Here is a 115343-nt window from a genome sequence, read left to right as displayed (position 1 = left end):
CCTCACCGCCGGCCTCGGCGGCATGGGCGGCGCCCAGCCGCTGGCCGTCACCATGAACGGCGGCGTGGCGATCTGTATCGACTGCGACCCGTCCCGGATCTCCCGCCGGATCGAGCACCGCTACCTGGACGTCGAGGCCAAGAACCTCTCCCACGCGCTGGAGCTCGCCACCGCCGCCCGCGACAAGCGGCAGCCGCTCTCCATCGGTCTGCTGGGCAACGCCGCCGAGCTGTTCCCGCAGCTGCTGGCGATGGACGCGCCGATCGACATCGTCACCGACCAGACCAGCGCCCACGACCCGCTGAGCTACCTGCCGGTCGGCGTCGCCTTCGACGACATGGCGACCTACGCGGCCGAGAAGCCCGCCGAGTTCACCGTCCGCTCCCGCGAGTCGATGGCCAAGCACGTCGAGGCGATGGTCGGCTTCCAGGACGCCGGCGCCGAGGTCTTCGACTACGGCAACTCGATCCGGGGCGAGGCCCAGCTGGCCGGCTACGACCGCGCCTTCGCCTTCCCCGGCTTCGTCCCCGCGTACATCCGGCCGCTGTTCTGCGAGGGCAAGGGCCCGTTCCGCTGGGCCGCCCTGTCCGGCGACCCGCAGGACATCGCCAAGACCGACAAGGCCGTGCTCGACCTCTTCCCGGAGAACGAGTCGCTGCACCGCTGGATCAAGATGGCCCAGGAGAAGGTGCACTTCCAGGGCCTGCCCGCGCGGATCTGCTGGCTCGGCTACGGCGAGCGCGACAAGGCCGGCGAGCGCTTCAACGACATGGTCGCCTCCGGCGAGCTGTCCGCCCCGATCGTCATCGGCCGCGACCACCTGGACTGCGGCTCCGTCGCCTCCCCCTACCGGGAGACCGAGGCGATGCTGGACGGCTCCGACGCGATCGCCGACTGGCCGCTGCTCAACGCCATGGTCAACGTCGCCTCCGGCGCGTCCTGGGTCTCCATCCACCACGGCGGCGGCGTCGGCATCGGCCGCTCGATCCACGCCGGCCAGGTCACCGTCGCCGACGGCACCGCGCTGGCCGGCGAGAAGATCCGCCGGGTGCTCACCAACGACCCGGGCATGGGCGTCATCCGCCACGTCGACGCCGGCTACGACCGGGCCGACGAGGTCGCCGCCGAGCGCGGTGTGCGCGTCCCGATGAACGAGCACGGCTCGACGGGCGAGCTGTGAGCGACCAGGGCTCCGCGAGCTTCGAACGGATGTGGGCGGAGCTGCTCCCCGTGGGCCGCTCCGCCGCGTCCGGCGGCTACCGCCGCTTCGCCTGGAACAGCGCCGACGCCGAGTGCCGGTCCTGGTTCGAGCAGCAGGCCCGCGACCGGGGCCTGCACTACGAGCTGGACCGCAACGGCAACCAGTGGGCCTGGCTCGGCGACCCGGCCGGCGAGGGCGCGGTGGTCACCGGCTCGCACCTGGACTCCGTCCCGGACGGCGGCGCCTTCGACGGCCCGCTCGGCGTGGTCTCCTCCTTCGCGGCGCTCGACGAACTGCGCGCCCGGGGGAGCGGGCTCACCCGGCCGCTGGCGATCGTCAACTTCGGCGACGAGGAGGGCGCCCGGTTCGGGGTGGCCTGCATCGGCTCCCGGCTCACCGCCGGGGTGCTCGGCAAGGAGCAGGCGTACGAGCTGCGCGACGCCGACGGCGTCCGGCTGCCCGACGCGATGGAGCGGGCCGGGCAGGACCCGACCGCGATCGGCGCGGACGGCGACCGGCTGGCCCGGATCGGCGCCTTCGTCGAACTGCACGTCGAGCAGGGCCGCTACCTGACCGAGGAGCACCCGGTCGGCGTGGCGAGCGCGATCTGGCCGCACGGCCGCTGGCGGTTCGACTTCCGCGGCGAGGCCAACCACGCCGGCACCACCCGGATCGAGGACCGCCGCGACCCGATGCTGACCTACGCCAACACCGTGCTCGCCGCGCGGAAGAAGGCGAAGCTCGCGGGCGCGCTGGCCACCTTCGGCAAGGTCGCCGTGGAGCCCAACGGCACCAACGCGATCGCCTCGCTGGTGCGCGGCTGGCTGGACTCCCGGGCGGCCGACGAGGGCACTCTCACCGCGCTGGTCGAGGAGATCGGCCGGGCCGCCGCCGAGCGCGGCGAGCGCGACGGTGTCGAGGTCGGGCTGACCCGCGAGTCCTACACCCCGGTGGTGGACTTCGACGGCCCGCTGCGCGACCGCCTCGCCGCCCGGCTGGGCGGCGTCCCCGTGCTGCCCACCGGTGCGGGACACGATGCCGGGATCCTCGCCTCGGCGGTCCCGACCGCCATGCTGTTCGTGCGGAACCCGAGCGGCGTCTCGCACTCCCCGGCGGAGCACGCCGAGCCGGCCGACTGCCTGGCCGGCGTCGCCGCCCTCGCCGACGTACTGGAGGACCTGGCGTGTCAGTGAGCCCATCCGGAGACGCGCAGGCGGCAGGTCGTGCCGGAGACGCGCGGACGACGACGTACTGGGCGCAGTACGCCTGGCTGCCGCACGCCAACGGGCCGGTGGTCGAGCGGGACGTGCTGATCACCACCGGGGCCGGCGGCAAGATCGCCCGGGTGCAGCCGGACAGCGGGCCCTGCCCGCCCGGCGCCGTCCGGCTGGAGGGCCTGCTGCTGCCGGGGCAGGCGAACGCGCACTCGCACGCCTTCCACCGGGCGCTGCGCGGCCACGTCCAGGTCGGCTCCGGCACCTTCTGGACCTGGCGCGACACCATGTACCGGTTCGCCGGCGCGCTCGACCCGGACCGCTACCTGGCGCTCGCCACCGCGGCCTACGCGGAGATGGCGCTCGCCGGGATCACCGCCGTCGGCGAGTTCCACTACCTGCACCACGCGCCCGGCGGCGCCCGGTACGACGATCCCAACGCGATGGGCGAGGCGCTGATCGAGGCCGCCGCCCGGGCCGGCATCCGGATCACCCTGCTCGACACCTGCTACCTGTCGTCCGGCTTCGGCACCGAGCCGACCAGGCCGCAGCTGCGGTTCAGCGACGGCGACGCGGAGGCCTGGGCCGAGCGGGCCGACCTGCTGAAGGCCCGCGAGCACGCCCGGATCGGCGCCGCCATCCACTCGGTGCGCGCCGTGCCCGCCGAGCAGCTCGGCACCGTCGCCGACTGGGCGTCGTCGCGACGAGCCCCGCTGCACGTCCACCTGTCCGAGCAGACCGCCGAGAACGACGCCTGCCTCGCCGCGCACGGCGTCACCCCGACCCGGCTGCTCGCCGACCGGGGCGCGCTCGGTCCGCGCACCTCGGTCGTGCACGCCACCCATCTCACCGAGGAGGACGTCGAGCTGCTGACCGGCTCCTCCACCACCGTCTGCATGTGCCCCACCACCGAGCGGGACCTCGCGGACGGCATCGGCCCGGCCCGGCAGCTGGCCTCCGGGGGGTGCCCGATCACCCTCGGCAGCGACAGCCACGCCGTGATCGACCCGTTCGAGGAGGCCCGGGCGCTGGAGCTGGACGAGCGGCTGCGCACCCGCACCCGCGGCCACTGGACGGCGAACGCGCTGCTCCGGGCGGGTACGGAGGACGGCCACGCCTCGCTCGGCTGGCCCGAGGCGGGGCGGATCGAGGCCGGTGCGCTGGCCGACTTCACCGTGATCGCCCTGGACTCGGTGCGCACGGCCGGTCCGGCGCCCCGGCTGGGCGCGGAGATCGCGGTGTTCGCGGCCGCCGCGGCGGACGTCCGGCACGTGGTGGTCGGCGGCCGGCACGTGGTCGAGGACGGCGTGCACACCCTGGTGCCGGACGTGCCGGGAGCACTGCGGTCCTCGATCGCCGCGCTCGGCTGCTGAGTTCTCCGTTCTCCCGTGGGTGACCGGGGGCGGGCGGCATCGGACCGCCCGCCCCCGCTCCCGTTCCCCGTTCCCGCCTCCCGGACTTCCCGTTCCCGCTCCCCGAAAGGTTCCGACGTGAGCAGCTCGAACAGCACCCCGAGCAGCGGCCCGACCGTGCCGAGCACCCTGATCACCGGGATCGGCACCCTGGTCACCAACGACCCCGCGCACGGGACCGGGCCGCTCGGCGCGCTCACCGACGCGGCCGTGGTGATCGACGGCGGCACCGTCGCCTGGGTCGGCCCGGCGGCCGGGGCCCCCGCCGCCGACGAGGTGTTCGACGCGGCGGGCCGCGCCCTGCTGCCCGGCTGGGTGGACTCGCACGCCCACCTGGTCTTCGCCGGCGACCGCACCGCCGAGTTCAACGCCCGGATGTCCGGGCAGTCCTACTCGGCCGGCGGGATCCGCACCACGGTGGCCGCCACCCGGGCCGCCGCCGACGCCGAACTGGACGCCAACCTGGCCCGGCTGGTGCGGGAGGCGCTGCGCCAGGGCACCACGCTGGTGGAGTGCAAGTCCGGGTACGGGCTCACGGTGGAGGACGAGTCGCGGGCGCTGCGGATCGCCTCCTCGTACACGCCGGAGACCACCTACCTGGGCGCGCACGTGGTGGCCCCGGAGTTCGCGGACGACCCGGCGGGCTACGTCGACCTGGTCACCGGCCCGATGCTGGACGCCTGCGCGCCGTACGCCCGCTGGGTGGACGTGTTCTGCGAGAAGGGCGCCTTCGACGGCGACCAGGCCCGGGCGATCCTCACCGCGGGGATCGAGCGGGGGCTGATCCCCCGGGTGCACGCCAACCAGCTCACCTACGGCCCGGGTGTGCAGCTGGCGGTGGAGCTGGGCGCGGCCTCGGCCGACCACTGCACCCACCTCACGGACGAGGACGTGGCCGCGCTGGCGGGCTCGTCGACGGTGGCGACGCTGCTGCCGGGCGCCGAGTTCTCCACCCGGGCGGTCTACCCGGACGCGCGCCGGCTGCTGGACGCGGGGGCGGTGGTGGCGCTGTCCACCGACTGCAACCCGGGCTCCAGCTTCACGAGTTCGATGGCGTTCTGCATCGCGGTGGCGGTGCGGGAGATGGGCATGACGCCGGACGAGGCGGTCTGGGCCGCGACGGCGGGCGGCGCGCGGGCGCTGCGGCGGACGGACGTCGGCACGGTGCGGGTGGGGGCCCGGGCGGACCTTCAGCTGCTGGACGCTCCCTCGCCGGTGCACCTGGCCTACCGGCCGGGTGTGCCGCTGACGGCGGCGGTCTGGCGGGCGGGTGTGCGCGAGGTCTGACGGGCCTTCGGGCGGCGGGCGGGGCCGGGAGGGTGTGTCCCTCCCGGCCCCGCCCGGCCCCGTCGTCGTGCTCAGCCGATTCCCAGCGACCGCCGCAGGAAGTCGAGCTGGTGGTGCAGCAGGTGCTCGGCCACCGCGGGGTCGGCCGGTGAGTGGCCCGCGCCGGGCAGCGGCAGGAACTCGTGCGGGCGGCCGGCGGCGAGCAGGGCGGCGGAGAGCCGCAGGCTGTGCGCGGGCAGCACGTTGTCGTCGGCGAGGCCGTGGACCAGCAGCAGCGGGCGGCTCAGCCCGGGGGCGTCGGGGAGCAGCGAGGCGGCGTCGTAGCGCTCGGGGTGCTCGTCCGGGTGGCCGAGGAAGCGTTCCTTCCAGTGGGTGTCGTAGAGCCGGTGGTCGGTGGGGGCGGCCCCGGCGACGGCGGCGTGGAACACGTCGGGGCGGCGCAGCACGGCGAGCGCGGCGAGGAAGCCGCCGAAGGACCAGCCGCGGATGCCGACCCGGTCGAGGTCGAGCAGTCCGGGGCGGAGCGCGGCGGTGGCGTGCAGGGCGTCGACCTGGTCGGCGAGGGCGGGGTCGGCGATGTCCGCGAAGACGGTCTTCTCCCAGCGCGGGCCGCGCCCGGGGGTGCCCCGGCCGTCGACGACCAGGACGGCGAAGCCCTGGTCGGCGAACCACTGGGAGGTGAGGTCCCACCAGTGCGGGGCGGCGGAGACCTTGGCCATGGCGGGGCCGCCGTAGGGGTCGAGCAGGACGGGCAGCGGGCCGTCGCCGGGGCGGTGGCCGGCGGGGAGGAAGAGCGTGGCGCGGAGCTCGCGCGGGCCGAGCCGGAGCAGTTCGGGGCGGGCGGTGAGGACGGGTGTCTGCGCGTGGGAGACGAGGGTCGCGGCGGGCCGGTCCGGGCGGTGGACGGTGGTGCGGCCGGTGGGCGCGCCGGGGGTGCGGGCGGTGTGGACGAGCGTGCCGGCGCGGCGCACGCCGGTGTGCGTGCCGGGCTCGTGGCTGAGCCGGACGGCGCCCGAGGCCGGGTTCCACGACCAGAGGTGGGTCTCGGTCGGTTCGTCGGAGGCGGTGAACAGCACCTGCTCGCCGTCGGTCCCGAGGACGGCGCGCAGCTGGAGGCCGGGCGGGGTGACGGGGGCGCCGTCGACGGTGAGGTGGCGGGTGTCGCCGCGGTCGGCGGCGTCGACGAGGGAGCCGGCGGCGGTGCGGGCGGGCAGGCCGGGGAGGAGCTCGACCCAGTGCTCGTCGCGGCGTTCGGCCAGGACGCGGGTGGCGCCGTCGGCGGGGTCGACCGCCAGGGTGAGCACGGTGCGCTGGTCGCGGCTCTGCACGGCGGCGTACGGGCCGTGGGCGTCCCAGCCGGCGGCGGTCAGGTACTCGAAGCCGGTCCGGTCCCAGCGGACCTCGGTGCGTCCGCCGTCGAGGTCGAGCAGCCAGAGGGTGACCTCGGCGTTGTCGGTGCCGGCCAGCGGGTAGCGGTGGGTGCGCGGCGGCCGGGCCGGGTCGGCCGGGTCGGCGTGGTGGAGGCGGCGCAGCGGGCGCTCGTCGACCCGGGCGACCAGCAGCCGGGTGCCGTCGGGGGACCACCAGTGGGCGCGGTGGCGGTGCATGGACTCGGCGGCGACGTGCTCGGGCAGGCCGTAGCGGACCTCTTCGTGCTCGGGTTCGACGAGCGCGCGGTCGTCCCGGCCGTCGGCCCCGACGACCCGAAGGGCGCCGCCGCCGGCGTAGGCGATCCGGTGGCCGGTGGGGTCGGGGCGGGGGTCGTGGACCTCGGTGGCGGTGGGGACCCTGCGGACCTCGCCGGTGGCGGTGTCGGCGAGCAGCAGGGTGCCGGACAGGGCGAAGGCGGCGGTGCGGCCGGTGGCGTCGGTCGCGTACGCGGTGATGCCCCGGCCGAGGACGCGGGCGCGTTCGCGGCGGATCCGTTCGGCCTCGGGGAGGTCGCCGCCGGTGTCGCCGAGGGCGGCCGGGTCGGCGATCAGGCGTTCCTCGCCGGTGTCGGTGTCGAGGGCCCAGAGCCGCCCGGTCGGGTCGTCGCCGGCGGGGCTGCGCAGGAAGAGCACGGTCCGGCCGTCGGCGGTGACGGCGGGCGCGGCGGGCGCGCCGAGGGTGAGACGCCCGGTGCGGGCGAGCTGGCGGGGGAGCGAATCGGTCGGCATGCCGGGACCATAGGCAGATCCGACCGGGGAGCGGGGGCCGAAGGGGTGAAACGGCCGGGGCCGGTCGGGCAGACGTCAGTGGACGTCGCCCATCAGCCGCACGACGTTGCGGCGGTACATGTACAGCGCCGCGCCGGCGAGGATCGCCATGCCGCCCTGGACCGCGAAGTACCAGGTGGAGCCGACCACGCTGTCACCGAGGACGAGCTGGAAGATGGCGGCGACGCAGTCACCCGCGGTGACCGCGAGGAACCACACGCCCATCATCTGGCTGGCGTACTTGGTCGGCGCCAGCTTGGTGGTGACGGACAGGCCGACGGGGGAGAGGGTCAGCTCGCCGACGGTCTGGATCAGGTAGACCGAGGCCAGCCAGAGCGGCGTGACCTTGGTGTCGCCGGAGGCGGCGGCCATCGCCAGCATCATGACGATGAACGAGGCGCCGATCATCAGCAGGCCGAAGGAGAACTTCGCGGTGGTGCTGGGGTTCTTGGAGCGGCGCGAGAGCGCCACCCAGATCCAGGCGAAGACCGGAGCCAGGGCCATGATGTACAGCGGGTTGAGCGACTGGAACCAGCTGGACGGGAAGTCGAAGCCGAACAGCGTGGACGAGGTGTTGTCCTGCGCGAAGATGTTCAGCGTCGAGCCGGACTGGTCGTAGATCATCCAGAACACGGCGGCGGCGACGAAGAACCAGATGTAGCCGCTCATCCGGGACTGCTCGGTCTCGTCGAGGTCCTTGTCGCGCTTCACCTTGGCGAAGACGAAGACCGGGATCGCGAGGCCCGCGATCGACAGCGGCCAGATCGCCCAGTTGATGGTGAAGTGGCCGGTCAGCGCGACGACCGCGTAGAAGACGGCGGCGGCGGCGAGCCACAGGCCGGCCTTCTTGAAGATCGCGCTCTTCTCGGCGGGCGAGATCGGCGAGGTCACCACGTCGCTCTTGGCGCTGAGGTGGCGGGTGCCGAGCAGGAACTGGGCGAGGCCCAGGGCCATGCCGACGCCGGCGAGGGCGAAGCCCAGGTGCCAGTCGACCTCCTGGCCGATGGTGCCGATGACCAGCGGGGCGGCGAAGGCACCGAGGTTGATGCCCATGTAGAAGATGGTGAAGCCGCCGTCCCGGCGCGGGTCGTTGGGCCCGTCGTAGAGGTGGCCGACCATCGTCGAGATGTTGGCCTTGAGCAGGCCCGAGCCGAGCGCGATCAGCGCGAGACCGGCGAAGAACGACACACCGACCGGCAGGGCCAGCAGGAAGTGGCCGACCATGATGATCGTGCCGCCGAGGGCGACGGTCTTCCGCGCGCCGAGGAAGCGGTCGGCGATCCAGCCGCCCGGGAGGGCCAGCAGGTAGACCATCGCCGTGTAGACGCTGTAGACGGCGCTCGCGACGGCCATCTTCATGCCGAGGCCGCCGTCGGTGACGGAGGCGGTCATGTAGAGCACCAGCAGGGCACGCATGCCGTAGTAGCTGAAGCGCTCCCACATCTCGCTCATGAAGAGCGTGGCGAGGCCCCGGGGGTGCCCGAGGAAGGTCTTGCCGCTGGGAGAGGCCGACTGAACGCCGGACTCCAGGGTCGTAGACGCCATGTGTAGTGGTTCCTTGCCTGACAGCGTCCGCCAAGGGGGGTGGAGGCGGACGTGGACGAAACCACTCTACGTGGCGATATTTGGCGGCATCAGCTGACAAAAGCCGTGCATCAGGTATGGAAATGGCAAAGTCCGCGAGAGATCAGTCCACGTTATCCATGGTAGAGCAGCGAATATTCCTTCGCTTTCAAGCTTGAGGCGCAGGATCTTCGCCGAACGCGCGGCCCGGGCGTGTCCGTTGAGGCTCGACCACCCCCCGTATAACGATCACGCACTGTGAACTACCTCACGGAGGCAACGGCCGCACCCCGGCGGACTACCATCAGCCCATGACCTGTGTGCTGCTCGCCGAGGACGACCCCGCGATCTCCGAACCGCTCGCCCGGGCGCTGCGCCGTGAGGGGTACGAGGTGCTCGTCCGTGAGGACGGCCCGTCCGCACTGGCCGCCGGGCTCGGCGAGGAGGTCGACCTCGTCGTCCTCGACCTCGGCCTGCCCGAGATGGACGGTCTTGAGGTGTGCCGCCGGCTGCGCGCGGACGGCCGCAGCTGCCCAGTCCTGGTGCTCACCGCCCGCGCCGACGAGGTCGACACGGTGGTCGGCCTGGACGCCGGTGCCGACGACTACGTCACCAAGCCGTTCCGGCTCGCCGAACTGCTCGCCCGGGTCCGGGCCCTGCTCCGGCGCGGCAACGTCGACCAGCTCACCACCGGCGCGCACGGCGTCAAGATCGACATCGAGTCGCACCGCGCCTGGCTGGGCGAGGAGGAGCTCACCCTCTCCGCCAAGGAGTTCGAGCTGCTCCGGGTGCTGGTCCGGGACGCCGGCCGGGTGGTCACCCGCGAGGAGATCATGCGGCAGGTCTGGGACACCACCTGGTGGACCTCCACCAAGACCCTGGACATGCACATCTCCTGGCTGCGCAAGAAGCTCGGCGACGATGCCGCCAACCCCCGCTACATCGCCACCGTGCGCGGGGTGGGCTTCCGCTTCGAGAAGAATTAGCCCGAGCGGACGCCCCGACCGGGGGCGCCCACCACCGTCGGGAGCGGCAGCGTGAAACGCCGAATGATCAACTCGCTGCTGGGCGTGGTCCTGGTGGTGGTCGTGGTGTTCTGCGTCCCCCTGGCGGTGGTGGAGAAGCGCACCATCGTCAGCTCCGCCCAGGACCGCGTCGACGCCGCCGCCGTCCGGGTGCTCGCCCTGGTGGAGAACCGGCTCGCCGCCAACGAGCCGGTCACCGGCGACAAGTTCGCCAACCAGGTCTCCGAGGGCCAGTACGTCGAGGTGGACATCCCCGGCCGGGCGGTCGTCGCCAGCGGGCAGCGGCCCGACGGCGACCATGTGCTCAAGGCGGTCGAACGCGGCGCCAGCGGCGAGACCGTCACCGTCGAGCAGTCCCGCGAGGCGGTCGACCACGAGATCGCCAACATGCTGCTGCTGCTCGGCGTGGTCGCGCTGCTCGCCGTGCAGGCCGCCGTCGCCCTCGCCGTCCGGCAGGCCAAACGGCTCGCCCAGCCGCTCACCGACCTCGCCGAGACCGCCGAGCGGCTCGGCTCCGGCGACCCGCGCCCGCGCGACCGCCGCTACGGCGTGCCCGAACTCGACCGGGTCGCCGAGGTGCTCGACGTCAGCGCCGAACGGATCGCCCGGATGCTCACCGCCGAGCGCCGGCTCGCCGCCGACGCCTCGCACCAGCTGCGCACCCCGCTCACCGCGCTCTCCATGCGGCTGGAGGAGATCACCGCGCTGGCCGAGGACCCGGAGACGGTCAAGGAGGAGGCCACCATCGCCCTCCAGCAGGTCGAGCGGCTCACCGACGTCGTCCAGCGGCTGCTGACCACCCAGCGCGACCCGCGCAGTCCCACCGCCGTCGCCTTCGACGTCGACGACGTGGTCAAGCAGCAGGTCGAGGAGTGGGGGCCGTCGCTGCGCGGCACCGGGCGGGTGCTCCAGGTCGAGGGCCTGCGCGGGGCCGCCGCCGTCGGCACCCCCGGCACGGTCGCCCAGGTGCTGGCCACCCTGATCGAGAACTCGCTGATGCACGGCGCCGGGACGGTCACCCTGCGGGTCCGGCCGTCCGGGACGTCCGTGGTGGTGGAGGTGCAGGACGAGGGCCTCGGGGTGCCGCCCGAGCTGGGCAACCGGGTGTTCGAGCGCGCGGTCAGCGGCCGCAACTCGACCGGCATCGGGCTGGCCGTCGCCCGCGACCTCGCGGAGGCCGACGGCGGGCGGCTGGAGCTGCTCTCGCTGCGGCCGGCGGTGTTCGCGCTCTTCCTCGGCCGCAGCCGGCGCGACGCGTAGCGCCGTGTCCTGGCGGTGCGGTCAGAACCGCTCGTCGCGGACCACGTCCAGGTCGGTGAAGGTGGGCGGCGCGTCGCAGAGCGCCACCATCTCGCGGTAGATCCGGTCGGTCTCCGGCAGGTTCGAGTTGCGCATGGCGTCGTCGTAGGACGCGAACTCGACGATCTCCACCACGTGCCGGGGGTCCGAGCGGTCGGTGCCGACCAGCGCGTGGTCGACCGTCCGCCGGCCCTCGGTCTTCTCGGCCCAGCGGTCCATCAGGCCGTTGAGCTCCTCGATCCGGTCGGTCCGGCATTCGATGATCTGGACGAAGGTCATGGCGAGCCTCCTGGGTCCCCCCGGGGCCTCGATCGTTCGCCGGCCGTGCTCGCCCTCGGCCACCACTCTCCTCCTGCCGCGGCGTGGGCGGCAACCGAGGGGAGGCCCGTTCTACTCGGCCTTGGCGAGCCGGACCCGCTCGGCGGCCAGCACCAGCTCGGCCTGGGCGACCACGGCGGCGGCCCCGGCGGGGGCGGCGGTGGCGTCCTGGACGGCCGGGGTCCCGGTCACCGGCTCCGGGACGGCCTTGAACACCCAGGTCCGGTACGAGACGAAGCGGAACACCGTGCCCAGCCCGAGGCCGACCACCTTCGCGGCCAGCAGCTCGAGATTGGCGAGTCCGAACATGTACTTCGCGATTCCGAGCAGCCCGGTGTCGATCAGCATGCCGATGCCGCTGAACACCAGGAACAGCATGATCTCCCGCTTGCGCGAGGCGGCGTCCCGGTCCCGGTACAGCCAGTAGCGGTAGCCCAGGTAGTTGGTGGCGATCGCGATCGACGTGGCGGCGATGTTGGACCGCACCGGGGCGAGATGCAGGCCGTTGATGCAGATCCAGAAGATGGCGAAGTTGACCACGACGCCACTGAGGCCGACCGCGCCGAACTTGACCGCCTCGCCCTTCATGCCGCGCAGCTTCTGCGCCAGCGAGGGTTCCGACGCCGTGGTCGTCGCCATACCGGGCTGCCTCCATGTGCCTGCGGACGAAAGGGTCACCGGGGCAGGTGCGCCGCGGTCCCCTTGAGCCCTGCGTGCACGCACATGATCGGATCGCGCGTATCAGGACCTGGCCGACCAGGCTACCCGGTTCCGCCGATCGGCTCAGCCCCCCGGGTCCGGCCGAACGGAGCCCCGAGGTAGGGACGCGGTCGCGGCGGGAGCGGTTCCACACCCTCCCACCGGCCCGGATATCCTGGCGGGGTGACTTCCCCGGGCAACGCGAATTTTCCAGTGGTGGGCATGATCGGCGGTGGGCAGCTTGCCCGCATGGCACACCAGGCGGGCATCCCGCTCGGAGTCCGGTTCAAGCTCCTCGCCGACACTCCCCAGGACTCGGCCGCGCAGGCCGTCTCCGACGTCGTCCTCGGCGACTACCGCGACCTCGACACCCTGCGCCGCTTCGCGGCCGGCTGCGACGTGATCACCTTCGACCACGAGCACGTGCCGACCGAGCACCTGCGGGCCCTGCAGGCCGACGGCATCGCCGTCCGGCCCGGTCCTGACGCGCTGGTCAACGCCCAGGACAAGGGCGTGATGCGGGCCAAGCTCGACTCCATCGGCGTCCCCTGCCCCCGGCACCGGATCGTCGCCGACCCGGCCGACGTGACCGCCTTCGCCGCCGAGGGCGCCGGTTACCCGGTGGTCCTGAAGACCGTCCGCGGCGGCTACGACGGCAAGGGCGTCTGGGTGGTCGGCGACGAGGAGGCGGCCGCGGCCCCGTTCCTGGCCGGCGTCCCGGTGCTCGCCGAGGAGAAGGTCGACTTCGTCCGCGAGCTGGCCGCCAACGTGGTCCGCTCGCCCAGCGGCCAGGCGGTCGCCTACCCGGTGGTGGAGAGCGTCCAGGAGAACGGCGTCTGCGCCGAGGTGACCGCCCCCGCGCCCGACCTCGACCCCGCGCTGTCCGACGAGGCCCAGCAGCTGGCCCTGCGGATCGCCGGCGAGCTGGACATCACCGGCCACCTCGCGGTCGAGCTGTTCCAGACCGGGGACGGCCGGATCCTGGTCAACGAGCTGGCCATGCGCCCGCACAACTCCGGGCACTGGAGCCAGGACGGCGCCGTCACCTCGCAGTTCGAGAACCACCTGCGGGCCGTGCTCGACCTGCCGCTCGGCGACCCGAGGCCGCGCGCCAAGTGGACCGTGATGGTCAACGTCCTCGGCGGCGACTACCCGGACATGTACCACGCCTTCCTGCACTGCATGGCCCGCGACCCGGGCCTGCGCATCCACATGTACGGCAAGGACGTGAAGCCCGGCCGCAAGGTCGGCCACGTCAACGTCTTCGGGGACGACCTCGACGACGTCCGTGAGCGCGCCCGCCACGCGGCCGCCTACCTGCGAGGAACGATCACCGAATGACCGCCCCCACCGCCCCCGCCTCCCCGCTCGTCGGCATCGTCATGGGCTCGGACTCCGACTGGCCCGTGATGGAGGCGGCCGCCCAGGCGCTCGACGAGTTCGAGATCCCCTACGAGGTCGACGTCGTCTCCGCGCACCGGATGCCGCGCGAGATGGTCGCGTACGGCGAGAGCGCCCACAAGCGCGGCCTGAAGGCGATCATCGCGGGCGCCGGCGGCGCCGCCCACCTGCCGGGCATGCTCGCCTCGGTCACCCCGCTGCCGGTGATCGGCGTGCCGGTGCCGCTGCGCTACCTGGACGGCATGGACAGCCTGCTGTCGATCGTGCAGATGCCGGCCGGCGTCCCGGTGGCCACCGTCTCGGTGGCGGGCGCGCGCAACGCGGGCCTGCTCGCGGTGCGGATGCTGGCCGCCTTCGACCCGGACCTCACCGAGCGGATGACCGAGTTCCAGGCCGAGCTGAACAGCCAGGCCACCGAGAAGGGCAAGAAGCTCCGGGCCAAGGTGGCGGGTTCCGCCTCGTTCGGCTTCGGAAAGTAGTCATAAAAGCAGCCTGGTCGGATACAACAGCTCGTATGACCTCTGAGCTGCTGGATTCCACGCCCGCCGCCCTGCTGGAGCGCGCCCGGGCCGTCCTTCGCACCGCCCCCGTGGTGGACGGCCACAACGACCTCCCGTGGGCGATGCGCGAGCAGGTCGGCTACGACCTCGACGCGCTCGACCTGGCCGCCGACCAGAGCACCCGGCTGCACACCGACCTCGTCCGCCTCACCGCGGGCGGGGTCGGCGCGCAGTTCTGGTCCGTCTACGTGCCCAGCCGGCTCGCCGGGGACCACGCCGTCAGCGCCACCCTCGAACAGATCGACTTCGTGCACGCCCTGGTCGACCGCTTCCCCGAGCGGCTTCGGCTCGCGCTCACCGCCGACGACCTGGAGGCCGCCCGCGTCGAGGGCCGGATCGCCTCCCTGATCGGCGCCGAGGGCGGCCACTCGATCGACTGCTCGCTCGCCACCCTGCGCGCCCTGTACGCGCTCGGCGTCCGGTACATGACGCTCACCCACAACGACAACACGCCGTGGGCCGACTCCGCCACGGACAAGCCCGCCGCCGGCGGCCTCACCGCCTTCGGCGAGGAGGTCGTCCGGGAGATGAACCGGCTCGGCATGCTGGTCGACCTCTCGCACGTCTCCGCCGACACCATGCGCGACGCCCTGCGGGTCAGCGAGGCCCCGGTGCTGTTCTCGCACTCCTCGTCCCGCGCGGTCTGCGCCCACCCGCGCAACGTCCCGGACGACGTGCTCGCCCGCCTCGCCGACAACGGCGGCGTCGCGATGGCCACCTTCGTGCCCAAGTTCATCCTGCCCGCCGCGATCGAGTGGACCGCCGCCGCCGACGAGAACATGCGCGCCCGCGGCTTCGACCACCTCGACACCACCCCCGCCGGGATGGCCTGCCAGCGTGCCTACGAGGAGGCGAACCCGCGCCCGGTCGCCACCGTCGCCACCGTCGCCGACCACCTCGACCACATGCGCGAGGTCGCCGGCATCGACCACATCGGCATCGGCGGCGACTTCGACGGCACCGCCTTCCTCCCGGACGGCCTCGACGACGTCGCCGGCTACCCCAACCTGATCGCCGAACTGCTGCGCCGCGGCTGGTCGGAGACCGACCTCTCCAAGCTCACCTGGCACAACGCCGTCCGCGTCCTGCGCGACGCCGAGAGCGCCGCCGTCCGCCTCCGCGACGCGGGCCGGGCCCCGTCCATCGCCACCCTCACCGGCCTGGACGGCTGACCCCGCGGGCCCGGGTGGGGCGGCCCGACCGTCCCACCCGGGCCGGCAGGTTCGGAGAGGGCTCAGCCCAGCCGCGGGAACTCGATCGCGGGGCACTTGTCCATGACCATCTCCAGCCCGGCGGCGGTGGTCCGGGCGTAGGCGTCCTCGTCCACCACACCGAGCTGGAACCAGACCGCCTTCGCCCCCACGGCCACCGCCTGGTCCGCGACCTCCCCGGCCAGCGCGCTGTTCACGAACACGTCCACCACGTCGACCTCGAACGGGACGTCCGCGAGGGAGGCGTACCCCTGCTCGCCGAGGACCGTCTCGGCCTTCGGGTGGACCGGCACGATCCGCTTGCCGCGCTCCTGGAGGAACCGGGCCACGCCGTACGCGGCCCGGGCGGTGTTGGTGGACAGGCCGACCACCGCCCAGGTGTCACCCCGGCCGGTGAGGATGGAACGGACCGTCGCTTCGTCGCCGTAGTTCGTCATGCCCGGGGCAACGAAGGCCGCCCGCCGGGGATTCCCGTCAGCTCGGGCGGCCGAGCGCGCGGTAGGTCCACCCGGCGGCGCGCCAGGCGTCGGCGTCCAGGACGTTGCGGCCGTCGAGCAGGCGGCGCTCGGCGACGACCGCGCCCAGCTCGGCCGGGTCGAGCGCGCGGAACTCCTGCCACTCGGTGAGGTGCAGGACGACGTGCGCGCCCTCGGCGGCCTCCAACGCGGAGTCGGCGTAGGCCAGTCCGGGGAACATCTTGCGCGCGTTGTCCATCGCCTTGGGGTCGTAGACGGTGACCTGCGCGCCCTGGAGCTGGATCTGGGCGGCCACGTTGAGCGCGGGCGAGTCCCGGATGTCGTCCGAGTTGGGCTTGAACGCGGCGCCGAGGACGGCGATCCGCCGGCCCAGGAAGCCGCCGGCGCACTGCTCGCGCGCCAGCTCGACCATCCGGGAGCGGCGGCGCATATTGATCGAGTCGACCTCGCGGAGGAAGGTCAGCGCCTGGTCGGCGCCCAGTTCGCCGGCCCGCGCCATGAACGCCCGGATGTCCTTGGGCAGGCAGCCGCCGCCGAAGCCCAGGCCGGAGTTGAGGAACTTGCCGCCGATCCGGTCGTCCAGCGCGAGCGCCGCGCTCAGCTGGGTGACGTCCGCCCCGGCCGCCTCGCAGACCTCGGCCATCGCGTTGATGAAGGAGATCTTGGTGGCCAGGAAGGAGTTGGCGGCGGTCTTCACCAGCTCGGCGGTCGCGTAGTCGGTGACCAGGAACGGCACCCCGGCGGCGATCGGCTCGGCGTACACCTCGCGCAGCAGTTCCTCGGCCCGCCCGCTGCGGGCGCCGATCACGATCCGGTCCGGGCGCAGGGTGTCCTGGACGGCGAAGCCCTCGCGCAGGAACTCGGGGTTCCAGGCGAGTTCGGCGCCCTCGCCGACGGGGGCCAGCGCGGCCAGCCGCTCGGCCAGCCGGCCCGCCGAGCCGACCGGCACCGTGGACTTGCCGACCACCAGCACCGGGCGGGTCAGATGCGGGGCGATCGCGTCGATCGCGGCGTCCACGTACGACATGTCGGCCGCGAACTCGCCCTTGCGCTGCGGGGTGTTGACGCAGACGAAGTGCACGTCGCCGAACTCGGCGGCCTCCTGGGCGGAGGTGGTGAAGCGCAGCCGGCCGGTCGAACCCTCGTGCCCCGCCACATGCTTGAGCAGCAGCTCGGACAGGCCCGGCTCGTACATCGGGACCTGGCCGGCGGTGAGGGTGGCGATCTTCTCCGGGTCGATGTCCAGACCCAGCACCTCGAAGCCGAACTCCGCCATGGCGGCGGCGTGGGTGGCGCCGAGATAGCCGGTACCGATCACGGAGATGCGGAGGGTCACGGGTTCCCCTTCGGGCGGGCGACGGGTGAGGGTGGACGCGTCCCACCGGGCCGCGCCCACCGATGCTATCCGGCCGGGGGGAATGCGCCCAGACCGTCCCGGTTCCGGCCGTTGTCCCGAAAGCTCCCCGCACGGGGCGGGGCGGCGGCACAATACGCACATGGAGCCGGAGGACGAGCAGTCTGGCGAGCCCGCGCAGCGGCCGGTGCCGTCCGGCCTGAGCCTCTTCGAACCGGCGGAGGGGGCACAGGAGTCGATACCCGGTGCGTCCGGTTCCGCGGCGGGCCCGGGCGACGGCGGTGAGGACCCGCCGCCGGACCACGAGCCGTCGGACGGTGGGCCGCTGGACCACGAGCCGCCGAGCCGCCGCCGCCGGACCCGCCGGGTACTGCTCTGGACCCTCTCCGCCCTGCTCGCCCTCGCCGTCGGCGGCTGCGGCGCCCTCTGGTGGACCGCCGAGCACTACGCCTCCTCCGTGCACCGGATCCCGGACGCCTTCCCGACCGTGCCGGAGACGGCCCAGCCGAAGCCCGTCCCTGGCAGCGGCCTCAACCTGCTGCTGGTCGGCCTGGACGCCCGCTCCGACACCCCCACCACCGGCAGCGCGGCCAAGGCCCCGGCCTGGCAGGCCGGGGCGGCCCGCAGCGACACCATGATGCTGCTGCACCTCTCCGACGACCGGAGCTCGGCGACCCTGGTCTCGCTGCCCCGGGACACCTGGGTGCCGGTCCCGGGGCACGGCGAGGCCAAGCTGAACGCCGCCTACTCCTGGGGCGGTCCGGCCCTGATGACCGAGACCGTGCAGAACCTCACCGGCATCCGGATCGACCATCTCGCGGTGATCGACTGGAACGGCTTCCGTGCCCTCACCGACGCCGTCGGAGGGGTGGACATCACCGTTCCGCGCACCATCGAGGGCGTCGGCGAGGCCCGTGCCTGGGAGGCCGGCACCCACCACATGGACGGCTCCACGGCGCTGCTCTACGTCCGCGAGCGCTACGGGCTGCCCGGCGGCGACCTCGACCGGACCAAGCGCCAGCAGAACTTCCTGCGCGCGCTGATGCTCAAGGTGATGGACTCCGGCACGCTCACCAGCCCGTCCCGGCTGGGCGGACTGCTGGGCACCGTCGGCGAGGTGGTCAGTGTGGACGACCGGCTGTCCAACACCGACCTGTTCCAACTCGCGTGGGGCCTGCGCTCGCTGCGTGCCGACGACGTCCGCTTCATGAACGCGCCGTTCGGCGGGTTCGCCACCCGGGGCGAGCAGAGCGTGGTGCTGCTGGCGGACCGTCCGGCGGCGCAGCTGTGGGAGGCGATCCGCAACGACCGGACGGACCAGTACTTCCAGGAGCACAAGGCCGGCGACACCCTCGGCACGGACGTCGACTGACCCGAAGGCATGTCCTAGGCAGCCGCAGGTCGGCACCCTAGGATCTCTACCCGACGGTAACCAGCCGGTTCCACGGCGGGCACGACTCTTCGAAGAGGCAGGCATCATGGCGGGCGGCGCAGGCGCGGCGGACTTCGATCTCTTCCGGATCTCCGAGGAGCACGGGATGCTCCGTGAGGCGGTGCGGTCGTTGGCGGAGGCGAAGATCGCTCCGTTCGCGGCGGAGGTGGACGAGGCGGGCCGGTTCCCGCAGGAGGCGCTGGACGCGCTGCAGGCGAACGATCTGCATGCGGTGCATGTGCCGGAGGAGTTCGGTGGTGCGGGGGCGGACGCGCTGGCGACGGTGATCGTGATCGAGGAGGTGGCGCGGGTGTGCGCCTCCTCGTCGCTGATCCCGGCGGTGAACAAGCTGGGTTCGTTGCCGGTGCAGCTGTCGGGGTCGGAGGAGCTGAAGGCGAAGTACCTGGGGGCGCTGGCGCGTGGGGAGGGGATGTTCTCGTACTGCCTGTCGGAGCCGGAGGCGGGTTCGGACGCGGCGGGGATGAGGACCCGGGCGGTGCGGGACGGTGACTTCTGGGTGCTGAACGGTGTGAAGCGCTGGATCACCAACGCGGGTGTGTCGGAGTTCTACACGGTGATGGCGGTGACGGACCCGGAGCTGCGGTCGAAGGGGATCTCGGCGTTCGTGGTGGAGAAGGGCGACGCGGGGGTGTCGTTCGGTGCGCCGGAGCGCAAGCTCGGCATCAAGGGGTCGCCGACGCGTGAGGTGTACTTCGACAATGTGCGGATCCCGGCGGACCGGATGATCGGTGCGGAGGGGACGGGGTTCGCGACGGCGATGAGGACGCTGGACCACACGCGGGTGACGATCGCGGCGCAGGCGCTGGGCATCGCGCAGGGCGCGTTGGACTACGCGAAGGGGTATGTGCGGGAGCGTCGGCAGTTCGGGAAGCCGATCGGTGATTTCCAGGGTGTGCAGTTCATGCTGGCGGACATGGCGATGAAGCTGGAGGCGGCGCGTCAGCTCACCTACGCGGCGGCGGCGAGGTCGCAGCGGGGGGACGGGGACCTGACGTTCTTCGGTGCGGCGGCGAAGTGTTTCGCGTCGGACGCGGCGATGGAGATCACGACGGACGCGGTGCAGTTGCTGGGTGGGTACGGGTACACCCGGGACTACCCGTTGGAGCGGATGATGCGGGACGCGAAGATCACGCAGATCTACGAGGGCACCAACCAGATCCAGCGCATCGTCATGGCCCGCAACCTGCCGTGACGCGGAACGCCCGGAGCCCCCGGCCGAATCGATCGGCCGGGGGCTCCGGGCGTTCCCGTGGACGGGGATCAGCCGGTGCTCACCGCGAGTTCGTCGAGGTGGGGTGCGCCGGTGGCGGCGCTCACGTTGCCCCAGCCGGTCCAGGTGAGCCGGGTGTAGTCACCGATGGCTTCGCGCAGGGTGCCGCCGGCGAGGGTGAAGACGTGCAACCGGTTGCCGAGGCCGACGGCGGAGATCCGGTCGATCGGGCCGATGTCGCCGGTGGCGCCGGTGATGTTGCCCCAGCCGGTCCACCGGCCGCGGTAGAGGTCACCGCTGGCCTGGTGGAGCCGGTTGCCGGTCACCGCCAGGATGTGCAGGGTGCTGCCGACCACCGTGGCCGAGAGCTGACTGATCGGCGCGCCGGGCGGCAGGCCGATCAGGGAGGTGGGGTCGTTGACGGTCCAGGTGCCGACGGCGTAGTCGCCGGTCGCGTCGTAGACCCGGCCGTCGGTCCCGAGGGCCACGACGTGCAGCGAATTGCCGTAAGCGGTGGCCGCGACACGGGAAGCGGGAAGCAGCCCGGAGGCGGCGGAGACGTCGCCCCAGCCGCTCCAGGTGCCCTCCTCCCAGTCGCCGGTGGCCTGGTAGACCCGGCCGTCGACCAGGGCGAGGACGTGCAGCCGGGAGCCCTGGGCGGCGGCGGCGATCTGTGTCGGAACGCCGGGCAGCGGTCCGGCGACACCGTTCGCGGTGATCTCGCCCCAGGAGGTCCATCCGCCGTCCGACATGCGGCGGTCGGCGATGTGGATCCTGCCGTCGGCGGAGACCACGTTGTGGACCACGCCGTCCCAGGTGGTGCCCGCGGCGGTCCCGGTGACGGCGCTCTCGGCGAACGGACGGTCGGCCGCGGGGACGGAGGTGAACGGCGCCCAGACCCCGTAGCCGTAGTGGGCACCGCCGTTCAGCAGCGAGGAGGCGCCGGTGGCGAGCACCTGCACCCGCTCGCCGTACTTGAGGACGGCGGCCGACGCGTCGAGGAGGACCTCGACGTCCACGCGGGCGGTGCTCTCCTGGGCCTCGTCCCGGGACGTGTAGGTCACGGTGTAGGAGCCGGGCGCCGCGTAGGTGTGATCGACGTGGTCCGCGTTCGGCGGGACGTCCGCCACGGTGCCGTCGCCGAAGTTGATGGTGCCGGTCGTCAGGGCGTAGGGGGACATCGAATGGACGTCGAACCGGAACGCGTACGGCCAGCTCACGGTGCTGGCCGTGACGAAGCCGGACAGCGGGAAGGAGGGGTTGGCCATGACGTCGGAAGCGGTCGCGGCCTCGCTGCGGCCGCCCGTGGCGTCGACGGCGACGGCGGTCACGGTGAAGAACTTGCCCGAAGTGCCGGGCAGCGTGTAGGTGTGGCGCACGGTCGGCTCAGTGGTGCGGACCGGTTCGCTGCCGTCACCGAAGTCGACGAGGTAGCTGCCGGCGCCGGTGTTCCAGGCGTTCTGGAAGCCGAGTCGGGCGACGACCGTGAGCGGCGACGGCCCCTTCGGGGTCGGAGTGTCCGCGCCGGTGACCTTGAGCGAGGCCTTCCCGGTCATGCCGCTGATCTCGTAGGCGCCGCGGTCGCGGGTTCCCGGGCCGGTGCCGGCGATCTGCGGGTGGTCGATGGCGGGCTGGCCGAAGATGTCGCTGTCGACGCCGGGAGCGGTCGGGTCGGCGGAGTCGATCGCGCCGGCCGCCGCGTCGGTCAGCCGGTCGAACGGCCGCTCGTAGGTCGAGGCGGAGTACTCGACATCGAGGTCGAGGTCGTGCGTGCCCTGCCCGGTGGCGCTGGTGAACGCGGTCCCGGACGTGTAGCCGGTCCCGGCCCACTTGTAGAGCTGGTAGCCGGACTTCGCGTGCACGACGTTGTAGTCGACGGTCGCGGTCGGGGCGGCGGCGGCCGAGACGGTGATCCGGGCCGCGGCGCCGTTGCCGAACGGCGAGCAGTACGTGCGGTCGGCCTGGAGGCTCTTCTCGTTCCCGTCGACCGCGATGTTGTTCTTCACCACGGCCCGCGGCGAGTCGCCGTCCACCAGGACGCTGCCGGAGCAGTTGAGCGCGAAGGTGTTCTGGGTGACGGCGAGGTCGGCGACGCCGGTGGCGGTGAGGCCGGTGGTCTCGGTGCGGTTGAAGTCGTTGCCGCTCACCAGGACGTCGTGCGCGCCGCCGTCGACGACCATGCCGTACGAGTGGTTGAAGAGGTTCCGGCTGACCGTGACGTGATCGCTGCCCTCGCCGACGTGGAGGGACTCGCGGTTGCCCGAGCGGTCGTACCAGTTGCGGTCCAGGGCCACCCGGGACGAGCCGAGGACCTGCACACCGCGCGGGGCGAAGGTGCGGAAGCCCCGGACCGCGACGTCGTGCACTCCGGAGAGGACGAAGGACGCGCTGTCCGCCGATCCGCGGACGGTCGGCATGACACCGAACGGCGCGACGTCGGGGAGTCCGCCGACGAAGGTGATCGGCTTGTCCGGTGTGCCCGAACGGGTGATCCGGACCTGCTCGGGGTAGTCGCCGGGCGCGACCTGGACGGTCTGCCCGGGCTCCACGACGGCGGCCGCGGCGGAGACGGTGCAGAACGGCTGGGTCACGGTGCCGGGACCCTGGTCGGTGCAGCCGTAGGTGTACTTGCTGACGTGCAGTGTGGTCGCGGTGGAGGCCGGAGCCGCTGTGGCGGGAACGGGTAGTCCGAGTGCGGCGGTGGCCGCTGCGACGGTCAGCCCGAAGGCGAGACGCGGACGCACGAGGTGCTTCCCCCTGTTTCGATGTGATGGCGCGTTCGCCGGCTCCTCGCCGTCGGCGACCCGATGGGCGCATCGGTGTGGGGCCGGTGAAGCTCGGCCCGAGTATGGCAGGGCGGATCTTGCGCGTGCGACCGAAAAACCGATTGTCGTACGACCATGATCCTTTAGGTCCGGATTGCGGGTTTTGGGCCCCGGAATCGCCGGAGCCCCGGGCCGACGGGAGTCGGCCGGGGTCCCGGGCTGCGCCTGTGAGGCGTTCCGTCAGGAGGCGGCGACGGCCGGCTCGCTGAGCGCGGGAGCGCCCACGGCGGCGGTGACGTCGCCCCAGTGGGACCGGCCCCCGAGGTCGTAGTCGCCGGTGGCCTGCTGGATGCGGCCGTCGAATATGTGGAGTTCCTCCAACTCCCTGGTGTTCGAATCGGTTGGCTGACGCACCTGAATGGGCATCAGGGCCGTGGCAGTGTGGCTGATGTGGCGAAAGCTTCCCGTGCTCACTAGTGCGCTGAGTTGTCGTCACTCCACAGTTCCGCACAAGCCAGGGAGTCCCTCCGATGGGTACCGACAACCATGTGTCCCGAGCCTTGGCCCCCGAGCCGGTGCTGGTCACCGGCCTCGGGGCGACGACCCCGCTCGGCGGCGACGTCCCCTCGACCTGGGCGGCGATGCTGGCCGGTGGCACCGGCGTCCGGCCGATCGGGGCCGACTGGGCCGCCGGGCTCCCGGTCCGGATCGCCGGGCAGCTCGCGGTCGAGCCGACCGAGGTCCTGGACCGGGTCCTGGCCCGGCGGCTCGACCGCTGCGAACAGGTCGCGCTGATCGCCGCCCGCGAGGCCTGGGCCGACGCCGGCCGTCCCGAGGTGGACGGCGAGCGGCTGGCCGTGGTGATCGGCACCGGCACCGGCGGCGCGCTCACCATGCTCGGCCAGGACGACGTCCTGGAGACCTCCGGCGTCCGGAAGGTCTCCCCGCACACCGTGCCGATGCTGATGGCCAACGGTCCGGCGGCCTGGGTCTCGATCGAACTCGGCGCCCGGGCCGGCGCGCACACCCCGGTGAGCGCCTGCGCGTCCGGGGCCGAGGCGATCGCCCTCGGCCTGGACCTCATCCGGCTCGGCCGGGCCGACGTGGTGGTGGCGGGCGGCGCCGAGGCGTGCGTCTGCCCGCTGACCCTGGCCGGCTTCGCCCAGGCCCGGGCCCACTCGCTGCGCAACGACGAACCCGGCCGGGCCTCCCGGCCGTTCGACGTCGACCGGGACGGCTTCGTGATCGGCGAGGGCGCGGCCGTCGTGGTGCTGGAGCGGGCCGGCTTCGCCGCCGCGCGCCGGGCCCGCGCCCACGCCGAGCTGGCCGGCGCGGCCGTCACCTCGGACGCCCACCACATCACCGCGGCCGCTTCCGAGGGGCAGGTCCGGGCGATCCGCCGGGCGGTGTCGGAGTCGGGGCTGTCGCCGCTGGACATCGGGCTGGTCCACGCCCACGCCACCTCCACCCAGCTGGGCGACCTGACCGAGGCGGCGTCGGTCACCGCGGCGATCGGCGCCCACCCGGTGGTGACCGCCACCAAGTCGATGACCGGCCACCTCTTCGGCGCGGCTGGCGCGCTGGGGGCGCTCGCCTCGGTCCTCGCGCTGCGCGACGGGATCGTGCCGCCCACCCGCAACCTGGAGCGGCAGGATCCGGCGGTCGGGCTGGACGTGGTCGCGGGGGCCGCGCGCCGGACGCGGGTCGGGGCGGTGCTCACCAATGCCTTCGGCTTCGGCGGGCACAACGCTTCGCTGGTGTTCACGCCCGCGCCGTGAGCGGCGGGGGTGCCCCGAAATCCGGGCGACCGGCGGGCGGGCACTCACTTAGGGTGACGGGCATGTCCACGGAATACCCACTGACCGCCGCTCCGGTCGCCCTGCGGCTCGAACCGGTCACCCCGAAGAACATCGACGCCGCGCTGGAGCTGAAGGTCCGCCCGGACCAGGAGCACCTGGTCTCCCCGGTGGTCAAGTCGCTGGCCGAGGCGTACGCGCACGGCGAGACCGCCTGGCCGCGACTGGTCTACGACGGCGACCACCTGGTCGGCTTCGTGATGGCCTTCTTCGACGTCACCTTCTACCCGGACCGGCCGGGCGACCTGCCGCGCTCGGGCCTCTGGCGCCTCAACATCGCCGCCGGGACCCAGGGCAAGGGCTACGGCCGCTTCGCCGTGGAGCAGGTCGCCGCGGAGATCCGCCGCCGCGGCGGTGACCGGGTCACGGTCACCTATGTGCCGGGGGAGGGCGGTCCGGAGGGGTTCTACGCGCGCCTCGGCTTCCGCCCGACCGGCGAGTTCAGCGGGGACCAGGCCGTCGCGGAGCTGGACCTGTCCTGAACGGACGCGGGCGGGCGACCCGGCCGCCGCCGGGTCGCCCGCCCGTTCACCGGGGACCGGGTCAGCCGACCAGCAGGAACTTGGTGGTCGGCACACCGCGGATGCTGGCGCAGTCCAGGTTCGAGGTGGTGGTGCTGTAGGTCCAGCCGCGGGGGACGTCACAGGCCCAGAGGCCGTTGCGCGGGGTGCGGAGGTGGAAGGTCGTGGCCTGGACGCCCTGGTTCAGGCTGCACCCGGAGGTGTAGGTGACGTAGTCGTAGGTGAAGGCTGGCGTGCCCATACAGGCGGTGAGGCCGTCGTAGGGGGTGCGCAGGTGGTACATGTTGGAGGTCACGCCGGACTGCTGGCTGCAGGAGAGGCCCCACGTGATGTTGTCGTAGACGAAGCCGGGGGCGCTCATGCAGGCGGTCAGGCCGTCGACCGGGGTGCGCAGGTGGAACTGCGGCGAGTTCCAGGTGCCGCCGCCGCTGCAGCTGCGGTTCATGGACACCTGGTCGTAGACGTAGCCGGCCGGGACGGAGCAGGCCCAGCTGCCGTCCAGCCCCGTGGTGGTGGCGGAGGCGTTGGTGGCGGTGACCGCGCCGGAGAGCATCAGCGCCAGTGCGGCGAGGACCGCCAACAGGGCGTTGCGGACGGTGCGGACGGTTCGTGCGACGGACATGGTTCTCCTTCGGTGGGAGGAGTTGCCGGTGGGTGCACGGTGCGGGGCGACGGCGATCGCGGGTGAGCGTTCACTGTCGCCGACGGTTCTAGCACGCACGGCGGGCCGTCGCCTCGGTGATCCGTTCGAGTTGACCATTCCGCCGCCCGCCGTCTAATCGCCCCCGCGCGATTCCTCCGGTCCGGCTCGGTCGATCACCGCCACCGCCCCTGCCGCAGCCGGCGCAGCGCCCCCGGTAGGGTCGGTCGCCGTGCCCACCGCCGAGCCCGAATTCCTCACCGCCGCGCGGACGTTCTACGACGTCCGGACGTCGGAGCAGCCGACTGGGCGGAGCGCCGCAGCTTTCCCAGACGTTTCCTGACGGCGTCGGCCTCGCTGTCGAGCCCGAGGGCCTTGTACAGCTTGAGCGCCCCGGTGAGGGCGTCGGCGGCTTCCCCGGTCCGGCCCAGCAGCTCAAGGACGATCGACAGTCCCCGCAGGACGTGGGCCTCCTCGAAGCGGTTGCCCTGTTCCCGGCAGGCGGTGAGTGCTCGGGTCAGGACCTCGACGCCCTCTTCGAAGCGGCCGGTGTGCATGAGGCTCAGGCCGTGCTGTCGGAGCACCCGGATGTCGGGTTCCAGGTCGTCGCGGCCACGGAGGAGTCCGGAGGCCCGGTAGAGGGTCTCTGTCGCCGCCGCGGTCCTGCCCATCATGTGAAGGGCGCTGCTGAGCGGGAAGGAGGCAGCGGAGACGAGACGCGGCTCGTCGGCGGCCTGCGCCACCTGGAGAGTCCGTTGGGCGACGCCGAGCGTCTCGTCGGGCCGGTTCCGGTAGCTCAGGAAGCCGGTGACGAGGACGCCCAGCTCGACGATGGCCCGATGCTCGGTGGTGGGGAGTCCGAGCACCGCCGTGAGGTTGGCGCGTTCGGAGTCGAATCAGGCGAAGGCGGCGGCCTGGTCCGGAAAGCGGTTGTCGGCGGAATCGGGTCCTCCTGTCTGTCCGGGCAGGTGGGCACCGGCGGCCCGCACGGCGTCCAGGTAGTAGCGCTACAGCCGTCCCCACGCCGCCGTGCGCTCCTCCTCGCCGTCCTGCTCCAGCAGCCTCCGCGTGTAGAGCCGCACCAGGTCGTGGGCCCGCCAGCGGCCCGATCCCACCGGCTGCTCCGCCAGCAGGTTCGCCCGGGCCAGCGCCGCCAGGTGCTGCCGGGCAGTGGTCCTGCCCAGTTCCGCCACCGCGGCCACGGCCTCTGTGGACACGTCAGGTCCCGGATTCAGGGCCGACAGCCGCAGCACCCGCGCCGCGTCCGCCCCCAGCCGCCGGTACGACAGCTCGAACGCGCCCGCCACCGCGAGCGGCATCCCGCCGTCGCCGTGCCGGAGCGCGTCCAATCGGCACCCGGTGTCCGCCAGTTCCTTCGCCAGCTCGACGAGCGGCGTGCCCGGGTCGTCGGCGAGCAGCGCCGCCGCGATCTGCAGCGCCAACGGCAGGTACCCGCAGTGCTCCGCGATCGCCGCCAGCGCCTTCGGCTCGTCCTCGCTCCGTCGGTCCTCCTCCCGGGCCCGCCGCAGCGCCCGCGCGACCAGTTCCCCGGCCTCCGCCGCCCCCAGTACCCCCAGCGGCAGCAGCCGGGCCGGGAAGGCGGGGGAGTGCAGGTTGTCCCGTGAGGTGACCAGCAGCCGGTGGCAGGGGTCCGCGGGGACGAGCGGCGCGACCTGCTCGGCCGCTGACGCGTCGTCGGCGAGCACCAGCACCGCCCCGGCCCCCGCCGCCAGGCGGGCCAGCTCGGAGCGGTAGAGCCCAGCCTGTTCCTCCGCCGTCGGCGGCACATCGTCCTCGCGGACGCCGAGGGCCCGGAGCAGCGCGCCGACCGCCTGCGCGCCGCTGAGGGCGGTACCCGGCCGGTAGCCGTGCAGCTGCACGTGGAGCACCCCGCCCGGGAACCAGCCGCGCCGGACGGCTTCGTGCGCCGCGGCCAGCGCGAACGTGCTCTTGCCGACACCGGCGAGCCCGGCCACGGCGGCGACGACGACCGGTCCGGCGCCCGCCGCTGCGGGCGCGAGCAGCCCCAGCAGTACTTCCGAGGCGTCGGCACGCCCCACCGGATCCACCAGGAGCGGAGGCAGTGAGGCGAGCGCGGTCGGCGCCGGGCCCCTGCCGGGTTGTCCGAGTGACACGTGCACGTGCTCGCCCTGGAACACGTTGCCGTGGATGTCGCTGCCGCTGATCTCGTTCCGGACCCGGTCCGCCCCGTTCGCCACCCCGTCATGGTGGCCCGGGCACTGCCGCGCGCGGGGCCGAATCCGTGTTTCGGCGGTCGGCGGAGCGTGACCGGGTGTCGGGGGGTGCCGCGCGTCGGGGCGCCCGGCATGCCATGATCCCTGCATGGGTTCCAACGTTTTCTTCGACATCACCATCAACGACGAGCCGGCCGGCCGGATCGTCTTCACGCTCTTCGACGACGTCGTCCCGAAGACCGCGCAGAACTTCCGCGAGCTCGCCACCGGCCAGCACGGCTTCGGCTACGAGGGCTCGTCGTTCCACCGCGTCATCCCGGGCTTCATGCTCCAGGGCGGTGACTTCACCCGCGGTGACGGCACCGGCGGCAAGAGCATCTACGGCGAGAAGTTCGCCGACGAGAACTTCCAGCTCAAGCACACCAAGCCGGGCCAGCTCTCGATGGCCAACGCGGGCCGCAACACCAACGGCTCGCAGTTCTTCATCACCACCATCGTCACCGACTGGCTGGACGGCAAGCACGTCGTCTTCGGCGAGGTCGTCGACGGCCTGGACCTGGTGCAGAAGATCGAGGGCCTCGGTTCGCAGAGCGGCCGCACCAAGGCCAAGGTCACCATCGCCAAGTCGGGCATCGTGGAGTAAGGGTTCGCACCCTTTCACCGCACTCGGACGCGGCCCGCACCTCGAGCGGGCCGCGTCCGCGCGTTTTCACTGCCTGAGGCCCACCCCGGCGCGGCGCTCAGAGCGCCGCCGCGACCGCCGCCGCGACGAACAGCACCTGCAGCGCGGTGCGCGCGGGCAGTGGGGTGACGGGCTTCCCGGCGAGGGTGCCGTTGGTGCGGGCGGCGTGCACGTTGGCGGGGAACATCGCCAGCATCAGCAGGGCGAGTCCGGCGGCCGCGTACGGGGCGAGCGGCGGGACGAGGAGCCCGGCGGCACCGGCCAGTTCGAGGACGCCGGTGAGCGTGATGAGCAGTTCGGGGCGGGGGAGCGTCGGCGGGACCATCGCCACGAAGTCGCGCCGGAAGGCGGGCAGGAAGTGCGGCACGCCGGTGGTGACGAACATCAGGGCGAGGGCGCCGCGGACGGCGGGCTGCCAGCCGTCGAGGGTGTCGACGGCGAGGAAGCCGAGCAGGCGGAGGACGGCGAAGCCGCCGAGGAGGGCGATGAGCGGGGCCATGGTGGACTCTCCAAGCTTGTCACCGGGCAATCTTGTCACTGGAAAGATTGCCCCGGGGCGAGCAAACTTGTCAATGCCTGGATATGCTCGGGGGGACGCCGACGAGAGGAAGTGCCATGGGCAGGGCCGAGAGCTACCACCACGGGAATCTGCGGCGGGCCGTGCTGGACGCCGCGATCGCGGCGATCGACGAGTCCGGTCCGTCCGGCTGGAGCCTGCGGGAGCTGGCCCGCCGGGCGGAGGTGTCGCACGCCGCGCCGGCGCACCACTTCGGCGACAAGGCCGGGGTGCTGACGGCGGTGGCGACGGAGGGCTTCGAGCTGTTCGCGGACGCCCTGGGGCGGGCCGCCGGGGAGCCGTACGGGGCCGGGGTGGCGTACGTGCGGTTCGCGGTGGACCACCGGGCGTACTTCGAGGTGATGTTCCGGCCGGAGCTGTACCGGGCGGACGACCCGGAGATGGCGGCGGCCCGCGACCGCGCGGGGGCGGTGCTCGCGGCCAGCGGTCGCGAGCTGTCCCGGGGGGAGCGGCCCGAGCGGGCGACGACCGTCGCCGCCTGGTCGCTGGCGCACGGCTTCGCGAGCCTCTGGCTGAACGGCGCCCTGCCGGAGAGCGGGACCGGGGCGGACGTCGAGGAGCTGGCCCGGGAGGTACTGCGGGTGGCGTTCGGCGGACCGGAGTAGGAAGTCGGTCCGGCCGACTTCCTACCCCTCGCCGGACCTACCGGCGCTCGACGGTCACCGACTCGATGACGACGGCGTCGAGCGGACGGTCGCCCGCCCCGGTCGGGACGGCCGCGATGGCGTCCACGACCTTCTGGCCGGCCGTGTCGGCGACCTCGCCGAAGATGGTGTGCTTGCGGTTCAGGTGCGGCGTGGCCCGGGTGGTGATGAAGAACTGCGAACCGTTGGTGTTCGGCCCGGCATTGGCCATGGCCAGCAGGTACGGCTTGGTGAAGTAGAGCTCCGGGTGGAACTCGTCGGCGAACTCGTACCCGGGCCCGCCCGTACCGTCCCCGAGCGGATCGCCGCCCTGGATCATGAAGTTGGGGATGACCCGGTGGAAGGTCGTCCCGTCGTACAGCGGAGCCGTCGAAGCCTCACCCGTCACCGGGTCGGTCCACTCCCGCTGCCCCTCCGCCAACTCCACGAAGTTGCGCACGGTCTTCGGGGTGTGGAACTGGAACAGCTTGACGGTGATGTCGCCGTGGTTGGTCTTGAGGACGGCGTAGTGCTGCGAGCCCATGGACTGAGGACACCTTTCAACGAATCGACCGAACCCGCCCGATCCTCCCACGCCACCCCGTCCCGCACCGGGCCCACCGGCCGCGACCCGGGTACGTAGCATGACGATTCCGCTCATCTGCGCCAGTAGTGCACTGGCAAAAGAAACTTGACGAGTCATCAGGAATCGTCGGGTGTCGAACGACCGTCCGTTGGACTGGACGTCCAGGCGCCCACGCGTCTGGGCGACGTGTGCAGCGGAACCCTGGGCCGTGGGAGTGGCGGGGACCCGGGGGTGAAGTAGTGGCGAAGGAACTGGGGCAGACCGCCGAGCCGCGAGAACTCCAGAATCCCGACTACCGCATTGAAGGCGATATATGGGATTGCTGCTCGCCGTCGTCCGCCAAGCCGCGATCGATCCGCTCCGGGATTGCTGAGAAAGCGAACAAGGACCAGGCCGACCGAATCGTCCTGAACATGTCCGACACGGAGGTCGACCTTGTGACGATGAAAAAGCAGCTGCAGGACTGGCCTATTGATGGTCTCAAGGAGGTCAAGGTGATCGATAAGGCCGGGAACGTCGTTCACTTCTATCCGTGAACCTGTCTCCAGGGGAAATATATGGCACTTTCTTACAACTTTCAGATCGCTACCCTCCTGGCCGTCCCCGAGGCGGCGCAGCGGATTCTTGAGGTCGCCCGTGGTCTCGGGGTCCTGGCGCCCTCGGAAAGCGTCGGGCGGTTGCTGGGGGACGGGGCGGTGACGGTGCGGGGCACCTGGATCCGGGTGGTGCCGGCGGGGCGGTTCCCGTGGGGGGATCCGCTGATCGGTGGTGCTGCCTTCGCACCGACGGTCTCGGTGGCCTTCCGGCTGGACAAGGAGGCCGACATCTCCGGTCAGCAGGACGACATGGTGCGGGTGGTGGGCGGAGTGCTGGCGGCGGTGCCGGGGGACGCGGCGCTCCACCTCGACTTCGAGGACGTCTGGCTGGTGCGGCTGGGCGGCGAGTTGACGCTGAGCGAGCGTTCCGATGTGTGGCCGGCGGAGCGGCTGGCCTCGGTGGCGCTGCCGTTCGGGCGCCGCACCCAGGAATTCGACTTCGGGGACTGACCGGTCGGTTGTGGCCTCCTTTTCTGGTGGCTCCGCCGCCTTCGGGGGTCACCCGGTCGGGTGGGGGTGGGGGTGGTTGCGGCGTGGTCGGCGGGGTGGGGGGCGTGTGCGCGGTACGCCTTTGCTGCACACGCTCCCGCACACGGAATCGGGTACCCCCCATGACTCTCCGCCGTCTGGCGCAGGCTGCCCTGGTCCTCGCCCTGGCCTGTCCGCTCGCTCCCGCCGCCCCCGCGCTGGCCGCCGCTCCGGCCGTCCGGGCGGTCATCCAGCCGCCGCTCCCCGTCCAGGACTTCCCGGAGCAGGTCGAACGGGCCTGCCGGATCTGGGAGGATCTTGAGTGGCCGACCAGCCCCCGCCCGGTCGACTTCCGGATTCCCGGCCCGGAGTACATTCGGGGCAGCAACCCGTACGGCAACCGCAGCGGGGACCTCCCGGCGGGCGGCGAGTACCACGAGTACGACGTCAACCCCCGCCCGAAGCCCACCACCCACCGCGATGCCGAGCGCCTGGTCCGCGACGAGAACACCTCGCAGACCTGGTACAGCGCCGACCACTACGCCAACTTCCGCGAGATCTCCGAAGGCTGCTGACGTGCCCGTAGCGCCCGAGCCCCCGCTCGGCCCGGCCCGGTGGGACCTCCTGCCGGGCCGGGCCTGGGCGGGCTTCGCCGCCGGCACGGACCGGCTCCACCTCGTCCGGGGCGCGAACTGCCGTACCAGGGCGGACCTGTTCACCGAGTGGGCGCGGGCGCTCTCGTTCCCCGGCTACTTCGGCCACAACTGGGACGCCTTCGAGGAGTGCCTCAACGACGCGCTCCTCCCGCCCGGCTCCGAGGCGGCCGGGGCGGCCGCCACCCGCCTCCTCGTCCTCGTCACGGACGCCGACGCCCTCCTCGCGGACGAGCCTCCCGCCCAACTCGCCCTGCTCCTCGGCATCCTGGACGCGACCGCCGACCACGCCCTCCGCGTTCTCTTCGTCGCCGACCCGCCCGTGGCCGAGGCGGCCGAGGCCCGCCTCCGCGCGACCGGCGGAACCGACTGAGCCCGTGCCCCGATACGGAGGCCGAACGGGTCCTCCCTCGGGCTTGCGCCTGTCGAACTCCACCCCGCCCTCCGCACGGGAAGTCGGCCCGTCCGACTTCCTGCGCCCCGGTCTCCGTCAGCGGTCGGCGAACAGCGTGCGGGCCACGTGGTCGGTGTCGGTGTACTCGCGGACGGCGGCGATCCGCCCCTCCCGCACGGTGAAGACCCCGGCACACCGGTTGTCGTACCGCAGGCCGTGGACGGTGGTGCCGCGCGAGGTCCACTCGGCCAGCACCCGTTCCCCGTCGGCCAGGACACCGGTCAGCGTCACCTCGACCGCGCTGCCGGGGGCGAAGAGCTGGCCCGCGCCGCCGAGGAAGTCGCCGACGACGGCGTCCCGGCCGCGCCACACGCCGCTGAGCGGGAGGTCGCCGGGGTAGGTCCAGGTGACGTCCTCGGTGAAGGCGGCGGTGACGGCGTCCAGGTCGCCGCGGGCGACGGCGTTGACGTAGTCGACGACGACGGTGCGCGGGTCGAGGGCCGCCGGGCCGCTGACCGCCGGATCGGTGCTCATGGGGTGCTCCTGAAGGTCGCTGCGTGGGCGGGTGGTTCGGGCCGGATGCCATTCGACCGCCGGGCGCGGTGCGTGGTCCAACAACCGGAACCGGGCTTTGACAACCGGTGGTTGTCGGTGAGGATGGCCGGGTGGATCTGGATCTCGCCCAGGTGCGCGCCTTCCTCGCGACGGCCGAGCACCTGCACTTCCGCCGGGCGGCGGAGTCGCTCGCCCTGACCCAGCAGGGGCTGTCCAAGCGGATCGCCCGGCTGGAACGGGAGCTCGGGGTCCGGCTGTTCGACCGGGGCCGGGCGGCGGTCGAACTCACCGCCGCCGGCCGGTGCTTCCTCGGCCCGGCCCGGGAGGCCCTGGCAGCGGGCGCGGCCGCCGTCGCCGCCGTCCGCGAGGCCGTGCCACCGCTGCGGCTGGACGTGTGGGGGCACCTGTTCGCCCCGCTGCGCACGGTCCGGGAGGCCCTGGACGCAGCGCCGGGCCCGGCCGTCGAGGTCGGGCAGGCGCGTGATCTCGCCACCACGGCGGCCGCGTTGGCGCGCGGCGAGACCGCCGCCGGATTCGGCCGGTACCACGATCACGGCGGGAGCGGCGCCGACGGGGGCAGTGGCGCGGCCGGTCCCGACGGAACGGACGGGCGGGCGCTCGCCCACCGCCTGGTCCGCCTGGAGCCGGTCGACGCGGTGCTGCGGGCCGACCACCCACTGGCGGCCCGGCCGTTCCTCCGCCCGGCGGGCCTCGCCGCGCTCCGTCTGGTACCCCCGGCCGCCCCCGGCCGCTTGGACTTCCTGTCGCGCTTCGCCGAACGCTTCGGCAGCCGGCTGCTGCCCGGCGAGGCCAATCTGGGGCTGGACCACCTGCTGGAGCGGGTCCGCACCGTGCCGGACGGGTTCACCCTGCTGCCCGCCGAACTGCCCGTGGACCCGGGCGCCGGGCTGCGGACCGTCCCGCTGCTGGAGCCGACACCGCTCTACGCCTGGTCGTTGGTGTGGCACCGGGACCGGCCCCATCCCGGGCTGCCGTCCCTGCTGGAGGCGTTCGCCGACGCGGGCGCGGCGCGCCGCTGGCTGGAGTACCGCCCGGAGCGGGACTGGCTCCCGGAGGCCGACGCGGCCCGGGTCGTCACCCAGGTCGTCACCCGGGTCGCCGCGGTCACCCGTTCGACCTAGGTCCGAGGCCCGATGGCCGGAGGCATCAGTTCCGCTTGGATGGTGACCATGGACGAACCCACGCAGAACGCAGAGATCCCGACCGACGAGCGGGTGGCGGCGTACCTCGCCCGGATCGGGGCCGAGCGGCCCGCCCGCGCCGGTGCCGCCGAGCTGGCGCGGCTCCAGGAGGCGCACCTGGACGCCGTCCCGTTCGAGAACCTCAGCATCCACCTCGGCGAGCCCGTCGTACTCGAACCGGAGGCGCTGCTGGAGAAGGTCGTGGGGCGTCGGCGCGGCGGGTTCTGCTACGAACTCAACGGCGCCTTCGCAGCGTTGCTGCGGGCCCTCGGCTACCGTGTCGAACTGCTCGCCGCCCGGGTCTTCGACGGGGCCGAGCCCGGGCCGCCGTTCGACCACCTGGCGCTGCGGGTGGAGGCGGACGGCGCCGCCTGGCTGGTGGACGTCGGCTTCGGCAGGTTCGCCCGCCGGCCGCTGCGCCTCGACGAGCGCGGACGGCAGCAGGACCCGGCGGGAGTCTTCACCGTCACCCCGAGTGCCGTCACCCCGAGCAGCGGCACCCCGAACACCGGCACCACCGGTGACCTGGACGTCGCCCTCGACGGCGCGCCGCAGTACCGCCTCGACCCCCGCCCGTACCGGCTGGCCGACTTCGCCCCGACCTGCTGGTGGCAGACCACGTCCCCCGACTCGCACTTCACCCGCGCGACCACGTGTTCCCGCCCGACCCCCGACGGCGGCCGGATCACCCTCACCAGTACCCGCGCCACCGGCGGCACCCGTCTCCTGCGCACCGCCCCCGACGGCACCCGCACCGAGGAACTCCTCGACGCCGACGCGGCCCTGGGTGCCTACCGCGCCCACTTCGGCCTCGCCCTGGATCGCCTCCCGACCGCGCCCTGACCGGGCCCCGCGCCTGACCGGGTCCCGCGCCCTGACCGGGTCCCGCGCCTGACCGGGTCCCGCGCCCTGACCGACGCCCCGGCTGCCCCCGCCCCGGCCCCGCTACAGCAGGCCGAGGTGGTCGAGGCCCAGGTAGGCCGGGCCGACGTCGGAGAGCAGGCCGCGGCGCAGCACGGTGTCGCGGAACTCCGCCAACTCCATCAGCACCACCTCGATGAACTCGTTGCGGTCGTGCGCGATCCGGGCGGTCGGGACGCAGTCGGTGGCGACGCAGGCGTGGCGCACACCGTTGGAGTAGGCGTCGTGCCAGACGGCGGCGACGTGCTCCACCTTGCCCCGGTAGCCGGTCTCCTCGGCGAGTTCGCGCGCGGCGGCGTCCTCGGGGGACTCGCCCGGGTCGATCACGCCGCCCGGCAGCTCGTACAGCAGGGCCTGCGGTCCGGGCCGGAACTGCCGGGTGAGCACGATCCGCCGGTCCGGGGTCAGCGCGACGACGGCCGCGCAGGAGTACTCGTTGCCGAGGTGGTAGACCTCCTCGCGGCCGTCCGGCATGGCGAAGGTCACCCGGTCGGTGCCGCGCCCGAAGGCGCTGTGGATCGGCTCGCGGCGCAGTTCCCGCCAGTGTGGGTCGCCCATTGGGGCGGGCTCCTTCCGTGCGGGCGCCCGGGGCGGCGCGGACGGGCGCCCGTGGGCGTGGACGGCACCGTGTGCACGCGCAGAATAGCCGCGCATCGCCCGCTCCGGGAGGATTCGCCGGAATCGTTCGCCGTGGCCGACGGGCCGCCGTAAGCTGCGCGGGCGTGGTCGGCCCGGCGTCCGGGACGCGGCCGCGATTCGACGAACTCCGCACCCCGGCAAGGTGGTTCACCCATGAGGCAGACGAGTCGGCGCAAGGACGACGGCGAGGTCACCTGCGAGCAGGTGACCGTCCTCTCCTTCGAGCCCGAGCCCGAGGCCCGGGTCGACGAGGACGGCCGCGTCCTGCTGATGAGCGAGCCCGCGAGCCTGACCCGCATCCCGGTCCGGATCCTCCGGGAGGCCATGACGATCAAACGGGTCGCGGGCTACTGGATCAGCTGGGCGGAGTGGTTCGGGCCGGACGACATCCGCAACCACGCCCGCTGGGTGCCGGACGAGGAGTACGTCCGGCCCGGTGAGGGCGGTCTCGACGGCCGACTGGACGTGAAGGTGTCGGCGTACTGGGCGGTGGAGCTGGAGCCGCGCCGGGCACGGCTGCGGACCAGCGAGGCAGTGGTGACCTTCCCGGCGGGGGAGGCCCGCTGCGAACTCGTCCTGGAGCGCCCCGAGCCGCGGCACCCGGCCACCCTGGTCGTCCACCTGTCGGACGCCTGGTGGTCGGGCGGTCGCGGCGGCCGGACGATCCACCACGGTCTGGCGGGTGAGCTGGAGGGCCCGGGCGGCCGGCCGGGCGAAGGGCGGCGGGGCGCGGCCGTCCACCGGTACGCGGAGTGTGCGACGGGGCACCTGCCGGGGGTGGCCGTCCGCTGACCGGGGGCGGCCCCGATCGCCCGCCTCAGGCGCGCACCCCGGCGGCGGCCATGCCCGCGTCCGCCTCCGTACCCGCCGAGGCCGCGCCGCCCGGCCAGTCCGCCCGCGTCCCGACCTTCCGGGCGGGGGCGCCCGCCCAGATCTCGCCCGGCCCGGTGGAGCGGGTGAGCACGGCGTTCGCGCCGACCACGGTGCCGGCGCCGACCGTCAGCACCCCGGTCTTGCAGACCACCTTGGCGCCCGCGCACAGCACCGCGCCGTCCTCCACCACCACCCGCCGCATCGCGCTCGCCTCCTGCGGCACCCAGGGGTCGGCCCGGCCGACGGTCACGCCGTTGTACAGCGTCACCCCGGCGCCGAGGGTGGTGTACGGGTGCAGCACGGTCCCGAAGCCCCGGTGGAACACGACGAGCCCCGGCCCGATCTCGGCGGCGGCCGGAACCTCCATCCCGTAGACGGCGAGCGCCTCCTGGACCAGGCGGCCCAGGAGGCGGTGGCGACGGCGGTAGATCAGCGCGGTGACGAGTGACATCCACCCATTGTGTCGGTGGTGTTACGAGGAGTCACGGAGGTCTGCGGGGCGTTCGCGGTGGCGGGGCGGCTGCCCCTCGTCCGGCCGCTTCGCAACCGGTGGCCCCGCAGCCGGCCGCTTCGCGCCCGGCTACTTCACGTCCGGCACGGCGGTGTCGTTCTTGAAGGCGTCGAACACCTGCTTGGCCTTCGCCGCGTCCCACTTGACCGCCGACTCGCCGGTGTTGGTCTTGAAGTCCGGGTTGGCGATCGGCACGGTGATGCTCTTCCCGCTGCCGCCGTTGACGTCCTTCATGGCCAGGAAGAGCGAGCCGAGGTCGGTCAGCCCGGCGTCGTCGTCGACGATCAGCGTGCCGAGGCCCGAGGACACCAGCGGGTAGAAGGTGAACGGGTTGAGCACGGTGGCCGGCGAGGCCGCCTGCTTGGCCAGCGCGCCGAGGAACTGCTGCTGGTTGCGCATCCGGCCGAGGTCCTGGTCGGCCATCTGGTGGCGCTGGCGGACGAAGGCCAGCGCCTGGGTGCCGTTGAGGCTCTGGCAGCCGGCCTTGAGGTCGAGGCCGGAGTCCTTGTCCTTGACGTCCTGCTCGATGCACATGTCCACGCCGCCGACCGAGTCGACGATGCCGACGAAGCCGGCGAAGCCGATCTCGGCGTAGTGGTCGATGCGGATGCCGGTGTTCGTCTCCACGGTCTGCGTGAGCAGCTTGCCGCCGCCGGAGGCGAAGGCGGAGTTGATCTTCGAGGTGGTCGCCTTGACGGGCTTGCCGTTCTCACCGGTGTGCTCGGGGATCGGCACCCAGGAGTCGCGGGGGATGCTCATCAGGGTGTTCCCGTTGTCCCCGACGTGCAGGATCATCATCGAGTCGCTGCGCTTGCCGCCGGCGTGGCCGGTGTGCAGGTCCTCCTCCTGGCTGTCGGAGAGGCCGTTGCGGCTGTCCGAGCCGACGATCAGCCAGTTGGTGCCCTTGCCCGCGGCCGGGCGGCCCGGGTAGTCGGCGAGCACGTTCTCGTGGTTGAGCTTGGAGTCCGCCCAGAACCAGGTGGAGACGCTGGTGACCATCAGGGCGATCAGCACGCCGAACACCGACCACTTGATGATCCGGCGCCGCGGCCAGCGTCCGGACCGGGCGGTGGCGGGCGACTGCGGACCGCCGGGGGCTATCGGCCCACCGGGCGCGGCGCCGGGGCCACCGGGGCCACCGGGCCCGCCGGGACGGCCGGTCCCGCCCGGGCCGCCCTGCGCGGGCACCGACGGGCGGGCGCCGGGCTGTCCGGGCTGCCCGTAGCCCTGCTGCCCCGGCTGCCCGTACCCCTGGGCGGGGCCGTACCCGGGCGCCTGCGGCGGCGGGCCCGGCCGACCCTGCTGCGGCTGCCCCTGGGGCTGTCCCTGCGGCTGGGGCTGCCGGGGCGCCGGAGCGCCCGGCCCGCGCGGGTTGAGCCCGGCGGGCAGCGGCGGCTCGGCGGCCGAGCCGCCGCCACCGTGCCCGTACGCGGCGCCACCGCCACCGTTGCCGCCGTACGGGTTCCCGCCGCCGCCCGGGCGGCCCTCCTGCCACGTGTTCATGTGGGAGAGGATGCCCGACGCGGGCGCCGGTGACTCCCCCCGGGGGCCCTGCCAGGGGCCTTGTAGCAGTTTTGATGCACGCGCCGGATCGTTCCGCCGCATGGTGGCGGGCGGGCGCACGCCCCGTGTCGGGCCGGCCACCCGACCGTCCCCCGAGGGTCCCCCGACCGACGCCGGGCCGCCGTCCGTCCGGTCACCCTCACGGTTCTCCGTCTCACCGTCCGTCTCACCTGGTGTTCGGTTGTCGGGACGATCCTTGACCGTCCCGAACGCTGCGTGTTTGCATGACTGCCATGGATCAGCGATGGACTCTCACGCGTCGGCGGCACGTCGACCTTCAGCGTGTGTCCTGTTCGCTCTGTTGTGGCTGACGCTCGCCCGTCGAACCCCCACCACTCCTCCTCTTCCACTGTTCCGCCGCTGCCCGTGCGGCGCGCCCACCGCTGACCGTCTCCGCCCGGCCCCCGCCGGGCCGGCCGACGCTCCTGCGGGTCGGTGCCTCGCGCCGCCGAAGCGGCGTCCCGCTTCCTCCCCGAGGTGAATCCATGGCCACCGTCCTGTCCGTCTCCGGCTCGCCGTCCCCGACCTCCCGCACCACCCGCCTGCTGCGCCTGATCGACGCGCAGCTGGAGGAGCGCGGCCACCGCGTCGTCCCCTTCGAGGTGCGCAGCCTGCCGGCGCACGCGCTGCTGACCGCCGACCTGTCGCACCCGCAACTGGCGGCCGCCCTGGAGCTGTTCGCCGAGGCGGACGGCGTGGTGATCGGCACCCCGGTCTACAAGGCCGCCTACTCGGGGCTGCTGAAGGCGCTGCTGGACGTGCTGCCGCAGTACGCGCTGCGCGACAAGGCCGTTCTGCCGCTCGCCACCGGCGGCTCCACCGCGCACGTGCTGGCGGTGGACTACGCGCTCCGGCCGGTGCTCAGCTCGATGGGCGCCGACCACATCACCCGGGGCTGGTTCGTCCTGGACCGCCACATCACCGCCCGGGAGGACGGTACGACCGTGCTGGAGCGCGAGACGGACGTGCTGCTGCGCCCGGTGGTGGACGCCTTCGCGGGCACCCTGGAGCGCCTCGCCGCCCCGGCCCTCACGGCCTGACGGCCGAGGTCCTCACGGCTCGACGTCCGCATGGTCTGACGGCGAGTCAACTCTCCTCGGATGTACCCGCGGAAGCCTTTTCACCGGCCCCCTCGGACGTCCTCCCGCCGCCCCTCCCGGGCGGTCCGGCGAGGGCGGCGAGGGGGCCGGCGGGCGTTCCGGCCGCCCTCGGCGGAGCACCTGCGGGCCGCTTCCCGCGGCCCCGCGCCGGGAGTCCGTAAGGGGGGTCCCTGAGGGGGGCCCGGCGTACCCCTAGGGGGAGGGGCGGCCCACCCCGTACAACTCCGGTTGGACCGCTTCCTCCCGTCGGATGACGAGGAGGAGAGCCCCGACTCCTAACGTTGTTCACATCCCCGCCCGTCCGAGGCGGACCCGCTCCGGTCGGGTCCGGGTCCCCGGTTCACCGGGAGGGTGGGGCTGACTCCCGGTCGAAAACTATCCCCTGCGCGATGTCGCCGGGCGGGTGGCACGGAGCAGGCTGGGGGCAACGGGTGGACCACTTCTTAGGAGACGACAGTGACGACGGCAGCAGCAGCCGTGTACGACCCCCAGCTTCCCGGCGGTGCCCCCGCCGTCGCCGCTTCGGCCCGCCAGGTGACCAAGTCCTACGGTGCCGGTGAGACCAGGGTGACGGCCCTGGACGCGGTGGACGTCGACATCCAGCGGGGCCGGTTCACCGCGATCATGGGCCCCTCGGGCTCCGGCAAGTCGACCCTGATGCACTGCCTGGCCGGACTGGACACGGTGACCGAGGGGCGGATCTGGATCGGCGAGACCGAGATCACCGGTCTGAAGGACAAGCAGCTCACCAGGCTGCGCCGGGACAAGATCGGCTTCATCTTCCAGGCGTTCAACCTCCTCCCGACGCTGAACGCGCTGGAGAACATCACCCTCCCGATGGACATCGCCGGCCGCAAGCCGGACCGGGCCTGGCTGGACAGGGTGGTGGAGACGGTCGGGCTGTCCGACCGGCTCAAGCACCGGCCGACCCAGCTCTCCGGCGGCCAGCAGCAGCGCGTCGCGGTGGCCCGGGCACTGGCGGCCCGGCCCGAGATCATCTTCGGTGACGAGCCCACCGGGAACCTCGACTCGCGTTCCGGCGCCGAGGTGCTCTCCTTCCTGCGCCGCAGCGTCGACGAGCTGGGCCAGACCATCGTCATGGTCACCCACGACCCGGTCGCGGCCGGCTACGCGGACCGCGTGCTGTTCCTCGCGGACGGCGTGATGGTCGACGAGATGCACGCCCCGACGGCGGACTCCGTCCTTGAGCGCATGCGCCGTTTCGACGGCAAGCGCACCAGCTGAGCGGGCGGGAGCTGACAGGACCATGTTGCTCAAGACATCACTCCGGAGCTTCTTCGCCCACAAGGGGCGGATGGCGCTCTCCCTGGTCGCGGTCGTCCTCTCGGTCGCGTTCGTGTCCGGGACACTGGTGTTCTCCAACACCGCGACCAGTACCTTCGACTCGCTCTTCGCCTCGACCGCCTCCGACGTCTCGGTCGGGCCCGCCGAGCCGGAGCTCGGCGGCAAGGACACCCGTGCGCAGACCCTGACGGTCACCGTCGACAGCGTGCGGAAGGTCGCCGCGGTCCCCGGGGTGAAGACGGCGATCGGTCAGGTCACGGTGGAGAACGCCACCCTGGCGGACCCGGCGACCTTCAAGAAGGTCGGCCCGACCACCGGTGCCCCGACCATCGTCGGAAACTGGGTGGACACCCCGCGCAGTCCGGTCGAGATCACCTCCGGTCACGCACCGCAGGGCCCCGACCAGGTCGTGCTCGACGCGGACACTGCGAAGAAGGCCAGGCTCGGCCTGGGCGGCAAGCTGCGGGTGATCATCAACGACAACCACGACTTCACGATCGTCGGCATCGCCGCGTTCAAGACCACCAACCCGGGCGCGGCGCTGGCCTTCCTGGACACCGCCACCGCGCAGAGCGTCCTGCTCGGCGGGCCCGCGTACACCTCGGTCGAGGTGTACGGGGACGGCAGCCGGTCCGACGAGCAGCTCAAGTCCGACGCGCTGGCCGGGCTGGGCGCCGGCTTCGAGGCCAAGACGGCGGCCGAGCAGAAGGCGGACGGCCAGAAGAGCGTCGGCTCCTTCCTCGACTTCATGAAGTACGCGATGCTCGGCTTCGCCGGCATCTCGCTGCTGGTCGGCGGCTTCCTGATCATCAACACCTTCTCGATGCTGGTCGCCCAGCGCACCCGGGAGATCGGTCTGCTGCGGGCCGTCGGCGGCAGCCGCAAGCAGGTCAACCGCTCGGTGCTGGTGGAGGCGCTGCTGCTGGGCCTGGCCGGGTCCACGATCGGCATCGCGGCCGGCCTCGGCCTGGCGGTCGGGCTCATCCAGCTGATGAACGCGGCCGGGATGCACCTCGACGCCTCGGACCTGAAGATCGGCGCGGACGTGTTCGTCGCCGGGTACGCGGTGGGTGTCGTGATCACCGTGCTCGCGGCCTGGATCCCGGCCCGCCGGGCGAGCCGGATCTCACCGATCGCCGCCCTGCGCGACCACGGGACCCCGGCCGAGGCCCGCTCCAACACCGTCCGGGCGATCATCGGCCTGGTGCTCACGGCGGGCGGCGGCGGTCTGCTCGTGCTGGCCGCCAAGGCGGAGAAGGCGGCCACCGGGGGCCAGTTCATCGGGCTCGGTGTGCTGCTGACCCTGGTCGGCTTCGTCGTCCTCGGCCCGCTGCTGGCCACCACCGTGGTCCGGGTGCTCGGTGCGCTGCTGCCCACCCTGTTCGGGCCGTCCGGCAGGCTCGCCCAGCGCAACGCGATGCGCAACCCGCGCCGCACGGGTGCCACGGCCGCCGCGCTGATGATCGGACTGGCGCTGGTGATCGGGGCCTCGGTCTTCACCTCCTCGGTCATCGAGTCCACCAACAACCAGATCGACCGCTCGGTGGGCGCCGACTACATCATCACGGCCGGCCAGAACGGGGTCTCCCCGGCGGTCGTCGCCGCCGTGCGGCAGGTCCAGGGCATCGACCACGTCACCGAGCAGAAGTCCATCGCGGCGTACCTCACCGCGCCGGACGGGAAGACCGAGAAGACCCGGATATCCGCCGTCACCGAGCGGTTCACCGAGGACTTCCGGCTGCCGGTCAAGGAGGGCGCTCCGGACTCCCTCAAGCAGGGTGCGGTGGCGATCGGTGAGGACTACGCCAAGGACCACGGCCTCAAGGCCGGCGACACGCTCAAGGTCGACTACGGCAACGGGCGGGTCCAGTCAGTGTCGGTGGGCGTCGTCATGACCAAGGGCAACCAGCTCTTCGACGGCAACACCTTCGCCTCGCTCGACACCGTCACCAAGGTGGTGCCGGCCGCGGAGCAGCCGGTGGACGACGTCCTGTTCGGCAAGGCGGCCGCCGGGGCGGACGTCGCCAGGACGCTCACCGGCCTGGAGGACGCGCTCAAGCAGTACCCGCAGGCCTCGGTCCGCGACCAGGCCGGCTACAAGGACCTCGTCCAGGAGCAGGTCAACACCCTGCTCTACATGATCTACGGTCTGCTCGGGCTGGCGATCGTGGTCGCGGTGCTCGGTGTCGTCAACACCCTGGCGCTCTCGGTGGTGGAGCGGACCCGCGAGATCGGCCTGCTGCGGGCGATCGGGCTCTCCCGTCGCCAGCTGCGCCGGATGATCCGGCTGGAGTCCGTGGTGATCGCCCTGTTCGGCGCCGTCCTCGGCACCGCGCTCGGCCTGGCCTGGGGCATCACCGGGCAGCAGGTGCTGCGGACCCAGGGCCTGGAGACGCTGGCCGTCCCGACCACGACCATCCTTCTCACCCTGGCCGCCTCGGTGGTCATCGGCCTGCTGGCCGCCCTGGTGCCGGCCTTCCGGGCCGGGCGGATGAACGTCCTCGCGGCGATCGCGACGGACTGACCCGGACGCGGCCCCCGGATCGGGGGACCGGGGGGCGCGTCGGGGGACAAGGGGGAAGGGGCAGGGTGCCGCGCGCACCCTGCCCCTGTTGCGTGGCGGGTGGATCCACGGGCGGATCGACGGACCGGTTCAGGGGTCGGTTCAGGGACAGATGATGTCGCTGGCCCGCTCGGCCCCGGCTGCGGCCGCGCCCGCCCCGGCCGGTCCCGCCGTGCCCTCGGCGCGCGCCTCCGCCGCCGGGCCGGACGCCGCCGCACCGGCACCCGCACCGGCACCTCCGCCGGGGACCGGCGAGAACGGCGCCGAAGGCGGCGGCGGGGCGGGCACCGCGACCGCCGTCGCGGACGGACCGGCCGCGGCGGCGGTCGTCGGTCCTGCCGCCGGGTGGTCCGTCCCCGCGTACACCTGGAGGATCGCCCCCAGGCCCGGGACGGGCGTCAGCTCGGCGGTCGGCACCGCGCCGGCCAGCGTCCGCGCCGACTCGGCCCAGTGCGGGTCGTACCGGATCACCGTGCGGCCGGCCGGTGTGCCGGCCGGGGCGTTGGACGGCGCCCCGGTGGTGGCGAACCCGGCCCGCCGCAGCTCGGCGTCGACCCGGGCACCGAGACCGGCCACACCCGCCGCGTTGAACACCTGGACGTGCACCTGCTCCGGCGCGACGGAGGCCGCCCCCGCCGCCGGAGTCACCGAAGACTCCGCCCCGCCCCCCGGCTGCGCCCCGCCCGCCCCGCCGTCCTCCGCCGCCAGCGGCCGCCCCTCCCGCACCGCCTCGAACAGCGCCCGGGCCCGCTCCTTGTCCCAGAGCACCGTCGAGCCCCAGCCGGAGACCGGGTGGTCCACCGAGGCCAGCGGCACGGTCACGAAGTCGGCCCGCCCGGCCGTCAGCTCCTTCATCCGGGTCGCCAGCGTGATCAGGTCGTCCGCCGAGAGCCCCTTGTCGGCCTTGACCGAGGCGAGCAGGCTGTCGGTTGCCCGGGCCAGCCGGACCGGGTTGAGCAGGACGCCGCCACTGGTCACCTGGTGCAGCAGCTGTGCGACCAGCTTCTGCTGCCGGTGCATCCGCCCCAGGTCGGAGCTGCCGTCCACATGCCGGGCCCGTACGTACTTGAGCGCCCCGGCGCCGTCCAGGGTGCTGGTGCCGGCCGGCAGGTCGAGGCCCGAGTACTCGTCCTTGAGCGGTCTGGCGGTGCAGACCCGGACTCCGCCGACGGCGTCCACGGCGGAGACGAACCCGGCGAAGTCGACCTGGAGGTAGTGGTCGATGCGCAGCCCGGTGTTCTGTTCGACGGTGGCGACGGTCAGCTGCGGTCCGCCCATCCCGAACGCGGCGTTGATCTTGCCCTTGCCCGCCGGGACCGTCCGCCGGGTGGCCGGGTCCCGGTGGGCGGGGATGTCGACGTAGGAGTCCCGGGGAATGCTGATCACCCCGGCCCGGGAGCCGTCCCCGGAAAGCTGGACGATCATCATCGTGTCGGTGCAGTGGCAGGATTCCCCCCCGGCGTGCAGCACGGTTTTGAGCGTTTTCTCCGGGATTCCGTCCCGCTCGTCGGTGCCGACCACCAGGAAAGTGGTGGAGCCGTCGTCGGCCGGCCGCGCCCGGTCGTTGCTGAACGCGTCCACCCGGTCGATCGACCCGATTCCGTGCAGGACCGCCCAGCCTCCGCAGGAGGTGACGAGGACGCTGAACGCGATACCGGCGGCCAGTCGACGGGGCCAGCGGCGCCGCTCCGCGGGGCCGCCGGACCGGTCGAGGGCTTCACCGCACCGGTCGAGCGGGTCGGCGGACTGTTCGAGCGGGTCGCCGGACCGTTCGAAGGAGGCGCCGGCCGGGTCTTCGGGCTGGGCGGAGCGGGGGGAGACGGGCATCTCTCGGATGGTAGGGGCGCCCTCGGTCGGGCCGGGTGAGGGCGCGCCGTGGCCGGGGAGTACGGTGGGCCCCGACAGGAGAAACGTTCTTCCGTGCGCCCCGTCGGCGACCCCGGACGGCTCCTACGACGGTCCTTCGCACACCCCCTGCCCGCCCGGGCGGAGATGCCCAGACCGGGACAAGACGACACCCCATCCGCACCGGTACGGTTGGCCCCGATGAACACCAAGGCTGCTGAGGAGCTGCCGGCGGTCTCCGTGATCATGCCGGTGCTCAACGAGGAACGACACCTGCGCACGGCCGTCCGGCACATCCTGGAACAGGACTACGCCGGGTCGATGGAGGTGGTGATCGCCCTCGGTCCGTCCACCGACCGCACCGCGCAGATCGCCGCCGAACTCGTCGCCGAGGACCCCAGAGTCCGGACGGTGGAGAACCCCACGGGACGCACTCCGGCGGGGCTGAACGCCGCCATCCGGGGTTCCCGCCATCCGATAGTGGTCCGCGTCGACGGCCACGGCCTGCTGACCCCCGGGTACATCAGCACAGCGGTCCGGCTGCTCCGCGAGATGGAGGCCGCCAACGTCGGCGGCATCATGCACGCCGAGGGCGAGACCGAGTGGGAGCACGCGGTCGCCGCGGCGATGACCTCCAAGATCGGTGTCGGCAACGCCGCCTTCCACACCGGCGGCCTGGCCGGCCCGGCGGACACCGTCTACCTCGGGGTGTTCCGGCGCGAGGTGCTGGAGCGCCTCGGCGGCTACAACGAGGAATTCGTCCGCGCCCAGGACTGGGAGCTGAACTACCGGATCCGCCAGGACGGCGGCCTGGTGTGGTTCACCCCGCAGCTGCGCGTCACCTACCGGCCCCGGCCCACCATCAAGGCCCTGGCCAAGCAGTACAAGGACTACGGCCGCTGGCGCCGGGTGGTCACCCGCTACCACCGCGGCTCGGTCAACCTGCGCTACCTCGCGCCCCCCACCGCCTTCGCCGGGGTGACGCTCGGCGTGCTGCTCGGCCTGGCCGTGCACCCGGCCTTCCTGGCCCTGCCCGGCGTCTACCTGCTCGGCATCGCCGGCGGTGCGGTGAAGGAGGGGCGCGACCTGTCGCCGAAGGCGAAGGCGCTTCTCGCGGTGGCCTTCGCGACCATGCACCTCAGCTGGGGCTTCGGCTTCCTCACCTCGCCCCGCTCGCTGGCCCGCAAGGTCATCGGCAGCCGGGCCCCGTCCAGTGCGGACGTGGTGGCCGAGCGCGGCTGAACGCGGCCCGACGCGCGGCCCGACGCGGCCGGACGCGGCCGGGTCACCATCCGGCCAATCCCGCGGACCCGCCCTCCCGTTCCCGTGCCCGACGCTATCGTCGGGCGCCATGGGGACAGTCGAGGGCGGGTCCGCCGCCGTTTCCGAGGGCTCCGTTTCCGAGGGCCCCGGGGCCCGGGTCGAAGCCACCGCCGATGTCGACGGACGCGCCGTGCTCGGCGCCCGGACGACGGTCTGGCACCTCGCCCAGGTCCGCGAGGACGCGGTGATCGGCGCGGACTGCATCATCGGCCGCGGCGCCTACGTGGGCCCGGGGGTGCGGATCGGTGACCGGGTCAAGCTGCAGAACCACGCCCTGGTCTACGAGCCGGCGGTCCTGGAGGACGGCGTCTTCGTCGGACCGGCGGCGGTGCTCACCAACGACCTCTACCCGCGCTCGGTCGACGTCGACGGCCGGCTCAAACGCGGCGAGGACTGGCACGCCCGAGGGGTGACGCTCCGCCGGGGCTGCTCGATCGGCGGCCGTGCCGTCCTGGTCGCCGGGGTGACGGTGGGCCGCTGGGCGCTGGTCGCGGCCGGCGCGGTGGTGCACAGGGACGTCCCGGACTTCGCCCTGGTGGCAGGGGTCCCGGCCCGTCGGATCAAGTGGGTCGGCCGGGCGGGCGAACCGCTGCGACCGGCCGGAGCGGACCGCTGGGTCTGCCCGCGCACCGGCGAGGAGTACCGGGAGCACGACGGCCTGCTCGCCCCGGTCGAGCCGGAGCCCCCGGTCGAGCCCGAGCCCCCGGTCGGACCCGGACCCGGACCCGGACCCGGACCCGAGCCCCGGCCCCCGGCCGGATCCCCGGAAACCGGCCGCTGAGCGGGACTACTTCGCGCAGGCGTCGGTGTCGTCGCCCTGGACCCGCTGGAGGTCCTTCGGAGCCTCGCTCGGCACCGTCGCGGGCGTCGCGGCGGCCTCGGCGGCGGCCGCCGCCGGAGCGTCCTTGCCGAGCACCAGCACCAGCCCGTCCCGGGCACCCAGCTTCGGGTCGGCCTTGACGGCTTCGGCGGGCAGACCCAGCGCGGCGGCCAGCGCCGCCGCCTCGGCGGACTTCCCCGCCGGGTGGGCGATCGAGGTGGTCGCCGCGGCCGGCACGTTGGCGGCGGTGGCGGCCTTGGCGTAGCCCTTCGCGACCAGCCGGTCGACGGTCTGCTGCGCCTGCCCGGGCGTCCCGGTGCCGTTGCGCACCGTCACCCGCAGATCCTTCGCATCGACCGCGGCGGCTGCCGACGCCGCACCCCCGGGAGCAGCCGGAGCGGCCGGAGCCGCCGGAGCAGACGCGGCGGGCGTGGCCGCCGGGGCCTCCGGTGCCGCCGCCCCCGCCGCCGGCCCGGTCAGCGAGCGGTCGCCGCCGACCATCGAGAACAGCTGGGCGGCGTCCGGCTGCTTGAGCACCAGCCGGTTCTCGTCCGCCGGGTCGTCCAGCACCGGCACGGTGGCGAAGGTGATCTTCCCGCTGTCGACCTTGCTCAGGTCCAGCGCGAGGTCCTTCAGCTTGTCCACGCTGCCGATCCCGGAGTCCACGGTGAGCGCCTTGGTGGCGGAGTCCGCGAGCTTCCACAGCTTGGCCGGGTTGGTCAGGGTGTCGCTGCTCTTGATCGAGCGGATCATCGAGCCGATGAACTGCTGCTGCAGCGGTATTCGGGTGAGGTCGCCGCCCAGCCCGACGGCGTGCCGGGTGCGGACGAAGGCGAGCGCCTCGTCGCCCTGGACGACGTGCCGGCCCTTGCTCATCCGCAGGTGCGAGTCCGGGTCGTTGATGTCCTTGGCCGCGCACACCTCGACGCCGCCGACGGCGGTGGAGAGCGTCTTGACGGCGTCGAAGTTGACCATGACGAAGTGGTCGACCCGGATCCCGGTGACCTTCTCGACGGTCTTCCAGGTGCAGCCCGGATCGCGGCCATCCTGGCCGAGGCTGTTGTTGAACATCGTGCGCGCCGTCCCGGGGATGGTCTTCCCGTCCGGTGCCTGGCACTCCGGGACGGGCACCATCAGGTCGCGCGGGATGCTGAGCGCCGTGGCGTTGCTGCGGTCCTTGGCGATGTGGAAGAGCAGTGTGGTGTCCGCGTGCCCGGTGCTGCCCTCGTCGCCGTACTCGCGGCCCAGGCCCTCCCGGCTGTCGGTGCCGATCACCAGGATGTTCAGGGCGTCGGCGACCGGCTTGGGCCGCTCCGCCTCGTCGCCCAGCTGCACCTTGACGGCGGTGATGTTGTTGTTGAAGTGCTGGTACGCGTAGTACGCGCCGCCGCAGCCGGCCACCAGGGCGAACGCGGCGAGGCCGCCGGTCCACTTGAGTATTCGTCGTCGGCGGGTGCGCCGGGCGGCCAGGGCCCGGCGCCGGGCGGCCCGGCCGCCGGGGTGCGGGGGCTCGGACGCGGCCTCGGCCGGGGTGCGCCGGCGCTGGACGGGGATGCCCCGGGCGGGTTCGGCGGGGTGCCGGTCGGCGCCCGCTCCTCCGTCGTGGATGTCCTGCTGCACGGGTGCTCCCCTCCCTCCGGCCGGTCCTCGGCCCGGTGCGCGAATTGCGCGACCGACTCGGACACCCTAGACGAGCCGGATGAGGGAATTGTTCCGGGTGTGATCTCCGCCATGCTTTCCGGAGGGAATTCCGCAGCCGAATGCGAGGCCGGGGAATTCGAGGGGAGAACCCTTCCAGGATCATGATCCGTGTACGGAGCGGTGATCGTGGCCAGGCTCAATGCACCGCGCAGGCGTCCACGTCGGCGGTCCGCCCCTCGAAGGCCGCCGGGCCGCTCGCACCCGGTGACGGCGACGGTCCCGCAGGCACCGGGGCTGTCGCCGAAGCCGCAGCCGAGGTCGCCGAAGCCGACGACGACGCGGGCGCCGAAGCCGAAGCCGAAGCGGAGGACGGGGCCGCCGCGGCCGAGGGCGTCACCGTCGGCCGCGTCCCCACCCGCGCGGCGGACGGACTCGACCCCGGCGGCCGCACCTCCACCGGCCGGTCGTCCCGCAGCGCCGCGAACAGCTGGGTGGTCTGCGGCTGCACGAACTCGTCCCGGTCCGAGTCGAACCGGTACGGCCGCCGCGGCGCCGTCAGGAAGGTCACGTCCGAGGACGGGATCCCGCGCAGGTCCTGGGTCAGGTCGTACAGCTCGCCCAGCGAGGACAGCCCGCCGTCCGCCCGCACCGAGGAGGTCGCGGCGTCCAGCACCGGCCACAGCTTGGTCGGGTTGAGCAGGACGTCCTGCGACTGCACCTTGCGGATCAGTGCCGCCAGGAACTGCTGCTGACGCCCCATCCGCTGGGTGTCGCTGCCGTCCCCGAGGGTCTCCCGGGCCCGCACGTAGCCGAGCGCCTGCTCGCCGTGCAGGGTCTGCCGCCCGGCCGGAAGGTCCAGCTTGGCGTCCTTGTCGTGGATCGGCTGCGGGACGCACACCTCGACCCCGTCGACGGCGTCCACCATCCGCTTGAAGCCCGCGAAGTCGACGATCACGTAGTGGTCGATCCGGATGCCGCTGAGCTGCTCCACGGTCCGGATCGAGCAGGCCGGGCCGCCGGTCTCGAAGGCGGCGTTGAACTGCATCAGCGTCGGCCGGCTGCGGGTGCCGTCCGGCTTCTCGCAGGCCGGGACGCTCACCATGACGTCGCGCGGGATGGAGACGGCGGTCGCGTGCCGCCGGTCGGCCGCCAGGTGGAGCAGGATCGTGGTGTCCGAGCGCTGGCCGCCGGCCGCGCCGTAGGTGGCGTTGGCGCCGGTCCGGTCGTCGCTGCCGATCAGCAGCAGGTTCTCGGCGCCCCGGGCCCCGGCGGTCCGGCTGGGGCGCTCGGCCTCCAACCGGGCCAGCAGCTGGTCGGTGGTGGAGTCGGTTTGGATGTTGCCGTCGAGCTTGCGGTAGGCGACCCAGAGCAGCGTGCCGCAGCCGACGAGCAGGAAGGCGAGGACGCCGGCGGTGACGATCAGCCACCGCCGGCGCCGGCGTCTGCCTCCGCCGGGCGCACCGGGCGCACCGGGGGAACCCGGGTCCTCCGGGCCCCCCGCCCCGGCGGCGCCGTCGGGTCCGTCCGGCGGCTGTCCCGTCGGCGGCTGTCCGTCCGGCGTCCGCCCGGTCGGCGGGAGCGCGGTCCTCGGGTGTTCGGTCGGGGGGTGTGCGGTCGGGGGGTGCTCGATGTCGTCCTCGGCCATGGCAGGGATACCTACCCGTCCGGCCGGGGCCGGGGGTTACCCGAGGCGCAGTGTCACCCGTTCGGATTCGACCCGCTTCTCCCACTGCTCGGCGTCCAGGCCGTCCGCGTTGCGGCAGAGCACCACCGACGCACCGGCTGCCAGCGGCGCCAGCAGCCCGGCCTCCAGCCCGGACCAGTCGTCGAAGGAGAAGGTGGAGAGCACCCGGTCGCCCGGTCCGAGACCGAGCCGGGCGGCGCCCTCGCGGGCCAGCTGGACGGTCTGGTCCCCGGTCAGCTTCAGCGGCAGGCCGTCGACCACGGTCTCCAGCGCCGGGGCGTCCGGGGTGACGGGGGAGTAGGGGGCGAACCGGTCGCCCTGCCCGGGCACCTCGGCCGCGTAGTCCAGGAAGCCGTCCGGGCGCTGGGGGAACCGCCCGCCGAGCGGCCGCAGGGCGAGCGCCACCCGCTCGCCCTCGCAGGCCTGGGCGGCCTCCAGGCCGTCCGGGCCGCTGACCACCAGGTCGGCGTCGGCCGGGTCGCCGGCCGGGACCGCGGCCACCCCGACCGACCAGCAGGCGAGCAGCCAGACGGCGCTCTGCCAGTGGGCCGGGAGGAGCAGCGCGGCACGGTCGCCCGGACCGGCGTTGAGTTCGTCCTGGAGCAGGTTGGCGGTCTTGGCCACCCAGTTGTCGAAGGTCCTCGCGGACAGCTCCACGCGTTCGCCGGTGGCGTCGTCGTAGAAGGTGACCAGTGGGGCCGCGGGGTCGACCGAGGGAGTGCCACCTCGCAGGTAAGCGTGCAGCAGCTCGACGGGGGTGCGGGCATCGGCAGCGAAAGGCGAAGTCATGGTGCGCCCCAGCCTACGGCCTTCGGGTGGACCTCCGGGAGGGGTGGCGGAAGGGTCGCGGGGTGGCGTGGCGCCCCGGTCGGAATCCCGTGAACATCCGGGTTATGCGCATCTCTTCCCGTGCCCTCCGCGGCCGCCCGCCCGTCGTCCTGCTCGCCGTCCTCGCGGCCGTCCTGACGCTCCCGTCGATCCCCGCCGAGGCCCGGGCAGGGGGAGGGGCGCCGGTGGCCCGGTCGGGGGAGCCGGGTCCGGCGGGCGGCGGCTCCGTCACCTCGCTCCCGCTGACCGGGGGGCGGCTCCCGGCCGGGCGCACCGCCCAGCGGTTCGACCTGCTGGGAGTCGGCTGGGACGGCCCGGCCCGGGCGCTCGCCGGGGGCACCGTCAGGGTCCGCACCCGGGACGCGGCCACCGGCGTCTGGACCGGCTGGCACGAGCTGGAGACCGACGGCGAGGACGGTCCGGACGGTCCGGACGCCGGGGCCGATGCCACCCGCGCCGCCGTCGGCCGTGGGCCGCGCGGCGCCACCGCCCCGCTGTGGACCGGCCCGAGCGACGGTGTCGCCGTCGAGGTGACACCCGGCCCGGCCGGACCTCCGCCCGGACTGCGGGTGGAGCTGGTCGACCCGGGGGAGGGCGTCCGTTCCGCCGCCCCGCGGAGCACGGCCGCCGGACCTGTGGACGGCGAACGGGCGGACGGCGAACCGGCGGACGGCAGCCGCCGGACCGCCCACCACCAGGCACCGCGCCCCGAGATCGTCACCCGGGCCGGCTGGGGCGCGGACGAGTCGATCCGCGAGCCCGACTTCCAGTACACCGGCCCGGTCCGGGCGGTCTTCGTCCACCACACGGCGACCACCACCGAGTACGCGTGCTCCGACGCACCCCGGCTGGTCCGGGCGATCTACCAGTACCACGTGCAGAGCAACGGCTGGCGGGACATCGGCTACAACTTCCTGGTCGACCGCTGCGGCACCGTCTACGAGGGCCGGGCCGGCGGCACCGACCTGCCGGTGCACGGCGCGCACACACTGGGCTTCAACACCGACACGGCGGGCGTCGCCGCGATCGGCACCTTCGTCACGGACCTCCCCCCGGCGGACCTGCTGACCGGGGTCGCCCGGATCGCGGCCTGGAAGCTCGGCCTCACCGAGCAGGACGCGGCCGGGAGCACCCGGCTGGTCTCCGGCTCCGACGGCAGCCTCTACCCGGCGGGCACCGGCGCGGTCTTCCGGGCCGTCTCCGGACACCGCGACGCCTTCAACACCGAGTGCCCGGGCGACGCCCTCTACCCGAAGCTCCCCGAGCTGCGCGCCGAGGCGGCGCGGCTCCAGGGCCGCTGACGCCCTGACCCGCTGACGTCCTGACCGCTGACGTCCTGTCCCGCCGCCGCCCGGGCCCGGGCCCGCCCTACTCCGGGCCCGGCCCGCGCCCGATCAGCGCCCGCAGCTCGGCCGTCAGCGCCCGCGCGAGATCCGGCCGCCGGTCGTACCGGGCCGGGGTGGTCTGCATCAGCGCGATCCGCCAGCCGGCGCCCGCGTCGACCGCGATCACCGTGTGCAGCGCGTTCAGCGCGGGATCGAGGTCCTCCGCGTCGTCCGGTACCAGGCCGGCGACCGCGTCCAGCTGCGCCACCCGGGGCCCCAGCGCGCGCACCCGCCGGACCTTGGCGACGAACTCGGGCGTCGGGCTGCCGGTGAAGATCCCTCCGAGTTCGGCGGCCATCGCCGACCGGCCGCCGTGCCGGGTCCCGTCGAAGCCGATCAGCTCGCCGTCCACCGCGAACGGCCCGGCGAAGGCCGCGCCGTCCCGCAGGTTCCACCCCTCCAGCACCCGGTGGTAGAGGGACCGCACGGCACTCTCGTCACCGGCGGACAGCTCCGGCACCCGCGTATCGTTCATATCCCCATGGTCGGCGGACGGCACAGGAGGTGCACGGCGGTGAGCGGGACGTCGACGGGCGGGCGCGCGCCCGGGACCGCACCCTCGGACGTGCCCGCCCCCGGGAGCCCCGACACCGGAGCCGACCGCCGCTGGCGGCCCGGCTTCCCGCTGGACGCGGCCCGTACCCTGCTGCCGCTGCGCCGGGGCCCGGCCGACCCGTCCTACCGGAGGACCGCCGACGGCGCACTCTGGCGGGCCTCCCGCACCCCGGGCGGCATCGGCACCCTGCGGGTGCTGGCCCGGCCGTCCGAGGGCGTGGTCGAGGCGACCGCCTGGGGGCCCGGCGCGCAGTGGCTGCTGGACGGGCTGCCCGCCCTGCTCGGCGACCGGGACGACCCTGCGGGCCTGGTCCTGCCGGCCGGCCCGCTGCGCGAGGCGCAACGCGGCGCGGCGGGGGTACGGCTGACCAGGACCGGCCTGGTCCTGGAGTCCCTGGTGCCGGCGATCCTGGAGCAGAAGGTCACCACCGGCGAGGCGTACCGGGCCTGGCACACCCTGCTTCACGCCTTCGGCACCCCGGCACCCGGCCCGGCCGAGGGAATGTGGGTGGCACCCTCGGCCCGGGAGTGGTCCCTGGTGCCGAGCTGGGAGTGGCACCGCGCGGGCGTCGACCCGAAGCGCTCCGCGACGGTGCAGCGGGCCGTCCGGCTGGCGCCCCGGCTGGAGGAGGCCTCGGCGATGGGGCACGAGGAGTCCTTCGCCCGCCTGACCGCCGTCCCCGGCATCGGCGTCTGGACGGCCGCCGAGACCCTGCAGCGCAGCAACGGGGACGCGGACGCCGTCTCGGTCGGCGACTTCCACCTGCCCAACACGGTCGGCTGGGCCCTGGCCGGCCGGGTCCGCAGCGACGACGCCCAGATGCTGGCCCTCCTGGAGCCCTACCGCCCGCACCGCCACCGCCTGTGCCGCATCCTGCTGTCCACCGGCACCCACGCCCCCCGCTTCGGCCCCCGCCTCACCCCCAACGACCACCGCCGCCGCTGAAACCACCCGCTCGGGTGAACTGCGCGTTCATCGGCGTACTACGGCGTAGTACTTGGCGTAGGCTGGTCGCATGGAAGCAACCATGCGGGAGCTGAACCAGCAGACAGCCAAGGTGATAGGAGCCGTCGAGCGCGGCGAGACCGTCACCGTGACCAAGGACGGCCGCCATGTGGCCACGATCCTGCCGCCGGACCTCGCCGAGCCCCGCTACCAGTTCCGGACGGACCCGATGGGTGACGAGATCGACGACATGCCGGTCATCAGCGGTGGTCGCCGGATTCTCGATGATCTGGACAGCGCGATGGAAGGGTTCGGAGAGTGAGCGCCGTCGCTGTTGTGGGCGACACCGGGGCCCTGCTCTCCTGCTACTCGCCAGCGGAAAAGGAGCACGATGCCTGTCGGGCGGCACTGCGCACGGTTGGACACCTCGTGGTCTCTCCGCTGGTCCTTGCTGAGCTGGACTACCTGGCCACCAAGTCACTCGGGGTCGACGGGGCCGTGCGCATCCTCGACGACGTGATCGACAAGTGCGCCATCGGTCGCTACGAGGTGCCCGAAGTGGGCGCGCACCTTGGCGCGGCCAGGGCTGTGATGCGCAGGTATCCGACGCTCAACATGGGCCTGACTGACGCGATCAACGTCGCACTCGCTGCCGAGTTCCGCACCGATGCCCTGCTGACCGTCGACCGGCGGCACTTCCGCGCGATCCGGCCGCTGACCAACCACGAGGCCTTCCGGCTCCTGCCGGACGACCTCGGCTGACCGTCCCCGACCGGCTACCGCACCTCGATGAAGGCGTCCGCCGTGCGGTCCGGGCGGCTGCGCGGGGGTTCGGCGGGGCGGCCGACGGCGACGGCGCCCATCGGGTCCCAGTGGTCCGGGAGGTCGAGGACCTCGCGCACCGTGTCGCGGCAGAACATCGTCGAGGAGACCCAGGCCGAGCCGTAGCCCTCGCCGGCCAGGGTGACCAGCAGGTTCTGCACGGCGGCGCCGACGGCCACGGTGAACATCTCGCGCTCGGCGGCGGCCCGGCGCGCGTCCGGGTAGTCGTGCGAGCCGTCCATCACCAGGCACGGGACGACCAGGTAGGGGGCCGCGCGCAGGACGTCGCCGCGGGCGGTGCGGCGGGCGATCCTCTCCTCGTCCCAGCCGTCGAGCCCGGCGAGGTCGCGGCGCCAGGCGGCGAGCATCGCGTCCAGCAGCCGGGTCCGCACCTCGGGGGTCTCCAGCAGGACGAACCGCCACGGCGTGGTGTGGTGCGGCGCGGGCGCGGTGGCCGCGGCGGCGACCGCGCGCCGGACGGCGTCCGGGTCGACCGGTTCGGCGGTGAACGCGCGGACGGTGCGCCGCTGGGTGACGGCCTGCCGGATCGCCTCGGAGGTGCCGAGCCGGAACATGTCGTCGGCGGCGGGCCTGAGCAGCGGCCGGACGCCCTCGCCGTCCTCGGTGGTGACCAGGTGACCGAGGCCGCGGACCACCGCGACCGGGGTGCCGGTGGTCTTGCCCTTCACCAGGTCGGCGGCGCCGGCGAGCTCGTCGGCGGTGGCGGTGACGGTCTGGAACAGCTCGTTGCCGTGCGAGTCGGAGCGCCCGCGGTGGTCGTCCAGGACGGCCAGGCCGGCGGCGCCGATGGCGACATCGGTGAGGCCGTTGCGCCAGGGCCGGCCGAAGGTGTCGGTGACGACGACGGCGAGCCGGCGTCCGGTGAGCTGCCGGAGCCGGGCCCGCAGCGCGCGGGCCGAGCCGTCCGGGTCCTCGGGCAGCAGCAGGACGGTGCCGGGCGCGGTGTTCGAGGCGTCCACCCCGGCGGCGGCCATGACCAGGCCGTTGCGGTTCTCGACGATCCGGATCGGGCCGCGCCGGGCGACCAGCCGGACGGTCTCGGCGTCGATCGCGGCCTCCCGGTCGGCGGCGTGCAGCAGCCGGCCCTCGGCCTTGCTGACCACCTTGGAGGTGACCAGCAGGATGTCGCCGTCCTCGTAGTCGGCGGCCTTGGCGATCAGCCCGGCGAGGTCGCTGTCGGCGTCGATCTCGGGCAGTCCGGGGACCGGGAGGATCCGCAGGCTCACCGGCGCACCTGCTCGGCGAGCGCCAGCGCGGCCCGGGCCATCTCGGCGGTGGCGGCGACGTCGGTCATCAGCAGCGGCACCGCCCGGCAGGCGATCCCGCCCGCCTCGACGGCGGCCACGGCGGCCTCGTCGACGGTGTCCACCAGCCACCCGTCCACCAGGGCGGAGCCGTAGTTCAATACGACCGCCTCGGCGGTGGCCTCGACCCCGACGGCCGCGAGCACCTTGTCGGCCATGCCCCGCACGGGCGCGCCGCCGATGATCGGCGAGAGCCCGACGACCGGCGCGGGGGCGGCGGCGACGGCCTCCCGGATGCCCGGCACGGCGAGGATGGTGCCGATCGAGACGACCGGGTTGGACGGCGGGAAGAGGATGACGTCGGCCTCGGCGAGGGCCTCCAGCACGCCGGGCGCCGGCTTGGCGGTGTCGGCGCCGACCGGCACGATCGCCTCGGCGTCGACGGCGGCGTGCAGCTTGACCCAGTACTCCTGGAAGTGGATGGCCCGGGTGCCCTGCTCGTCGGTGATCCGGACGTGGGTCTCGACCCGGTCGTCGCTCATCGGCAGCAGCCGCACCCCGGGCCGCCAGCGCACGCAGAGCGCCTCGGTGACCTGGCTGAGGGTGTAGCCGGCGGTGAGCATCTGGCTGCGCACGAGGTGGGTGGCGAAGTCCCGGTCGCCGAGCCCGAACCACTCGGGGCCGACGCCGTACTCCTTCATCTCGGCCTTGATGGACCAGGTCTCCTCGGTCCGGCCCCAGCCCTGCTCCTCGTGGATGCCCCCGCCGAGGGTGTACATGACGGTGTCGAGGTCGGGGCAGACCTTCAGCCCGAAGAGGTGGATGTCGTCACCGGTGTTGCCGATGACGGTGATCTCGTCCTCGGGTCCGATGGCCTCCCGGAGTCCGCGCAGGAAACGCGCTCCGCCGATCCCGCCTGCCAGTGCCACGATGCGCATGCGCCCATCCTGCCACGCGCCGACGGGTCGTCAGCCCGACCCTCGACAACCGCGCCCGGAGCCTCAGTGGGCCTCGGCGGACGTCTGCGGGTGCTGCTCGGGGACGACGGCGGCGCCGTACTGGTTCATCTCGGTCAGGCCCGGGGTGTAGAGGTGGATCGAGACGGCGGGCTCCAGCGAGGCGTTGACCACCTCGTGCAGGTACCCGGGGGAGAAGACCCTCCGCCCGCCGGGGCGCAGGTCGCGCGAGTCTTCCCCCGTGTGCGTGAGGGAGCGCTCGACGAGCTCGCCGCGGACCACGGTCATCACGCCGGAGGAGGTGCCGTGGTCGTGGAAGCCGCTGCTCTGGCCGGGCAGCCAGCTGAGCAGCCAGACCTCGTAGCCGGGGCCGGTCTCCAGCCGGGCGTACCAGCGGGTGAGGGCGTCGTACTGGACCAGCGGCTCCCAGCGGTCCCGGTCGGCGGCGATCTCGCGGACCAGCCGGGCGTACTCGGCGACGGTGGTGGGGTGGGCGGGCAGGTCGGTGCGGGCGAGGTGCGGGAAGGCCAGCGGGTCGCCGGCGATGGAGACGTCGCTGAGGCCGTCGGCCCACGGGTGGCCGCCGGGTCGGGCGGCGGGGGCGGGTGCCACGGGTCGGGTGGTGGCGGCGCGGAGGCCGTGGAGAGCGAGCTTGCTGCGGTCGCGGTTCCGCTTGCGGATGCGGATCATTCGCACGGGAGTCGTCCTCGGAGGGCTGGTTCGTCAGGGGAGTCAGCCGGGTCCGGGATGTCCTGGGGCGGGAATCGCGGGCGGCCTCTGTGCTTCCTGGGCGGCGCGCGGCGGGACGGCGGGCGCCTAGATACAGCGGCAGGAACAGAGGCGACAACAGGAGTTCACGGCAGGGCGGAGCGCGGAACCGCTCCGGGGGCCGAGGAACTCTGACATAGGGAAAAGGACAACGCATCCGCAGGGCCGGTGTCAACTCGGGGAGAGCGGACATTCGGGTGAGATCGGTCATGAACTACCCGATGGAGTGATAAATCACCCTCTATGTTTCGATGGGAAGATCGCCGGGAAGGCAGGGCGATGACCGGCCTGTGGCGGTGACTGCTTGTCATCCGGCCCCCGGTCGCGAATGGTTCGTCGACCTTCGCGCGCAATCGGGCTAGAAGTCTGATGTGTCCGGTTATGTACACTATTTGTAACGGCTTGGTGCCAGGGAGTGAATCCCGGCCCCAATACCAGAGCTCGGCTTGACTGGGCCAGAGTGACGCAACTGTAATTTCACTCGTGTCGTCGGCCGCACGAGGCAACGGCAACCACGGGGACGCCAATAGGGGCAGAGGAGGCGCGCCACATGAGCGAGCTCTTTGAGCTGTTGATCAGTGACGGCATCGAGGAGGAGGAAGAACTCGGCTGGCAGGAGCGCGCGCTCTGCGCGCAGACCGACCCCGAGTCCTTCTTCCCGGAGAAGGGCGGCTCCACCCGCGAGGCCAAGAAGGTCTGCCTCGCCTGCGAGGTCCGCTCCGAGTGCCTGGAGTACGCCCTGGCCAACGACGAGCGCTTCGGCATCTGGGGCGGCCTCTCCGAGCGCGAGCGCCGTCGGCTCAAGAAGAGCGCCGTCTGACCGGGGTGGCCGCATCCCCCGGAACCTCCGGATCCCCAGGCTTCCCCGGATCCGCCGGCCGCGGCACCCCGACCGGCCGGCCCGCGCGAACAGCCCGCGACGGAGCGCCTCACCCCCTGTGGTGAGGCGCTTTCGCGTTCCCGGGCGGACTCCGTGGACGGAGCCGACACCCGGAGCCGTTAGTGTGGTGCGCCATCCGGTTGCCGTTCACCGGCTGTGTCCACCGAGAACTGGGGCCCGCGCACTCGATGACCGTCTACAGCCACCAGAGCGGCTCCTCCGCCAGCAGGCCGCCCGCCTATCCGCGCCATCTGGTCACCGCCGTGATCGTCTCCCACGACGGCGCCCGCTGGCTGCCGCAGGCCCTCGCCGGCTTGCTCGGCCAGGACCGTCAGGTCCAGCGCGTCCTCGCGGTCGACACCGGCTCCACCGACGAATCCCAGCGCCTGCTCGCCGAGACCCTCGCCGACTGGCTCCCCGACAGCGGCCCGACCGTGCTCGGCCGCCGGGCCGGCTTCGGCACCGCCGTCGCCGAGGCGGTGTTCAACAGCCCGCCCTTGCGCGCCGAGGACCTGCCCTACCGGCTCGACCCCTCCGGCTACGACCCGGTCACCGGCGGCTGGGACGACTTCGGCGACCCGCTCGGCGAGGAGGACGACCTCGGCCGGGGCGGCCCCCGGGAGACCGCGCCGGTCGAATGGCTCTGGCTGCTGCACGACGACTGCGAGCCGCAGACCGACGCGCTGCGCCGGCTGCTCCAGGTCGCCGACTCCACCCCCAGCGCCGCCGTCGTCGGCCCCAAGCTGCGCAGCTGGTACGACCGTCGGCAGCTGCTGGAGGTCGGCGTCAGCATCGCCCGCTCCGGCCGCCGCTGGACCGGGCTCGACCGGCGCGAGCAGGACCAGGGCCAGCACGACCAGGTCCGCCCGGTGCTCGCCGTCTCCACCGCCGGCATGCTGGTGCGCCGCGACGTCTTCGAGGAGCTCGGCGGCTTCGACCGGGCACTGCCGCTGATGCGCGACGACACCGACTTCTGCTGGCGGGTCAACGCCGCCGGCCACCGCGTCGTGGTCGCCCCGGACGCCGTGCTCCGGCACGCCGAGGCCGCCAGCCGCGAGCGCCGCGCCATCGACTGCGGCCCCGCCCACCCGCACCGGGTGGACAAGGCCGGCGCCGTCTTCACCCTGCTCGCCAACTCCAAGGGCGTGCTCTTCCCCTACGTCCTGCTCCGGCTGGTGCTCGGCACCCTGCTGCGGGTGTTCGCCAACCTGCTCGGCAAGGACCCCAAGCAGGCCTTCGACGAGCTGGCCGGCCTCGGCCACGAACTCGTCCGGCTGCCGCGACTGCTGGCGGCCCGCAAGCGCCGCGGCCGCACCCGCTCCGCCGACGCGCTGGACGACCGCTCGCTCTTCCCCGCACCCGGCGCCACCGCCCGGCTCGCCGTCGAGGGCGTCGTCGGCTCGCTCGGCATCGGGGGCGGTGACGACACCGGCGGCCGGCACGGTTCGGTCGAGGCCGGGCCGGGCGACGAGGACTCCGAGGACCTGGTCGTCGAGCAGTTCGCGCTGATCAAGAAGCTCGCCCGGCGCCCGGCGCCGGTGCTGTTCGCCGCCCTGCTGGTGTTCGCCCTGGTCGCCTGCCGCGACCTGCTCGGCGGCGGGGCCCTGTTCGGCGGCGCCCTGCTGCCCGCCACCGACGGCGCGGCCGGGCTCTGGTCGATGTACGCCGACGCCTGGCACCCCGTCGGCACCGGCTCCACCGCCGCCGCGCCGCCCTACCTCGCGGTGCTGTCGATCCTCTCCTGGATGCTGTTCGACCACGCCGACCTCGCGGTCACCCTGCTGGTCGTGCTCGCCGTCCCGCTCTCCGCCGTGAGCGCCTACCTGGTCTCCCGGCCGCTGATCGACTCCAAGCTGGTCCGCGCCTGGGCCAGCGCCACCTACGCGCTGCTGCCCGCCGCCACCGGCGCGCTCGCCCAGGGCCGGATCGGCACCGCCGTGCTGGCCGTGCTGCTCCCGCCGCTGGCCCGCGCCGCGGCGATCGCCGCCGGTCTCGGCATCCGCGCCGAGAGCGCCGCCAAGGGCGCCCGCCCCGGTTGGCGGCCGGTCTGGATGGCAGTCCTGCTGCTCACCCTGGCCACCGCCTTCGTCCCGCTGGTCTGGGCACTGGCGGTGCCGCTCTGCCTGGCCATGCTGGTCACCGCCGTCGTCCGCGGCGGGGCCTTCGGCTCCGGTGCCACCGCGCTGCGGCTGCTCGGCCTGCGGGTGCTGGTGATCCTCGCGGTGCCGGTCGGGGTGCTCGCGCCCTGGTCGCTGCAGGTGCTCTCGCACCCGCAGCGGCTGCTGCTGGAGGCCGGCCTGCCCGGTCTGCACGGCTCCGGCCCGACCTCGGCCGGGCTGCTGATGGTCAACCCCGGCGGTGCCGGGGTGCCGCCGGTCTGGCTCTCCGCCGGTGTGGTGCTGGCCGCGCTGGCCGCCCTGCTGCGCGCCGACCGCCGCCGCGCGGTACTGGCCGCCTGGGGCGCCGCCGGGGCCGGACTGGTCTTCGCGGTCGCGGTGGCCGGTACCTCGGTGACCCCCGCCTCCGGCGGTCCGGCCGTGCCCGCGTGGTCCGGCCCGGCCACCCTGCTGGCCGGTGTCGCCCTGCTGGCCGCCGCCGCCATCGGCGCCGACGGCGCCAACGCCCGGGTCGCCGGCATCGCCTTCGGCTGGCGCCAGCCGGTGGCCGCGCTGGTGGTGGCCGCCGCGCTGCTCGCCCCGCTGGGCACCGGCCTCTGGTGGGCCGTCACCGGCGCCGACGGCCCGCTGCACCGGGGCCGCGGCGCCCAGGTGCCCGCGTTCATCGCCGAACAGGCCGGTACCACCGACCGCTCCCGCACCCTGGTCCTGACCGGCGACCCGAAGGGCGGATCGGTCGCGTACACCGTGGCCCGGGGCTCCGGTCTGACGCTCGGCCAGGCCGAGTCCACCGTCGATCCGGAGACCGGCACCACGGCCGGCCTGGACCGGACCGTCGGCAGCCTGCTGGCCGGCTCCGGTGCCGACCAGGCGGGCGCGCTCTCCCGCTACGGCATCGCCTACGTGCTGGTCGACCAGCCGCTGATCGGTGCCTTCAAGGACGTCCTGGACACCACGCCCGGCCTGGTCAAGGCCAACCAGGACAGCGGCGCCGCGCTCTGGCAGGTCGACGGCACCCCCGCGACCCGGGCCCTGATCACCGCGCCGGGCACCGTCCCGGTGGTGGTCCCGTCCGGCCCGCGCGACATCGACACCACCCTTCCGGCCGGCCCCGAGGGCCGGGTGCTGCGGCTCGCCGAGTCCGCCGCCCCCGAGTGGACGGCCACCCTGGACGGCACCGCCCTGGAGCGGGTCACCGTCGACGGCTGGGCACAGGGTTTCAAGCTCCCCGCCGCGGGCGGCAAGCTGGTCCTCACCCGTGAGGGCAGCCTGCTGCACACCGGCTGGACCTGGGCCCAGCTGCTGCTCGGCCTGACCGTGCTGGTGCTGGCCCTGCCCGGCCGGCGCAACCACAAGGACGACGACCTGCCCGAGGACGTGGTCGCCGCCGCCGAGCTGGCCGCCGCCGCCCAGGCGCAGGCCCCGGTCCCCGGCAGCCGCCGGGCCCGCCGGATGGCCGAGCGGGGCGAGGGCGCCGAGAACGAGGGCCCGGAGCCGGCCGACCCGGACGCCGGGGTGTACGAGGGCCGGCCGGGCCAGGGCACGGACCGCCCGGCGGCCGAGCCGTCGGCCGGAGCGGTCCTGGCGGCCGCCGCCGCGCAGGAGGCCGAGCCGTACGCCGACCCGTACCAGACGTACCAGCAGGCCGACCCGTACAGCTACGACCCGTACGCGCAGCAGCCGGTCGGCACGCCGTACGGCGGCCAGGGCTACGGCGGCCAGGAGGGCTACCAGCAGCAGGGCTACCAGCCCTACCAGGGCGAGCAGCAGCAGTACGGCTACGACCAGTACCAGCAGCCGGAGCAGCAGCCCTGGGTGCCGGGGCAGCAGGGCGAGCCCTACTACGAACAGCAGGACCCGAACCACCAGAACCACCAGAACCACCAGAACGACCCGAACTACCCGAACAGCCCGAACGGCCCGGGCCGGTACCCGCACCACCACGGATCGGGGAGCTGACCCGCGATGAAGAAGCCCGCCTTCAGGAAGAAGTCCGGCACGCCGGACACCGCCCGCGCGGCCGGGGGGACCGGCACCTTCGACGGCGCCCCGGCCGGCCCGGCCCCGGCGGCCCCGGCGGCGCCCCGGGGCTCCGGCGCCGCCCGCACCACCCGGTCGCTGCTGGCCGCCGCCGTGGTGCTGGCGGCGGTGTTCGGCATCGCCGAGCTCCGCAAGCCCGCCGCCCCGGCGGCCACCGACCTGGCCACCGCCACCTCGGCGCAGGTCGAGCGGACCGCCGTGGTCTGCCCGCAGCCGCTCCAGGGCCTCACCGGCTCCACCACGCTCACCGCGTACACCCCGCCGGGCACTGGCACCGGCAGCGGCGACGGCACCGCCGGCTCCGGCTGGATCTCCGACGCGGCCGCGCCGGCCGCCGCCCCGGGCACGGCGCCGTCGGCCCCCGCGGCGCCGGCCCCCGCGACCCCGGCCGCCGGTGGTGCGCCCACCCAGGCCGCCGCGGCCGCCGCCGACAAGAACGCCGCGCCCGCCGACGCCCGGCTCACCCTGGCCAAGCCCGGCACCCCGGTGTCCGCCCCCGCCGCCAACAGCGACCTGGCGCCCGGCGCCGGGGCCGTCGCCACCGGCGCGCTCGCCCCCGGCTTCACCGTCACCCAGACCACCACCGTCACCGAGCAGCGCGGCCTCGGCCTGTCCGGGATCACCTGCACGCCGTCCGGCACCGGCTTCTGGTTCGCGGGCGCCTCCACCGCCGAGGGCCGCACCGACTACGTCAGCCTGGTCAACGCCGAGTCCACCGCCGCCGTGGTCGACATCAAGCTCTACGGCGACAAGGGCCTGATCGAGAACGACGCCGCCAACGGCATCACCGTCGCCCCCGGCAGCTCCCAGTCGGTCCTGCTGCCCACTATCAGCAAGGGCCAGGTCGCCGACCTCGCCGTGCACGTGGTCGCCCGCTCCGGCCGGGTCGGCGCCGCCCTGCACGCCGCCGACGGCAGCAAGGGCGCCGACTGGGTGCCCGCCTCCGCCGACCCCGCGCCCGTCCAGGTGATGCCCGGCCTGCCCGCCGACACCTCGGCCGCCCACCTGGTGGTCTGGGCCCCGCCGGAGGACGACGCGGACCTCAAGATCGAGCTCTCCGGCAAGAACGGCTGGTTCGTCCCGGCCGGGAACGAGTCCATCCACGTCAAGGCGGGCACGGTCGCCTCGGTGGACCTCGGCAAGGTGACCCGCGACGAGGTCGCCGGGCTGCGGGTGTCGCCCACCGACGACAAGCACCCCACCCGCGTGGTGGCCGGCGTGCGGGTCGACCGCGCCGGGGCGAACGGCAAGTCCGACGCCGCCTGGCTGGCCGGTACCGCGCCGGTCGGCGCCCGCGCCACCGTGGCCGACAACCGGGGCGGCGGGCCGTCCACGCTCTTCCTGACCTCCACCGGCGAGGCCGCCACCGTGCGGGTCACCGCCTCGGCCGGCACCGGCGGCGGCACGCCCACCACCAAGGAGGTCCAGCTCCCGGCCGGTGGCACCGTCGCCCTCCCGGCGCCCGAGCCCACCGGGCTGAACGGCGCCTTCGCGCTCACCGCGGAGACCGTCTCCGGCGGCCCGGTCGTCGCCGCGCGGATGCTCGCGCTCCCCACCAAGGACGTGCCGATGTTCACCGTCCAGGCCCTGCGCGACGACCGCTCCACCGTCAAGGTCCCGCAGGCCTCCCAGGACCCGGGCGTGGTCCTGCGCTGAGCGGTGCGCCGACAGCACGGCGCGGGGGCCGCCACCCGGTTCGGGCGGCGGCCCCCGCGCCGCGGCGGCTCAGTCCTCGTCGTACCGCGGGTCGATCGCGTCGGGGGAGAGCCCCAGCAGCTCCGCCACCTGCTCGATCAGGATCTCGTGCACCAGCGCCGCGCGGTCCTCGCGCGACTTCGCCCGGATCTCCACCGGTCTGCGGTACACCACGATCTGGCTCTTGCGGCCCTGCTGACCCGGCGACACCCGCCCCAGCGGCACCCCGCCGTCGGAATCGGCGCCGTCCGGCTCGTGCAGCGGCACCTCCTGGACGGCGAACTCCACCTCGATCAATTGCGGCCAGCGCCGCTCAAGACGCTCCACCGACTCGCGCACATAGTCGTCGAACAACTCGGAGCGGGTGAGCGAGATCGGTACCTGCGGCGGCGCCAGCGGGCCGCGGAGACCCCTGCCGTGCCGGTCACGGTGCCGGGGGCGGCGTGAGGGACCCGTCGATGACTGCGGTGCGGAGCTGTCCATATCACTGCCGAGAGTAGTCCTTGGATGCCAGGAAGTGGACCACCCCCGCACCTGTTCGCCCGGGGCGAGCGGAGCGCCCGGGCGGCGCGCGGACCGCGACACGGCACACCTTCCGGACAGGCGGTCTTCGCTCCCCGGCAAGGAGTGCGGTACCGTCCACCCTCGTGAGCTCTGTACGTCGTTGTTCGCGGACCGCGTGCGGCCGTCCGGCCGTCGCGACGCTGACGTACGTCTACGCGGACTCCACCGCCGTCCTCGGCCCGCTCGCGACCTACGCTGAGCCGCACTGCTACGACCTGTGCGCGGGGCACGCCGAGCGCCTCACCGCCCCGCGCGGCTGGGACGTGGTCAGGCTCGCCGCCGAGGCCGGTCCGCTGCGCCGCAGCAGTGACGACCTGGAGGCGCTCGCCAACGCCGTCCGCGAGGCCGCGCGCCCGCAGACCCCGCGTCAGGGCCGCGCCCCCGAGGGCGAGTCCACCGAGGCCGGCCGCCGCGGCCACCTCCGGGTGCTCCGCTCGCCCGACAACTGAGCCCCGGACCTCCCCCGCCCCGGCACGAACCGTTCCGCCCGCCCGGGTACGCTGCCCCCCTACCGGGTACCGGCCGCCGCCGTGCCCGGACCTACCGTGACCAGGGGCGACCGGTCCGCCGGCCAGGGCGCCGGCGCGTTCGCCGATCAGACACAGAACCAGGGTGGAGCCGCAGTGCGCGACCTCAAGCAGCTCGTGAAGGCGTACGACGTACGGGGCGTCGTCCCGGACCAGTGGGACGAGAACCTCTCCCGGGCCTTCGGCGCCGCGTTCGTGCAGGTCACCGGCGCGTCCGCGATCGTCGTCGGCCACGACATGCGCCCCTCCTCCCCGTCGCTCAGCCAGGCCTTCGCCGAGGGCGCGGCCGGCCACGGCGCCGACGTGGTGCTGATCGGCCTCTGCTCCACCGACCAGCTGTACTACGCCAGCGGTTCGCTCGACCTGCCCGGCGCGATGTTCACCGCCAGCCACAACCCGGCCGAGTACAACGGCATCAAGCTCTGCCGGGCCGGCGCCGCCCCGGTCGGCCAGGACACCGGGCTCTCCGAGATCCGCGAGCTGGTCGAGTCCTGGACCGCCGACGACGACACTGTCACCGTCCCCGCCCGCGACGTGGCGCCCGGCGCCCTCAGCGAGCAGGACACCCTGCGCGGCTACGCCGACCACCTGCTCGGCCTGGTCGACCTCACCGCGATCCGCCCGCTCAAGGTCGCCGTCGACGCCGGCAACGGCATGGGCGGCCACACCGTGCCGACCGTGTTCGACGGTCTGCCGATCGAGCTCGTCCCGATGTACTTCGAGCTGGACGGCACCTTCCCCAACCACGAGGCCAACCCGCTCGACCCGAAGAACCTGGTCGACCTCCAGGCCAAGGTCCGCGAGGTCGGCGCCGACCTCGGCCTCGCCTTCGACGGCGACGCCGACCGCTGCTTCGTCGTCGACGAGCGCGGCGAGCCGGTCTCCCCCTCGGCCATCACCGCGCTGGTCGCCGCCCGCGAGATCGCCCGCGCCCGGGCCGCCGGCGAGGACGAGCCGACGATCATCCACAACCTGATCACCTCCTGGACCGTCCCCGAGGTGGTCCGCGAGCTCGGCGGCAAGCCCGTCCGCACCCGGGTCGGCCACTCCTTCATCAAGCAGGAGATGGCCGTCACCGACGCCGTCTTCGGCGGCGAGCACTCCGCCCACTACTACTTCCGCGACTTCTGGCGCGCGGACACCGGCATGCTCGCCGCGCTGCACGTGCTGGCCGCCCTCGGCGGGCAGCCGGGCACCCTCTCCGCGCTCACCGCCGAGTACGACCGCTACGCCGCCTCCGGCGAGATCAACAGCACCGTCGCCGACCAGGCCGCCCGGACCGACGCCGTCCGCGCCGCCTACGCCGTCGAGGGCACCGAGGTCGACGAGCTGGACGGCCTCACCGTGGCCGGCCCGGACTGGTGGTTCAACCTGCGCGCCTCCAACACCGAGCCGCTGCTGCGCCTCAACGTCGAGGCCAAGGACCCGGCCAGGATGGCCGAACTGCGCGACGGCGTGCTCGCGATCGTCCGCGCCTGACGTACGGCCCCGGTGCCCCGGCCGGTAGGGTTTCCTCTCGGCCGGGGCACCGCTGTGCCGACGGCCGAGAACCCGTACCGAGACCGGAGACCCAACCCATGAAGCTCGAATCCTTCCTGCTGGAGATCCTGGTCTGCCCGCAGTGCCGGTCCGCGCTCACCGAGGGCGGCACCGAGGAGCAGCCCGAGCTGCTCTGCGCCGGCGAGACCTGCGGCCTGGCGTACCCGGTGCGCGACGGCATTCCGGTCCTGCTGGTGGACGAGGCCCGCCGCCCGGCCTGATCCTGGGGCGGGGCGCCGCCCGGTCCCCGACCGGGGACGGCCGCCCCGCTCGTCCGCCGTCCTCAGCGCCCAGCCAGCAGCCGGAGGCCCGCCGCATGCTCGACGACACCCTGCTCGACGACCCGGCCGCCCTCCGGCGCGCCGACCGCGACCGCGCCCTGCTCGCCCTGGCCGGCTCCGGCGCCCGGGTCCGCACCGCGCTGCGGCTCGCCGAGGCGGCCGGCCTGGACCGGCTGCGGCCCGACGGCCGCCCGCGCGCCGTCCTGGTCGCCGGGCACGGCAGCGCGCTGACCGCCGGCGAGATGCTCGCCGCGCTGGCCGGCCCCGCCAGCCTGGTCGCCCCGCTGCCGCCCACCGACGCCGCGCCCGTCCCGCGCACCGACCGCGCCAGCGCCCCGCCCGTCTTCACGGCCGGCCTGGCCTGGCAGCTCCCCGGCTGGGCGGGCCCGCTCGACCTGCTGGTGATCAGCTCCGCCGCCGGTGGCGAACGCGGCCTGGTCGCCCTCGCCGAGCAGGCCTACGCGCGCGGCTGCGCGATCGTGGTCACCGCCCCCGGGGGCAGCCCGCTCGCCGAGGCAGCGTTGCAGGTCCGGGCGCTGCCACTGCCGTTCGTGCCCTCCGCCGACACCTCCGACGCGCCCGACGACGACGGCGAACGCGGCCGGGGCGGTGAGCCCGACCTGCCCGCCGAGGACCCGGCCGCGCTCTGGGCCCACCTCGCCCCGCTGCTCGCGCTCACCCAGAAGCTGGGTGTCACCCCGCTGCCCTACGACGCGCTCGCGGCGACCGCCGACCTGCTGGACGCCACCGCCGTCCGCTGCCGGCCGGACGCCGCCGCGTACACCAACCCGGCGAAGAGCCTGGCCGCCAGGCTGGCCGGGACCGTCCCGCTGCTCTGGGCGGAGGGACCGGTGGCCGGCGCCGCGGCCGGGCGGTTCGCCGCCCAGCTCGCCGAACGGGCCGGCCGCCCGGCCCTGGCGGGCCTGCTGCCGCAGGCGCTGACCGCGCACCGGGGCATGTTCACCGGCCAGCTCGGCGCGGGCGCCGACCCGGACGACTTCTTCCGCGACCGGGTCGACGAGCCGGACCCGCTGCACCTCCAGGTCCTGCTGCTGCGGCAGACCGTCGAGGAGGCGCCCGCCGGTGCCGGTTCCGCCGGTCCCGGGCTCGGGGGAGCACCCGGGGAGGACGACGGCGGCCCGGTCGAGGTCCCGGCCGACGACGCGCGTCCGCGCAGCTACGGCGTCACCCGCGCGCACCGGCTCGCGGCCGCCCACGACGTCCGGCTGACCGAGTACGCCGGCCGCCGCGCCGAGCCGCTGCACGCACTGGTCGAGCTGGTCGCGCTCACCGACTTCGCCGCCGTCTACCTCGGGCTCGCCGCCCAGTCCTGAGCCTGCGGCGGGTCGGCCCGGTACCGTATGCGCTCGACGACGACCGGGCCACCGGACGACCGGTCACGGGCCGCGCGGACGGCCCCCGACGGAGGGACCTTCCGAGCAATGAGCACCGAAGGCGGTACCAAGGCGCTGATCGCGGCGCTGGCCGCGAACCTGGGCATCGCGGTGAGCAAGTTCGTCGCGTTCGCCTTCTCCGGCTCCTCCTCGATGCTCGCCGAGGGCGTCCACTCGGTGGCCGACTCCGGCAACCAGGTGCTGCTGCTGATCGGCGGCAAGCGGGCGCAGCGCGAGGCCACCCCCCAGCACCCGTTCGGCTACGGGCGCGAGCGGTACATCTACGCGTTCCTGGTGTCGATCGTGCTGTTCAGCGTCGGCGGCATGTTCGCCGTCTACGAGGGCTACGAGAAGATCGCCCACCCGCACGAGCTGGACAACTGGTACTGGCCGGTGGGCGTGCTGGTCCTCGCCATCGCGCTGGAGGGCTGGTCCTTCCTCACCGCGTTCCGCGAGGCCGTGAAGGACAAGGGGACGCACGGCTGGCCGGCGTACATCCGCCGGGCGAAGGCGCCCGAACTGCCGGTCGTGCTGCTGGAGGACACCGGCGCGCTGATCGGCCTGGTGCTGGCGCTGTTCGGGGTGGGGCTGACCGCGATCACCGGCGACGGGGTCTGGGACGGCGTCGGCACGCTGTGCATCGGCGTGCTGCTGATCGTCATCGCCTTCGTGCTGGCGGTCGAGACCAGGTCGCTGCTGCTCGGCGAGTCGGCCCACCCCGAGGTGGTGGCCCGGATCCGGGACGCGCTGGTCGACCACGACTCCGTGGACCGGGTGATCCACATGCGCACCCTGCACCTCGGCCCGGAGGAACTGCTGGTCGCCGCCAAGATCGCCGTCCCGGCCGACTCGACGGCCCCCGAGGTCGCCGCGGCGATCGACGCCGCCGAGGTCCGGATCCGGCGGGCGGTGCCGATCGCCCGGGTCATCTACCTGGAGCCGGACATCTACAGCGCGGAGAAGGAGGCGGCGTGTGACGACCCGTACGCCACGCCCGGCGGACCCGTTCCCGGCGGGGCGCACTGAGCCTGCGCGGGCTCCGGCCCGGAGGCCGAAAAACGGCCGTACCGGGCCGTTCCGCAGGGCCGTCGGTGTAGATTCGTCCCCAGAGCCAGAACGTCGCTGCTGATGGCGGTCGATCGGTGACCCGCCCCCCACGGGGGCGCGCCGGTCGAGGGAGAGAGGTCCTCCGACGGTTTGTGCCGAGCAACAGGACAGCCGTACCGCGCCGACCCGGCCGCGGGCCGGTGGCCCTGGCGTCGCCGCACACCGTCGCGGCCCGCCGTGTTGTGACGCACCCCAGGACCTTGGCCCCGCCCCACCCCCTCAGCGAGGAGCAGACACGCATGTCGACCGACATCACCGGTGACTTCAAGGTCGCCGACCTTTCCCTGGCCCCGTTCGGCCGCAAGGAGATCCAGCTCGCCGAGCACGAGATGCCCGGCCTGATGACGATCCGCGCCGAGTACGCCGAGTCGCAGCCGCTGGCCGGCGCCCGGATCACCGGCTCGCTGCACATGACCGTGCAGACCGCCGTCCTCATCGAGACCCTCACCGCCCTCGGTGCCGAGGTCCGCTGGTGCTCCTGCAACATCTTCTCCACCCAGGACCACGCCGCCGCGGCCATCGCCGTCGGCCCGAACGGCACCCCGGAGAACCCGCAGGGCGTTCCGGTCTTCGCCTGGAAGGGCGAGACCCTGGACGAATACTGGTGGTGCACGGAGAAGGCGCTGACCTGGCCGAACGGCCAGACCCCGAACATGATCCTGGACGACGGCGGCGACGCCACCCTGCTGATCCACAAGGGCGTCGAGTTCGAGAAGGCCGGTGTCGCGCCGGACCCGTCCACCGCGGACAACGACGAGTTCCGGATCATCCTGGAGCTGCTCAACCGCACCCTCAAGGACACCCCGAACAAGTGGACCGAGGTCGCCGCCACCATCAAGGGCGTCACCGAGGAGACCACCACCGGTGTCCACCGCCTGTACGAGATGCACCGTGACGGCAAGCTGCTGTTCCCGGCGATCAACGTCAACGACTCGGTCACCAAGTCGAAGTTCGACAACAAGTACGGCTGCCGCCACTCGCTGATCGACGGCATCAACCGCGCCACCGACGTCCTGATCGGCGGCAAGGTCGCCGTCGTCGCCGGCTACGGCGACGTGGGCAAGGGCTGCGCCGAGTCGCTGCGCGGCCAGGGCGCCCGCGTCATCGTCACCGAGATCGACCCGATCTGCGCGCTGCAGGCGGCGATGGACGGCTACCAGGTCGCGACCCTGGAGGACGTCGTCGAGACGGCCGACATCTTCATCACGACGACCGGCAACAAGGACATCATCATGGCCTCGCACATGGCCCGGATGAAGCACCAGGCCATCGTCGGCAACATCGGCCACTTCGACAACGAGATCGACATGGCCGGCCTCGCGAAGCTCCCGGGCGTCGTGAAGACCGAGGTCAAGCCGCAGGTCCACGAGTGGCGCAAGGAGGACGGCCGGACCATCATCGTGCTGTCCGAGGGCCGTCTGCTGAACCTTGGCAACGCGACCGGCCACCCGTCGTTCGTGATGTCCAACTCCTTCGCCAACCAGACGATCGCCCAGATCGAGCTGTTCACGAAGACCGAGCAGTACCCGATCGGCGTCTACGTGCTGCCGAAGCACCTGGACGAGAAGGTCGCCCGGCTGCACCTCGACGCGCTGGGCGTGAAGCTCACCGTGCTCTCCAAGGACCAGGCCGACTACATCGGCGTTCCGGTCGAGGGCCCGTACAAGGCGGAGCAGTACCGCTACTGATGCGGTGACAGGCAAGCGCCGGTGGCCGGCGTCCCCTCGTGGGGGCGCCGGCCACCGGCGTTCTCGGAGGCTGCCCGAGCGTCCGGGGCCCGGGCCCCGGACGCTCGGGGTCAGCGGCGCAGGACGTCGGTGGTCCAGGTGCTCTCGTCGAGACCAGCGACCCCGACCAGGCCGAGCAGGCCCGTCAGACCGCCGAGCTGATCGAGCGCCGCCGGGGCGCCGCCGTCCGAGACCGCCGCGCAGACCTTCACCCCATGTTCGGTCCGGCAGGTCGGCGAGGAAGGGCCGTTCTGGACGTCGCCGGGGGCCAGTTCCATGTCAGGGGCCGCCGTGACCTCGACCTTGCGGCCCTCGACCTGGAACTCGATCTCGGTGAACCAGGGGAGCACGCTGTTCGTGCGCCGGGTCAGCGAGGAGTCCTGCGGCCGGAAGGAGTCCGGCAGGCCGCTGAACCAGAGCGGCAGCGGCACGTCCCAGCTCCCGAACGAGACCCCGGCCGCGATCCGCAGCACCGTTTCGTCGGCGTGGTCGGCGGAGCCGCCCGCGTACGGGTAGAGCTGCGCCCAGCCGCCGGAGGGCGTCTGCCAGCGCAGCATGCGGTTGTAGATGCCGTTGGCCTGCCGGGTCAGCCAGTAGGCAGTCCGTCCGTCGACCGGTGGGGCCGGGCTCTTCACCTGAGGAACCGTCGAGGTCAGGTCGATCTCCGGTTCCGGCCCGGGGGGGAAGAACGAGAGCCTGATCACCGGGGAGTCCGACGCCTTTCCGCCGGCCGAGGCGGCCAGACCGGAGGCGCCCGCCTGATAGCCGACGTCGCTCGCCCACGCGGGCAGCCAGCCGAACCTGACCTCGCTGGTCAGCGGGTCGCTGCCGGCCGGCGGGACGGCGGTGGGCGGGGTGATCGCGGCACCGGCCGACGGTGCGGCGGTGGCCGACGGTGCGGCGGCGGGTGCCACCGGGGCCCGGGAGCCGGCGGGCCCGTCGTCGGAGCCCGGCTCCAGCAGCAGCGTGCCGGTGAGGACCGCCGCGGTCAGGGCCGCGACCCCGCCGACCGCGGCCCGGCGCCGGCGGCGCAGGCGGGCCCGCCCCTGTCGGACGGCCGAGGCGGAGTCGAAGCCGGTCGGTGGCGCGGGCGAATCGGCGACGGTCGCCAGGCGTTCGGTCAGGTCATGGTGCTCGTCGACGGTCATGACGTGGTCCTCTCGGTGGAGGCGGGACGGGGGACGAGACGGCTCCGGAGGGTGTACAGCGCGCGGGAGCTCTGACTCTTGACGTTGCCGGGCGAGCAGCCGAGCACCTCGGCGGCCTGGTCGACCGTCAGGTCGCAGTAGTACCGGAGCACCACTGTGGCCCGCTGGCGCGGCGGCAGCGCGGCCAGCGCCCGGCGCAGGTCCAGCGCGGTGTCGAGGTCCGGCAGCACCGAGACGACGTCCGGCTCGGCGCCGGTGCGGCTGATCCGCCGCCACCACGGTGAGCGCTGCTCGGCCAGGAACGTGTTCACCAGCACCCGGCGGGCGTAGCCGTCGAGGTTCTCCACCTCGCCGATCCGTGGCCAGTGCGTGTAGAGCTTGGTGATGCTCTCCTGGACCAGGTCGTCCGCCCGGTGCCAGTCCCCGCACAGCAGATAGGCGACCTTGCGCAGCCAGCCGCCCCTGGAGGCCACGTACGCGGTGAATTCGGCGTCGCGGGTCTGCTTCGCCATCGATGGATGCTCCCTTCCGCGGCGCCGCGGTCGCGGCGCACACCTCCCTAATGCGGGGGGCCGGGCTGAGGTTGCACGTCCGTTCGAGCCGGTTCGGTGCCCCGGGCCGGGCCGGACGTAGGCTTTCGGGCATGCCCAACGGCCGGTACTCGCTCCACGACGTCCACGACCACGTGCTGCTCGGTGAGGAGCGCTTCAGCTGCGCGCCCGGCCCGGCCGGCTGGCGGTACGTGTCCAAGACCTACGCGCCGGACGGTCAGGTGCTCGGCACCGTGGACCTCACCCTGGACTCGCGCTCCCGCCCGCTGCGGATGGAACTCCGGGCCGGCGGCTGGCAGGTCAGGGGCGGTGCCGTCGACGGGGTCGCCTGGGTCCGGGCCGATGCCGCGGACCCGGCCGGGGAGCAGGCGGTGGAGGGGCACGACCGGGCGCACGGCTTCGCCGGTCGCTCGCCCGCGTTCCTGGTCGCCGCCGCTCGGCTGCTCCGGCTGGGGGAGGGGGCGAGCGCGCGGGTCCGGCTGGTGGCGTTCGCCGATCCGGTGCTGGCGCCGCGCACCTTCGACCAGGGGTGGCTGCTGGAGGGGGTGGACACGCACGACACGGATTCGGGGCCGCTGCTCGTCGAGCGCTACCAGGTGGCGGACCTGGAGACCGGGGAGCAGCAGGTGGTGCACCTCGCCGGGGACGTGGTGCTGGCCGCCGGGGGCGTCGAGCTGGAGGAACTGGAGTCGCCGCCGAACGCCTGGCCGGCCGGGTTCGGGTACGGGGAGGGCCTCGGGGAGTGAGCCGGGCGGGTGCGGCTCAGGCCGGCGGGGCGAAGCCGGTGCCGGCGGCCGGGGGGCTCGGCGGCGCGGGCGGCGTCACGGGGGCGACCGGAGGCGCGGGGTGCGGCTGAGGCTGAGGCTGAGGGGCGTACTGCTGGGGGGCGTGCGGCTGCGGGGCGTAGTGCTGTGGGGTGTACTGCCGACCCTGGGCCTGCTGCTGGAACGCGTACCCCTGCGCCCTGGTCCACTCGCGGCGCTGCCGCTCGGTCAGGACCGCGCCCAGGTACGCCGCCGGGTGCACCCCGTACGGCACCGGGTGGCCGGTGCGGGCGGCCAGGTCGTCCGCGAGCCGGGCGGACATCCGATGGGCGACCGCCTGGTCCAGCTCGCCGATCCGCCCGAGGAACTGCCGGACGGCCAGCCACAGCGGCTCCGGCACGGCGGAGAGGTCCAGCGCGACCAGCTCGCCGCCGATCGCCTGCAGCAGCTGCGGGTTCACCGGCGGCAGCGAGGCGGCGGCGCCACCACCACCGGGCACCCGCTCGCGCACCACCAGCGTCCCCGCGAAGACGTCGCCCAGCCGCTTCCCCTCGGACGACACCACCGAGCAGATCACGGCCGGCACGCCGAACAGCACGATGATCTCCAGGAAGCCGACCAGACCGCGCACCAGCGAGTGCCGGAACCGCACCGGGCCGCCGTCGCTGCGCACCACCCGGAGCCCCAGCGCGGCCTTGCCCAGGGATCGCCCCCGGCTGAAGGTCTCGATCATGATCGGCAGCGCGACCAGGAAGAGGACGGTCAGCCCGATCGTCACGGCGGCGACCGCGGCGCCGTCCAGGTCCGGTGCGAGCAGGCTCAGCACCAGGGTCGTCACCACGAGGCCGACGACCTGCACGGCGAGGTCCAGCGTGACGGCCAGGCCCCGGCTCGGAAGCTTCGCCGCGCGCAGGCCGAGGACGACCGCCTCGCCCGTCACCAGGTCGCTCAAGACACCCGTCCGTTCCCGTCGGTGGTACGGGGCCCGTGGGAGGGGGATCCGGCGGACCGCCCCCACGATCCCGTGATCTGCTGCCCGTCAACATACGGGGCCGCAGAGCCGGTCGGGAAGGGAGGTCCCGGCCGCCGTGGTGCAGTTCCCCCCTGGCATGCTGGGCCCACCTGTCCGCACCCGCCCGATCGCGCCTCCCGCGCCGACCATGGAGCCGCCGCATGGACCTGGACGTCTTCGTCGCCACCCATCAGGGGGAGTGGGCCCGGCTGGACGCCCTCATCAGGAGGCGGCGTCCGAGCGGCGAGGAGGCGGACGAGCTCGTCGCTCTCTACCAGCGGGTCACCGGTCATCTGGCCAAGGTCCAGGCCGCCGCGCCCGACCCGACCCTCGAAGGCCGGCTCACCAGCCTGGTCTCGCGGGCCCGCGACTCGGTCACTGGCAGTCGGACGAGCGGGTGGCGGGACGTCGCCCGCTACTACACGGTCAGCTTCCCCGCCGCGCTCTACCGGGCGCGTCGCTGGTGGATCCCGGTCGCGGTGCTCTCGCTGGTCGCCACCGCGCTGGTCGCCTGGTGGGTGGCCGGCCATCCCGAGGTCCGCAACAGCCTCGGCGCGCCCGACGCGCTGCGGGAGATGACCAGGCCCGGCGGCGCCTACGAGGCCTACTACTCCGACCGCCCGGCGAGCTCCTTCGCGGCCCAGGTCTGGACGAACAACGCGTGGATCGCCGTGCAGTGCCTGCTCTACGGAGTGGTGCTCGGCCTCCCGGTGCTGTGGGTGCTGTGGAGCAACGTCCTCAACCTCGGAGTCGGCGTCGGGCTGATGGCCTCGGCCGGCCGCCTGGACATCTTCCTCGGCCTGCTCATCCCGCACGGTCTGCTGGAGCTGACCGCCGTCTTCGTCGCCGGCGGTCTGGGACTGCGGCTGGGCTGGACGATCGTCGACCCGGGGCCGCGCAGCCGGGCGACCGCGCTGGCCGAGGAGGGCCGCTCGATCGTCGGCATGGGAATCGGCCTGGCGACGGTGCTGGCGGTGTCCGGCGTACTGGAGGCCTTTGTGACGCCGTCCGGCCTGCCGACCTGGGCCCGGATCACCATCGGCGCGCTCGCCGAGGTCGCATTCCTGTTCTATGCCCTGGTGTTGGGTCGAAAGGCAGCCGCGTCCGGCGAGACCGGAGACCTCGACGCGGCCGACCGGGCGGACCTCCAGCCTGTCGCGGCCTGAGCCGATGTCATCACCAGGCCCTCTGACCTGGTACTCTTCTCGCATCCCAGAAAAACCATTGACGTGGTAGGACTGGGCTAGTAGGTTTGAACGGTTGGGACGGACTGGACAACAGTCGGGCTCGGGCGTTAGTGTCTACGACATCGCCGAGTCGAGGTGAGTGTGCTTCTCGAATGCACGCCCTCTCCGACACGGTAAATCCCGGAACTGAGCACACCGAAAGCTTTGATAGGCTTCGGAGCGAAGTGAAGGAAATCCCCCCAGCGGGAATTCGGAGAAACGAAAGCCGGTCAAACCGGCCGCGAGGATCTGATAAGCTGGGAACACGAAAGAACGAAGCGCCCGGAGGGCCGGTGTGAAAGCCGCCTGAAGGAAGTGTCCGTTCCTTGAGAACTCAACAGCGTGCCAAAAGTCAACGCCAGATATGTTGACATCCCCGGCCTCAGGGTTTCCTGGGGTTGGAGATTCCTTTTGAAGTAAAACACTAGCGAGGACGCAGTGCGCGGGACCGCCCAATTCCGGTGGTTGCCGTGCCGCTCGACGCGAGTGTAGACCGGCCCCTTCTAATCATTGGGCCGAGTAAACATTCACGGAGAGTTTGATCCTGGCTCAGGACGAACGCTGGCGGCGTGCTTAACACATGCAAGTCGAACGGTGAAGCCCTTCGGGGTGGATCAGTGGCGAACGGGTGAGTAACACGTGGGCAATCTGCCCTGCACTCTGGGACAAGCCCTGGAAACGGGGTCTAATACCGGATATGACCTGGGACCGCATGGTCCCGGGTGTAAAGCTCCGGCGGTGCAGGATGAGCCCGCGGCCTATCAGCTTGTTGGTGGGGTAATGGCCTACCAAGGCGACGACGGGTAGCCGGCCTGAGAGGGCGACCGGCCACACTGGGACTGAGACACGGCCCAGACTCCTACGGGAGGCAGCAGTGGGGAATATTGCACAATGGGCGAAAGCCTGATGCAGCGACGCCGCGTGAGGGATGACGGCCTTCGGGTTGTAAACCTCTTTCAGCAGGGAAGAAGCGCAAGTGACGGTACCTGCAGAAGAAGCACCGGCTAACTACGTGCCAGCAGCCGCGGTAATACGTAGGGTGCGAGCGTTGTCCGGAATTATTGGGCGTAAAGAGCTCGTAGGCGGCCTGTCGCGTCGGATGTGAAAGCCCGGGGCTCAACCCCGGGTCTGCATTCGATACGGGCAGGCTAGAGTGTGGTAGGGGAGATCGGAATTCCTGGTGTAGCGGTGAAATGCGCAGATATCAGGAGGAACACCGGTGGCGAAGGCGGATCTCTGGGCCATTACTGACGCTGAGGAGCGAAAGCGTGGGGAGCGAACAGGATTAGATACCCTGGTAGTCCACGCCGTAAACGTTGGGAACTAGGTGTTGGCGACATTCCACGTCGTCGGTGCCGCAGCTAACGCATTAAGTTCCCCGCCTGGGGAGTACGGCCGCAAGGCTAAAACTCAAAGGAATTGACGGGGGCCCGCACAAGCAGCGGAGCATGTGGCTTAATTCGACGCAACGCGAAGAACCTTACCAAGGCTTGACATATACCGGAAACGGCCAGAGATGGTCGCCCCCTTGTGGTCGGTATACAGGTGGTGCATGGTTGTCGTCAGCTCGTGTCGTGAGATGTTGGGTTAAGTCCCGCAACGAGCGCAACCCTTGTTCTGTGTTGCCAGCATGCCTTTCGGGGTGATGGGGACTCACAGGAGACTGCCGGGGTCAACTCGGAGGAAGGTGGGGACGACGTCAAATCATCATGCCCCTTATGTCTTGGGCTGCACACGTGCTACAATGGTCGGTACAAAGGGCTGCGATGCCGCGAGGCGGAGCGAATCCCAAAAAGCCGGCCTCAGTTCGGATTGGGGTCTGCAACTCGACCCCATGAAGTTGGAGTTGCTAGTAATCGCAGATCAGCATGCTGCGGTGAATACGTTCCCGGGCCTTGTACACACCGCCCGTCACGTCACGAAAGTCGGTAACACCCGAAGCCGGTGGCCTAACCCGTAAGGGGAGGAGCCGTCGAAGGTGGGACCAGCGATTGGGACGAAGTCGTAACAAGGTAGCCGTACCGGAAGGTGCGGCTGGATCACCTCCTTTCTAAGGAGCAATGTGCCGCTTGCAGGCGAATGTCCTGCACGGTTGCTCATGGGTGGAACGTTGACTATTCGGCACACTTGGTTGGCATCCGTCAGTACTGCTTCGGCGTGGAAAACGGATTGTTGATCGGGTGTGTCGGGCACGTTGTTGGGTCCTGAGGGAACGGCCGTGAGGCTGTTGCTTCAGTGATGCCGGTCTCATGCGAGGCAAGTTTTCGGACTTGTCGAGTGTGGGTGTCTGGTCGTTGTTTGAGAACTGCACAGTGGACGCGAGCATCTGTGGCCAAGTTTTTAAGGGCGCACGGTGGATGCCTTGGCACCAGGAACCGATGAAGGACGTGGGAGGCCACGATAGTCCCCGGGGAGCCGTCAACCAGGCTTTGATCCGGGGGTTTCCGAATGGGGAAACCCGGCAGTCGTCATGGGCTGTCACCCATACCTGAACACATAGGGTATGTGGAGGGAACGCGGGGAAGTGAAACATCTCAGTACCCGCAGGAAGAGAAAACAACCGTGATTCCGGGAGTAGTGGCGAGCGAAACCGGATGAGGCTAAACCATGAGCGTGTGAGACCCGGCAGGGGTTGCGCTGATGGGGTCGTGGGATTTTTCTTGACCGGTCTGCCGGCCGGTCGGCGAGTCAGAAACCGTACAGGTAGTCGAAGGACATGCGAAAGGTCCGGCGTAGAGGGTAAGACCCCCGTAGACGAAATCTGTACGGCTCGTTTGAAGAACTCCCAAGTAGCACGGGGCCCGAGAAATCCCGTGTGAATCTGGCGGGACCACCCGCTAAGCCTAAATATTCCCTGGTGACCGATAGCGGATAGTACCGTGAGGGAATGGTGAAAAGTACCGCGGGAGCGGAGTGAAATAGTACCTGAAACCGTGTGCCTACAAGCCGTGGGAGCGTCGGACACGCAGCTTGCTGTGTGTCTCGTGACTGCGTGCCTTTTGAAGAATGAGCCTGCGAGTTTGCGGTGTGTAGCGAGGTTAACCCGTGTGGGGTAGCCGTAGCGAAAGCGAGTCCGAACAGGGCGATACAGTTGCATGCCCAAGACCCGAAGCGGAGTGATCTAGCCATGGGCAGGTTGAAGCGGAGGTAAGACTTCGTGGAGGACCGAACCCACCAGGGTTGAAAACCTGGGGGATGACCTGTGGTTAGGGGTGAAAGGCCAATCAAACTCCGTGATAGCTGGTTCTCCCCGAAATGCATTTAGGTGCAGCGTCACGTGTTTCTTGCCGGAGGTAGAGCACTGGATAGGCGATGGGCCTCACCGGGTTACTGACCTTAGCCAAACTCCGAATGCCGGTAAGTGAGAGCGTGGCAGTGAGACTGTGGGGGATAAGCTCCATGGTCGAGAGGGAAACAGCCCAGAACACCGACTAAGGTCCCTAAGCGTGTGCTAAGTGGGAAAGGATGTGGAGTCGCAGAGACAACCAGGAGGTTGGCTTAGAAGCAGCCACCCTTGAAAGAGTGCGTAATAGCTCACTGGTCAAGTGATTCCGCGCCGACAATGTAGCGGGGCTCAAGCACATCACCGAAGTCGTGTCATTGCAGCACATAGGGCCAACGCCTGCTGTGATGGGTAGGGGAGCGTCGTGTGCCGGGTGAAGCGGCGGTGGAAACCAGTCGTGGACGGTACACGAGTGAGAATGCAGGCATGAGTAGCGATACAAGAGTGGGAAACTCTTGCGCCGATTGACCAAGGGTTCCTGGGTCAAGCTGATCTGCCCAGGGTAAGTCGGGACCTAAGGCGAGGCCGACAGGCGTAGTCGATGGACAACGGGTTGATATTCCCGTACCCGCTTTGAAGCGCCAACGCTGAACCAGGTGATGCTAAAGCCGTGAAGCCGGCCCGGAGTCTTCGGACGAAGGGACGTGGTGGAGCCGCTGGACCAAGTCTGTACTAGGTGAGCGATGGGGTGACGCAGGAAGGTAGTCCAGCCCGGGCGGTGGTTGTCCCGGGGTAAGGGTGTAGGCCGAGTGATAGGCAAATCCGTCACTCATCAAGGCTGAGACCTGATGCCGAGCCGATTGTGGTGAAGTGGATGATCCTATGCTGTCGAGAAAAGCCTCTAGCGAGTTTCATGGCGGCCCGTACCCCAAACCGACTCAGGTGGTCAGGTAGAGAATACCGAGGCGTTCGGGTGAACTATGGTTAAGGAACTCGGCAAAATGCCCCCGTAACTTCGGGAGAAGGGGGGCCATTCCTGGTGACGGCACTTGCTGCCAGAGCTGGGGGTGGCCGCAGAGACCAGCGAGAAGCGACTGTTTACTAAAAACACAGGTCCGTGCGAAGCCGTAAGGCGATGTATACGGACTGACGCCTGCCCGGTGCTGGAACGTTAAGGGGACCGGTTAGCTCTGATTCGTCGGGGCGAAGCTGAGAACTTAAGCGCCAGTAAACGGCGGTGGTAACTATAACCATCCTAAGGTAGCGAAATTCCTTGTCGGGTAAGTTCCGACCTGCACGAATGGCGTAACGACTTCTCGACTGTCTCAACCATAGGCCCGGTGAAATTGCATTACGAGTAAAGATGCTCGTTTCGCGCAGCAGGACGGAAAGACCCCGGGACCTTTACTATAGCTTGATATTGGTGTTCGGTTCGGCTTGTGTAGGATAGGTGGGAGACTTTGAAGCCGTGACGCCAGTCATGGTGGAGTCGTCGTTGAAATACCACTCTGGTCGTGCTGGATGTCTAACCTGGGTCCGTGATCCGGATCAGGGACAGTGTCTGGTGGGTAGTTTAACTGGGGCGGTTGCCTCCTAAAGAGTAACGGAGGCGCCCAAAGGTTCCCTCAGCCTGGTTGGCAATCAGGTGTTGAGTGTAAGTGCACAAGGGAGCTTGACTGTGAGACTGACGGGTCGAGCAGGGACGAAAGTCGGGACTAGTGATCCGGCGGTGGCTTGTGGAAGCGCCGTCGCTCAACGGATAAAAGGTACCCCGGGGATAACAGGCTGATCTTCCCCAAGAGTCCATATCGACGGGATGGTTTGGCACCTCGATGTCGGCTCGTCGCATCCTGGGGCTGGAGTAGGTCCCAAGGGTTGGGCTGTTCGCCCATTAAAGCGGTACGCGAGCTGGGTTTAGAACGTCGTGAGACAGTTCGGTCCCTATCCGCTGTGCGCGTAGGAGTGTTGAGAAGGGCTGTCCCTAGTACGAGAGGACCGGGACGGACGAACCTCTGGTGTGCCAGTTGTCCTGCCAAGGGCATGGCTGGTTGGCTACGTTCGGGAGGGATAACCGCTGAAAGCATCTAAGCGGGAAGCCTGCTTCGAGATGAGCACTCCCACCTCCTTGAGAGGGTAAGGCTCCCAGTAGACGACTGGGTTGATAGGCCGGATATGGAAGCCCTGTGAGGGGTGGAGTTGACCGGTACTAATAGGCCGAGGGCTTGTCCTCAGTTGCTCGCGTCCACTGTGTTGTTCTGAAACAACGACCCCCACACGTCTGGTCACGGTGTGGGTGCGGTTGACAGTTTCATAGTGTTTCGGTGGTCATAGCGTGAGGGAAACGCCCGGTTACATTCCGAACCCGGAAGCTAAGCCTCACAGCGCCGATGGTACTGCAGGGGGGACCCTGTGGGAGAGTAGGACGCCGCCGAACAATCATTGTGAAGAACCCCCGTCGGGAAACCGACGGGGGTTCTTTGCGTTCTGCGTGAAATGCCCCGTGAACGGTCGAGTGAATGGCTGCGGACGTATTTCCCCGGACGGGAAAGGGATTGCTGTCCGGGTGGAAATGTCGCTGGATCTGGCGGCGGAGTGCGTTGCCAAGGGCCCCGAGAAGCGTCGGGAAAGCCTCTTGGAGGCAATCGACGGACGCCCGGGTGGGGGAGGTCCACCACCCGTCGAAAGGCACTGAAAAGCCCCGCCACCGGATGGCGGTTTCTAGGGGTCGTTGCAACACGTGGTCGGTTTGATCAGGCCGCGAGCAGTTTATGCAGGCGCTCGGCTGGGGTTTCCCAGTCGAGCGTTTTGCGTGGGCGGCCGTTGAGTTCGGCGGCGACGGCTACCAGGTGGTCTGCTCCGTGGACTCGCAGATCGGTGCCCTTGGGGAAGTACTGCCTCAGCAGGCCGTTGGTGTTCTCGTTCGAGCCGCGCTGCCAGGGGCTGGCAGGGTCGCAGAAGTAGACCGGGATGTCGGTGGCGGTGGTGAACGAGCCGTGCGCGGCCATCTCGCTGCCCTGGTCCCAGGTCAGGGAGCGAACCAGGTGTGCGGGCAGAGTCTGGACGGTCTCCACGAGGGCGTCGCGGACCTGTTGGGCGGTGCGGCCGTGGGGCAGGTGCAGGAGCATCACGTAGCGGGTTGCGCGTTCGACGAGGGTGCCGATGGCTGAGGCGCCGTCCTTGCCGATGATCAGGTCGCCCTCCCAGTGGCCGGGCACCGCCCGGTCCTCGACCTCGGCGGGGTGTTCGCTGATCATGACCATCGGGGTGGCGAACCGTGGCTGGCGTTGCTGGGCCTGGCGGCGCGGAGTGCGGCGGGCCCGCCCGGTCCGCAGGGCGGCGGCCAGCTCCCGGCGCGGTTCTCCGCGTCCTTGAACGCAGAGAGCCCGGTAGACCGTCTCGTGGACCACGTGCATCTCCGGCCGCTCGGGGAACTGTGCACGCAGAGCCTGGCAGATCTGCTCAGGACTCCACTTCAGGTCCAGGTGGTCCTGGATGAAGTCTCGCAGCTGAGGGTTCTGCCCGATCTTTCCGGGCTTGGGCCGGGGCCGGCGGGCACAGCGGCGGGCGCCCGCTCGGGGTGAGCGGGCGCCCGGAACCTACTCGGGTCCGTCCGGCCGTTGCGCCACTCGCGTCCAGTTCGCTCGTGGACGCCCACGAGCCGGGACGCCTCTTTGTTGCTGTAACCCTGTCGCACGAGCCGGAAGTATTCCTCCCGCTCGGCACAGAGCTTCCTGGGCCCCTGCGGCTGCCGGTCCCCGCGGATCTCGAAGGTCATTGCACTCCCCAGCTGGGGTGTTGCAACGATCCCTAGAACTCAAGGATCGGTGGCGGGGCTTTTCCATGTTCCCCCGGTGAGGGCGGGAGCCTTTGTCAGAGGCGGCCGGCGGCCTTGAGGGCGAGGTAGGTGTCGGCCAGGGCCGGGGCGATGGAGGTGGGCGGGGCGTCGAGGACGGTGATGCCGGCGCGGGTGAGGCGGTCGGCGGTGTGGCGGCGATCGGCGCGGGTCTGTTCGGCGGCCGCGGCGCCGTAGACGGCCTCGACCGTGCCGCGGGCGGCGGCGAGCTCGTCCAGGTGCGGGTCGGAGACCGACGCGAGGACGACCTCGTGGCGCTTGGTGAGGAGCGGCAGGAGCGGGAGCAGGCCGTCCTCGACGGATGCCGCGTCCAGGCCGGTGAGCAGCACGATCAGCGAGCGGTGCGGTGCCATCTTCAGGGCGGTGGCGACCAGCGAGCGCATGTCGGTCTCGTAGAGGGCGGGTTCCAGGACGGCCATCGCGTTGGTGAAGGCCGGGAGGATCTCGCCCGGGGAGCGGCCGGCCACCGCGGTCCGCTTGCGCAGGTCGTGGGCTAGCAGGTCGACCCGGTCGCCGGCCTTGGTGGCGAGGGCGGTGAGCAGCAGTGCGGCGTCGAGCGAGGCGTCGAGCCGGGGTGCGTCGCCGACCCGGCCGGCGGAGGTGCGGCCGGTGTCGAGGACGACCAGGATGTGCCGGTCGCGCTCGGGTCGCCAGGTGCGGACGGCGACGGTGTGGCGGCGGGCGCTGGCCCGCCAGTCGATGGAGCGGATGTCGTCGCCGGGCAGGTACTCGCGCAGGGAGTCGAACTCGGTGCCCTGGCCGCGGGTCAGGACCGAGGTCCGGCCGTCGAGTTCGCGCAGTCGGGCGAGCCGGGAGGGCAGGTGCTTGCGGCTGGCGAACGGGGGCAGGGCGCGGACCGTCCAGGGGACGAGGTGCGAGCCCTGACGCCCGGCCAGGCCGAGCGGGCCGAGCGAACGGACGGTCACCTTGTGGGAGCGGTGGTCCCCGCGCCGGGTCGGGGTGAGGACGGTGGTGACGCGGCGGCGTTCGTGGCCGGGGACGCGCAGGGTGTGCCGGGAGGCGGCGAACCCGGTGCCTGGCCGCCAGGCGGACGGGGCCCAGGCGTCGCGGATCCGGGCCCGCAGGGGCCGTCCGGACGGGTTGGTGACGGTCAGTTCGACCGAGCCGGGTTCGCCGAGCCGGACCGTGGTGTCGCCGCCCCGGTCGATCCGCAGGCTGCGGACGGGGGCGGCGAGCGCCAGGTCGAGGACGGCGGCGAGCAGGACCGCGCCGGTGACGGCGCCGATGCCCGCCCAGGAGGGCAGCAGCAGGCCCGTTACGAGGGCGCCGAGCGCGGCGAGCAGGGCGGTTCGCCCGGTGATGGCCATGCGGTGCGTTCCTTCGTCGGGGCCGACGGTGAGGCGGCGAAACGTGGGCCGGCGAGACCCGGTGTGGTGGGACCCGGTGCGGCTGGACCGGGTGCGGGGATCAGCGCGGGGCCGGGGTCTGGGCGAGGACGGCCTGGATCACGGAGTCCGCGGTGACGCCCTCCATCTCGGCCTCGGCCCGCAGGGCGACGCGGTGCCGCAGGGTGGGCAGGGCGAGCGCCTTGACGTCGTCGGGGGTGACGTAGTCGCGGCCGGCCAGCCAGGCCCAGGCGCGGGAGGCGCCGAGCAGCGCGGTGGCGCCGCGCGGGGAGACCCCGATGGAGAGCGAGGGCGACTGCCGGGTGGCCCGGCAGAGGTCGACGATGTAGGCGAGCACCTCGGGGGCGACGGTCAGCTTGGCGATCTGCTCGCGGGCGGCGGCGATGTGCTCGGCGCCGGCGACGGGGCGCACGCCCGCCGCGGCGAGGTCGCGCGGGTCGAAGCCGGCGGCGTGCCGGGCGAGGACCTGGAACTCCTGGTCCCGGTCGGGCAGCGGGAGGATCAGCTTGAGCAGGAAGCGGTCGAGCTGGGCCTCGGGCAGCGGGTAGGTGCCCTCGTACTCGACCGGGTTCTGGGTCGCGGCGACCAGGAACGGCACCGGCAGGGCGCGCGGCTCGCCGTCGACGGTGACCTGCCGCTCCTCCATGGCCTCCAGCAGGGCGGCCTGGGTCTTCGGCGGGGTGCGGTTGATCTCGTCGGCGAGCAGCATGTTGGTGAAGACCGGGCCGGGCTGGAAGGAGAACTCGGCGGTGCGGGCGTCGTAGACCAGGGAGCCGGTGACGTCACCGGGCATCAGGTCGGGGGTGAACTGGATGCGCTTGGTCCCCAGGCTGAGCGCGGTGGAGAGGGTGCGGATCAGCAGGGTCTTGGCGACCCCGGGGACGCCTTCGAGCAGCACATGGCCGCCGCAGAGCAGGGCGACGACGAGGCCGGTGACGGCGGCGTCCTGGCCGACGACGGCCTTGGCGATCTCGGCGCGCAGGGCGGTGAGCGCCTCGCGCGGGTCGCCGATCCGGGGGTCGCCGACGGAGCCGTGGACGGTGCCGCCGGGGACGGTGGTGCCGGTGGTGGCGGGCGCCGGGCCGGGGGTGATGCGGAGCTGGGTGGTGGCCTTCTCGGTCACGGCTTGCGTACCTGCCTTTCGAGGGTGTCGAGGTCGTCGGCGAGCCGCAGCAGTGCGGCGTCGTCGGTCGGGGGAGGGCCGTACAGCAGGGCCGCGGCTTCCCCGGCGGGCCGCTCGGGGAGACGGTCCGCGACGGCCGCGCAGAGCGCGGTGGGGTCGGGTGCGCCGGCCACGGGCGGGACGCCGAGGGCCGGGGCGATGCGCAGCGCGGTGGCGCGGCGCAGGGCGTCGGCGGCGCGGCCCCGGGCCTTGGCCCGGCGGTAGAGGCGGGCGCGGCCCTCGGTGGTCTCGGAGGCGCGGACCACGACCGGCAGCTTCTCCTCGACCACCGGGCCGAGCCGCCGGGCGCGCCAGAGCGCGGCCAGCAGGACGGCGATGCCGAGCTGGTAGCCGGCCCAGGTCCAGCCCTCGGGGATGTAGTCCTGGAAGCTCTTGCGCCCGCCCTCGGCGACCGGGGCGGTGTAGTCGGGCAGGTGCCAGGTGAGGTGCGGCCGGGAGCCGAGCAGGCCGACTCCGAGGGCGGCGTTGCCGTCCTTCCCGAGCAGCTCGTTGGTGAGGAACTCGCCGCTGCCGAGGACCACGGCATCGGTGTTCCGGCCGGTGGTGACGGCGACCAGGGGGTAGCCGTGGCCGCGCGGGTAGCAGCCCTCGCCGCGGCTGCCGGCGGTGTAGAGCAGGCCGCCGAGGTGGGCGCTGCCGGCCCGGACGGCTTCCTGGAGGGAGCAGCCGGGTTCGGTGGTGCGCACGCCGGCGTAGGGGATGCCGCCGTTCTCGTCGGAGGTGCGGACGCCGGGGACGAGGGCGCTGAGGGCGGCGGGGCCGGGGGAGACCAGGACCACCCGGCCGTACCCGGCGGCGGCGACGGCGGCCAGTTGCTCGGGGGTGAGCAGGTCGGGCTCGGGCAGGACGAGGGTGTCGGCGCCGGTGGGCCGGACGGCCGGGTCGGCGGTGAGGGCGACCTGGAGGCCCTCGCGCTCCAGCAGGGCGATCACGGCGTGGCTGCCGGTGGGCTCGTAGGAGCGGGGGTCGAGCGGCGGGTACCGGCGCTCCTGGTTGACGGCGGCTAGCAGGACGGCGGCGAGCAGCAGGAGGGCGGCGGTGAGCAGGTACCAGCGGGCGCGCCGCCACAGGCCCCGGCCGGTGGGGGCGGTGCTGGTGGCGGTCGGGGCGGGCCGCGGGGCGGTGGCCGGGCCGGTCGGGGGAGCGGTGGTGGCGCTGGTCATGCGGCTCTTCCGGCGGCCGGGGCGAGGACCGGGCGGGCGCGTTCGAGCGCCCGGTCGAGGTCGCGCAGCGACTGGTAGGCGCCCTGGTCGGCGGTGCGCTCGCCGTACGCGATGTCGTCGAAGGCGCGGGCGGCCGAGGTGAGCTCGGCCGCGTGGGCGGGCAGGGCGCGGCCGGCCTCGGCCGCGGCCTCGTCGGCGGTGCGGCCGGGGCGGGCGTCGAGCAGGGTGCGCTCCTCCAGGCCCCGGACCAGGGCGCGCATCTGCTCGCGGACGGCCTCGGTCCAGCGGCCGGCGGCGGCGTGCCGTTCGGCGTCGGCCCGGTGTTCGGCGGCGCTGCGCGGGCCGATGTCGCCGAAGACCCCGGGGTGGGTGCGGGCGGCCCGCCGGGGTGCGCCGAGGCGCCACCAGAGGGCGGCTCCGACCACTGAGGCGACCAGCAGGAACAGGACCAGGCCGGTGGCGCCGCTGGTGCCGTCGCCGGTGAGCGCGCCCAGCGCCTCGTCGATCCGGGCCGTGATCCATTTGAGGACCCGTTCCTGGAGGCTCGGGTCGTGGCGGTGGTAGTCGGCGTTGAGCAGTTCGTCGCGGGCCGCGTCCTTGGCCGCGTCGCGCGGTGTCGTGACCGGGGCGCCTCCCGCGAGCACGACGGTCTCCCCCCGGATCGGCATCGGGCTCAGAGCCTTGCGGGGGCGGGGCCGGCCTGGTCGCCCCAGCCGCCGCCGCCCTGCTCGGGCAGGCCGGCGGCGCGGGCGAGCTCGATGTCGAGGGCCTCGCGGCGGATCCGCTGGTCGACGTAGAGCAGCACGCCGATGGTGGCGGTGAAGGGGAGGGTGACGGTGGAGGAGAGGACGCCGCCGATCGCCATGGCGACCAGCATCGCGGCGGGCATGCTGCCGGTCTGCCCGGAGTCGACCTGCGCGACGAAGTCGTCGAGGCCGATCGCCATGCCGATGACCGTGAACGGGGTGCTGATCACACCGCCGACGACGGCGGCGATGATCTGGCTCAGCACGGTGATGCCGCAGATCCGCCACCAGGAGCGGCGGACCAGCCGGCGGGAGCGGGAGAGGGCGGTGATGACGCCCTGCTTCTCCAGCATGAGGGCGGGGGCGGCCAGGCTGAGCTGGATGCCGATCCAGACGGCGACCGGGAGGCTGAGCAGGCCGACGACGACGAGCAGGCCGACGATCGCCGGTTCCTCGGCCCCGGAGGCCAGGTAGCCGATCAGCGGGGCGAAGCCCAGCAGGAGGATGCCGCCGGCGATGAGACCGGTGAGCAGGGTGAGGCCGACGAGCTGGAGCAGCCGCGGCCTGGCGTCGCGCCAGGCGTCCCCGATCGACACGGCCTGCCCGAGGACGGCGCGGCTGACCACCATGGTCAGCAGGGCCGAGGCGACCACGCCGAGCAGCATCGAGAGCGGCAGGCTGATCAGGGCGGTCAGCACCGGGGTGAGGTCGCCGGTGTCCCCCCGGATGGCGAGCTGGGCGCCGAGCGAGGCGCCCTGCTGGACGACCGCGACGCCGAGGGCGAGGCCGAGGGTGACCCGCCAGTGCTTGCGGACGGTGGAGACCGCGCCGTCGAGGATCTCGCCGAGGCCGAGCGGGCGCAGCGGGATCACTCCGGGCTTGGGGCTCTGCGGCACGCCCCAGCCGTACCCGCCGCCGGGCGGCTGCGGGCCCCAGCCGGGCGGCGGTCCGCCGGGGCCGGGCTGGGTGCCCCAGGCGGGCTGCTGCCCGGCGTAGGGGGGCTGCGGGGCGCCGGGGGCGGTCCCCCAGGCGGGCGGGGTGTCCTGGGGCGGTGCCGACTGGCCGGGCACGGCGGCGGGTGCGTCGGCGGTGGGCCGGGCGCCGTCGCGGGGCGGCTCGGACGAGCCGGGCGAGGCCCAGCCCGGAGTGTCGGTCATCACTGCTCCTCGGAGGACTTCGGGGGGCGCGGCACCGGGTGGATCTTCACCCGCGCGCAGCGCCCATCGTGCCATGGTGCCCGGACGCACCCCAGGGGGAGCCGGTTGCTGAACGGCAACGGCCGGGGGGCGGACGTTCCGTCGGCTTCGCCGGGGGTCCGGGGGGCGGAGGGGGGCAGGAAATTGGCCCGGTTTGGCTTGAATTGGACCGGATCGCCAGTTGGCCGTTCTGGAGCAATGGGACTGCTGTGCGGCAGGTCACAATCCGGTAATGAGAAGATGGACGCATGAAGGGACGCGTCCTCGTCGTTGATGACGACTCCGCACTGGCCGAGATGCTCGGCATTGTGCTGCGTGGTGAGGGTTTTGAGCCGTTTTTCGTCGCGGATGGGGACAGGGCGCTAGCCGCGTTCCGGGAGACCAAGCCGGATCTGGTGCTGCTGGACCTGATGCTGCCCGGACGGGACGGCATCGATGTCTGCCGTCAGATCCGGGCCGAGTCCGGTATTCCGATCGTCATGCTGACCGCCAAGACCGACACGGTCGATGTCGTGGTCGGCCTGGAGTCGGGTGCCGACGACTATGTGACCAAGCCGTTCAAGCCCAAGGAGCTGGTGGCCCGGGTGCGGGCCCGGCTCCGCAGGGCCGAGGAGCCGACTCCGGAGCAGCTGACCATCGGCGATCTGGTGATTGACGTGGCCGGCCACTCGGTGAAGCGGGACGGCCGGGGCATCCCGCTGACCCCGCTGGAGTTCGACCTGCTGGTCGCGCTGGCCCGCAAGCCCTGGCAGGTGTTCACCCGCGAGGTGCTGCTGGAGCAGGTCTGGGGCTACCGGCACGCGGCGGACACCCGGCTGGTCAACGTCCATGTGCAGCGCCTGCGGTCCAAGATCGAGAAGGACCCGGAGCGTCCCGAGATCGTGGTGACCGTCCGCGGCGTCGGCTACAAGGCCGGGCCCAGCTGACGTGATGTACCGGGCCGACGAGACCCCGGCGGGTACCGCGACCGACGGGGGTGGCGGCGCCGTGCGCGGGGACGTACTGAGTTCGACCGTGCGCAGCCGCCGCCGGCGGGGGCCGGTCGCCCTGCTCGCGCTGGTGAACCGACAGCTGCGCCGCCCCCTGAACCGGGTGGCGGCGCTGTACCGGCGGTCGATCCAGCTGCGGGTGGTGGCGGCGACGCTGCTGCTGTCGGTCGTGGTGGTGATGGTGCTGGGCGTCGTCGTGGTGGCGCAGGTGCGCACCGGGCTGCTGGAGACCAAGCGGTCGGCGGCCCGGGACCAGGCGCTCGCGGGGTTCCAGACCGAGCTGAAGAAGATCGACGACGCTGACGACCTGCGGCTGCGGACACCGACCACCGATCCGGCCCCCGAGGGGCTGGGCACCTGGCTGCTCCAGCAGGTCGGCGACCTGGCGGCGAGCGGGCAGAACGTCTACTCGGTGATCGCGATGCTGCCCGGCACCGGCCAGACCGTCCAGCCGGAGAAGGCCGGCCTCGGCCCGCGCTACTCCGCGGACATCCTGCCGAGCAGCATCCCCGACAGCCTGAAGGCCAGGGTCGCGCAGGAGCCCGGCCAGAGCTTCAGCCAGCCCACCCGGATCCAGCGCTCGCCGGAGAGCCGCGCGGACACCGAGCCCGGGCTGGTCTTCGGGCAGCAGTTCACCGGGCCCGGCAACGGCAGCTACCAGCTGTACTACGTCTTCTCCTTCGGCCAGGAGACCAAGACCCTGGGACTGGTCACCGGCACGCTGGCGACCGCCGGGGTGTTCGTGGTGATCATGATGGGCGGCATCGCCTGGCTGGTGGTGCGCCAGGTGGTGACACCGGTCCGGATGGCCGCCGGGATCTCCGAGCGGCTGGCCGCCGGGCACCTGGAAGAGCGGATGAAGGTCACCGGCACCGACGACATCGCCAGGCTGGGCGAGTCGTTCAACCGGATGGCCAACGCGCTGCAGGCGCAGATCCGGCAGTTGGAGGAGCTCTCCAGGGTGCAGCGGCGCTTCGTCTCGGACGTGTCGCACGAGCTGCGCACGCCGCTGACCACCGTCCGGATGGCCGCCGACCTCATCTACGACAGCCGCGAGGACCTCGACCCGATGGCGGCCCGCTCCGCCGAACTGCTCCAGGGGCAGCTGGACCGCTTCGAGTCGCTGCTCGCCGACCTGCTGGAGATCAGCCGCTTCGACGCGGGCGCGGCCGTCCTGGACGCCGAGCCGGTCGACCTGCGCGAGATCGTCGGCCGGGTGGTCGAGGCCGCCGATCCGCTGGCGCAGGCCAAGGGCAGCGCCGTGGTGATCCGCGGCGACGGCGAGCCGGTGCTGGCCGAGGTCGACTCCCGGCGGATCGAGCGCATCCTGCGCAACCTGGTGGTCAACGCGCTGGAGCACGGCGAGGGCCGGGACGTCGTGGTCCGGCTGGGTTCGCGGGACGGCGCGGTCGCCATCGGCGTCCGGGACTACGGCATCGGCCTCAAGCCGGGCGAGGCGTCCCGGGTGTTCCACCGGTTCTGGCGGGCCGACCCGTCCCGGGTGCGGACCACCGGCGGCACCGGCCTCGGCCTGTCGATCGCGGTCGAGGACGCGCATCTGCACGGCGGCTGGCTGCAGGCCTGGGGGGAGCCGGGCGGCGGCTCGCACTTCCGGCTCACCATGCCGCGCACCCGCGGCGGCGAGATCAGCCGGGCGCCGTTCCGGCTGGAGCCGGAGGACTCCCGCAACAACCGGGGCCTGGGTACCTACGGGGCGCCGTACCGGCGGGCCGCGCGCCCGGCCGGGGCGACCGCCCTCACCGCGACCGACGAGCAGGCCGTCCCGGAGACGCCGGACACCTCCGGCAGCGGGTTCGGCAGCGGGCTCGGCGGTGTGCTGAGCATCGGCCCCGGCCTCGGCCGGCGGCCGGTCGAGGGCCCGCGCGCGGATCCGTCCGACGTACTGCCGGTCGGTGCGGGGTACGGTGCGACCGGGGCCCAGGTCGTGGTGGACCCGACGCCGGGTCGGCCGTCGGTGACGCAGCGGACCGCGGGACCGGACGAGGCCGCAGGGGCGGACGGCACGGGTGGAACGGACACGGAGGGGTCGCAGCGTGCGAAGGACCAGCGCCAGGATTGAGCTGCGGCTGGCCGGGACGGCGGGTGCGCTGGTGGGTGCCCTGCTGGCCGGCGGCTGCGCGGCGATGCCGGATTCCGGGGGCGTCACCAAGATCGAGCTGTCCAAGAGCTCGGCGGAGAAGAACCTCCAGGTCAGGGTCTTCCCGGTGGAGCCCGCCAAGGGAGCCAAGCCGCAGGACCTGCTGGCCGGCTTCCTCGACGCGCTGACCGCCGACGACAGCTATGTGACGGCGCGCAAGTACCTGACGCCCGACGCCCGGACCACTTGGAACCCCGAGGCGGGCATCAAGGTGCTCGCCGCCAACCCGGGGCACCTCAAGGTGAGCGTGACCGACAACGACACCGAGATGTCGATCCCGGTCGACGGCCAGCTGGTCTCCCAGGTGGACGACCGGCACTCGTACATCGGCGATTCACCGCGCATGATCCAGTTCAACTTCTCCTTCGTGCGGGAGAAGGCCGGCGAGTGGCGGATCGACAAGCTGCCGGACGGGCTGATCCTCAACGAGGTCAACTTCCGCAACAGCTACCGCCAGGTCGACCGGTTCTTCTACGCCGCGCCCGACCCGTCCGCGCCGACGGCGGCCTCGGTGACCAACCAGGACGTGCTGATCGCCGACCCGATCTACCTGCGGCGCCGAATAGACCCGCTGGGTTCGGCGGTCCGCGCACTGGTTTCGGGGCCGTCGACCTGGCTGGCGCCGGTCGCCAGCTCCGCCTTCCCGGCGGGCCTCGGGCCCAACGCCGTCGATTCGGTGACCCTGGACGACAACCGCACCGGGCACGTGACGCTCGTCGGGGCCGACCTCGGCAGCGCCACCGCCTGCCGGCGGATGGCCACCCAGCTCCTCTACACCCTCGCCGACCAGGGCACCGGGCAGGTCGAACGGCTGGAGCTCAAGGCCAAGCACGGCGGCCCGGTCTGTCAGGCGAGCCGCGCCGACGAGCCCGCGACCGGGCCCGGCTCGCTGGCCGGGCAGATGTCCACCCGGCAGTTCTACCAGCGGGCCGACGACGGCGTGCTGCACGAGACGCGCGGGGACGCCGTGGGCGAGCCCGTGCACGGACCGCTGGGGCGGGCGCAGCAGAGCGGGCGGCCGCTGGGCGCGGTCGCGGTGGCCCGCGACGGCGAGCGCGCCGCGGCGATCAGCGCCGACGGCCACCAGCTCTTCACGGTGCCGTTCCTGGACTCGCTGCCGGCCATGCCGCAGCCGGTGCTCACCACGCCGAGCCGCCCGGGCTCGAAGGGTGACGACGGGCTGATCTCGCCGACCTGGGACGGGCGCGGCGACCTGTACGTGGTGGACCGCGACCCGACGGCGCCGCGGGTGCTGATGGTGCGGGACAAGCAGGCCGTCCCGGTGGCGGTGGACGACCTGGTCGGGCGCTCGGTGCAGGGCATCAAGGTGTCCTCGGACGGTGTCCGGGTCGCCCTGCTGCTGAAGGAGGGCAAGGAGAGCAAGGACCAGCGGCTCTGGCTGGGGCTGCTCGTGCACGGCGGTACCAAGGACGCCCCGACCGCGAGGATCACCGGTCTGCGGCTGGCCAACCCGGCGTTCCAGGAAGTCCTGGCGGTGTCCTGGGCGGAGGCCGACCAACTGCTGGTGCTGGGCAAGGAGAAGGACAAGGCCCAGCAGCTGCAGTACATCAGCACCGACGGGTCGCAGAACCGGGACGCGCGGTTGCTGGGTGGTGGGGAGGTGGTCGCCGTCGCCGCGTCGGAGTCCCGGGGGACGAACGCGCTGCCGGCGCCGCCGGTGCTGGCGCTGGCGCTGGAGAAGGAAGTGAGCAAGCCGTACCGGCTGGTCAACAACCAGTGGCGGGAGCTGGTGCTGCCCTACAAGGCCTCCGCGTTCATCTACCCGGGCTGAGGCCCGGCGCTCGGCGTGGGCCGGGGGCGGGGGCGGGGACCGGGGTCGTGGGCGGGCCGGGGCGGGGGTCCTTCACCGGTCGGAGGTGTCCGGGCGGTGCCGGCGGTGGTGCGGGACGGCCGCCGCGACCGTGGCGGCCGCGGCGGGCGGCAGGCCGGCGGCGGACAGGGCCCGGGCCGCCTCGACCAGGCTGGCGCCGGTGGTCACCAGGTCGTCGACCAGGACCGGCCGGTACCCGGCGGGACCGGGTCGGTCAGGTTGATCAGGTCGGTCGGATCGGTCGGGTCCGGCGGATCGGCGGAAGCGGCCGGGCGGCCGCACGGTGAGCGCGCCGCGCAGATTCAGGTGGCGCTCGGCGGCGGAGAGCCCGGCCTGGTCGGCGACCGGCCGGGCGTGGCGCAGCAGCGGCAGCGCGCGGGCGTCCAGGCCCTCCCGGCGCAGGGCCCCGGCGGCGGCGCGGGCCAGCCGCAGCGTGGGGTCGTGCCCCCGGGCGCGGACCGCCGCCCGGGCCGAGGGGACCGGGACCAGCAGCAGGGGCGCTGGTCCGGGGCACGGGCCGAGTGCGGAGCGCACCGCCCGGGCGAGCGCGTCACCGAGCGGACCTGCCAGCCCCAGCGCGCCGCGCTCCTTGTGGGCGAGCAGCAGCCGCCGGACCGGACCCTCGTACGGCGCGGCGGCGTGCGCCCGGGGAAGGGCCGCAGCGGGCGTCGGCGGGGTGGTGGCGAGGAGACGGCGGCACTCCGGGCACAGGTGGCCGAGGTCGGCGCCGCAGCCCGCGCAGGGGGCCGGGAGCAGCGCGTCGAGGAGGCCGGTCAGGACGTGGGCGAAGGGCCCCCGGTCGGACTGCCGGTGGGGTGGTGCGGAGGTCCGCTGCACGGCTGCTCCTCGCGGGCGGGACACGGAGAGTGAGCAAAGAATGCGCCGTACGGGGGGTGTTGTCCAGGTATTTACCTGTGTTTCACTCGCGAGAGGGTAGACAGGGGTGCAGCAGCTTGACCGCCGGCCCGTCACTCCGTCATACCCGAAGTCTCCGCCGGAGAGGCGAAAACCCCGTGTGAGGTGTTCGATAAGGCTCCAGGGGGTTTCAACCGTCCCTGGTGGGGAGGAAGTGCAGTGAGGGCCAGTCGTTCCCACCGTTGCCGGTGGAGCGGAGGGCCGGCGGATGTATCGGCTGGTCCGGCTGGTCTCAGTCCGGTCCGGTAGCACCCGGGCCGGCGACAGAACGAGGGATCGGAGTTCTGCGTGGACATCGTCGTCAAGGGCCGCAAGACCGAGGTGCCGAAGAGGTTCCGGGATCACGTGGCCGAGAAGCTGGAGAAGGTCCAGAAGTTCGACACCAAGGCGATCAGCCTCGATGTCGAGGTGTCCAAGGAACACAACCCGCGGCAGGCCGACCGGTCCGACCGCGTGGAGATCACCCTCCGTACCCGTGGCCCGGTGATCCGGGCCGAGGCCGCCGCCGCTGACCCCTACGCGGCGCTGGATCTGGCCTCGGCGAAGCTCGACGCCCAACTGCGCAAGTCCGCGGACCGGCGTCGGGTCCACAAGGGCGGCAGCGGCAGCCGCACCCCGATCAGCGTCGCCGAGGCGACCGCGGCCCTGGCCGCGCTGCCCGAGCCGAAGCCGTCGGAGAGCAGCACCAACGGTGCCGTCCGCAAGACCATGATGGGATCCCTGGAAGTGGAGGGCGAAGGCCCGCTGGTGGTCCGGGAGAAGACCCACCCGGCCGCCCCGATGGCGCTCGACCAGGCGCTCTACGAGATGGAGCTGGTCGGCCACGACTTCTACCTGTTCGTGGAGAAGGACAGTGGCCTGCCGAGCGTCGTCTACCGCCGGCACGGTTACCACTACGGCGTGATCCACCTGAAGGCCGACGGTTCGTCCGTCGAGGGTGGCGGCGCCGGTGGTGCGATCGGCGCGGGCGACGACGAGGACTGACCGTCCGGACAGCAGGAGAGGGGTGACCCCGGTGGCGCTGCCGCCGGGGTCACCGGCGTTCAGGGGCGGGGTAGGTCGTGTTCAGGGGGCCGGTGGGCCGGATTCCGGGGTCGGTATGCGGACAACGGTCACCGGACAGGTCACCCGTTGCGGGGCATTCGGCACCGGAGGGTGACCGCAAGGGCCCCCGTCCGTGGAATGATTGGCCGACGACGACCGGCGACGGGGGAGGAGCGGATGGGGGATCACTTCGGGCTGGGGCCCGCGACAGTGCCGGTCGTGGGGGTGTCGCCCGGCCTCGGGGCCGAGCCCGACTACGGACCGCACCGGGGGGAGCCGATCCGCGTCCTGGTGGTGGACGACCACGCGCTGTTCCGCCGCGGCCTGGAGATCGTGCTGGCCGAGGAGGAGGACATCACCGTCGTCGGCGAGGCCGGGGACGGCGCGGAGGCGGTGCTCAAGGCGGCCGACCTGCTGCCCGACATCATCCTCATGGACGTCAGGATGCCGCGCCGCAGCGGGATCGAGGCCTGCACCGCGATCAAGGACGTCGCACCCAGCACCAAGATCATCATGCTGACGATAAGCGACGAGGAGGCCGACCTCTACGAGGCGATCAAGGCGGGGGCCACCGGCTACCTGCTCAAGGAGATCTCCACCGACGAGGTCGCCACCGCGATCCGCGCGGTCGCCGACGGGCAGTCCCAGATCAGCCCGTCCATGGCGTCCAAGCTGCTCACCGAGTTCAAGTCGATGATCCAGCGCCGTTCCGACGAGCGGGACTTGGTGCCCGCGCCGCGACTGACGGACCGGGAGCTGGAGGTGCTGAAGCTGGTGGCGACCGGGATGAACAACCGGGAGATCGCCAAGGAGTTGTTCATCAGCGAGAACACCGTGAAGAACCATGTGCGCAACATCCTGGAGAAGCTGCAGCTGCACTCCCGGATGGAGGCCGTGGTGTACGCGATGCGGGAGAAGATCCTCGAAATAGGGTGACCGGTGGGCCCGGTGGGCCCGGCGGGCCCCGACCGCCGGGGCGGTCGGGGCGTCCCGTGCGGGCTTCCGGTCAGTCCAGCAGTCGTTCCAGCGCCGGGCGCAGCGACTCGTCGTGCAGCGCCTCGACCCGGACGGCGTCGCAGCCCACCCAGCCGGCCGCCTCGCGCAGCGCGTCGGCCAGCGCCTCCAGGTGCCGGGGGGAGTCCAGCGAGACCTGACGCGCCACCAGGGTCCGCCCCTCGCGGGCCGGGTCGACCCGGCCGACGAGCCGGCCGCCGGTCAGGACCGGCATCGCGAAGTAGCCGTGCACCCGCTTGTGCTTGGGGGTGTACGCCTCCAGCCGGTGGAGCATGCCGAAGATCCGCTCGGTGCGCGGGCGGTCCCAGACCAGCGAGTCGAACGGCGACAGCAGCGTGGTGCGGTGGCGGCCGCGCGGCGTCGTGGCGAGCGCCTCGGGGTCGGCCCAGGCCGCGCCGGGGCTGCCGTTCGGGCCCCAGCCGGCCACCTCGACCGGGACCAGGCCGGAGTCGGGCAGCACCGCGTCCACCTGCTCGGCGCGCAGCCGGTAGTAGTCGACGATGTCGGCCCGGGTGGCCACGCCGAGGGCCGCGCCGGACTGGGCGACCAGGGTGCGCAGGCACTCGGCGTCGTCCGGCTCGGCGGCGAACAGCTCGGCGGGGACGGCCTGTTCGGCCAGGGCGTAGACGCGCTTCCAGCTCCGGCGCTCGGTGCAGACCACGTCACCGAAGGCCAGCGCCCGCTCCACCGCGATCTTGGTGTCCGACCAGTCCCACCAGTCGGCGGTCTTCTTGGCGCCGCCCAGCTCGGTGGAGGTGAGCGGGCCCTCGGCGCGCAGCTTGTCCAGCACCGAGCGGTAGGTCTCCGCTTCGCCCTGCTTGCCCCAGACGTGCGTCTTCGCGCGGTAGCGGCGGCGCCGGAAGGCGAACAGCGGCCACTCCTCCATCGGCAGGATGCACGCCGCGTGCGACCAGTACTCGAAGCTCGTGCCGGAGCCCCAGTACGCCGTCTCGACCGCGGGGCGGCCGACCGCGCCGAGCCGGGCGTACGGCACGAGTTCGTGGGAGCGGGCCAGCACCGAGATGGTGTCGAGCTGGACGGAGCCGAGCCGGCGCAGCATCCCGCGCACCCCGCCGCGGCGGTCGGGCGCGCCGAGCAGGCCCTGGGCGCGCAGGGCGATCCGGCGGGCGTCGTCGGCACCGAGCGCGGTCACCGGGGCGGGGAGGGAGGACGGGCCCGAGGCCGGGCCAGGGGTCGAGGCGGTCATGCCGGCGAGCCTAGAGGCGGCCACCGACAACGCGCCCGTCCGTCCGGAGTCCTGGGGGCTCGGGCGGACGGACGCAATGCCGGTGCGGTGCGGGCCGGGTCAGTCGGCGAGGTCGCCGGGCAGCAGGGAGGCGATCCACGAGTCGTGGAACTGCCCGCGCTGCTCGGCGTACGCGCGCAGGGTGCCCTCGAAGCGGAAGCCGACCTTCGCGGCGACCGCGCGGGAGCCGTCGTTGCCCACGTAGGCGAGCCACTCCAGCCGGCGCAGGCCGAGTTCGGCCAGTCCGTAGCGGGCCACCGCGGTGGCGGCCTCCGCGGTGTAGCCGCGGCCGCGGAACTCCTTGGTCGCCCACCAGCCGATCTCGGCGACGGTCCCCCCGGCGCGGAGCGCCAGCCCCTGGGTGCCGACCAGGGCGCCGGACTCCCGCTCGAACACGCACCAGACCGGGTTCTCGCCGGTCCGCCAACCGTTGAGGGCAAGATCGGACACGAAGTACTCGGCGTCGCTGCGCTCGTACGGACTCGGGACGACCGTCCAGCGCTGGATCTCCGGGTCCTGGCAGGCGGCGTTGATCGCGTCGATGTCCGACTCGCGCGGAGCGCGCAGCACGAGGCGCTCGGTGGTGAGGACGACGGGCTCGCGGGCGGTGTCGGCGGCGGGCGGGCCGGACTGCTCCCCGGCGCGGGGTTCGGGGCTTTCTTCCATGGGCGGATTATTTCGTCCAGAGATGAATCCGAGCATCCGATTAACGGTCCTGGGTGCCCAACTCTCCGGACGGCTGCCCGGTTTGCCCCGGTGGGGAATGCTATCGGGGCATGTGCTCGCAGGGGTGACACGGGAATACCGTGCTGACGCACCTCCCGAGGCATTGGGCTCCTCGCATACGATGGCCCGTGCGGTGGGGTGGATCCGCCGTGCAGTCGTCCAGTGCCAATACAGGCAAGGAGCCCGCTCACGTGTCCGTCTTCGACAAGATCCTGCGCGCCGGCGAAGGCAAGATCCTTCGCAAGCTGCAGCGGATTGCCGCCCAGGTCAACTCCATCGAAGAGGACTTCGTCAACCTCACCGACGCCGAGCTTCGCGCCCTGACGGACGAGTACAGGCAGCGACTCGTCGACGGCGAGTCCCTGGACGACATCCTCCCCGAGGCCTTCGCCACCGTTCGCGAGGCCGCCAAGCGCGTCCTCGGCCAGCGGCACTACGACGTCCAGATCATGGGCGGCGCCGCGCTGCACCACGGCTATGTCGCCGAGATGCGCACCGGTGAGGGCAAGACCCTCGTCGGTACGCTGCCCACGTACCTGAACGCGCTCACCGGCAAGGGCGTGCACCTCATCACGGTCAACGACTACCTCGCCGAGCGCGACTCGGAGTGGATGGGCCGGGTGCACCGCTTCCTCGGCCTCGAGGTCGGCGTGATCCTCGGCAACATGACGCCCGCCGAGCGCAAGCGCCAGTACGGGATGGACATCACGTACGGCACCAACAACGAGTTCGGCTTCGACTACCTGCGCGACAACATGGCGTGGTCGAAGGACGAGCTCGTCCAGCGCGGCCACAACTACGCGGTGGTCGACGAGGTCGACTCGATCCTCATCGACGAGGCCCGGACCCCGCTGATCATCTCCGGCCCGGCCGACCAGGCGACCAAGTGGTACGCCGACTTCGCCAAGCTGGTGCTGCGCCTGAAGATCGACCGCGACTACGAGGTCGACGAGAAGAAGCGCACCGTGGGCATCCTCGAGGAGGGCGTCACCCGGGTCGAGGACTACCTCGGTATCGACAACCTCTACGAGTCGGTGAACACCCCGCTCGTCGGCTTCCTGAACAACGCCATCAAGGCCAAGGAGCTGTACAAGAACGACAAGGACTACGTCGTCATGAACGGCGAAGTCATGATCGTTGACGAGCACACCGGCCGTATCCTGGCCGGCCGCCGCTACAACGAGGGCATGCACCAGGCGATCGAGGCCAAGGAAGGGGTGGAGGTCCAGAACGAGAACCAGACCCTGGCCACCATCACCCTCCAGAACTTCTTCCGCCTCTACGACAAGCTGGCCGGTATGACCGGTACCGGTACCACCGAGGCGGCCGAGTTCCACCAGATCTACAAGCTCGGTGTGGTGCCGATCCCCACCAACAAGAACCCGCTGCGCATCGACCAGCCCGACCTCATCTACAAGTCGGAGCCAGCCAAGTTCGCGGCCGTGGTCGAGGACATCGCCGAGAAGCACGAGAAGGGCCAGCCGGTGCTGGTCGGCACCGTGTCGGTCGAGAAGTCCGAGTACCTGTCGCAGGAGCTGCGCAAGCGCGGCATCCCGCACGAGGTGCTGAACGCCAAGCACCACGAGCGCGAGGCGCAGATCGTCGCCCAGGCGGGTCGCAAGGGCGCCGTCACCGTCGCCACCAACATGGCCGGCCGAGGCACCGACATCATGCTCGGCGGCAACGCCGACCACCTCGCGGCGGCCGAGCTGGCGCAGCGCGGGATCACCCCGGAGGACAACCCGGAGGAGTACGAGGCCGCGTTCCCGGCCGCGCTGGAGAAGGCCAAGGCGGCCGTGAAGGCGGAGCAGGACGAGGTCAAGGAGGCCGGCGGCCTCTACGTGCTCGGCACCGAGCGGCACGAGTCCCGCCGTATCGACAACCAGCTGCGCGGCCGCTCCGGCCGTCAGGGCGACCCGGGCGAGTCCCGCTTCTACCTGTCGCTCGGCGACGACCTGATGCGCCTGTTCAAGGCCGGCATGGTCGAGCGCGTGCTCTCGATGGCCAACGTGCCCGAGGACGTGCCGATCGAGTCGAAGATGGTCACCCGGGCCATCGCCTCCGCGCAGACCCAGGTCGAGCAGCAGAACTTCGAGATCCGCAAGAACGTCCTCAAGTACGACGAGGTGCTGAACCGCCAGCGCGAGGTCATCTACGGCGAGCGCCGCCGGGTCCTGGAGGGCGAGGACCTGCAGGAGCAGGTCGGCCACTTCATGGACGACACCGTCGAGGCGTACGTCAACGCCGCCACCGGCGAGGGCTTCGAGGACGACTGGGACCTCGAGAAGCTCTGGACCGCGCTCAAGCAGCTCTACCCCGTCACCCTGGACCTGGCCGAGCTGGAGGAGGAGGCCGGCGGCGCCGCGGGCCTCACCTCGGAGTTCCTCACCAAGGCCATCCAGGAGGACATCCAGGGCCAGTACGGCGCCCGTGAGGACCAGCTCGGCGAGGAGATCATGCGCGAGCTGGAGCGCCGGGTCGTCCTCTCGGTGCTCGACCGCCGCTGGCGCGAGCACCTCTACGAGATGGACTACCTCCAGGAGGGCATCGGCCTGCGGGCCATGGCGCAGCGCGACCCGCTGGTCGAGTACCAGCGCGAGGGCTTCGACATGTTCACCGCGATGATGGAGGGCATCAAGGAGGAGTCCGTCGGCTACCTGTTCAACCTGGAGGTCCAGGTCGAGCAGCAGGTCGAGGAGGTCCCGGTCGAGGACGCCCAGGTGCTGCTCGACAAGCTGGAGAAGGACGCCCCCCGTCCGGAGATCAAGGCCAAGGGCCTGGAGGCCCCGAAGCCGCAGCGGCTGCACTACACGGCCCCCTCGGAGGAGGTCGGCGGCGGTGTGGTCGAGGGCGAGTTCGACGACCTCGGTGCCGAGGACGAGGGCGACGGTCTGACCCGCGCCGAGCGCCGCAAGGCCGCCAAGTCGGCCAAGGGCCGCCGCCGCAAGAGCTGAGGCCGGGCCGACCGGTCCGGTCGGCCGCCGCACCGGGCGCCGCTCCCCCAGGGGGGCGGCGCCCGGCGTCGTTCCCGGGGGTGTCGGGGGAGCCGGAGGTGTCGGGGGTGCCGCAGCGGTGTCCGCCCACCGGGCGGGCGGGGACGGGCGCGAGTAGGGTCCGGGGCGGCTCACCGGGCCTCCACGGCGGTGCACTGCCACTGGCCGGACGGCCCTCGCGGCTCCAGCCGGAACGCCACCATGTGGTGCCGGCCGCCGAGGTCGACCCGGACACAGGCCTCGACGGCGCCCGGCGCGGGCGAACGGTCGTGCACCGGACCGAGCCTCGGCCGCTCGCCGCCCCGGGTCCCGCGCAGGGTGCCGGCCCGGACCAGGGCCGACAGCTGGCCGTAGCAGTCCAGGGTGGTGTGGCGCAGCAGCTGTCCGGAGGGCCGGGAGCCGGTCAGGACCTCCACCAGCCGGTGCGCGAACCGTGTACTCAGGCCGCCCTGCGGGTCGGGGGCCGGTCCGTCGGCGCAGGCCGTTCTGGGGTGGCGGGGGCGTCGCGGTTCGGCGGCCGCCCGGTGGTCCCGGGCGGTGCCGCGCGGGCGGTACGGGCGTGCCGACAGGACGGCGGGCGGGGCGAGCGGGGGAGCGGCGCGGTTCGGGCATGCGGTCATGGGCCTTCCTCGGAGCGGTGGGCGGGTCGGGGCCCGGTCGGGGCCTGGTCGGCTGCTGCGGTCGGGCTGCTGCGGTCGGGGTGGTGCGGGTCGGGACATTGCGGGTCGGGGTGCTGCGGTCCGGGTCCGGGCCAGGGTGGTGCGGGTGCGGACGGGTTCCTTGTTAGCGGCCGTCCGCAGCGGGCGGCAACGGCTTTGCGCGGGGCGCCCCGGCCTCCGGAAAGTTCACCTATCCGGGTGAGTCGGCCCGTGCGGGAACGGGTTCGGGCCGGAGCCGGTCGCTACCGGGTTGACGCACCGGGAAGAGCGGGAAAGCCCGAAAGAGGACGGTCGGGTTCGCCAGGACGGGCGTTGCGGCCCCGGCCGGTCGACGCGCAGGATCGGAGACCGGAGCCGGATCGGGCCGCCCGCCGCGCGCCCGCTCCGGACCAGCACCGCCCCGACGAGGACAGGCGGCCGGCATGACGACATGGGTATCCGGGACACGGCCGACGGCGCCGAGGGCCGCCGGGGCTCCCCGGCGCGGTCTGGTGCTGGGCGGCGGGGGCATGCTCGGCGCGGCCTGGACGGTGGGCGCGCTCTGCGCGGTGGAGGAGGCGACCGGCCGCCGGGCCGGTGACGCGGACGTGGTGCTCGGCACCTCGGCCGGTGCGATCCTGGGCGCCCTGCTGGCCGCCGGGGTCGGCGCCGACCAGCTCCGGGACCACCAGCGGGGACTGCCGATCACGTCCGGGCCGCTGGCCGGCGTCGACTTCGACTACGACACGGCGGTCGGCGGCGCGCTGCCACCGCGGCCCCGGGCAGGCATCGGCTCGCCGGGGCTGCTGCGGGACGCCGTGCGGCACCCGCGCGAGTACCCGCTGCTCACCCTGGTCTCGGCGATGGCCCCGCACGGCCGGGGTTCGCTGGAGCCGGTGGGCGCGCTGGTCGGCGGCCTGTTCGGCGGTGCCGGGGCGACGGCCACCGGGGCGGCCGGAGTGACCGGGGCGGCCGGGCGCGCGTCGGCGCTGCGGGTCGTCGCGGTGGACTACCGCAGCGGCCACCGGGCGGTCTTCGGCGACCCGGACGCCCCGCCCGCCGGCCTCGGCGAGGCGGTGATGGCCTCCTGCGCGATCCCGGGCTGGTTCGCCCCGGTCCGGGTGGGCGGGGCGGACTACGTGGACGGCGGCTGCTGGTCGGCCACCAACGCCGACCTGCTGCTCGGCCGGGGCCTCGACGAGGTGTACGTCCTGGCGCCCATGGCGCTGTGCAGCGACCCTCCGGGGCGGCCGCAACCGGGGCACTCGGAGTCCGTCCCGGGCGCGTCCGGATTCGCGCGCGCCCGGCGCGGGCGCGACCTGCCGCGCGGGGTGCTCGCCCAGTTGGTCGGCCGCTACCGCAGGGCGGTGACCCGGCAGCTGCTGCGCGAGGCAGGACTGCTGCGGGAGGGCGGCGCCCGGGTCCACCTCCTCGCGCCCGCACCCGCGGACCTGGCCGTGATGGGGCCGAACATGATGGATCCGTCCCGCCGGGGCCCGGTCCTGGAGAGCGCGCTGGACACCTGCCGCCGGGTCCTGGCAGCCGCCGGCTGATCCGGGTCGGGCCGACGGGACAGCCGGCGGGACGGGCCCCGGAGAGGCGCCCGGTGGGCCCGCCGGGACGCGCGCACGGCCCGCCCGGAGGGCCGACCGGTGCACGGGTGATCGCGGCGCCGCCTCCGGAGCTTATTCTTGGGGACGCTGGAAGCTGTGCCGCTGGACGAACCGGAGAGTGCCACCGATGCGCGTGTACGTGCCCACCACCCTGACCGGCCTGGCGGCGGCGCACTCGGGCGGCGCGCTGGAGCAGTCCGCGGCGTACGCCGTGACGCCCGCGCTGCGCGAGTGGTACGTCAGCGACGACCTGGAGGAGCTGGAGTACGCGGCCCTCAACCGCGCCGCCCAGTCCTCGCTCCGCCTGCTGGCCGCCGAGCCGGACGCCCCGCGCCGCCGGGTCGTGATCGCGCTCGACGTCGCGGACTCGGCCGTGACGCCGTTCCCCGGCGACGAGTACCAGGACCAGGCCTCGCTGGGCCGGGTGGTGCTGGCCGGGCCGCTGAAGCTGGCCAAGGCCGCCGCCGTGCACGCCGATGTCGCGGACAGCGACGTGGTGGCCGATGTGGCGGCGGCGGTCGGGGCGGTGGTGGCCGCGGACGCGGGCGACCAGGACGCCCAGTTCACCGTGGACGGCGCCGAGGACCACGACCTGCTGTGGTTCGCCACCCAGGAGATCGCCGGCCTGCTGGCCTGAGCCCGCGCGTGGTCCCGCACCACGAGGACCACGAGGACCAGGGGTCCCGGCCGCCGTGAGCCCCGTCCTACCGGTCCGCCCGGCCGCGGCGCTACCGTTCGGATGTGCGCACTCATATCGTCTGGGACTGGAACGGAACGCTCTTCCACGACATGGAAGCTGTGCTCGGAGCGAGCAACGCGGCGTTCGAGACCATCGGCGTCGGGCCGATGACGCTGCAGGAGTACCGCGAGCAGTACGAGATCCCGATCCCCCGGTTCTACCAGCGGCTGCTCGGCCGGCTGCCCTCCGAGGCGGAGTGGCTGCGGCTGGACGACGCCTTCCACGACCGCTACCACCAGCTGAGCGCCGCCTGCGGCCTCACCGACGGCGCCCTTGAGCTGCTGGACGGCTGGCGGGCGGCCGGGCGGAGCCAGTCGCTGCTGTCCATGTACGAGCACGACCGGCTGCTGCCCGTGGTCGAGGGCTTCGGCCTGACCGGGCAGTTCCTGCGGGTGGACGGGCGCAGCGGCCCGGCCGGCGGGCAGAAGGCCGAGCACCTGGTCCGGCACCTGGCGGCGCTCGGCACCCAGGTGGACCCGGCCCGCACCGTGCTGATCGGGGACGCGGCGGACGACGCGCTGGCCGCGCTGGAGGCGGGCGCGCACGCCGTGCTCTACACCGGCGGCTCGCACACCAGGGAGAAGCTGGAGCCGGTCGGTGTGCCGGTGGTGGACAGCCTGGCGGAGGCGGTGGAGCTGGCCGGCCGGATCACCGGCTGAGGCGTTCCCCGGCGGCGGACCGGCCTCGGCCGGGCGGCGGAGAGGCGGTGGACGTGGCGCGCGCCACTCCTCCGTTGGCGTGTCCGGGCGGGCGCGGCGCCCCCGCGCTGGTCAGGCTGGACGGGTGCCGGGCCCGTCGTCGGAACGGGCCGGCCGCCCCACCAGGAGCGGAGCCCGCCCATGCCCATCGACGCAGTCACCGACGTCCCGGTCCCGGGCAACGAGCCGGTGCTCGGCTACGCGCCCGGCAGCCCGGAGCGGGAGCGGCTGGTGCGCCGGCTGGACGAGCTGGCGGCGGAGCCGGTCCCGCTGCCGATGACCATCGGCGGCGAGCAGCGGTTCGGCGGCGGCGAGCGGATCGACGTCGTCCAGCCGCACCACCACGCGGCGAAGCTGGGGGTGCTGGGCAACGCCACCCGGGAGGACGCCAGGGCCGCCGTGGACGCCGCGCTGGCCGCCGGGCGGGAGTGGCGCGGACTGTCCTTCGACGACCGGGCCGCGGTCTTCCTGCGCGCCGCCGACCTGCTGGCCGGACCTTGGCGGGAGACGCTCAACGCGGCGACCATGCTCGGCCAGTCCAAGACCGCTCAGCAGGCGGAGATCGACTCGGCCTGCGAGCTGATCGACTTCTGGCGCTACAACGTCCACTTCGCCCGGCGGATCCTGGCCGAGCAGCCGGTCTCCTCGCCCGGGGTGTGGAACCGCGTCGACCACCGCCCGCTGGAAGGCTTCGTCTACGCGGTCACCCCGTTCAACTTCACCGCGATCGCCGGGAACCTGCCCACCGCGCCGGCGCTGATGGGCAACACCGTGGTGTGGAAGCCGGCGCCGACCCAGACGCTGGCCGCGTACCACCTGATGCGGCTGCTGGAGGCGGCCGGGCTGCCGCCCGGGGTGATCAACCTGGTCACCGGCGACGGGCAGCAGGTGTCCGCGGTGGCGCTGGCGGACCCGGCCCTGGCCGGGCTGCACTTCACGGGTTCCACCGCGACCTTCCAGTCGCTCTGGCAGACGATCGGCGCCAATATCGGCGGCTACCGCGGCTACCCCCGGATCGTCGGCGAGACCGGCGGCAAGGACTTCCTGCTGGCGCACCGCTCGGCCGACCCGGACATCCTCAAGGCGGCGCTGATCCGCGGCGCCTTCGAGTACCAGGGCCAGAAGTGCTCGGCGCTCTCCCGCGCGTACCTGCCGCGCAGCCTCTGGCAGCGGATCAAGGACGACCTGCTCGCCGAGGTGGACGCGCTGCCGGTCGGCGACGTCACCGACCTGTCGAACTTCATGGGCGCGCTGATCGACCGGCGCGCGTTCGAGCGGAACCGGGACGCGATCGAGCGGGCCAAGGCCGATTCGACGGTGGAGCTGGTGGCCGGCGGCCAGTACGACGACGCGATCGGCTGGTTCGTCCGTCCGACCGTGCTGGTCTCCTCGGACCACCGCAACGAGATGTTCCGCACCGAGTACTTCGGCCCGATCCTGGCGGTGCACGTCTACGAGGACTCCCGCTGGGAGGACGTGCTCGGCCGGGTCGACGCGGGCGCCCCGTACGGGCTGACCGGCGCGGTGGTCGCCCAGGACCGCTACGCGATCGCGCAGGCCCTGGAGGCGCTGCGGTTCGCCGCCGGGAACTTCTACATCAACGACAAGCCGACCGGCGCCGTGGTGGGCCAGCAGCCGTTCGGCGGCGGCCGGGCGTCCGGCACCAACGACAAGGCGGGCGCGCCGCAGAACCTGCTGCGCTGGACCTCGGCGAGGTCGATCAAGGAGACGTTCGTGCCGCCGACCACCCACGTTCATCCGCACATGGGCTGAATGCCGACCGTGTGCACACCTGCTCCGCACGAAGTTCCGGCTTTCGGCGCAAACCGGCAGGCTGATTGGACAAGCTGTCCAGGACGGCCCGATCTTCCTGCAGGTTTGCGCCTGCTTGTCCCCTGACACCTTCGATTGATCCCGTTAGGCTGGCTGGCGTCGTCGGGTGGCTCCGCAGGCCGAACGTTGCGTCCTACCCGCTGCAGAGGTGTTCCATGCGCGCCATGGGGCCTTTTCAGCTGGATGGTGCGGCAGGATTGCGGAAGACCCCGGCGGTGGATCCCGATACCACCACCGAGTCACGCAACGGCGCGCGACAGGAGCCAAGAAGTCATGCAGACCAAGCTGGACGCAGCCAAGGCCGAACTGCTCAGGAAGGCAGCAGCAGCCGCTGAGAACAGCCAGGTGGGGGGAGCGGCGCCGGGGGAGGGACTGAGCAACGGCGCTCTGTCCGCGTACCTGCACCACTACTACCTCCACACGGCGGCCGAGGACCTGGTCGACCGCGACCCGGTCGACGTCTACGGCGCGGCCGCCTCGCACTACCGCCTGGGCCTCAAGCGTCCCCAGGGCACCGCCGAGGTGCGGGTCCACACCCCCTCGGTCGAGGAGAACGGCTGGTCCTGCGGCCACACCGTGGTCGAGGTCGTCACCGACGACATGCCGTTCCTGGTCGACTCGGTGACCAACGAGCTGTCCCGCCAGGACCGCGCGATCCACATCGTCATCCACCCCCAGCTGGTCGTCCGCCGCGACATCACCGGCAAGCTGCTGGAGATCCTCGACGTCGACGCCTGCGCCCGCAGCCAGGCCTCCGGCACCGAGTGGCCGGCCGACGCGACCGTCGAGTCGTGGATGCACATCGAGGTCGACCGCGAGACCGACCGCGACGACCTGCGCGAGATCGAGACCGACCTGCGCCGGGTGCTCGGCGACGTCCGCGAGGTCGTCGAGGACTGGACCAAGATGCGCGACTCCGCGCTGCGTCTGGCCGACGAGCTCGCCGAGCAGCCCCCGGCCGGCCTGCCCGAGGAGGAGGTCGGCGAGGCCTGGGAGCTGATGCGCTGGCTCGCCGACGACCACTTCACCTTCCTCGGCTACCGCGAGTACGACCTGGTCGAGCACGAGGGCGAGGAGGTCCTCAAGGCCGTCGCCGGGACCGGCCTCGGCATCCTGCGCTCCGACCCGATCGGCCACGACGACCAGCACCACGCCGTCAGCGAGGCCTTCGGCCGGCTGTCCGCGCCGGTGCGCGCCAAGGCCCACGAGAAGAAGCTGCTCGTCCTCACCAAGGCCAACAGTCGGGCGACCGTGCACCGCCCGTCCTACCTCGACTACGTCGGCGTGAAGAAGTTCGACGCCAACGGCGTGGTCATCGGCGAGCGCCGCTTCCTCGGCCTGTTCTCGGCCGCCGCCTACACCGAGTCGGTCAGCCGCATCCCGGTCGTCCGCCGCAAGGTCCAGGACGTCATCGTCGACTCCGGCTTCTCCACCGAGAGCCACGACGGCCGCGACCTGCTGCAGATCCTGGAGACCTTCCCCCGGGACGAGATCTTCCAGACCCCGGCCGACGAGCTGCTGCAGATCGCCACCAGCGTGCTCTACCTCCAGGAGCGCCGCCGGCTGCGGCTGTTCCTGCGCCAGGACGAGTACGGGCGCTACTTCTCCGCGCTGGTCTACCTGCCGCGCGACCGCTACACCACCCGCATCCGGCTGCGCCTCATGGACATCCTGATGCAGGAGCTCAACGGTGCCTCGATCGACTACACGGTCTGGTCGACGGAGTCGGTGCTGACCCGACTGCACTTCGTCGTCCGGGTCACCCCCGGCAGCGAGTTGCCGCACCTGACGGACGCCGAGATCGAGCGGATCGAGGCCAAGCTGGCCGAGGCCGCCCGGTTCTGGATGGACGGGTTCAACGACCAGCTGCACATCGAGCTGGGCGAGGAGAAGGCGGCCGAGCTCTCCCGCAAGTACGCCAACGCCTTCCCCGACGGCTACCGCGCGGACTTCACCGCGCGCACCGCGGTCGCGGACCTCAAGCAGATCGAGTCGCTGCACGGCGAGGGCGACTTCCGGCTGAACCTCTACCAGCCGGTCGGCGCTGGCGACGACGAGCGCCGCTTCAAGATCTACCGGGTGGGCGGCCCGATCTCGCTCACCGAGGTGCTGCCGGTCCTCCAGCGGCTGGGCGTCGAGGTGCTCGACGAGCACCCGTACGCGCTGACGCGCTCCGACCACACCACCGCCTGGGTGTACGACTTCGGCCTGCGGCTGCGCGAGGCCGTCGAGCTGACCGACGAGGCCCGCGACCGCTTCCAGGAGACCTTCGCGGCCACCTGGACCGGCAAGGCCGAGAACGACGGCTTCAACAACCTCGTCCTGACCGCCGGGCTGACCTGGCGCCAGGCGATGATGCTGCGCGCCTACGCCAAGTACCTGCGCCAGGCGGGCTCCACGTTCTCCCAGGACTACATGGAGGACGCGCTCCGCAACAACACCCACACCACCCGCCTGCTGGTGAACCTCTTCGAGGCCCGGCTCAGCCCCAGCCACCAGCAGGGCGCGCTGGAGCTGACCGAGGGCATCCTGGAGGAGTTGGACGGCGCGCTGGACGAGGTCGTCTCGCTGGACGAGGACCGCATCCTGCGCTCCTTCCTGCACCTCATCAAGGCCACGCTGCGGACCAACTTCTTCCAGCACGACGGCACCGGCGAGTGGCACTCCTACGTGTCGATGAAGTTCGACCCGAAGGCCATCCCGGACCTGCCGGCCCCGCGCCCGGCGTTCGAGATCTGGGTCTACTCGCCGCAGGTCGAGGGCGTGCACCTGCGCTTCGGCAAGGTCGCCCGCGGCGGTCTGCGCTGGTCCGACCGGCGCGAGGACTTCCGCACCGAGATCCTCGGCCTGGTCAAGGCGCAGATGGTGAAGAACACCGTCATCGTGCCGGTCGGCGCCAAGGGCGGCTTCGTCGCCAAGCAGCTGCCGGACCCGTCGGTGGACCGTGACGCCTGGCTGGCCGAGGGCATCTCGTCCTACAAGACCTTCATCTCGGCGCTGCTGGACATCACCGACAACCTGGTCGGCGGCGAGGTCGTCCACCCGGCCGACGTGGTCCGCCACGACGAGGACGACACCTACCTGGTCGTCGCCGCCGACAAGGGCACCGCGACCTTCTCCGACATCGCCAACGGTGTCGCCGAGTCCTACGGCTTCTGGCTGGGCGACGCGTTCGCCTCCGGCGGCTCGGCCGGCTACGACCACAAGGGCATGGGCATCACCGCCCGCGGCGCCTGGGAGTCGGTCAAGCGCAACTTCCGCGAGCTCGGCCACGACACCCAGTCCGAGGACTTCACCGTCGTCGGCATCGGCGACATGTCCGGTGACGTCTTCGGCAACGGCATGCTGCTCAGCGAGCACATCCGCCTGGTCGCCGCCTTCGACCACCGCCACATCTTCCTGGACCCGAACCCGGAGGCGGCCTCCTCGTACGCCGAGCGCCGCCGCCTGTTCGAGCTGCCCCGCAGCTCCTGGGACGACTACGACAGGTCGCTGATCTCGGCCGGCGGCGGGATCTTCCCGCGCAGCGCCAAGTCGATCCAGCTCACCGCGCAGGTCCGGGCCGCACTGGGCGTCTCCGACACCCGGCTCACTCCCGCCGAGCTGATGAAGGCGATCCTCCAGGCGCCGGTCGACCTGTTCTGGAACGGCGGCATCGGCACCTACGTCAAGGCCTCCACCGAGACCAACGCCGAGGTCGGCGACAAGGCCAACGACGCCATCCGCGTCAACGGCGAGCAGGTCCGCGCCCGCGTCGTCGGCGAGGGCGGCAACCTCGGCTGCACCCAGCTCGGCCGCATCGAGTACGCGGCCTCCGGCGGCCCGGAGGGCACCGGCGGCTGGATCAACACCGACGCCATCGACAACTCGGCCGGTGTGGACACCTCGGACCACGAGGTCAACATCAAGATCCTGCTCAACCAGGTGGTCGCCGACGGCGACATGACGGTCAAGCAGCGCAACACCCTGCTCGCCGAGATGACCGACGAGGTCGGCCACCTCGTCCTGCGCAACAACTACGCGCAGAACGTGGTGCTGGCCAACGCGGTCGCCCAGGCGCACAGCATGGTCAACGTCCACTCCCGGATGATCAACCGGCTGGAGTCGGCCGGCCAGCTCGACCGGGGCCTGGAGTACCTGCCCACCGAGCGGCAGATCCGCGAGCGCCAGCAGAACGGCCGGGGCCTGTCCCAGCCCGAGATGTCGGTGCTGCTCGCCTACACCAAGATCACCCTGGCCGAGGAGCTGCTCGCCACCGACCTGCCCGACGACCCGTTCTTCCGCACCGCGCTGCACGAGTACTTCCCCAGCGCGCTGCGGGCCCGGTTCGCCGAGCAGATCGACCGGCACCCGCTGCGCCGCGAGATCATCACCACGCTGATCGTCAACGACACGATCAACCGCGGTGGCTGCACCTTCGCCTTCCGCCTGAAGGAGGAGACCGGCGCGACCTACGAAGAGGTCGCCCGCACCCACACCGCTGCCCGGGCCGTCTTCGGCCTGGAGGAGATCTGGTCCGAGATCGAGGGCCTGGACAACCGGGTCCCGGCCCGGGCGCAGACCAAGATGCGGCTGCATTCGCGCCGTCTGGTCGAGCGCGCGACCCGGTGGATGCTCAACAACCGGCGCCAGCCGCTGGACATCGCCGGCACCATCGAGTTCTTCCACGACCGGGTCAACCAGGTGTGGGGCTCGCTGCCCAAGCCGCTGCGCGGCGAGGACCTGGTCTGGTTCGAGCACGTCTACGGGGAGCTCGCCGGCGCCGGTGTGCCGGAGGAGCTCGCCACCCGGATCGCGGGCCTGTCCTCGACCTTCCCGACCCTGGACATCACCGAGGTCGCGGACCGGTCCGGCAAGGACGTCGCCCAGGTCGCCGAGCTCTACTACGACCTCGCCGACCGGCTGCAGATCACCCACCTGCTCGACCGCATCATCGAGCTGCCCCGCACCGACCGCTGGTCGTCCATGGCCCGCGCCGCCATCCGCGAGGACCTCTTCGCGGCCCACGCGGCGCTGACCGCCGACATCCTGGCCTGCGGCCCCGAGGGCGCGACCCCCGAGGAGCGGTACACGGCCTGGGCGGAGCTCAACGCGACCCTGCTGAACCGGGCCAAGAGCACCCTCGACGACATAAGGGGTTCGGACAACTACGAGCTGTCCAGCCTCTCGGTCGCGATGCGTGTCATCCGGACCCTGCTCCGCACCGGTTCGATGCGCTGACGAGGCTGTAGCGGTTCAACGGCGGGCCCGCGTCCTCGGTGGACGCGGGCCCGCCGCTTCGTGTGCACACACGTTCGGTACGGTGACCCCGAACGAGGGGATTGATCACTGTGTCGAAGTCATGGGCCGGGCGGACCGGAGAGACCGGGCAGGTCGGGCGGGCCGTACGGATCGGGCGACCGGGGCGTCTGACGGGAGCCGCACTGGCGGCCGCGCTGCTCGCCGGAGCGGCGGCCTGCGGGTCGAACGGGGCGGGCGCCGACGGCGCCGGGGCGGTCGCGGGCCGGGCCGGTGCGCCGTCGACCGCGAGCCCCACGCCGTCCGCGACCCCGGAGCCGTTCTCCGCCCTCGGCTACCGCGGGCTCAAGCCCGGGATGACCAAGGAGGTCGCGCTGGCCGCCGGGGCCCTGGAGGCCGCCCCGGTGTCACTGGTCAACGGCTGCACCGACTTCGCGTACCGTGGCGGACCGGCCCCGGACCCGGTCCGGATGGCCGCCGAGGAGGCGCTCCAGGCCAAGTACGTCCAGGCCGACGCCCGGAACGAGGCGGCGAGGAAGGAGACGGAGGTCTTCCCGGCCCCTCCGGCCAGCTACTCGGCGAAGGACGTCAAGAGCTTCACCGACCGGATGGCGGCCTTCCAGGAGAAGTCGAAGGCCCGCCAGGAGGCGCACGAGCAGCTGATGAAGGTGTTCGACGAGCTGAAGGCGGCCCGCGAGGCCCGGGACCTGGCCTTCCTCACCACCGGCCGGGCCGGCTTCGGCCTGGAGGGCCTGCGCGAACTGGTCGCCCCCGCCGGTGCGCGCACGGCGGAGGGCATCGGGGCCGGCTCCACGGTCGCGGAGCTCAAGGCGGCCTACGACGCCCAGGGGCTCCAGCTCGGCAAGGACGGCAAGTACACCCTGTGGGCCGGGATCGGCCAGGTCGAGCAGGGGTGGCGGTACGAGTTCACCGTCGACGCCGACCGGGTGACCGGCCTCGCCCTGGCCAACCGCGACACCTACTGCTCCTGAGCCGCTCCCGGAACCGCTTCGGAACCGCGACACTGCCGCGGACAGGTGGAGGTGTGGAGCTGTCACAGCGGGGACGGATACGGAACGGGGACCAATGGGCGTTCGGGGAGCTTTTCGATCAGTCGGCAGACGACCTGTACCGGTACGCGGTGCGGGTGTCGGGGGACTGGGCGGTCGCGGAGGACATCGTCCAACTGACCTTCCTGGAGGCGTGGCGGCTGCGCCACAAGCTGCGCGAGAGCGACGAGCCGGTCCGCCCCTGGCTGTTCGGGGTCGCCGCCAACGTGCTGCGGAACACGACCCGGGCGGCCCGGCGGCACCGCGCCGCGATGGAGCGGCTGCCGCCCAGGGACGTGGTGCCGGACTTCGCCGACGAACTCGTCGGGCGGCTTGACGACAGCGCCCAACTGGCCGCCGCGCGGCGGGCCCTGGAGCGGTTGCGGAAGGCGGAGCGGGAGGTGTTCGGCCTCTGCGTCTGGGCCGGGCTCGACTACGCGAGTGCCGCCGAGGCGCTCGGGGTGCCGGTCGGAACGGTGCGTTCGCGGCTCTCGCGCGCCCGCACCAAGCTCCGGGCGCTCGCCGAGGAAGAACTGCAGAAAGGGCGGGAACTCCGCCCCGAGCCCGGACAGGTACGGGTTGGCCGCACCGATGCGGCCCGGTCGACACGGGAGACGAACCGATGAACGAGCACGAGCGTGCCGAGCTGGCCCGGCTGTTGCCGCCGCCGGCGCGGCCCGAACTCTCCTCAGACCGCCACCGGCTGTTGAGGGGACATCTGATGAGTGAGATCCGGGACACGAAGCCCGCGCTGGTCCGGCGGGGCAAGTTCGGCTGGGTGGCGATTCCGGCCCTGGCGGGCGGTCTGG

Annotated in this window: 94 protein-coding genes, 3 rRNA genes and 2 pseudogenes (2 of these 99 running past the window's edge); 60 read left to right on the top strand and 39 right to left on the bottom strand. The window is 72.6% G+C overall.

The annotated features are described in order from the left end of the window. The 4 genes from hutU to hutI form a co-directional block, all read left to right on the top strand. A protein-coding gene (gene hutU, locus OG715_RS17775; RefSeq protein ID WP_266269769.1) for a urocanate hydratase crosses the window boundary here: on the top strand, positions 1–1180 show its 3' portion. It extends 506 nt beyond the left edge of the window; 1180 of the gene's 1686 nt are visible here — the last part of the coding sequence; its start codon lies off the left edge, out of view; the stop codon is at positions 1178–1180. A gap of 29 nt (positions 1181–1209) precedes the next feature. Further along, entirely contained in the window at positions 1210–2394 is a 1185-nt protein-coding gene (locus OG715_RS17770; protein ID WP_266271719.1) for an allantoate amidohydrolase, read from the top strand. Then, positions 2391–3788, top strand: a complete 1398-nt coding sequence (locus OG715_RS17765) for a formimidoylglutamate deiminase (protein ID WP_266269768.1) — start codon at positions 2391–2393, stop codon at positions 3786–3788. Before OG715_RS17770 ends, OG715_RS17765 begins: the two co-directional genes overlap by 4 nt. A gap of 156 nt (positions 3789–3944) precedes the next feature. Continuing rightward, on the top strand, positions 3945–5114 hold the full coding sequence (hutI, locus tag OG715_RS17760; protein WP_266271718.1) for an imidazolonepropionase: 1170 nt from the start codon (positions 3945–3947) through the stop codon (positions 5112–5114). Positions 5115–5185: 71 nt separating this feature from the next. On the opposite strand, the gene OG715_RS17755 is transcribed toward hutI, so the two are convergent. Both OG715_RS17755 and OG715_RS17750 read right to left on the bottom strand, forming a co-directional pair. Beyond that, positions 5186–7273, bottom strand: a complete 2088-nt coding sequence (locus tag OG715_RS17755) for a S9 family peptidase (RefSeq protein WP_266269767.1) — start codon at positions 7271–7273, stop codon at positions 5186–5188. Positions 7274–7348: 75 nt separating this feature from the next. After that, positions 7349–8857 carry a peptide MFS transporter gene (locus OG715_RS17750; protein WP_266269766.1) on the bottom strand — a complete coding sequence of 503 codons (1509 nt, stop codon included), beginning with the start codon at positions 8855–8857 and terminating at the stop codon, positions 7349–7351. A gap of 329 nt (positions 8858–9186) precedes the next feature. Here OG715_RS17750 and OG715_RS17745 point away from each other — a divergent pair, with 329 nt between their 5' ends. Then, complete coding sequence (locus tag OG715_RS17745; RefSeq protein ID WP_030300686.1) at positions 9187–9861, top strand: response regulator transcription factor; 675 nt, start codon at positions 9187–9189, stop codon at positions 9859–9861. A gap of 51 nt (positions 9862–9912) precedes the next feature. Next, positions 9913–11160, top strand: a complete 1248-nt coding sequence (locus OG715_RS17740; protein ID WP_266269765.1) for an ATP-binding protein — start codon at positions 9913–9915, stop codon at positions 11158–11160. Positions 11161–11187: 27 nt separating this feature from the next. Here the strand turns inward: OG715_RS17740 and OG715_RS17735 are convergent. Together OG715_RS17735 and OG715_RS17730 are read right to left on the bottom strand one after the other, a co-directional pair. After that, a pseudogene (locus OG715_RS17735) lies at positions 11188–11478 on the bottom strand (ester cyclase); the annotation flags it as partial. Positions 11479–11589: 111 nt separating this feature from the next. Beyond that, positions 11590–12156 carry a GtrA family protein gene (locus OG715_RS17730; protein WP_266269763.1) on the bottom strand — a complete coding sequence of 189 codons (567 nt, stop codon included), beginning with the start codon at positions 12154–12156 and terminating at the stop codon, positions 11590–11592. A gap of 243 nt (positions 12157–12399) precedes the next feature. Here OG715_RS17730 and OG715_RS17725 point away from each other — a divergent pair, with 243 nt between their 5' ends. The 3 genes from OG715_RS17725 to OG715_RS17715 are packed head-to-tail and all read left to right on the top strand — an operon-like array spanning position 12400 to position 15349. Further along, positions 12400–13557: a 5-(carboxyamino)imidazole ribonucleotide synthase gene (locus OG715_RS17725; protein WP_266269762.1), complete on the top strand. Its 1158-nt coding sequence runs from the start codon at positions 12400–12402 to the stop codon at positions 13555–13557. Next, positions 13554–14096, top strand: coding sequence for a 5-(carboxyamino)imidazole ribonucleotide mutase (purE, locus tag OG715_RS17720; protein WP_030393454.1), 543 nt, complete (start codon positions 13554–13556; stop codon positions 14094–14096). The genes OG715_RS17725 and purE overlap by 4 nt, the downstream gene beginning before the upstream one ends. A gap of 35 nt (positions 14097–14131) precedes the next feature. Then, positions 14132–15349, top strand: coding sequence for a dipeptidase (locus OG715_RS17715; RefSeq protein ID WP_266269759.1), 1218 nt, complete (start codon positions 14132–14134; stop codon positions 15347–15349). Positions 15350–15411: 62 nt separating this feature from the next. On the opposite strand, the gene OG715_RS17710 is transcribed toward OG715_RS17715, so the two are convergent. Both OG715_RS17710 and OG715_RS17705 read right to left on the bottom strand, forming a co-directional pair. Next, the gene (locus tag OG715_RS17710) at positions 15412–15825 is read right to left on the bottom strand and encodes a CoA-binding protein (RefSeq protein ID WP_266269758.1); all 414 of its coding nucleotides are present in this window, start codon (positions 15823–15825) and stop codon (positions 15412–15414) included. A 37-nt stretch (positions 15826–15862) separates the two neighbouring features. Continuing rightward, a complete protein-coding gene (locus OG715_RS17705) occupies positions 15863–17200 on the bottom strand; it encodes a UDP-glucose dehydrogenase family protein (RefSeq protein ID WP_266269757.1) in 1338 nt (445 codons plus the stop codon). 160 nt (positions 17201–17360) lie between these two features. Between OG715_RS17705 and OG715_RS17700 the strand changes: the two genes are divergently transcribed. Continuing rightward, on the top strand, positions 17361–18590 hold the full coding sequence (locus OG715_RS17700; RefSeq protein WP_266269756.1) for an LCP family protein: 1230 nt from the start codon (positions 17361–17363) through the stop codon (positions 18588–18590). A 106-nt stretch (positions 18591–18696) separates the two neighbouring features. Beyond that, the gene (locus OG715_RS17695; protein ID WP_266269754.1) at positions 18697–19863 is read left to right on the top strand and encodes an acyl-CoA dehydrogenase family protein; all 1167 of its coding nucleotides are present in this window, start codon (positions 18697–18699) and stop codon (positions 19861–19863) included. Positions 19864–19931: 68 nt separating this feature from the next. On the opposite strand, the gene OG715_RS17690 is transcribed toward OG715_RS17695, so the two are convergent. Beyond that, a complete protein-coding gene (locus OG715_RS17690) occupies positions 19932–22625 on the bottom strand; it encodes a PKD domain-containing protein (protein ID WP_266269753.1) in 2694 nt (897 codons plus the stop codon). A 261-nt stretch (positions 22626–22886) separates the two neighbouring features. Then, entirely contained in the window at positions 22887–23027 is a 141-nt protein-coding gene (locus OG715_RS17685; protein ID WP_327064149.1) for a hypothetical protein, read from the bottom strand. A 149-nt stretch (positions 23028–23176) separates the two neighbouring features. Between OG715_RS17685 and OG715_RS17680 the strand changes: the two genes are divergently transcribed. Then, positions 23177–24424: a beta-ketoacyl-[acyl-carrier-protein] synthase family protein gene (locus tag OG715_RS17680; RefSeq protein WP_407660991.1), complete on the top strand. Its 1248-nt coding sequence runs from the start codon at positions 23177–23179 to the stop codon at positions 24422–24424. A 62-nt stretch (positions 24425–24486) separates the two neighbouring features. Next, positions 24487–24984: a GNAT family N-acetyltransferase gene (locus OG715_RS17675; protein WP_266269750.1), complete on the top strand. Its 498-nt coding sequence runs from the start codon at positions 24487–24489 to the stop codon at positions 24982–24984. A 61-nt stretch (positions 24985–25045) separates the two neighbouring features. On the opposite strand, the gene OG715_RS17670 is transcribed toward OG715_RS17675, so the two are convergent. From OG715_RS17670 to OG715_RS17660, 3 genes are all read right to left on the bottom strand, one after another. Further along, positions 25046–25645: a hypothetical protein gene (locus OG715_RS17670; protein ID WP_266269749.1), complete on the bottom strand. Its 600-nt coding sequence runs from the start codon at positions 25643–25645 to the stop codon at positions 25046–25048. Between the two features lie 275 nt (positions 25646–25920). Next, the gene (locus OG715_RS17665) at positions 25921–26529 is read right to left on the bottom strand and encodes a tetratricopeptide repeat protein (RefSeq protein ID WP_266269748.1); all 609 of its coding nucleotides are present in this window, start codon (positions 26527–26529) and stop codon (positions 25921–25923) included. Between the two features lie 141 nt (positions 26530–26670). After that, entirely contained in the window at positions 26671–27882 is a 1212-nt protein-coding gene (locus OG715_RS17660) for an NB-ARC domain-containing protein (protein ID WP_266269747.1), read from the bottom strand. Positions 27883–28006: 124 nt separating this feature from the next. Between OG715_RS17660 and OG715_RS17655 the strand changes: the two genes are divergently transcribed. Then, positions 28007–28501: a peptidylprolyl isomerase gene (locus OG715_RS17655; RefSeq protein ID WP_266269746.1), complete on the top strand. Its 495-nt coding sequence runs from the start codon at positions 28007–28009 to the stop codon at positions 28499–28501. A gap of 97 nt (positions 28502–28598) precedes the next feature. Here the strand turns inward: OG715_RS17655 and OG715_RS17650 are convergent, their stop codons facing one another. Next, positions 28599–29039 (bottom strand): DoxX family protein, encoded by a 441-nt coding sequence (locus tag OG715_RS17650; RefSeq protein WP_266269745.1) that lies wholly within the window; start codon positions 29037–29039, stop codon positions 28599–28601. 116 nt (positions 29040–29155) lie between these two features. Between OG715_RS17650 and OG715_RS17645 the strand changes: the two genes are divergently transcribed. After that, on the top strand, positions 29156–29722 hold the full coding sequence (locus OG715_RS17645) for a TetR/AcrR family transcriptional regulator (RefSeq protein ID WP_266269744.1): 567 nt from the start codon (positions 29156–29158) through the stop codon (positions 29720–29722). Positions 29723–29759: 37 nt separating this feature from the next. Here the strand turns inward: OG715_RS17645 and OG715_RS17640 are convergent, their stop codons facing one another. After that, entirely contained in the window at positions 29760–30284 is a 525-nt protein-coding gene (locus OG715_RS17640) for a peptidylprolyl isomerase (RefSeq protein ID WP_266269743.1), read from the bottom strand. 281 nt (positions 30285–30565) lie between these two features. Between OG715_RS17640 and OG715_RS17635 the strand changes: the two genes are divergently transcribed. The 4 genes from OG715_RS17635 (at position 30566) to OG715_RS17620 (ending at position 32416) form a co-directional block, all read left to right on the top strand. Then, positions 30566–30862, top strand: a complete 297-nt coding sequence (locus tag OG715_RS17635; RefSeq protein WP_266269742.1) for a CdiA C-terminal domain-containing protein — start codon at positions 30566–30568, stop codon at positions 30860–30862. Between the two features lie 21 nt (positions 30863–30883). Then, positions 30884–31372: a SitI3 family protein gene (locus tag OG715_RS17630; RefSeq protein ID WP_266269741.1), complete on the top strand. Its 489-nt coding sequence runs from the start codon at positions 30884–30886 to the stop codon at positions 31370–31372. Positions 31373–31533: 161 nt separating this feature from the next. Next, the gene (locus tag OG715_RS17625; protein WP_266269740.1) at positions 31534–31965 is read left to right on the top strand and encodes a ribonuclease domain-containing protein; all 432 of its coding nucleotides are present in this window, start codon (positions 31534–31536) and stop codon (positions 31963–31965) included. A 1-nt stretch (position 31966) separates the two neighbouring features. Beyond that, positions 31967–32416: a barstar family protein gene (locus tag OG715_RS17620; protein ID WP_266269739.1), complete on the top strand. Its 450-nt coding sequence runs from the start codon at positions 31967–31969 to the stop codon at positions 32414–32416. Between the two features lie 117 nt (positions 32417–32533). On the opposite strand, the gene OG715_RS17615 is transcribed toward OG715_RS17620, so the two are convergent. Beyond that, positions 32534–32971, bottom strand: a complete 438-nt coding sequence (locus tag OG715_RS17615) for a nuclear transport factor 2 family protein (protein WP_266269738.1) — start codon at positions 32969–32971, stop codon at positions 32534–32536. Positions 32972–33102: 131 nt separating this feature from the next. Here OG715_RS17615 and OG715_RS17610 point away from each other — a divergent pair, with 131 nt between their 5' ends. Further along, the gene (locus OG715_RS17610; RefSeq protein WP_266269737.1) at positions 33103–34134 is read left to right on the top strand and encodes a LysR family transcriptional regulator; all 1032 of its coding nucleotides are present in this window, start codon (positions 33103–33105) and stop codon (positions 34132–34134) included. Between the two features lie 48 nt (positions 34135–34182). After that, the gene (locus OG715_RS17605; protein ID WP_266269736.1) at positions 34183–35037 is read left to right on the top strand and encodes an arylamine N-acetyltransferase family protein; all 855 of its coding nucleotides are present in this window, start codon (positions 34183–34185) and stop codon (positions 35035–35037) included. 102 nt (positions 35038–35139) lie between these two features. Here OG715_RS17605 and OG715_RS17600 read toward each other — a convergent pair whose 3' ends face one another. Further along, entirely contained in the window at positions 35140–35673 is a 534-nt protein-coding gene (locus OG715_RS17600; protein ID WP_323182132.1) for an NUDIX hydrolase, read from the bottom strand. Positions 35674–35907: 234 nt separating this feature from the next. Between OG715_RS17600 and OG715_RS17595 the strand changes: the two genes are divergently transcribed. Continuing rightward, entirely contained in the window at positions 35908–36546 is a 639-nt protein-coding gene (locus OG715_RS17595) for a hypothetical protein (RefSeq protein ID WP_266269735.1), read from the top strand. A 25-nt stretch (positions 36547–36571) separates the two neighbouring features. Here OG715_RS17595 and OG715_RS17590 read toward each other — a convergent pair whose 3' ends face one another. Together OG715_RS17590 and OG715_RS17585 are read right to left on the bottom strand one after the other, a co-directional pair. Further along, positions 36572–37078, bottom strand: a complete 507-nt coding sequence (locus tag OG715_RS17590) for an LbetaH domain-containing protein (RefSeq protein ID WP_266269734.1) — start codon at positions 37076–37078, stop codon at positions 36572–36574. 129 nt (positions 37079–37207) lie between these two features. Next, positions 37208–38641: an LCP family protein gene (locus tag OG715_RS17585; RefSeq protein ID WP_266269733.1), complete on the bottom strand. Its 1434-nt coding sequence runs from the start codon at positions 38639–38641 to the stop codon at positions 37208–37210. A 284-nt stretch (positions 38642–38925) separates the two neighbouring features. Between OG715_RS17585 and OG715_RS42420 the strand changes: the two genes are divergently transcribed. From OG715_RS42420 to OG715_RS17570, 4 genes are all read left to right on the top strand, one after another. After that, on the top strand, positions 38926–39012 hold the full coding sequence (locus tag OG715_RS42420) for a putative leader peptide (protein WP_353612751.1): 87 nt from the start codon (positions 38926–38928) through the stop codon (positions 39010–39012). A gap of 174 nt (positions 39013–39186) precedes the next feature. After that, on the top strand, positions 39187–39741 hold the full coding sequence (gene ssuE / locus OG715_RS17580; protein WP_266269732.1) for an NADPH-dependent FMN reductase: 555 nt from the start codon (positions 39187–39189) through the stop codon (positions 39739–39741). A 516-nt stretch (positions 39742–40257) separates the two neighbouring features. Further along, positions 40258–41046, top strand: a complete 789-nt coding sequence (locus OG715_RS17575; protein ID WP_407660990.1) for an ABC transporter ATP-binding protein — start codon at positions 40258–40260, stop codon at positions 41044–41046. Between the two features lie 22 nt (positions 41047–41068). Then, positions 41069–43630, top strand: a complete 2562-nt coding sequence (locus OG715_RS17570; RefSeq protein WP_266269731.1) for an ABC transporter permease — start codon at positions 41069–41071, stop codon at positions 43628–43630. Between the two features lie 141 nt (positions 43631–43771). Here OG715_RS17570 and OG715_RS17565 read toward each other — a convergent pair whose 3' ends face one another. Continuing rightward, entirely contained in the window at positions 43772–45496 is a 1725-nt protein-coding gene (locus OG715_RS17565; RefSeq protein WP_266269730.1) for an LCP family protein, read from the bottom strand. A gap of 219 nt (positions 45497–45715) precedes the next feature. Between OG715_RS17565 and OG715_RS17560 the strand changes: the two genes are divergently transcribed. Together OG715_RS17560 and OG715_RS17555 are read left to right on the top strand one after the other, a co-directional pair. After that, positions 45716–46756 (top strand): glycosyltransferase family 2 protein, encoded by a 1041-nt coding sequence (locus OG715_RS17560; RefSeq protein ID WP_266269729.1) that lies wholly within the window; start codon positions 45716–45718, stop codon positions 46754–46756. A 211-nt stretch (positions 46757–46967) separates the two neighbouring features. Beyond that, entirely contained in the window at positions 46968–47618 is a 651-nt protein-coding gene (locus OG715_RS17555; RefSeq protein ID WP_266271715.1) for an acyltransferase, read from the top strand. A gap of 6 nt (positions 47619–47624) precedes the next feature. Here OG715_RS17555 and OG715_RS17550 read toward each other — a convergent pair whose 3' ends face one another. The 3 genes from OG715_RS17550 to OG715_RS17540 all read right to left on the bottom strand — a co-directional run bounded on the left by OG715_RS17550 (position 47625) and on the right by OG715_RS17540 (position 51771). Next, the gene (locus tag OG715_RS17550) at positions 47625–49277 is read right to left on the bottom strand and encodes an LCP family protein (RefSeq protein WP_266269728.1); all 1653 of its coding nucleotides are present in this window, start codon (positions 49275–49277) and stop codon (positions 47625–47627) included. Between the two features lie 217 nt (positions 49278–49494). Continuing rightward, entirely contained in the window at positions 49495–50943 is a 1449-nt protein-coding gene (locus tag OG715_RS17545) for an LCP family protein (RefSeq protein WP_266269727.1), read from the bottom strand. Between the two features lie 36 nt (positions 50944–50979). Then, entirely contained in the window at positions 50980–51771 is a 792-nt protein-coding gene (locus OG715_RS17540) for a TIGR03089 family protein (RefSeq protein ID WP_266269726.1), read from the bottom strand. A 104-nt stretch (positions 51772–51875) separates the two neighbouring features. Between OG715_RS17540 and OG715_RS17535 the strand changes: the two genes are divergently transcribed. Beyond that, positions 51876–53111, top strand: a complete 1236-nt coding sequence (locus OG715_RS17535) for a peptidoglycan recognition protein family protein (RefSeq protein WP_266269725.1) — start codon at positions 51876–51878, stop codon at positions 53109–53111. Between the two features lie 67 nt (positions 53112–53178). Here OG715_RS17535 and OG715_RS17530 read toward each other — a convergent pair whose 3' ends face one another. After that, the gene (locus tag OG715_RS17530; RefSeq protein ID WP_266269724.1) at positions 53179–53670 is read right to left on the bottom strand and encodes an SgcJ/EcaC family oxidoreductase; all 492 of its coding nucleotides are present in this window, start codon (positions 53668–53670) and stop codon (positions 53179–53181) included. 39 nt (positions 53671–53709) lie between these two features. Between OG715_RS17530 and OG715_RS17525 the strand changes: the two genes are divergently transcribed. The 3 genes from OG715_RS17525 (at position 53710) to OG715_RS17515 (ending at position 55458) form a co-directional block, all read left to right on the top strand. Next, on the top strand, positions 53710–54696 hold the full coding sequence (locus tag OG715_RS17525) for a DNA-3-methyladenine glycosylase family protein (protein WP_407660989.1): 987 nt from the start codon (positions 53710–53712) through the stop codon (positions 54694–54696). A gap of 70 nt (positions 54697–54766) precedes the next feature. Continuing rightward, positions 54767–55018 carry a type II toxin-antitoxin system Phd/YefM family antitoxin gene (locus OG715_RS17520; RefSeq protein ID WP_043468460.1) on the top strand — a complete coding sequence of 84 codons (252 nt, stop codon included), beginning with the start codon at positions 54767–54769 and terminating at the stop codon, positions 55016–55018. Beyond that, positions 55015–55458, top strand: coding sequence for a PIN domain-containing protein (locus OG715_RS17515; protein ID WP_266269723.1), 444 nt, complete (start codon positions 55015–55017; stop codon positions 55456–55458). Before OG715_RS17520 ends, OG715_RS17515 begins: the two co-directional genes overlap by 4 nt. A 14-nt stretch (positions 55459–55472) precedes the next feature. Here OG715_RS17515 and OG715_RS17510 read toward each other — a convergent pair whose 3' ends face one another. The 3 genes from OG715_RS17510 to OG715_RS17500 form a co-directional block, all read right to left on the bottom strand. Beyond that, the gene (locus OG715_RS17510) at positions 55473–56765 is read right to left on the bottom strand and encodes a coenzyme F420-0:L-glutamate ligase (protein WP_266269722.1); all 1293 of its coding nucleotides are present in this window, start codon (positions 56763–56765) and stop codon (positions 55473–55475) included. Beyond that, on the bottom strand, positions 56762–57721 hold the full coding sequence (cofD, locus tag OG715_RS17505; protein ID WP_266269721.1) for a 2-phospho-L-lactate transferase: 960 nt from the start codon (positions 57719–57721) through the stop codon (positions 56762–56764). Before cofD ends, OG715_RS17510 begins: the two co-directional genes overlap by 4 nt. A 63-nt stretch (positions 57722–57784) precedes the next feature. Beyond that, the gene (locus OG715_RS17500; RefSeq protein ID WP_407661115.1) at positions 57785–58429 is read right to left on the bottom strand and encodes a cysteine dioxygenase; all 645 of its coding nucleotides are present in this window, start codon (positions 58427–58429) and stop codon (positions 57785–57787) included. Between the two features lie 628 nt (positions 58430–59057). On the opposite strand from OG715_RS17500, the gene OG715_RS17495 reads away from it, so the two are divergent. The 3 genes from OG715_RS17495 (at position 59058) to OG715_RS17485 (ending at position 65200) form a co-directional block, all read left to right on the top strand. Further along, positions 59058–59327 (top strand): WhiB family transcriptional regulator, encoded by a 270-nt coding sequence (locus tag OG715_RS17495; RefSeq protein WP_266269719.1) that lies wholly within the window; start codon positions 59058–59060, stop codon positions 59325–59327. 248 nt (positions 59328–59575) lie between these two features. Beyond that, positions 59576–63463 carry a glycosyltransferase family 2 protein gene (locus OG715_RS17490; protein WP_266269717.1) on the top strand — a complete coding sequence of 1296 codons (3888 nt, stop codon included), beginning with the start codon at positions 59576–59578 and terminating at the stop codon, positions 63461–63463. A 6-nt stretch (positions 63464–63469) separates the two neighbouring features. Next, a complete protein-coding gene (locus tag OG715_RS17485) occupies positions 63470–65200 on the top strand; it encodes a DUF5719 family protein (RefSeq protein ID WP_266269716.1) in 1731 nt (576 codons plus the stop codon). A 69-nt stretch (positions 65201–65269) separates the two neighbouring features. Here OG715_RS17485 and OG715_RS17480 read toward each other — a convergent pair whose 3' ends face one another. Further along, the gene (locus tag OG715_RS17480) at positions 65270–65593 is read right to left on the bottom strand and encodes a metallopeptidase family protein (RefSeq protein WP_407660988.1); all 324 of its coding nucleotides are present in this window, start codon (positions 65591–65593) and stop codon (positions 65270–65272) included. Between the two features lie 293 nt (positions 65594–65886). Between OG715_RS17480 and OG715_RS17475 the strand changes: the two genes are divergently transcribed. The 6 genes from OG715_RS17475 to ahcY all read left to right on the top strand — a co-directional run bounded on the left by OG715_RS17475 (position 65887) and on the right by ahcY (position 72339). Beyond that, positions 65887–66252, top strand: coding sequence for a DUF3499 domain-containing protein (locus OG715_RS17475; RefSeq protein ID WP_030398082.1), 366 nt, complete (start codon positions 65887–65889; stop codon positions 66250–66252). A gap of 174 nt (positions 66253–66426) precedes the next feature. Then, positions 66427–67809, top strand: a complete 1383-nt coding sequence (locus OG715_RS17470; protein WP_266269715.1) for a phosphomannomutase/phosphoglucomutase — start codon at positions 66427–66429, stop codon at positions 67807–67809. A gap of 98 nt (positions 67810–67907) precedes the next feature. Next, positions 67908–68090, top strand: a complete 183-nt coding sequence (locus OG715_RS17465) for a Trm112 family protein (protein WP_030398084.1) — start codon at positions 67908–67910, stop codon at positions 68088–68090. Positions 68091–68185: 95 nt separating this feature from the next. Beyond that, on the top strand, positions 68186–69484 hold the full coding sequence (locus OG715_RS17460) for an SIS domain-containing protein (RefSeq protein ID WP_266269714.1): 1299 nt from the start codon (positions 68186–68188) through the stop codon (positions 69482–69484). 108 nt (positions 69485–69592) lie between these two features. Continuing rightward, a complete protein-coding gene (locus OG715_RS17455; protein WP_266269713.1) occupies positions 69593–70570 on the top strand; it encodes a cation diffusion facilitator family transporter in 978 nt (325 codons plus the stop codon). Between the two features lie 320 nt (positions 70571–70890). Beyond that, entirely contained in the window at positions 70891–72339 is a 1449-nt protein-coding gene (ahcY, locus tag OG715_RS17450) for an adenosylhomocysteinase (protein WP_266269712.1), read from the top strand. Positions 72340–72449: 110 nt separating this feature from the next. Here the strand turns inward: ahcY and OG715_RS17445 are convergent, their stop codons facing one another. After that, a complete protein-coding gene (locus OG715_RS17445; protein ID WP_266269711.1) occupies positions 72450–73526 on the bottom strand; it encodes a hypothetical protein in 1077 nt (358 codons plus the stop codon). Continuing rightward, positions 73523–74038, bottom strand: coding sequence for a SigE family RNA polymerase sigma factor (locus tag OG715_RS17440; protein ID WP_266269710.1), 516 nt, complete (start codon positions 74036–74038; stop codon positions 73523–73525). Before OG715_RS17440 ends, OG715_RS17445 begins: the two co-directional genes overlap by 4 nt. Before the next feature lie 131 nt (positions 74039–74169). Between OG715_RS17440 and OG715_RS17435 the strand changes: the two genes are divergently transcribed. Next, positions 74170–74823, top strand: a complete 654-nt coding sequence (locus OG715_RS17435; RefSeq protein WP_266269709.1) for a hypothetical protein — start codon at positions 74170–74172, stop codon at positions 74821–74823. A gap of 16 nt (positions 74824–74839) precedes the next feature. Here OG715_RS17435 and OG715_RS17430 read toward each other — a convergent pair whose 3' ends face one another. Continuing rightward, positions 74840–75793, bottom strand: a complete 954-nt coding sequence (locus tag OG715_RS17430) for an RDD family protein (RefSeq protein WP_266269708.1) — start codon at positions 75791–75793, stop codon at positions 74840–74842. A 221-nt stretch (positions 75794–76014) separates the two neighbouring features. Here OG715_RS17430 and OG715_RS17425 point away from each other — a divergent pair, with 221 nt between their 5' ends. From OG715_RS17425 to rrf, 4 genes are all read left to right on the top strand, one after another. Next, on the top strand, positions 76015–77019 hold the full coding sequence (locus tag OG715_RS17425; RefSeq protein ID WP_266269707.1) for a stage II sporulation protein M: 1005 nt from the start codon (positions 76015–76017) through the stop codon (positions 77017–77019). Positions 77020–77605: 586 nt separating this feature from the next. Next, positions 77606–79129 (top strand): 16S ribosomal RNA (locus OG715_RS17420). 280 nt (positions 79130–79409) lie between these two features. Beyond that, positions 79410–82532 (top strand): 23S ribosomal RNA (locus OG715_RS17415). An 87-nt stretch (positions 82533–82619) separates the two neighbouring features. Next, positions 82620–82736 (top strand): 5S ribosomal RNA (gene rrf / locus OG715_RS17410). Together the 16S, 23S and 5S rRNA genes form the textbook arrangement of a ribosomal RNA operon. Before the next feature lie 316 nt (positions 82737–83052). Here rrf and OG715_RS17405 read toward each other — a convergent pair. From OG715_RS17405 to OG715_RS17380, 6 genes and pseudogenes are all read right to left on the bottom strand, one after another. Next, positions 83053–83892, bottom strand: a pseudogene (locus OG715_RS17405) (IS30 family transposase); the annotation flags it as partial. 280 nt (positions 83893–84172) lie between these two features. Continuing rightward, positions 84173–85483, bottom strand: coding sequence for a DUF58 domain-containing protein (locus OG715_RS17400; RefSeq protein WP_266269706.1), 1311 nt, complete (start codon positions 85481–85483; stop codon positions 84173–84175). A gap of 100 nt (positions 85484–85583) precedes the next feature. Then, a complete protein-coding gene (locus tag OG715_RS17395; RefSeq protein WP_266271713.1) occupies positions 85584–86534 on the bottom strand; it encodes an AAA family ATPase in 951 nt (316 codons plus the stop codon). A gap of 107 nt (positions 86535–86641) precedes the next feature. After that, positions 86642–87868, bottom strand: coding sequence for a DUF4350 domain-containing protein (locus tag OG715_RS17390; protein ID WP_266269705.1), 1227 nt, complete (start codon positions 87866–87868; stop codon positions 86642–86644). Beyond that, positions 87865–88536 carry a DUF4129 domain-containing protein gene (locus tag OG715_RS17385; protein ID WP_266269704.1) on the bottom strand — a complete coding sequence of 224 codons (672 nt, stop codon included), beginning with the start codon at positions 88534–88536 and terminating at the stop codon, positions 87865–87867. Before OG715_RS17385 ends, OG715_RS17390 begins: the two co-directional genes overlap by 4 nt. 5 nt (positions 88537–88541) lie before the next feature. Continuing rightward, positions 88542–89771, bottom strand: coding sequence for a DUF7544 domain-containing protein (locus tag OG715_RS17380; protein ID WP_266269703.1), 1230 nt, complete (start codon positions 89769–89771; stop codon positions 88542–88544). Between the two features lie 287 nt (positions 89772–90058). Here OG715_RS17380 and mtrA point away from each other — a divergent pair, with 287 nt between their 5' ends. The 3 genes from mtrA to OG715_RS17365 are packed head-to-tail and all read left to right on the top strand — an operon-like array spanning position 90059 to position 94749. Further along, complete coding sequence (mtrA, locus tag OG715_RS17375) at positions 90059–90736, top strand: MtrAB system response regulator MtrA (RefSeq protein WP_030247322.1); 678 nt, start codon at positions 90059–90061, stop codon at positions 90734–90736. A gap of 4 nt (positions 90737–90740) precedes the next feature. Beyond that, positions 90741–92879, top strand: coding sequence for an MtrAB system histidine kinase MtrB (mtrB, locus tag OG715_RS17370; RefSeq protein WP_266269702.1), 2139 nt, complete (start codon positions 90741–90743; stop codon positions 92877–92879). Then, on the top strand, positions 92854–94749 hold the full coding sequence (locus OG715_RS17365) for an LpqB family beta-propeller domain-containing protein (RefSeq protein WP_266269701.1): 1896 nt from the start codon (positions 92854–92856) through the stop codon (positions 94747–94749). Before mtrB ends, OG715_RS17365 begins: the two co-directional genes overlap by 26 nt. Before the next feature lie 72 nt (positions 94750–94821). On the opposite strand, the gene OG715_RS17360 is transcribed toward OG715_RS17365, so the two are convergent. Then, positions 94822–95544, bottom strand: coding sequence for a ComF family protein (locus tag OG715_RS17360; protein WP_407661114.1), 723 nt, complete (start codon positions 95542–95544; stop codon positions 94822–94824). 447 nt (positions 95545–95991) lie between these two features. Between OG715_RS17360 and hpf the strand changes: the two genes are divergently transcribed. After that, positions 95992–96687: a ribosome hibernation-promoting factor, HPF/YfiA family gene (gene hpf / locus OG715_RS17355; RefSeq protein ID WP_266269700.1), complete on the top strand. Its 696-nt coding sequence runs from the start codon at positions 95992–95994 to the stop codon at positions 96685–96687. Positions 96688–96924: 237 nt separating this feature from the next. Continuing rightward, positions 96925–97683, top strand: coding sequence for a response regulator (locus tag OG715_RS17350; protein WP_266269699.1), 759 nt, complete (start codon positions 96925–96927; stop codon positions 97681–97683). A gap of 70 nt (positions 97684–97753) precedes the next feature. On the opposite strand, the gene OG715_RS17345 is transcribed toward OG715_RS17350, so the two are convergent. Together OG715_RS17345 and OG715_RS17340 are read right to left on the bottom strand one after the other, a co-directional pair. Further along, positions 97754–98968 (bottom strand): winged helix-turn-helix domain-containing protein, encoded by a 1215-nt coding sequence (locus tag OG715_RS17345; protein ID WP_266269698.1) that lies wholly within the window; start codon positions 98966–98968, stop codon positions 97754–97756. 99 nt (positions 98969–99067) lie between these two features. Further along, positions 99068–99673 carry a GNAT family N-acetyltransferase gene (locus OG715_RS17340; RefSeq protein WP_266269697.1) on the bottom strand — a complete coding sequence of 202 codons (606 nt, stop codon included), beginning with the start codon at positions 99671–99673 and terminating at the stop codon, positions 99068–99070. 251 nt (positions 99674–99924) lie between these two features. Here OG715_RS17340 and secA point away from each other — a divergent pair, with 251 nt between their 5' ends. Beyond that, a complete protein-coding gene (gene secA, locus OG715_RS17335) occupies positions 99925–102687 on the top strand; it encodes a preprotein translocase subunit SecA (protein ID WP_266269696.1) in 2763 nt (920 codons plus the stop codon). Positions 102688–102857: 170 nt separating this feature from the next. Here the strand turns inward: secA and OG715_RS17330 are convergent, their stop codons facing one another. Beyond that, positions 102858–103346 (bottom strand): Rv3235 family protein, encoded by a 489-nt coding sequence (locus OG715_RS17330; protein WP_266269695.1) that lies wholly within the window; start codon positions 103344–103346, stop codon positions 102858–102860. Between the two features lie 461 nt (positions 103347–103807). On the opposite strand from OG715_RS17330, the gene OG715_RS17325 reads away from it, so the two are divergent. The 8 genes from OG715_RS17325 to OG715_RS17290 all read left to right on the top strand — a co-directional run. Continuing rightward, positions 103808–104917 carry a patatin-like phospholipase family protein gene (locus OG715_RS17325; protein ID WP_266269694.1) on the top strand — a complete coding sequence of 370 codons (1110 nt, stop codon included), beginning with the start codon at positions 103808–103810 and terminating at the stop codon, positions 104915–104917. Between the two features lie 187 nt (positions 104918–105104). Then, entirely contained in the window at positions 105105–105614 is a 510-nt protein-coding gene (locus OG715_RS17320) for a DUF6912 family protein (RefSeq protein WP_266269693.1), read from the top strand. 104 nt (positions 105615–105718) lie between these two features. Then, positions 105719–106375, top strand: coding sequence for an HAD family hydrolase (locus tag OG715_RS17315; protein WP_266269692.1), 657 nt, complete (start codon positions 105719–105721; stop codon positions 106373–106375). Positions 106376–106561: 186 nt separating this feature from the next. Further along, positions 106562–108187 carry an L-glutamate gamma-semialdehyde dehydrogenase gene (pruA, locus tag OG715_RS17310; RefSeq protein WP_266271711.1) on the top strand — a complete coding sequence of 542 codons (1626 nt, stop codon included), beginning with the start codon at positions 106562–106564 and terminating at the stop codon, positions 108185–108187. A gap of 333 nt (positions 108188–108520) precedes the next feature. Continuing rightward, positions 108521–113467, top strand: coding sequence for an NAD-glutamate dehydrogenase (locus OG715_RS17305; protein ID WP_266269691.1), 4947 nt, complete (start codon positions 108521–108523; stop codon positions 113465–113467). A gap of 110 nt (positions 113468–113577) precedes the next feature. Then, on the top strand, positions 113578–114477 hold the full coding sequence (locus tag OG715_RS17300) for a hypothetical protein (protein ID WP_266269690.1): 900 nt from the start codon (positions 113578–113580) through the stop codon (positions 114475–114477). A gap of 53 nt (positions 114478–114530) precedes the next feature. Next, positions 114531–115160: an RNA polymerase sigma factor gene (locus OG715_RS17295; protein ID WP_030394290.1), complete on the top strand. Its 630-nt coding sequence runs from the start codon at positions 114531–114533 to the stop codon at positions 115158–115160. Beyond that, positions 115157–115343, top strand: the 5' end (the start) of a protein-coding gene (locus tag OG715_RS17290) for a CU044_5270 family protein (RefSeq protein ID WP_266269689.1). The gene runs 893 nt beyond the window's last position; the window shows 187 of its 1080 coding nt (coding positions 1–187); it begins with the start codon at positions 115157–115159; the stop codon falls past the right edge of the window. Before OG715_RS17295 ends, OG715_RS17290 begins: the two co-directional genes overlap by 4 nt.

The organism is Kitasatospora purpeofusca (genome assembly GCF_036010405.1).
GTDB lineage: Bacteria > Actinomycetota > Actinomycetes > Streptomycetales > Streptomycetaceae > Kitasatospora > Kitasatospora purpeofusca.
The sequence above is the reverse complement of the archived record's forward strand: the minus strand, read 5'-3'. Positions and strand labels throughout refer to the sequence as shown.

What these genes read in the sequence shown, in the direction of transcription:
- OG715_RS17385 (WP_266269704.1), bottom strand. Translation starts at nt 88,536, where the DNA reads ATGCCGATCCGGGGGGAGACCGTCGTGCTCGCGGGAGGCGCCCCGGTC.
- OG715_RS17625 (WP_266269740.1), top strand. Translation starts at nt 31,534, where the DNA reads ATGACTCTCCGCCGTCTGGCGCAGGCTGCCCTGGTCCTCGCCCTGGCC.
- cofD (WP_266269721.1), bottom strand. Translation starts at nt 57,721, where the DNA reads ATGCGCATCGTGGCACTGGCAGGCGGGATCGGCGGAGCGCGTTTCCTG.
- OG715_RS17465 (WP_030398084.1), top strand. Translation starts at nt 67,908, where the DNA reads ATGAAGCTCGAATCCTTCCTGCTGGAGATCCTGGTCTGCCCGCAGTGC.
- OG715_RS17655 (WP_266269746.1), top strand. Translation starts at nt 28,007, where the DNA reads ATGGGTTCCAACGTTTTCTTCGACATCACCATCAACGACGAGCCGGCC.
- OG715_RS17590 (WP_266269734.1), bottom strand. Translation starts at nt 37,078, where the DNA reads ATGTCACTCGTCACCGCGCTGATCTACCGCCGTCGCCACCGCCTCCTG.
- OG715_RS17700 (WP_266269756.1), top strand. Translation starts at nt 17,361, where the DNA reads ATGGAGCCGGAGGACGAGCAGTCTGGCGAGCCCGCGCAGCGGCCGGTG.
- OG715_RS17605 (WP_266269736.1), top strand. Translation starts at nt 34,183, where the DNA reads ATGGACGAACCCACGCAGAACGCAGAGATCCCGACCGACGAGCGGGTG.
- OG715_RS17710 (WP_266269758.1), bottom strand. Translation starts at nt 15,825, where the DNA reads ATGACGAACTACGGCGACGAAGCGACGGTCCGTTCCATCCTCACCGGC.
- OG715_RS17585 (WP_266269733.1), bottom strand. Translation starts at nt 38,641, where the DNA reads ATGAACACGTGGCAGGAGGGCCGCCCGGGCGGCGGCGGGAACCCGTAC.
- OG715_RS17325 (WP_266269694.1), top strand. Translation starts at nt 103,808, where the DNA reads ATGACGACATGGGTATCCGGGACACGGCCGACGGCGCCGAGGGCCGCC.
- ssuE (WP_266269732.1), top strand. Translation starts at nt 39,187, where the DNA reads ATGGCCACCGTCCTGTCCGTCTCCGGCTCGCCGTCCCCGACCTCCCGC.
- OG715_RS17540 (WP_266269726.1), bottom strand. Translation starts at nt 51,771, where the DNA reads ATGACTTCGCCTTTCGCTGCCGATGCCCGCACCCCCGTCGAGCTGCTG.
- OG715_RS17500 (WP_407661115.1), bottom strand. Translation starts at nt 58,429, where the DNA reads ATGATCCGCATCCGCAAGCGGAACCGCGACCGCAGCAAGCTCGCTCTC.
- OG715_RS17425 (WP_266269707.1), top strand. Translation starts at nt 76,015, where the DNA reads ATGGACCTGGACGTCTTCGTCGCCACCCATCAGGGGGAGTGGGCCCGG.
- OG715_RS17530 (WP_266269724.1), bottom strand. Translation starts at nt 53,670, where the DNA reads ATGAACGATACGCGGGTGCCGGAGCTGTCCGCCGGTGACGAGAGTGCC.
- OG715_RS17560 (WP_266269729.1), top strand. Translation starts at nt 45,716, where the DNA reads ATGAACACCAAGGCTGCTGAGGAGCTGCCGGCGGTCTCCGTGATCATG.
- OG715_RS17485 (WP_266269716.1), top strand. Translation starts at nt 63,470, where the DNA reads ATGAAGAAGCCCGCCTTCAGGAAGAAGTCCGGCACGCCGGACACCGCC.
- mtrA (WP_030247322.1), top strand. Translation starts at nt 90,059, where the DNA reads ATGAAGGGACGCGTCCTCGTCGTTGATGACGACTCCGCACTGGCCGAG.
- OG715_RS17680 (WP_407660991.1), top strand. Translation starts at nt 23,177, where the DNA reads ATGGGTACCGACAACCATGTGTCCCGAGCCTTGGCCCCCGAGCCGGTG.
- OG715_RS17630 (WP_266269741.1), top strand. Translation starts at nt 30,884, where the DNA reads ATGGCACTTTCTTACAACTTTCAGATCGCTACCCTCCTGGCCGTCCCC.
- OG715_RS17565 (WP_266269730.1), bottom strand. Translation starts at nt 45,496, where the DNA reads ATGCCCGTCTCCCCCCGCTCCGCCCAGCCCGAAGACCCGGCCGGCGCC.
- OG715_RS17400 (WP_266269706.1), bottom strand. Translation starts at nt 85,483, where the DNA reads ATGGCCATCACCGGGCGAACCGCCCTGCTCGCCGCGCTCGGCGCCCTC.
- OG715_RS17305 (WP_266269691.1), top strand. Translation starts at nt 108,521, where the DNA reads ATGCAGACCAAGCTGGACGCAGCCAAGGCCGAACTGCTCAGGAAGGCA.
- OG715_RS17380 (WP_266269703.1), bottom strand. Translation starts at nt 89,771, where the DNA reads ATGACCGACACTCCGGGCTGGGCCTCGCCCGGCTCGTCCGAGCCGCCC.
- OG715_RS17745 (WP_030300686.1), top strand. Translation starts at nt 9,187, where the DNA reads ATGACCTGTGTGCTGCTCGCCGAGGACGACCCCGCGATCTCCGAACCG.
- OG715_RS17615 (WP_266269738.1), bottom strand. Translation starts at nt 32,971, where the DNA reads ATGAGCACCGATCCGGCGGTCAGCGGCCCGGCGGCCCTCGACCCGCGC.
- OG715_RS17570 (WP_266269731.1), top strand. Translation starts at nt 41,069, where the DNA reads ATGTTGCTCAAGACATCACTCCGGAGCTTCTTCGCCCACAAGGGGCGG.
- OG715_RS17350 (WP_266269699.1), top strand. Translation starts at nt 96,925, where the DNA reads ATGGGGGATCACTTCGGGCTGGGGCCCGCGACAGTGCCGGTCGTGGGG.
- OG715_RS17770 (WP_266271719.1), top strand. Translation starts at nt 1,210, where the DNA reads ATGTGGGCGGAGCTGCTCCCCGTGGGCCGCTCCGCCGCGTCCGGCGGC.
- OG715_RS17650 (WP_266269745.1), bottom strand. Translation starts at nt 29,039, where the DNA reads ATGGCCCCGCTCATCGCCCTCCTCGGCGGCTTCGCCGTCCTCCGCCTG.
- OG715_RS17340 (WP_266269697.1), bottom strand. Translation starts at nt 99,673, where the DNA reads ATGGAAGAAAGCCCCGAACCCCGCGCCGGGGAGCAGTCCGGCCCGCCC.
- OG715_RS17545 (WP_266269727.1), bottom strand. Translation starts at nt 50,943, where the DNA reads ATGGCCGAGGACGACATCGAGCACCCCCCGACCGCACACCCCCCGACC.
- OG715_RS17640 (WP_266269743.1), bottom strand. Translation starts at nt 30,284, where the DNA reads ATGGGCTCGCAGCACTACGCCGTCCTCAAGACCAACCACGGCGACATC.
- OG715_RS17455 (WP_266269713.1), top strand. Translation starts at nt 69,593, where the DNA reads ATGAGCACCGAAGGCGGTACCAAGGCGCTGATCGCGGCGCTGGCCGCG.
- OG715_RS17440 (WP_266269710.1), bottom strand. Translation starts at nt 74,038, where the DNA reads ATGGCGAAGCAGACCCGCGACGCCGAATTCACCGCGTACGTGGCCTCC.
- mtrB (WP_266269702.1), top strand. Translation starts at nt 90,741, where the DNA reads ATGTACCGGGCCGACGAGACCCCGGCGGGTACCGCGACCGACGGGGGT.
- OG715_RS17595 (WP_266269735.1), top strand. Translation starts at nt 35,908, where the DNA reads ATGAGGCAGACGAGTCGGCGCAAGGACGACGGCGAGGTCACCTGCGAG.
- OG715_RS17645 (WP_266269744.1), top strand. Translation starts at nt 29,156, where the DNA reads ATGGGCAGGGCCGAGAGCTACCACCACGGGAATCTGCGGCGGGCCGTG.
- OG715_RS17435 (WP_266269709.1), top strand. Translation starts at nt 74,170, where the DNA reads ATGCCCAACGGCCGGTACTCGCTCCACGACGTCCACGACCACGTGCTG.
- OG715_RS42420 (WP_353612751.1), top strand. Translation starts at nt 38,926, where the DNA reads ATGACTGCCATGGATCAGCGATGGACTCTCACGCGTCGGCGGCACGTC.
- ahcY (WP_266269712.1), top strand. Translation starts at nt 70,891, where the DNA reads ATGTCGACCGACATCACCGGTGACTTCAAGGTCGCCGACCTTTCCCTG.
- OG715_RS17330 (WP_266269695.1), bottom strand. Translation starts at nt 103,346, where the DNA reads ATGACCGCATGCCCGAACCGCGCCGCTCCCCCGCTCGCCCCGCCCGCC.
- OG715_RS17460 (WP_266269714.1), top strand. Translation starts at nt 68,186, where the DNA reads ATGCTCGACGACACCCTGCTCGACGACCCGGCCGCCCTCCGGCGCGCC.
- OG715_RS17755 (WP_266269767.1), bottom strand. Translation starts at nt 7,273, where the DNA reads ATGCCGACCGATTCGCTCCCCCGCCAGCTCGCCCGCACCGGGCGTCTC.
- OG715_RS17695 (WP_266269754.1), top strand. Translation starts at nt 18,697, where the DNA reads ATGGCGGGCGGCGCAGGCGCGGCGGACTTCGATCTCTTCCGGATCTCC.
- OG715_RS17445 (WP_266269711.1), bottom strand. Translation starts at nt 73,526, where the DNA reads ATGACCGTCGACGAGCACCATGACCTGACCGAACGCCTGGCGACCGTC.
- OG715_RS17600 (WP_323182132.1), bottom strand. Translation starts at nt 35,673, where the DNA reads ATGGGCGACCCACACTGGCGGGAACTGCGCCGCGAGCCGATCCACAGC.
- OG715_RS17715 (WP_266269759.1), top strand. Translation starts at nt 14,132, where the DNA reads ATGACCTCTGAGCTGCTGGATTCCACGCCCGCCGCCCTGCTGGAGCGC.
- OG715_RS17490 (WP_266269717.1), top strand. Translation starts at nt 59,576, where the DNA reads ATGACCGTCTACAGCCACCAGAGCGGCTCCTCCGCCAGCAGGCCGCCC.
- OG715_RS17390 (WP_266269705.1), bottom strand. Translation starts at nt 87,868, where the DNA reads ATGACCAGCGCCACCACCGCTCCCCCGACCGGCCCGGCCACCGCCCCG.
- OG715_RS17750 (WP_266269766.1), bottom strand. Translation starts at nt 8,857, where the DNA reads ATGGCGTCTACGACCCTGGAGTCCGGCGTTCAGTCGGCCTCTCCCAGC.
- OG715_RS17730 (WP_266269763.1), bottom strand. Translation starts at nt 12,156, where the DNA reads ATGGCGACGACCACGGCGTCGGAACCCTCGCTGGCGCAGAAGCTGCGC.
- OG715_RS17670 (WP_266269749.1), bottom strand. Translation starts at nt 25,645, where the DNA reads ATGTCCGTCGCACGAACCGTCCGCACCGTCCGCAACGCCCTGTTGGCG.
- purE (WP_030393454.1), top strand. Translation starts at nt 13,554, where the DNA reads ATGACCGCCCCCACCGCCCCCGCCTCCCCGCTCGTCGGCATCGTCATG.
- OG715_RS17675 (WP_266269750.1), top strand. Translation starts at nt 24,487, where the DNA reads ATGTCCACGGAATACCCACTGACCGCCGCTCCGGTCGCCCTGCGGCTC.
- OG715_RS17345 (WP_266269698.1), bottom strand. Translation starts at nt 98,968, where the DNA reads ATGACCGCCTCGACCCCTGGCCCGGCCTCGGGCCCGTCCTCCCTCCCC.
- OG715_RS17320 (WP_266269693.1), top strand. Translation starts at nt 105,105, where the DNA reads ATGCGCGTGTACGTGCCCACCACCCTGACCGGCCTGGCGGCGGCGCAC.
- OG715_RS17520 (WP_043468460.1), top strand. Translation starts at nt 54,767, where the DNA reads ATGGAAGCAACCATGCGGGAGCTGAACCAGCAGACAGCCAAGGTGATA.
- OG715_RS17535 (WP_266269725.1), top strand. Translation starts at nt 51,876, where the DNA reads ATGCGCATCTCTTCCCGTGCCCTCCGCGGCCGCCCGCCCGTCGTCCTG.
- OG715_RS17495 (WP_266269719.1), top strand. Translation starts at nt 59,058, where the DNA reads ATGAGCGAGCTCTTTGAGCTGTTGATCAGTGACGGCATCGAGGAGGAG.